The organism is Agrococcus sp. TF02-05, from assembly GCF_017565345.1.
GTDB lineage: Bacteria > Actinomycetota > Actinomycetes > Actinomycetales > Microbacteriaceae > Agrococcus > Agrococcus pavilionensis.
The window spans coordinates 162,013-274,787 of record NZ_JAGEKO010000001.1; the positions used below are offsets into that span (position 1 = coordinate 162,013).

Below are 112,775 nucleotides of genomic sequence, written 5' to 3' on the forward strand. Positions count from 1 at the left end.
CGGCGGGATCTCCTCGACGTGGTGGGTGACCATGACGATCGCGGGCGCGAGCGGGCTCGACGCGTACTCCTCGAGCGAGGCGAGCAGCGACTCGCGCGCGCCGAGGTCGAGGCTGCCGGCGGGCTCGTCGAGCAGCATGAGCTCGGGGTCGGTCATGACGGCGCGAGCGATCTGCACGCGCTTGCGCTCCCCGTCGGAGAGCGTGCCGAAGGGGCGGGTCGCGAGGGCGCTGAGGTCCCACGCGTCCATGACCTCGGCGGCGCGCTCGAGGTCGAGCGACTCGTACTGCTCGCGCCAGCGGCCCGTCACCGCGTAGGCCGCGGTGAGCACGACGTCGCCGACGCGCTCGGCCGCCGGGATGCGGCGCGCGAGGCCCGTCGCCGCGAGGCCGATGCGCGTGCGGAGCTCGAAGACGTCGACCTTGCCGATGCGCTCGCCGAGCACGTCGACCTGGCCGGAGGTCGGATGCGTCGTGGCCGACGCGAGCTGCAGGATCGTCGACTTGCCGGCTCCGTTGGGGCCGAGGATCACCCAGCGGTCGGCCTCGTCGACGCTCCACGAGATGCCATCGAGGATCCGGTTCCCGTTCCGGACGAAGGAGACATCGCGGAGCTCGAGCACGTTCGCCATGCCAGCGAGCCTATCGACCGGCGCGCTCGTCGATGACGCGCTGGTAGACCTCGCGCGTCTCGGCCGCGATGCGGTGCCAGTCGAAGTGCTCGGCGGCGCGCGCCCGGCCGGCCTCGCCCATCCGCTTGGCGGCGGCGGGGTCGGCGACCATGCGCGTGAGCGCGTCGGCGAGGTCGGCGACGAAGCGGTCGGGGTCGGTGGGCGTGCCCGTGCCGTCCTGCACCTGGTCGATCGGCACGAGGTAGCCCGTCTCGCCGTCGACGATGACCTCGGGGATGCCGCCGGTCGCGCTCCCGACGACGGGCGCGCCGCACGCCATCGCCTCGAGGTTGACGATGCCGAGCGGCTCGTAGACGCTCGGACACACGAACGTCGTCGCGTGGCTCAGCAGCACCCGCACGTCGTCGCGGGCGAGCACGTCGTCGATCCAGATGACACCGCCGCGCGCCGAGCGGAGCTCGTCGACGAGGCCCTTGACCTCCGCGAGGATCTCCGGCGTGTCCGGCGCCCCGGCCACGAGCACGAGCTGCACGTCCTCCGGGAGCGAGCGAGCGGCGCGCAGCAGGTGCGGGAGACCCTTCTGCCGCGTGATGCGGCCGACGAAGACGACGGCCGGTCGGTCGGGGTCCATGCCGAGCTCGCGCGCGCGATCCGCGTCGGGCAGCGGCGCCCACGCCTCGAGGTCGATGCCGTTGTGGATCGTGACGACCCGCTCGGGGTCGAGCGACGGGTAGGAGCGCAGGATGTCGGCGCGCATGCCGTCCGAGACGGCGATCACGCGGTCGGCGGCCTCGTAGGCGCGCCGCTCGATGTCGCTCGAGATGCGGTAGCCGCCGCCGAGCTGCTCGGCCTTCCACGGGCGCAGCGGCTCGAGCGAGTGCGCGGTGACGATGTGCGGGATGCCGTGCAGCTCCTGCGCGAGCCGGCCCGCCTCGTTCGCGTACCACGTGTGCGAGTGCACGAGATCGGCGTCGGCGACCGCGTCGGCGATCTGCAGGTCGACCGCGAGCGTCTGGAGCGCGCCGTTCGCGTCGGCGAGCTCGGCGGGCACGTCGTAGGCGGTCACGCCCTCCTCGTCGCGCGGGGCGCCGAAGCACCGCACGCGCACCTCGGTCGAGTCGCGGAGCGCCTTCACGAGCTCGGTGACGTGCACCCCCGCTCCCCCGTAGATCTCCGGCGGATACTCCTTCGTCAGCAGGTCGACGCGCATGCCCTCACAGTACGCCAGCGCATCCGCACCCGCCGTCCGGCTCCTGGTCAGCGTGCAGACAAGAACCGTAGGGTGAACCCATGGACAAGAAGGTCTTCGGGATCGTGCTGGCAGGCGGCGAGGGCAAGCGGCTCATGCCGCTCACCGCCGATCGGGCGAAGCCGGCGGTGCCGTTCGGCGGCGCCTATCGACTGATCGACTTCGCGATCTCGAACCTCATCAACTCGAGCCTGCGGCAGATCGTCGTGCTCACGCAGTACAAGTCGCACTCGCTCGACCGCCACATCTCGCAGGTGTGGCGCATGTCGTCGATGCTCAACTCCTACGTCACGTCGGTGCCGGCCCAGCAGCGCACCGGCAAGCACTGGTTCGCCGGCAGCGCCGACGCGATCTTCCAATCGCTCAACCTCATCGCCGACGAGAAGCCCGACATCGTCGTCGTGGTGGGCGCCGACCACGTCTACCGGATGGACTTCCGCGACATGATCGACGCCCACCTCGCCTCGGGAGCGCGCGCGACCGTCGCGGGCATCCGCCAGCCGATCGAGCTCGCGCACCAGTTCGGCGTCATCGAGGAGGACGACGACAAGCCCGGCTACATCCGCGCGTTCCACGAGAAGCCCGCCGACGCATCCGGCTTCGCCGTCGCGCCCGGCGAGGTGCTCGCGTCGATGGGCAACTACGTCTTCGACGCCGACGCGCTCGTCGAGGCCGTGATCGCCGACAATCGGCTCGAGGACTCCGACCACGACATGGGCGGCGACATCATCCCCTGGTTCGTCGAGCGCGGCGAGGCGGCGATGTACGACCTCAAGAACAACACCGTCCCCGGCGCGACCGAGCGCGACAAGTACTACTGGCGCGACGTCGGCACGATCGAGTCGTTCTTCGACGCGCACATGGACCTCATCTCGGCGCTGCCGATCTTCAACCTCTACAACCGCGAGTGGCCGATCTACACCCAGACGGTGAACGCGCCCCCGGCGAAGTTCACGAGGGATGCGTGGGGTCGCGCGGCCGACGTCAACGAGGCGATCGTGGGCGCGGGCTCGGTCGTGCAGGGGGCGAGCGTCGTGCGCAGCGTCGTCTCCCCGTGGTGCACGATCGACGCGGGCGCGACCGTCTCAGACGCGATCCTCTTCGACCAGGTGCACGTCGGCGCCGGCGCCGTCGTGCGGAGGGCGATCATCGACAAGGGGGTCGAGATCGGCCCCGGCGTGCAGATCGGCGTCGACCACGAGGCCGACCTCGCGCGCGGCTTCTCCATCTCGGCCTCCGGCATCGTCACGGTGCCGAAGGGCTCGACGATCCTGTGACGGGGGCATCGCTCCTCGTCGTCACCGACGTCGACTCGACGCTCATCCGCGACGAGGTCATCGAGCTGCTCGCGCGCGCGGTCGGGCCCGACGCCGAGCGGCACGTCGCGGCGGTCACCGAGCGCGCGATGCGCGGCGAGCTCGACTTCGCCGCCTCGCTCGCCGAGCGCCTCCTCATGCTCGAGGGGCTGCCGGTCTCGGTGCTCGACGCGGCCCGCGAGCAGGTGACGGTCACCGACGGCGTGCCCGAGCTCGTCGCCGAGGTGCACGGGCGCGGCGGCCGCATCGCGGCGGTCTCGGGCGGCTTCCACGAGGTGCTCGACCCGCTCGCGGCCGAGCTCGGCATCGACCACGCGCGCGCGAACCGGCTCGAGGTGGCGGATGGGCGCCTCACGGGCCGCTCGATCGGCCCCGTCATCGACGGCGCGGCCAAGCGCGACACGCTCGAGTCGCTGCGGCTGAACCTCGGCGTGCCGCGCGAGCGCGTCATGGCGGTCGGTGACGGCGCGAACGACGTCCTCATGATGGAGGCGGCGGGCATCTCGGTCGCGTTCTGCGCGAAGCCGCTCGTGCGCGAGGTGGCGACGAACGCCATCGACGTGCCCGACTTCCGCGAGCTCATCCCGATCCTGCCCGGCTGAGGCGCCGATGGCCGCTCCCTCGCAGCGCATCGCGATCGTCTCCGACATGCACGGCAACCTCACGGCGCTCGAGGCGGTGCTCGCCGACGCGCGGCGGCGCGGGGCGGATGCGGTGTGGTGCGGTGGCGACCTCGTCGGCAAGGGGCCGCGGGGTCGGGCCGTCGTCGCGCTCGCGCGCGAGGCGTGCGACGTCGTGGTGCGCGGCAACTGGGACGAGGCGGTCGCGGCGCCCGAGCGCTCGCCGTGGACGGCGCCCGCGTGGTACCGCGACGAGCTCGGCGCCGAGGCGCTCGCGTGGCTCGCCTCGCTCCCCTTCCATCACGACGCGGTGCTCGGCTCCCGCCTCGTGCGCCTCTTCCACGCATCCGCCGACTCCGTCCACCACCGCGTGCGCTCGGGCGCCGACGATGCGACCTTCGACGCGATGTTCGAGCCGACGGATGCGACGGGTGCGGTCGCGCGGGCCGACGTCGTCGCGTACGGCGACCTCCACGACCAGTGGCTCGACATCCGCCGGGGCCGGTGGCTGCTGAACGTCGGCAGCGCCGGCAACGAGCTCGACGGCGACCCGACCGCGGCATACGCGCTGCTCGAAGCGGGCGACGCCGGCGAGCTCTCGGTGCAGTTCGTGCGCGTGCCCTACGACGTCGAGGCCGAGATCGCGATCGCGCGCGCGGCCGGCATCCCGTTCCTCGAGCACTGGATCGCCGAGCTCCGCTCGGGCGTCTACCAGCGCCGCGCCTGAGCGCCGCCCTCGTCGGCTAGTGACCCATGCCGAGGCCGCCGTCGACGGGGATGACGGCGCCCGAGATGTAGGCGGCCTCGTCGCCGGCGAGCCAGCGCACGACCCCGGCGACCTCCTCGGCGCTGCCGTAGCGCGCCGCGGGGATCGCCTGCTTGTACTCCGCCTGCGTCTTCTCGTCGAGCTCGGCGGTCATGTCGGTCGCGATGAAGCCCGGCGCGACGACGTTCGCCGTGATGCCGCGGGCGCCGAGCTCGCGCGTGATCGAGCGGGCGATGCCGACGAGCCCGGCCTTCGAGGCGGCGTAGTTGACCTGGCCGGGGCCGCCGTAGAGGCCGACGACGCTCGAGATGAGGATGACGCGGCCCCACTTGGCCCGCAGCATGCCCTTCGAGGCGCGCTGCGCGACGCGGAACGCGCCGCCGAGGTTCGTGTCGACGACCGCCGCGAAGTCCTCCTCGCTCATGCGCATGAGGAGCGTGTCGCGCGTGATGCCCGCGTTCGCGACCACGACCTCGACCGGGCCGAGCTCCTGCTCGATGCGCGAGAACGCCGCGTCGATCGAGGCGGCGTCCGTGACGTCCGCCGCGACCGCGAGCGCGCCCTCGGGGCCGGAGCCGTCGCGCGAGGTGATCGCGACGCGGTGACCGGCGTCGAGGAAGGACTGGGCGATCGCGCGGCCGATGCCGCGGTTGCCGCCGGTGACGAGCACGGTGCGAGAGGTCATGCGAGCCAGCCTAGAAGACGGGGGCATCCCGGAAGGCCGGGGCGAGCCCGAAAGACAGGGCTGGCGCAAAGGGCGCGCGCGTAGAGTGGTCGGGCCATGCGAGCACGGTCCGCGTCGATCACCGACCTCCCGATCTCCCCAGACGAGGATCGTGAGAGGCGCTTCCGCATGTACCTGTACATGATGCTCGTGCGGGTCGGGTGCCTCGGGCTCTTCTTCGTCGTGCCGGGCTGGTGGAAGCTCGCGCCGGCGCTCGTCGCCGTGCTCATCCCCTACTTCGCGGTCGTGGTCGCGAACGTCTCGACGCACGCGGTCGGCGAGGTGCGGGAGGCGCCGAACGCGCTGCCCGCCGGGCCGTCGGCGGCGAGTGGCTTCGCCGCGGACGACCGCACGTGGCGCGCTGCGCCCGACTCACTGGGCGGCGGGGCGCCGAGCGACCGCGACCGACCGGGAGCGGATCGATGAGCCTGCTCGGCATGCTCGACGGCGGCGCCAGCGCGCCCGAGCCGTCGGCGGTGTGCTCGTCGGCCGGGTGCTCGGCCCAGGCTGCGCACGCCCTGCACTGGCGCAACCCGCGCATCCACGACGCCGACCGCGTGAAGACGTGGGCGGCGTGCGCCGAGCACCGCGAGAGCCTCGCCGCGTGGCTGCGCTCGCGCGGCTTCCCCGTCGTCGAGACCGCGTTCGGCGAGACGGTCGAGCGAGTCGCCTGATGCTCACCCTCCTCCGCCAGCCCCGCTGGCTCGGCTACGTCGCGCTGGCGACGATCTTCGCGATCGCGTGCTGCCTCTTCGGCGTCTGGCAGTGGAACCGCCGCGAGGAGGCGCTCGCCGCGATCGAGCGGCTCGAGTCGAACTACGACCGCTCGCCGGTCGCGGTGGCTGAGGTCATGCCCGACCCGGCGACCTTCGACCCCGCGAAGCAGTGGACGCCCGTCGTGCTGGAGGGCGAGTACCTGCTCGACGAGCAGCTGCTGCTGCGCGGCCGCTGGCGCGGCGGCGAGGTCGGCTTCGACGTCATCGCGCCGTTCCGCACGACCGAGGGCACCGTCTTCATCGTCGACCGGGGCTGGATCGACCAGGCCTCGGGCGCCGAGCGGCCCGTCACCGACCCCGCGACGCCGGCCGGGCCGACGACGGTCGTCGCCCGGCTGCGCCCGAACGAGGGCGACATCCCCGGCCGGGGCGCTCCCGAGGGCCAGATCGCATCCGTCAACCTGCCGGCGATCGCCGAGGGCATCGACGGCGATGCCTACGTCGGCGCCTACGGGCTGCTCGTGAGCGAGGACGGCGCTGCGCCCGACGACGTCGCGATCGCCACGCGCCCCGTGCTCGACGAGGGACCGCACCTCTCCTACACGCTGCAGTGGTTCGTCTTCGCGCTCTTCGGCTACGCCGCGGTCGCGTGGGGCATGCGCGAGGAGCTGCGCGGCGACGCGCCGCCGCCGAAGCCGAAGCGCGAGCGGCGCTCTGACGCCGACGTCGAGGACGACATCCTCGACCGCGCCTGAGCGCTCCGGATCGTCGCCGCGTCAGTCGCGGACCGTCGGGATCGCCTGCGTCTTGAGCGACGGCACGCGCCAGTCGAGCAGCTCGCTCGCGATGCGCAGCGCGCAGACGACGAGCGCGATGCCCGTGAGCACGGCCCAGTGCCCCCAGCCCATCCACTCGGCGGTCGCCGCGGCGCTCGAGCCGAGCAGCGCCGGCAGCAGGTAGAGCCGCGAGTCGCGCCGGAACACGGCGGGGATGTCGTTCGCGAGGGCGTCGCGCAGGATGCCGCCGCCGATGCCCGTCAGCATGCCGACGAACGCCGCGCCGACCGGGTCGACGCCGTGGTGGACGGCCTTCGTCGCGCCCGCGACGACGAAGATGCCGAGGCCGATCGCGTCGAAGATGAGCACGGGCCGGTCGAGCTTGTCCATCCACCGGTGCAGCAGGAAGACGGCGAGCGCGCCGAGCAGCGCGGCGCCGATCATCCACCACTCGCGCAGCACCGCGACGGGAGTCGCGCCGATCAGCAGGTCGCGCAGCATGCCGCCGCCGGTGGCGGTGACGACCGCGAGCCCCGCCATGCCGACGAGGTCCATGCGCTTCTGCACCGCGAGCAGCGCGCCGGAGATCGCGAACGCGACGATGCCGATCGCGTTGAGCGCGCCGCCGACCGCCGACAGCCAGCCGACCGGCTCATCGAGCATGCGGACCTCCCTCGCGACCTGCCGTCAGGCTAGGCCAGGCCGATGAGGTCGAGGTACTCGGGGCTCCAGAGGTCCTCCGTGCCGTCGGGCATGATGAGCACTCGCTCGGGGTCGAGCGCCTCGACCGCTCCCTCGTCGTGGCTCACGAGGATGACGGCGCCCTCGTAGGCGCTGAGCGCGCCGAGGATCTCCTCGCGGCTCGCGGGGTCGAGGTTGTTCGTCGGCTCGTCGAGCAGCAGCAGGTTGGCGCTCGAGACCACGAGCATCGCGAGCGACAGGCGGGTCTTCTCTCCGCCCGAGAGCACGCGAGCGGGCTTGTCGGCGTCGTCGCCCGTGAACAGGAACGAGCCGAGCACGCGGCGCGCCTCGGTCGAGGTGATGTCGGGCGACGCCGAGAGCATGTTCTGCAGCACGGAGCGCTCGACGTCGAGCGTCTCGTGCTCCTGTGCGTAGTAGCCGACGCGCAGGCCGTGGCCGCGCTCGATCTCGCCCGTGTCGCTCTCGGAGACGCCCGCCAGGATCCGCAGCAGCGTCGTCTTGCCCGCGCCGTTGAGGCCGAGGATGACAACCCGCGAGCCGCGGTCTACGGCGAGGTCGACGGCGGTGAAGATCTCGAGCGAGCCGTACGACTTCGACAGGTCGCGCGCCATGATGGGCGTCTTCCCCACCGGGGCCGGCTTCGGGAAGCGCAGCTTCGCCACCTTGTCGACCGCGCGCTCCTCCTCGAGCCCGGAGCGCATCCGCTCGGCCCGCCGCGCCATCTGCTTGGCCGCGACGGCCTTCGTCGCCTTCGCGCCCATCTTCGCCGCCTGCAGCTCGAGCTGGCTCGCCTGCTTCTCGACGTTCGCTCGCTCGCGCTTGCGGCGCTCGGCGTCGGCTTCGCGCTGGCGCAGGTAGAGCTTCCACGACATGTTGTAGATGTCGATGACCTGGCGGTTCGCGTCGAGGTAGAAGACGCGGTTGACGGTCTCCTCGACGAGCTCGACGTCGTGGCTGATGACCATGAGGCCGCCCGAGTAGCCCTTGAGGAACTCGCGGAGCCATACGACCGAGTCGGCGTCGAGGTGGTTCGTGGGCTCGTCGAGCAGCATCGTGTCGGCGCCCGAGAAGAGGATGCGCGCGAGCTCGATGCGGCGGCGCTGGCCGCCCGAGAGCGTCTCGAGCGGCTGGTCGAGGATGCGGTCGGGCAGCTGCAGGTTCGAGGCGATCGCGGCGCCCTCGGCTTCGGCCGCGTAGCCGCCGAGCGCGAGGAAGCGGTCCTCGAGGCGGCCGTAGCGGCGCATCGCCTCGTCGGCGACCGCGCCGCCCTCGCCCATCTGCTCGGTCGCGACGCGCATGCCCTCGACGAGCTCGCCGAGGCCGCGGGCGTCGAGGATGCGTCGGCGCGCGGTCTGCTTCGGGTCGCCCGAGCGCGGGTCCTGCGGCAGGTAGCCGATCTCGCCCGAGCGCTCGATGCGGCCCGAGAAGGTGTGGCCGTCGCGGTCGTCGCTCACGCCCGCGAGCACCTTCGTCATGGTGGTCTTGCCGGCGCCGTTGCGGCCCACGAGGCCGATCTTGTCGCCCGCGTCGATGCGGAACGAGACGTCGCTCATGAGGGTGCGCGGGCCCACCGAGAGCTCGAAGCCTGACACGGCGATCATGCGCGCGGGAGCCTCTCTGGATGGGGGGAATGGTGGTCGGCCCGGCGAGCGGACCAGCCCACCAGCCTACCAGCGGCCGGTGGCCCGCCTCAGCGCCAGGGGCGCGCGAGCTCCCCGATGAGGTCGGTGAGCGCCGCCTGCAGCAGCGGGCCGAAGCTCACGCGGCGCGCGCCGCCCTCGCGCGTCGCCGCGAGGTCGCCGAAGATCGATCCGCGCACGGGGTGCGCGGTCACGTTGACGGGCAGCGAGACGCGCTCGAGGATCGCGCCGATCGCCGCCCTGCTCGGCGGCACGACCGGGTAGAGGCTGCGCGCGCCGGCCTGCTCCATGAGCTCGCAGCGCGCGATCGCCTCCTCGAGCGGGTCGCGACCGTGCAGGTGGGGGCGAGCGAACGCATCCGTGCGCGCGTTGATGACGACCTCGACGCCCGCCGCGTCAGCGGCAGCGCGGAGGCCCGCGATGTAGTCGGCGTGCTCTTGCGGCTCGCGCATGCGGCCCTCGGCGTGCACGGTGTCCTCGACGTTGAGGCCGACCGCGCCGGCCTCGAGCAGCCGCTCGATGAGCTCGGCGGGCGCCGCGCCGTAGCCCGACTCCATGTCGGCGCTCACGGGCACGTCGACGGATGCGGTGATGCGCGCGATCCCCTCGAGCGCGTCGTCGAGGCTCATGCCCTCGTTGTCGCCCTGCCCGCGCGACTCGGCGAGCGGGTGGCTGCCGATCGTGAGCGCCTCGAAACCGGCGTCGACAAGGGTGCGGGCCGACCACGCGTCCCATGCGGTCGGGAGCACGACGAAGTCGTCGTGCATGGTCAGGAGGGCGGTGGCCTTGCCGGCGAGATCGCTCATGCCGGGATCCTACGAGCAGTGGCCCTACAGTGGCTCCATGACCGCTGTCGCGCTCCCGCTCCCCCGCCGCACCGTGCTCGCCGACGCGCTCGTCGGGCACCGCTCGCTCATCAAGGACGTCCTGCTCGTCGCCGCCGGCATCACGCTCGTCGCGGCGCTCGCGCAGGTCGAGATCCCGATGTGGCCCGTGCCCGTCACGGGGCAGACGCTCGGCGTCATGCTCGTCGCCGCGTCGCTCGGCTTCCGCCGGGGCGTCGCCGCGATGGTCGGCTACCTCGCGCTCGGCGTCGCCGGCGCACCGATCTTCGCGGGCTTCACGGGCGGCCTGCTCGCGGTCGGCAAGCCGAGCTTCGGCTTCGTGATCGGCTTCATCGCGACCGCCGCGGTCGTCGGCTGGCTCGCCGAGCGCCGCTGGGACCGCCGCCCGCTGCTCGCGATCGCGCTCTTCGGCCTCGCGAGCCTCATCCCCTTCGCCTTCGGCATCCCCTACATGGCCGCGGTGCTCGCCGCGATGGGCACGCCCGTCGGGATCGCCGGCGCGCTGCAGCTCGGCTTCGTGCCGTTCATCGTGGGCGGCCTCGTGAAGTGGGCGCTCGCCGCGGCGATCATGCCCGCCGCGTGGGCCGGCGCGCGCCGCGTCGACCGCTCGAGCGACTGAGGGCGCCCGCCTCGGGTCGAGGCCGCGGCGTCAGCGGTCGGCGCGCTCGACCCGCGGATCCGGCAGCAGCACCTCGACCGAGGGCTTCCGGCGCGCCCGCGCCCACACGACGAAGCCCCACACGGTGAACCCGCCGTAGAAGGCGTACATCGCCGCGGTCGCCCAGTAGCCGGCAGAGAGCAGCAGCGGCACGCCGACGAGGTCGACGAGCACCCAGATGAGCCAGAACTCCGTCCAGCCGCGCGCCATCCCGTAGGTCGCGAGCAGCGAGCCGACGAAGGTCCAGGCGTCGGCCCACACGGGCTCGTAGGAGCCGAGCGCCGCGAAGAGTGGCGTGAGGGCGACCGTGCCGACGACGAGCACGGCGGCGAGTCCCGTGCGCTGCCGCCACGTGGCCCAGCGCGGCACGATCTGCCCGTCGGCGGCGCGCGCCTGCCGCCAGCGCACCCAGCCGTAGACCGCGACCGCGATGAACATCACCTGCCGGCCGGCTTGGCCGAGCAGCGTGGGCAGGGTGTGGGCCGGGTCGAGGATCGCGCCGAGGAAGACCGTGAGCAGCAGCACGTTGCCGACGATGCCCACGGGCCATGCCCAGACGCGCCGCAGCATGCCGCCCACCGCGCTCGCGAGCCCGAAGGCGTTGCCCACGACCTCGCGCAGCAGCAGCTCCTGCCCTCCGCCGACGGGGATGGTCGCGCCGTAGATCGCGGCGAGCCAGTCGAGGTCCATCCCACCAGCGTAGGTCCGCGCGAGGCTCGCGCAGCGCGTAGCGTTGGAGGCATGACCGACACGCAGACCGCGCCCGCCACCGACGACGAGGGCGATCGCGCGACCTTCGCCGCACTGGGCCTGCCGCCCGAGATCCTGCGCGCCCTCGACGACGTCGGCTACGAGACGCCCTCCGCGATCCAGGCCGAGACGATCCCGCTCCTGCTCGAGGGCCGCGACATCATCGGCCTCGCCCAGACGGGCACGGGCAAGACGGCCGCGTTCGCGCTGCCGGTGCTCTCGGCGATCGACGTCGCGCGGCGCGAGCCGCAGGCGCTCGTGCTCACCCCGACGCGCGAGCTCGCGGTGCAGGTGTGCGAGGCGTTCGAGCGCTACGCGGCGCATCTCGGCGGCGTGCACGTGCTGCCGATCTACGGCGGCCAGGGCTACGGCGTCCAGCTCTCCGCGCTCCGCCGCGGCGTGCACGTGGTCGTCGGCACCCCGGGCCGCATCATGGATCACCTCGCGAAGGGCACCCTCGACCTCTCGGGCCTCACCCACGTCGTGCTCGACGAGGCCGACGAGATGCTCCGGATGGGCTTCGCCGAGGACGTGGACGAGATCCTCCAGCAGACGCCCGCCGAGAAGCAGGTCGCGCTCTTCTCGGCGACGATGCCGCGGCAGATCCGGGCGATCTCGCAGCAGCACCTGCGCGAGCCCGCCGAGATCACGGTGCGCGCGAGCACGACGACGGCCCCCAGCATCACCCAGCGAGCCCTCATGGTCTCATACCAGCAGAAGCTCGAGGCGCTCACGCGCGTGCTCGAGGTCGAGCCGTTCGAGGCGGCGATCGTCTTCACGCGCACGCGCAACGAGACCGAGACGGTCGCGGAGCGACTGCGCGCGCGCGGCTACGCGGCGACCGCCATCTCGGGCGACGTGGCCCAGCCGCAGCGCGAGAAGACGATCGAGCAGCTCCGCTCGGGCGACCTCGACGTGCTCGTCGCCACCGACGTCGCCGCGCGCGGCCTCGACGTCGAGCGCATCAGCCACGTCATCAACTACGACCTGCCGATCGACACCGAGTCGTACGTGCACCGCATCGGCCGCACCGGCCGCGCGGGGCGCACGGGCGACGCGATCAGCTTCGTCACGCCGCGCGAGCGGCGGATGCTGAGCGCGATCGAGAAGGCGACGCGCGGCACGGTCGAGATCATGCCGATGCCGAGCGCGGGCGAGGTGAACGCCACGCGCCTCACGCGCTTCGACGACGCCATCACCGCCGCCCTCGGCGAGACGGAGCGCATCGAGCGCTTCCGCGAGATCATCGCCCACTACGTCGCGCACCACGACGCGCAGCAGGAGGACGTCGCCGCCGCGCTCGCCGTCGTCGCGCAGGGCGAGACGCCGCTGCTGCTCGACGTGGAGGCGGACCGCGCGCTCCAGGCACCCAAGGAGCGCGCCCGCGCCCGCGATCGCGACGCGGGTGGGGACCGTCCCGAGCGCGGCTCCCGCCGCGGCCCGTCCGACGCGACGACCTACCGGCTCGCCGTCGGGAGCAAGCGCGGCGTGGAGCCGCGGCAGATCGTCGGCGCGCTCGCGAACGAGGGCGGCCTCGGCCGCGACGACTTCGGGCGCATCACGATCCGCTACGACTTCACGCTCGTCGAGCTGCCGGAGCTCTCCCCCGGCCAGCTCGAGCGGCTCTCGCAGACGCGCATCCTCGGCGTGCCGATCGACATCCGCGTCGACACCGGCCGCCGCGAGCGCGACGAGCGCGGTCCGCGTCGCGACCGCGACGATCGGGCGCCCCGCCGGGAGCGCGACGAGCGGACGCCGCGCAAGCCGCGCCACGGGCGGGATCGGTGACCGGAGAGGCCACCGCCGACCCCTCGCCCCGCAGGCGGGCGAGCCTCGAGGTGCTGCGCGCCGAGGCTGCGGACGAGCGCTCGGTGCTCGTAGAGGAGCGCTTGCGCGCCGGTGAGGACCCGTGGGAGTTCATGTCGCAGCTGCCGAGCGTCGACGAGATCGTCGTGCTGCTCCTGCGTTCTGAGCGGATCCTCCCGCCGCACGCTGTGCGCCCCGATCACGAGGTGAGCGACCGAGTGCTCCGGCGCATCGTCGACGACTACCCGCAGCTCGCGCCGACGGTCTGGTCGATGCTCGAGCCGGCCGAGCCGGAGCGGGCGTGGACTCCGCGCGTGCGGCGCGACGCCGCCTGACCGCCCCTCCGGAGGAATCTTCAACCGGATAGCCGCTCGGGCGCGACACATATCGGCTCGCCCTACCGGCTATCCGGTTGAAGACCGCTCAACTGCCCGGAGCGCGACGAAGGGGACGACCGTCGTGGTCGTCCCCTTCGTGGTGCGGCTGACCGGAGGTCAGATGGTGAAGCCCAGCGCCCTCATCATCTCGCGGCCGTCCTCCGTGATGCGCTCCGGGCCCCACGGCGGCATCCACACCCAGTTGATGCGGAACTGCTCGACGATGCCGTCGAGCTTCTCGGCGATCTCCGACTCGATGACGTCGGTGAGCGGGCAGCCCGCCGACGTGAGGGTCATCGAGATGACGAGCGCGTCCTGCTCGTCGTCCCACGCGAGGTCGTAGACGAGGCCCAGGTCGACGATGTTGACGTCGAGCTCGGGGTCGACGACGTCCTTGAGCGCGTCGGTGACCGCGTCGAACTTCGCCGCGTCGATCTCGACGAGTGCCATCAGACGCCAGCCTTGAGGTAGCGGTCGTAGCCCTCCTCCTCGAGCCGGTCGGCGAGCTCGCGGCCGCCCTGCTCGGCGATCCGGCCGTTCACGAACACGTGCACGTGGTCCGGCTGGATGTAGCGGAGGATGCGCGTGTAGTGCGTGATGAGGAGCACGCCGAGGCCCGTCTCGCCCTTGATGCGGTTGACGCCCTCGGAGACGATGCGCAGCGCGTCGACGTCGAGGCCCGAGTCGGTCTCGTCGAGCACGGCGAAGCGCGGGCGGAGGAGCTCCATCTGGAGGATCTCGTGGCGCTTCTTCTCGCCGCCCGAGAAGCCCTCGTTGACGTTGCGCTCGCCGAACGACGGGTCCATGCGCAGCTTCTCCATGGCGCCGCGCACGTCGCCGATCCACTCGCGCACGCGCGGGGCCTCGCCGGAGATGGCGGTCTTCGCGGTGCGGAGGAAGTTCGAGACGGTCACGCCGGGGATCTCGACCGGGTACTGCATCGCGAGGAACAGGCCCGCGCGAGCGCGCTCGTCGACGCTCATCTCGAGCACGTCCTCGCCGTCGAGCGTGATGGAGCCGCCGTCGACGGTGTAGCGGGGGTGGCCCGCGAGCGTGTACGCGAGGGTCGACTTGCCGGAGCCGTTCGGCCCCATGATCGCGTGGATCTCGTCGGAGTTGATGGTGAGATCGACCCCGCGGAGGATCTCCTTGCTGCCCTGCTCGGTCTCGATCGAGACACGCAGGTCCTTGATGTCCAGGACGCTCATCGCGCTTCCTTCCTTCGCGGCTGCCGCCGCGCTACAGCTTCACGGGATTCTGGACGTCGACGAGCACGTCGTCGCCGTCGATGGTCACGGGGAAGACCGGCACCGGCTCATAGGCGGGCAGGTTCTTCGGCTTGCCGGTGCGCAGCTCGAACTGCGAGCCGTGCGCCCAGCATTCGATGGCGTCGTCCTCGACGAAGCCCTCGGAGAGCGAGATCTCGCCGTGCGTGCAGGTGTCGCCGATCGCGTGGATGTCGCCGGCGGAGTCCTTCACGATCGCGATCGCGACGCCGTCGAGCTCGACACGCACGGCCGAGCTCACGGCGACGTCGCCGACGCCGCATGCCCGCTGGGCGGTCATGCTCCCGCCTTCGAGGCGGGAGCGAGGCCGGCGCCGCGACGCAGCTCCTCCTCGATCGCCTCGGCGAGCCGCTCCTCGATCTCGGGCACGCCGATCTTCTGCACGATCTCCATGAGGAAGCCGATCACGACGAGGCGGCGGGCCTCCTCCTCCTCGATGCCGCGCGACTGCAGGTAGAACAGCTGCTCGTCGTCGAAGCGACCGGTCGCCGAGGCGTGGCCGGCACCGGCGATGTCGCCGGTCTTGATCTCGAGGTTCGGGATGCTGTCGGCGCGCGCGCCGTCGGTCAGCACGAGGTTCTGGTTCTTCTCGTAGCTGTCGGTGCCGGTCGCGTCCTGCCCGATGAGCACGTCGCCGATCCACACCGAGCGAGCGCCCTCGCCCTGCAGCGCGCCCTTGTAGAGCACGTCGCCGCGGGTCTCGACCCCCTCGTGGAACATGAAGACCTGGCTCTCGATGTGCTGGCCGCTGTCGGAGAACGACAGGCCGAACATCTCGCCCTCGGCGCGGTGGCCCGCGAGGCGCATCGACGGGTTGACCCGCACGACACCGCCGCCGAAGGAGACGACCATGTGCTTGAGGTAGGCGCCGTCGCCGACGACCGCCTGGTGGGCCGAGGCGTGCACCGCGTCGTCCTGCCAGTCCTGCACCGAGACGAGCGTCAGCCGCGCGCCCTCGCGCACGATGATCTCGAGGTTCTGCGCGTAGCGCGCCGAGCCCGAGTGGTGCAGCACGATCGTGCCCACCGAGCCGGGCATCGCCTCGACGACGATGTGCGCGTTCCCGTGGCGGTCGGCGCCCGTGCCGTGGAGGCGTGCGATGACGGGCTGCTCCTGCACCTGCCCCTCGGGGAGGCGGATGTGCAGGGCGTTCTGGCAGCGCTTCCACGCGATCGCGCTCACGACGTCCTCGGGCCGGAAGACCTCGCCGCGCGGGGCGGCGTCGTGGCCCGTCGACTCGACGAGCAGGCCGGCCGCCTCGAGCTCGGCGAGGCCGTACTCGATCGCGGGCTCGGCACCGGTCTCGGTCTCCTCGTCGACGAGCAGCGGCGCGAGCCGCTTCAGGTCGGAGAGGCGCCAGTTGACCTCGCGGCCGGTCGGCGTGCCGAAGTCGGCCGGGTCGAACGACGTCGGCCGCTCCGAGCGGGTCTGGATCGGGACGAAGCGGTCCTCCGTCGCGAGGTGTGCGGGGGTGGTCTCGGTCGCGGTCATGTCAGCCGACGGATCCTTCCATGCTCATCTCGATGAGCTTGTTGAGCTCGAGCGCGTACTCCATCGGCAGCTCGCGCGAGATGGGCTCGATGAAGCCGCGCACGATCATCGCCATCGCCTCGGTCTCCTCGAGGCCGCGCGACATCAGGTAGAACAGCTGCTCCTCGCTCACCTTCGACACCGTCGCCTCGTGTCCGAGCACGACGTCGTCGACGCGGATGTCGATGGCCGGGTAGGTGTCGGAGCGGGAGATCGTGTCGACGAGCAGGGCGTCGCACACGACGCTGTTCGCGGAGTGGTGGGCGTTCGCGTCGACCCGCACCTCGCCGCGGTAGCCGGAGCGGCCGCCGCCTCGAGCGATCGACTTCGAGACGATCGACGACGTCGTGTACGGCGCCATGTGGATCATCTTCGCGCCCGCGTCCTGGTGCTGGCCGGGGCCGGCGAACGCGACCGAGAGGGTCTCGCCCTTCGCGCGCTCCCCCACGAGGTAGATCGAGGGGTACTTCATCGTCACCTTGGAGCCGATGTTGCCGTCGATCCACTCCATCGTCGCGCCCTCCTCAGCGATGGCGCGCTTCGTCACGAGGTTGTAGACGTTGTTCGACCAGTTCTGGATCGTCGTGTAGCGCACGCGGGCGTTCTTCTTCACGATGATCTCGACGACCGCCGAGTGCAGCGAGTCGCTCGAGTAGATCGGCGCCGTGCAGCCCTCGATGTAGTGCACGTACGAGCCCTCGTCGGCGATGATGAGCGTGCGCTCGAACTGGCCCATGTTCTCCGTGTTGATGCGGAAGTAGGCCTGCAGCGGGATCTCGACGTGCACGCCCTTCGGGACGTAGACGAACGAGCCGCCCGACCACACCGCGGTGTTGAGCGCGGCGAACTTGTTGTCGCCCGTCGGGATCACGGTGCCGAAGTACTCCTCGAAGAACTCCGGGTGCTCCTTGAGCGCCGTGTCGGTGTCCATGAAGATGACGCCCTGCCGCTCCAGGTCCTCCTGGATCTGGTGGTAGACGACCTCCGACTCGTACTGCGCCGCGACGCCGGCGACGAGCCGCGCGCGCTCGGCCTCGGGGATGCCGAGCCGGTCGTAGGTGTTGCGGATCTCCTCGGGGAGGTCCTCCCACGTCTGCGCCTGGCGCTCGGTCGAGCGCACGAAGTACTTGATGTTGTCGAAGTCGATGCCCGAGATGTCGGCACCCCACGTCGGCATCGGCTTGCGCTCGAAGAGCTGCAGGCCCTTGAGCCGGCGCTCGAGCATCCACTCGGACTCGTTCTTGAGCGCGGAGATCTCGCGCACGACTTGCTCGTTCAGACCACGCTTCGCCGTGGCTCCAGCCTCGTCGGAGTCGTGCCAGCCGAACTCGTACTGACCCAGGCTCTCGAGCTCGGGCCGGTCGATCAGGACATCGGACATCGCTCCCCCTTCCATCCACGGATTGCAACCCAGCGGTGCTCCTCGGCATTCCGCGCGACTCGCGAACCGCCGCGGTCGGCCATACTTGAAGGGCCGTCGCACACGCCTCGCCGAAGACCGGCGCAGGGGTTCGGAGCCGATGGGCTCCCCACGATCCTACCGCGAACGGCATGAGAGGTGCACTGTGCTGGAGCGCTCACGCGGCCTGATGGCCGCGGCCTGGGCCACCCTGGTCTCGCAGATCGTCATCGTCGGCACGGGCGGTGCCGTGCGCCTGACGGGATCGGGGCTCGGATGCACGACCTGGCCCAACTGCGAACCGGAGTCGTTCGTGCCCGTGCCCGAGCAGGGCATCCACGGGGTCATCGAGTTCACGAACCGGGTCTGGGGCGCGGTCGTCGTCGCGATCGCCGTCGTCATGCTCGTGATGGCGATCCGGCGCCGGGCCGGCCGCACGATCGCCTGGCTCGCCGGGCTCGTGCTCGGCCTCAGCATCGCGCAAGCGCTCATCGGCGCCGTCGTGGTGTGGATGGAGCTGCGGCCCGACACGGTCGGCGTGCACTTCTTCCTCTCGGTCATCCTCGTCGCCCTCTCGGCGGTGCTGGTCTGGAAGGTCGTCGTCGGCCCGTCGGGCCCGCGCGTCGCGCCCCGCTGGCAGTCGGCGCTCGTGCACGCGATGACGCTCGCGCTCGTCGTGGTCGTCGTCGTGGGGGTGCTCACGACCGGCTCCGGCCCGCACGCGGGCGACGGCGGCGCCGCTCGGAACGGCCTCGATCCCGCGGTGATGCAGCACGTGCACGCGTGGCCGGGCTACGCGCTGCTCGCCCTCACCGTCGCGGTCGTCGCCGTCGCGTGGCGGCGCGGGCCGCGGCTGCACCTGCGCTGGTCGCTCGCCCTGCTCGGCGTCATCCTCGTGCAGGTCGTGGTCGGCATCGTCCAGTCGCGGCTCGGCCTGCCGATCATGCTCGTCGGCATCCACATGGTCCTCTCCGTCGTCTCCGCCGCGATCGGCGCCGCGGTCGTGCTCTCGCTGCGGCCGCCGCAGCCGACCGACGCGCGGGCGGCGCGCGAGGACGCGACCGCGGCCGTGCGCGCATGACCGACCGGCCGGTCGACGGGGCGCTCGGCGAGGTCGCGCACGGCGCGAGGCTCGGGGTGCTCGACATCGGCTCGAACACCGTGCACCTGCTGCTCGTCGACATGCGCCTCGGCGGCCGGCCCGTGCCGACGCGCTCGCACCGGCTGACGCTCCGGCTCATGCGCTACCTCGACGAGGACGGCGCGATCACCGACGAGGGCGTCGCCGCGCTGCTCGCCGCGATCCGCGAGTGCGTCGCGATCGCCCGCAGCGAGCTGCTCGACGACTTCGTGGTGATGGCGACGAGCGCGCTGCGCGAAGCGGCGAACGGCGAGGAGGTCGTCGCGCGCATCGAGCGCGAGGCCGAGGTGCGGCTCGACATCCTCTCCGGCCCGGATGAGGCGCGGCTCACGTTCCTCGCGGTGCGCCGCTGGTTCGGCTGGGCGGCCGGCCGCATCCTGCTGCTCGACATCGGCGGCGGCTCGCTCGAGATCGCGATGGGCGACGACGAGGAGCCCGCGATCGCGCTCTCGGTGCCGCTCGGCGCGGGCCGGTCGACGGTCGGCTTCTTCCGCTCCGACCCGCCGTCGCTCGCCGACCAGCGGGCGCTGCGCATGTACGCGAAGGCCGTGCTCGACGACGCCGTCGCGCAGGTGCAGCCGTTCGGCCGCCCCGATCACGTCATCGGCTCGTCGAAGACGATCCGCTCGCTCGCCCGGCTCGCGGGCAACGCGCTCCCCGGCATCGGCGACGGCGACCGGGCGGTGCTGACGCGCCGGCAGCTCGACGACTGGGTGCCGCGCATCGCGCGCATGGACGCCGCGTCGCGCACGGCGCTGCCGGGCATCACGAGCGACCGCACCTTCCAGATCGTCGCGGGCGGCATCGTGCTCTCGGAGGCGATGCGCGCCTTCCGGGTCAAGGAGCTCGACGTGAGCCCATGGGCGCTGCGCGAGGGTCGCCTGCTGCAGATGCTCGACCGCGTCTGATCCTCAGCGGGTCGCGATCGAGACGACGGCGCCGATGAAGGCCGGCGCCGCCGCGATCGTCGCCGCGCCGAGCAGCACGCGGCCGATGAGCACGCCCCGCCTCGAGCGCCGCGCGGCGAGGAGCGCGGGCAGGGCTCGCGGCAGCGCCGCGACGACGAGCGCCCCGAGCGCGAGCACGACGCCGAGCGGGAGCAGCACGGCCGCCGCGCCGAGCGCGAGGACGGTGCCACGGCGGCCGCTCGCAGCGCTCGAGGCGAGCGCTCGGCTCGCCCGCCCCGCGATCGCGGCGAGCGCCGTGCCGTGCAGCAGCGCGAGGAGCGCGAACACCGCGACCGAGAGCCAACCGGGGCCGAGCAGGTCGAAGTCGAGGTTGTCGGCGCGGAGCGGGTCGACGAACGGCGAGCCGACGACGAGCAGCACGAGGCCGAACGCGGGGCCGGCGAGCCGGCCGCGCAGGAGCCACGGCGCCGCGAGCAGGTAGAGGGCGGCGGAGACGAGCGCGATCGGCAGCGCGCCGAACGTCGCGTACGCGAGGGTGCCCTCGAGCGTGATGTCGCCCACCCTCGCCTGCCCCTCGGTGAACCGGCCCACCGCATCCGGCGACGTCGCCGCGAGCAGCCGCATCGCGAGCCGGCCGCCCGCGCCGAGCACGAGCACCCCGGTCGCGACACCCGCGAGCGTGAGGATCGCCGCCCACCGGGCGTAGTGCGCCAGCGCCGCTCGCCGCGGGCGCTCGGCGTCGCGGCGCGGCGGCGCAGGCTCGACGAGCGGCTCGCCGCTCCACGCGGCGGCGATCGCGGCGCCTGCGGCGAGCAGGGCGCCGCACACGACGATCAGCAGCATGCGACCTCAGCTCGGCTCGGCGGGACTGAGCAGAACCTACTGCGCCGCGAGGCGCTCGGGTCAGAAGGGCAGCAGCGGGTCGACGCCGACCGCGAGGAAGATGAGCGTCAGGTAGGTGTTGGATGCGTGGAAGACGCGCATGGCGCGCAGCTCCCGCTCGCCCTTGATCGCGCGCTGGTAGAGGCCGTGCGACTCCCCCACGAACCACGCACCCGCGACGACCGCGACGCCCGTGTAGAGCCAGCCCATCCCACCCACCGGGATGAGCAGGAGTGTGCACGCGAGCGACGCCCACGCGTAGAGGATGACCTGGATGCCGACCATCGGCCGGCCGCGCACGACCGCGAGCATCGGCACGTCGGCCGCCTCGTAGTCGTCGCGGTACTTCATCGACAGCGGCCAGTAGTGCGCGGGCGTCCAGAGGAAGACGAGCGTGAACAGGATCCACGCCGGCCAGTCGAGCGAGCCCGTCACGCCGGCCCAGCCGATCACGACCGGGAAGCAGCCGGCGATGCCGCCCCAGACGATGTTCTGCTCGGTCCGGCGCTTGAGCAGCATCGTGTAGATCAGCACGTAGAAGCCGATCGCGGCGACCGAGAGCGCGGCGGCGAGCCAGGTCGCGAAGAGGCCGAGCACGAGCGTCGAGACGACCGCGAGCGTCCACGCGAAGACGCGCGCTTCGCGCACCGAGAGCGTGCCGGTGACGAGCGGGCGGTGCTGCGTGCGGTGCATGACGCGGTCGATGTCGCGATCGAGGATCATGTTGAACGCGTTGGCGCTGCCCGCGCTCAGGAAGCCGCCGACGAGCGTCGCGACGAGGGCGCCGAGCGGCGGCACGCCGCCCGCGGCGAGGAACATCGTCGGCAGCGCCGTCACGAGCAGCAGCTCGATGACGCGCGGCTTCGTCAGCGCGACGTAGGCGCCCGCCTTGACCCGCAGGGTCGCCCGTCCGGGAGCCTCCGGCGCCGCGGGGGCCGAGACGCCTGACGAGGTCGCGTTCGACATGCAGCGGGGTCCTGTTCGAGTGATCGGGAGCGGGCGATGGCCAACCGCCATCCTATCTGACTCGCGGCGTCACCTCGGGGGATCGCCCGGGACGCGCATGCGCCCGCTCACTATGCTGAGGAGGACGCCCACCGCCCGCATCGCCGCGGCTCCGCGCCGCCGGAAGAAGGAGCCGCTTTGGCATTCGAATGGACCACTGACGACCAGCGCGCCGTCGACACCGCCCGCCTGCTGGCGGCCGACGCCGTCGAGAAGGTCGGCAACGGCCACCCCGGCACCGCGATGAGCCTCGCGCCGGTCGCGCACCTGCTCTACCAGCACGTCATGGAGCGGGACCCGGCCGACGACCGCTGGCTCGGTCGCGACCGCTTCATCCTCTCGGTGGGCCACTCCTCCCTCACGCAGTACGTGCAGCTCTACCTCACGGGCTCGGGGCTCGAGAAGAGCGACCTCGAGGCGCTCCGCACGTGGGGCTCGCTCACGCCCGGGCACCCGGAGTACCGGCACACGAAGGGCGTCGAGATCACGACCGGCCCGCTCGGCCAGGGCCTCGCCTCGGCGGTCGGCTTCGCCTACGCGCAGCGCTTCGAGCGCGAGCTGCTCGACCCCGAGACGCCCGAAGGCGAGAGCCCCTTCGACCACTACACCTACGTCATCGCCGGCGACGGCGACCTGCAGGAGGGCGTGACGAGCGAGGCGGGCTCGCTCGCGGGCCACCAGCAGCTCGGGCGCCTCATCGCGATCTACGACTCGAACGCGATCTCGATCGAGGACGACGTCGACATCGCCTTCAGCGAGGACGTGCGGGCCCGCTACGAGGCCTACGGCTGGCAGGTGCTCGAGGTCGCCTGGCGGCAGGGCGACGCGCCGATCGCGGAGGAGTACGTCGAGGACGTCGAGGCGCTGCACGCCGCGCTCGAGGAGGCGAAGGCCGAGACCGCGAAGCCCTCGCTCATCATCCTCAAGACGATCATCGGCTGGCCCGCGCCGACGAAGCAGGGCACGGGCAAGGCGCACGGCGCAAAGCTCGGCGCGGAGGAGATCGCCGCGGTCAAGGAGGTGCTCGGCTTCGACCCCGAGCGCTCCTTCCACGTCGACGACGAGGTGCTCGAGTACACGCGCCAGCACGCGGCGCAGCGCGCCGAGCACGCGCGCGACGCGTGGCAGCGCCGCTTCGACCTGTGGGCGAGCGCCAACCCCGAGCGCAAGGCGCTGCTCGACCGGCTCCTCGCCGGCACGCTCCCGGAGGGCGTCGAGGATGCGCTCCCGACGTTCGAGGCGGGCACCGAGGTCTCGACCCGCGCCGCGTCGGGCAAGGTGATCAACGCGCTCGCCGACGTGCTGCCCGAGCTGTGGGGCGGCTCCGCCGACCTCGCGGAGTCGAACAACACGACGCTCGAGGGCAAGGGCTCGTTCGCGCCCGCCGAGCGGTCGACGACGTCGTGGCCCGAGGCCTCGCCGCGCGGCCGCACGATGCACTTCGGCATCCGCGAGCACGCGATGGCGGCGATCCTCAACGGGATCGCGCTCCACGGCCCGACGCGCGCGTACGGCGGCACGTTCCTGATCTTCAGCGACTACCAGCGCCCCGCGCTGCGGCTCGCCGCGCTCATGGGCGTGCACCCCATCCACGTCTGGACGCACGACTCCGTCGCGCTCGGCGAGGACGGACCGACCCACCAGCCGATCGAGCAGCTCGCGACGCTCCGCGCGATCCCGGGCTTCGAGATCGTGCGCCCCTCCGACGCGAACGAGACGGCGTGGGCGTGGAAGACGATCCTCGAGCGGCGCGACCAGCCGGTCGGCATTGCCCTCACGCGCCAGAACATCCCCGTGCTCGAGCGCGGCGACGGCGACGCGACCGAGGAGGTGCTCGCGCACGCCTCGAACGTCGCGAAGGGCGCGTACGTGCTCGTGGAGGCGGCGGGCGGCTCCCCCGACGTCATCCTCATCGCGACGGGCTCCGAGGTGCAGCTCGCGCTCCAGGCGCGCGAGCAGCTGCAGGCCGACGGCGTCGCCGCGCGCGTCGTCGCGGCGCCCTCGCTCGAGTGGTTCGCCGAGCAGCCCGCCGAGTACCGCGAGTCGGTGCTGCCCGCCGCGGTGCGCGCGCGCGTCTCGGTGGAGGCCGGCTCGCCGCTGTCGTGGCACCCGATCGTCGGCGACGCCGGCCGCTCGGTCGCGATCGACCACTTCGGCGCGAGCGCCGACTGGAAGACCCTGTTCCGCGAGTTCGGGATCACGGCGGAGGCCGTGGTCGAGGCCGCTCGCGCATCCATCGAAGCGGCCCGCTGAGCGGGCCGGCAGGAGGCAAGGACATGAACGAGAACACCCGGGCGCTCTCCGAGGCGGGCGTCAGCATCTGGCTCGACGACCTCTCCCGGGAGCGCATCGACAGCGGCACCCTCGCAACGCTCATCACCGAGCGCGACGTCGTCGGCGTCACGACCAACCCGACGATCTTCGCGAACGCGATCGCGAAGGGCGAGTCGTACGAGGCGGCGATCCACGAGCTCGCGGCCGACGGCGCGAGCGTCGACGAGGTCATCACGGCGCTCACGACGCGCGACGTCGCCGACGCGTGCGACCTCTTCGCCGACCTCTACGCATCCACCGACGGCTTCGACGGGCGCGTGTCGATCGAGGTCGACCCGGGCCACGCGCGCGACACCGAGGCCACCGTCGCGCAGGCCGCCGAGCTGCACCGCCTCGTCGACCGCGAGAACGTGCTCATCAAGATCCCCGCGACGCAGCAGGGCCTCGAGGCGATCGCGGCGACGATCGCGGCGGGCATCAGCGTCAACGTCACGCTCATCTTCTCGCTCGAGCGCTACCGCGACGTCATCAACGCCTACCTGACGGGCCTCGAGCGCGCGCAGCAGGCGGGGCTCGACCTGTCGAAGATCCACTCCGTCGCGTCGTTCTTCGTCTCGCGCGTCGACAGCGAGATCGACAAGCGGCTCGACGCGATCGGCACCGAGGAGGCGCGCGCGCTCAAGGGCAAGGCCGGGCTCGCGAACGCGCACCTCGCCTACCGCGTGTGGCAGGAGTCGTTCGACTCGGAGCGCGCGAAGGCGCTGCTCGAGGCCGGCGCGAACACGCAGCGGCCGCTGTGGGCGTCCACGGGCGTCAAGGACCCGTCGCTCCCCGACACGCTCTACGTCACCGAGCTCGTCGCGCCGCACACCGTCAACACGATGCCGGAGAAGACGCTCGAGGCGGTCGCCGACCACGGGCGCATCGAGGGCGACCGGGTCTCGGGCCGCGGGGACGAGGCGGATGCGGTGCTCGACGCGCTCGAGCGCCTCGGCGTCTCCTACACCGAGGTCGTCGAGCTGCTCGAGACCGAGGGCCTCGAGAAGTTCGACGCGTCGTGGGCCGAGCTCGTCGAGACCGTGCGCGGCCACCTCGAGCAGGCGGGAGCGGGAGCGTGACCTTCATCATCACGGCGTCCGGCGCGGCGCAGGAGGCGATCGAGCGGGTCGTGCCGCAGCTCGTCGTCGACGGCGTCGCGGGCCGGCTCGTCTCGGGCGACGCGACGCTGTGGGGCGAGGCCGCCGAGGCCGAGGCCTCCGTGCGGCTCGGCTGGGTCGACGCCGCGGCGTCGAGCGCCGGCCTCGTCGACGACATCGAGGCGCTGCGCAAGCAGCTGCGGCAGCGCGGCGTCGACCGCATCGCGCTCGCCGGCATGGGCGGCTCGTCGCTCGCGCCCGAGGTCATCACCCGCACCGCTGGCGTGCACCTCACGGTGCTCGACTCGACCGAGCCGGGCCAGGTGCGGCGCGCGCTGCGCGACGGCCTCGCGCGCACGGCGCTCGTCGTCTCGTCGAAGTCGGGCTCGACGCTCGAGACCGACAGCCAGCGGCGCGCGTTCGAGCAGGCCTACCGCGACGCGGGGATCGATCCCGTCGAGCGGATCATCGTCGTGACCGACCCGGGCTCGCCGCTCGACCAGGACGCGCGTCGCGCCGGCTACCGCGTGTTCAACGCCGACCCGAACGTCGGCGGGCGCTACTCGGCGCTCACCGCCTTCGGCATCGTGCCCTCGGGCCTCGCGGGCGTCGACGTGCGCTCGCTGCTCGACGAGGCGATCGCGGCGCTGCCCGAGATCAGCGAAGACGCCGACGACAACCCGGGACTCCGCCTCGCCGCGGCGATCGCCGGCACGCGACCGCTGCGCGACAAGCTCGCGATCGTCGCCGACGGCACCCACATCGTCGGGCTCGGCGACTGGGCCGAGCAGCTCATCGCCGAGTCGACGGGCAAGGACGGCGTCGGCATCCTGCCGGTCGTGCTCGAGAAGGACGCGCCCGAGCTCTCCGCGGGCCTCGCCGACGTGCAGGTCGTGCGCCTCGTCGGCTCCGCGCGCGAGGCGCAGCACGTCGAGCCGGGCGAGATCGAGGTGGCCGGCACGCTCGGCGCGCAGCTGCTCGTCTGGGAGTTCGCGACCGCGGTCGCGGGCAGGCTGCTCGGCATCAACCCGTTCGACCAGCCCGACGTCGAGTCGGCGAAGGTCGCCGCGCGCGGCCTGCTCGACGCGCTCGAGCCACCGGCGGCGGCCGAGCACGTCGACGCGGGGATCGAGCTGCGCGGCACCGTCGGCGTCGTGCACGACTCGGTCGAGGCATCCGTCGACGCCCTGCTCGCCCAGCTCACGGGCGAGGGCTACCTCGCGATCCACGCCTACCTCGACCGCATCGGGCAGCCGCGCTTCGAGCGCCTGCGCGCGGCGTTCGCGGCGCGCACGGGCCGGCCGGTGACGTTCGGCTGGGGCCCGCGCTTCCTGCACTCGACCGGGCAGTACCACAAGGGCGGCACGCCCAACGGGGTGTTCCTGCAGCTGCTCGGGCAGCCGCACGAGGACCTCGAGATCCCCGGCCGCCCGTTCACCTTCGGGCAGCTGCTGCAGGCGCAGGCCTCGGGCGACGCGAGCGTGCTCGCCGAGCACGGCCGGCCCGTGCTGACCCTCACGCTCGACGACCTCGACGAGGGGCTCGACCGGCTCCTCGCCGCCGCTCGCCGATGACCGTCGCGACGGCCGACGCCGTCACGATCGCGGCGGGCCGGAACCCGCTGCGCGACCCGTCCGACCAGCGCCTCACGCGCATCCCCGGTCCGAACGCCATGACGTTCTTCGGCGTCACGGGCGACCTCGCGCGGAAGAAGCTGCTGCCGGCGGTCTACGACCTCGCGAACCGCGGCCTGCTGCCGCCGGGATTCGGCCTCGTGGGCTTCGGCCGTCGCGACTGGGACGACGAGGGCTTCGCGCGCATGGTGCGCGAGTCGGTGCAGCAGCACGCCCGCACCGCCTTCCGCGAGTCGGTGTGGCGGCAGCTCGCCGAGGGCATCCGCTTCGTGCAGGGTGACTTCGACGACGACGCGGCGTTCGACCGGCTCGCCGAGGTGCTCGCCGAGCTCGACCGCACGCGCGGCACGATGGGCAACCACGCCTTCTACCTCTCCATCCCGCCGAACGCGTTCCCGCTCGTGACGCAGCAGCTCAAGCGCTCCGGGCTCGCCGAGGCCGAGGGCGACCGTTGGCGGCGCGTCGTGATCGAGAAGCCGTTCGGGCACGACCTCGCGTCGGCGCGGGAGCTCAACCAGGTCGTCGAGTCGGTGTTCCCCGCCGACAGCGTCTTCCGCATCGACCACTACCTCGGCAAGGAGACGGTGCAGAACATCCTCGCGCTGCGCTTCGCGAACGCGCTGTGGGAGCCGATCTGGAACGCCAACCACATCGACCACGTGCAGATCACGATGGCGGAGGACATCGGCGTCGGCGGCCGGGCCGGCTACTACGACGGCATCGGTGCGGCGCGCGACGTCATCCAGAACCACCTGCTGCAGCTCTTCGCGCTCACCGCGATGGAGGAGCCGGTCTCGTTCGACGCCGCCGACCTGCGGGTCGAGAAGGAGAAGGTGCTGCGCGCGGCGCGGGTGCCGCTCCCCCTCGAGCACTCGAGCGCTCGCGGGCAGTACGACGCCGGCTGGCACGGCGGCACGCTCGTGAAGGGCTTCCTCGAGGAGGACGGCATGCGGCCCGACTCCGCGACCGAGACCTACGCCGCGATCAAGCTCGAGGTCGACACGCGCCGCTGGTCGGGCGTGCCGTTCTACCTCCGGGCCGGCAAGCGCCTCGGCCGCCGCGTCACCGAGATCGCGATCGTCTTCAAGCGGGCTTCGCAGTACCTCTTCGAGGAGTCGGACATCCGCACGATGAGCGAGAACGCCCTCGTCATCCGCGTGCAGCCCGACGAGGGCGTCTCGATGCGCTTCGGCTCGAAGGTGCCAGGGCCCGGGATGCACGTGCGCGACGTGACGATGGACTTCGGCTACGGCCACGCCTTCACCGAGGAGAGCCCCGAGGCGTACGAGCGCCTCATCCTCGACGTGCTGCTCGGCGACCCGCCGCTCTTCCCGCGGCACGAGGAGGTCGAGCTCTCCTGGAGGATCCTCGACCCGATCGAGGAGCACTGGGAGGCGCAGGGCGGCCCGGTCGACCAGTACGAGCCGGGCTCGTGGGGACCGCGGAGCGCGCACGAGCTGCTCGCCCGCGACGGACGGCACTGGAGGCGACCGTGATCATCCGACTCTCCCGCACGACGACCGCCGAGGTGCAGCGGCGGATGCTCGAGATCCGCGAGGAGGGCGGCGTCGTCGCCCTCGGGCGCGTGCTCACGCTCGTCATCCACACGCAGATCGGCGGCGAGGAGGAGGCGATCCGCGCCGCCAACCAGGCCTCGCGCGAGCACCCGATGCGCGTCATCGTCGTGTCGCGCAACCCCGACCACGTGAACGCCGACGAGGAGCCGCGGCTCGACGCCGAGCTGCGCGTCGGCGCCGACGCGGGCGCGAGCGAGGTCGTGCTGCTGCAGTGCTACGGCGAGCTCGGCTCGCACCTGCTCGGCATCGTGCAGGGGCTGCTGCTGCCCGACGCGCCCGTCGTCGCGTGGTGGCCGAGCTTCATGCCCGAGACGCCCTCGGCCTCGCAGCTCGGGCAGATCTCGCAGCGCCGCATCACCGATTCGGGCAAGCAGGCAGACCCGCACGCGGCGATCCTCACGCTCGCGGGCTGCTACCGGCCCGGCGACACCGACCTCGCGTGGACCCGGCTGACGAACTGGCGCGCCCACCTCGCGGCGCTCCTCGACCAGCCCCCGTTCGAGCCGGTGCACGGCGGGGTGGTCTCGGGCGACCTCGGCAACCCGAGCGTGCACCTCATGGCGGCGTGGCTGCAGCTGCGGCTGCGGGTGCCGATCGAGAAGGTCGAGGCCGGCGATACGCCGACCGGCTCGAGCGGCCTGCACGCCGTCGAGCTGCACCGCTCGAGCGGAGAGTCGTCGCTCACGCGCGTGCGCGACTCCGTCGGCATCCTGCGCCAGCCCGGGCAGCCCGAGCACCACGTCGCGCTGTCGACGCGCGGGCTCGAGGACCAGCTCGCGGAGGAGCTGCGCAAGCTCGCGCCCGACGACATGTACCGCCAGGTGCTCGCGTCGACGCTCGAGGAGGCGGCATGAAGCCCGTCGTGCACGAGGACCGCGCAGGGCTCGTCGCGGCCGTCGCCGACTCGCTCGAGTCGCTCGTCGCCGAGCTCGTCGAGCGGCAGGGCCGCGCGACGATCGCCCTCACGGGCGGATCGGTCGGTACGGAGCTGCTCGCGGCCCTCGCCGATCGACCGGTCGACTGGGCGCGCGTGACGCTCACGTGGAGCGACGAGCGCTTCGTCGAGGCCGGCTCGAGCGAGCGCAACGCGACGCAGGCGCGCGCGGCGCTCATCGACCGGATCGCGATCCCGGGCAGTCAGGTGCGCGAGCTGCCCGCGGCCGACGGCCGCTCGCTCGACGAAGCGGCCGAGTCGGCGACGGCGATGCTGCGCGAGCTCGGCCCGATCGACCTCACGCTGCTCGGCATGGGGCCCGACGCGCACGTCGCCTCGCTCTTCCCCGGACTGCCGGGGGTGCACGCCTCGGCGTCGGCTGTGATCGCGGTGCGCGACTCCCCCAAGCCCCCGCCCGAGCGCTTGAGCTTCACGCTCGACGCGATCAACGCATCCGACCGGGTGTGGCTCGTCGTCGCCGGTGCGGACAAGGCGGATGCCGTGGCTCGCGTGCTCGGCGGTGCCGACCTCCCCGAGGCGCCCGCGGTGGGCGTCGCGGGGCGGCTCGAGACGCTCATGCACCTCGACGCCGAGGCGGCGTCGCAGCCGTAGCCCGGCCACGGAGTGGCGCCTGCGGGCGCCACTCACATGCGGGAGGCGCCACTCAGATGCGGGAGGCGCCACTCAGATGCGGGAGGCGCCACTCGGCGCAGGCGGGCGCGGAGACGCGAGAGCGGCCGCCCTGCCTGAGCAGGACGGCCGCTGGATCGCTGTGCGCGCTCGGGCGTCAGCCGCGGCCCTCGGCGGAGCGCAGCTTCTGCAGCGCCTCCTCGAGCAGCTCCGCCGCCTCCTCGGGCGTGCGGCGCTCCTTCACGTACGCGAGGTGCGTCTTGTAGGGCTCGTTCTTGGCGACCTGCGGCGGGTTGTCCTTGTCGCGGCCTGCCGGGAGCCCCGTCGACGGCGAGTCGATGACCTCGGGGATCTCGTCCTCGGGCAGGTCGGCCGCGAAGTAGCGCACCGTCTCGTTGCCCATCGCGTCCCAGTAGGAGACCGCCACGCGCTCGGCGTGGAAGCCCCGGTCCTGCTCGCCCATGGGGCCCGCGCCGACGCGCGAGCCGCGGATCGCACTGCCTCCGGAAGCCATCAGATCCCCGCGAACTTGGTGATGAGGCCGAGCACGACGATGGATGCGACCCACGTCAGGCTGACGGCGACGGTGATGGTGTTGAGGTTGCGCTCCGCCACGCCCGACGAGCCGAGCGACGAGCCGACGCCGCCCCCGAACATGTCGGACAGGCCGCCGCCGCGGCCCTTGTGCAGCAGGATGAACAGCGTCAGCAGCACGGATGTGACGCCGAGGATCACCTGCATGATGATCTGGAGAATCTCCACTAGCCCTCTTTCCGGTTTCGTGGCTCGGGCGACGCCCGCCCACGAGAAGTCCAACGAGCATCCTACCGCAGGGATTCCCGCGGCGGTCAGCCGACGCGTCGGCGTCAGGTGCCGACGTGGTGCTGGAACCGCGCGATCGCCGCGAACTCCGCCGCGTCGAGGCTCGCGCCGCCCACGAGCGCGCCGTCGACGTCGGGCTCGCGCATGAAGCCGGCGATGTTGCCCGACTTCACGCTGCCGCCGTAGAGGATGCGCGTGCTCGCGGCCGCCTCGTCGCCTCGCACCTCGGCGATCGCCTGCCGCAGCGCGTGCGCGACCTGCTGCGCCTGCTCGGCCGTCGCCGCCTTGCCGGAGCCGATCGCCCAGACCGGCTCGTACGCGACGACGATCTCGCCCGCGGCCGGCAGCTCGGCGAGCGCCTCGCGCAGCTGCTGGACCGGCACCGCCGAGGCGCCGTGCTGCTCGAGGTCGGCCTCGGTCTCGCCGACGCAGATGATCGGCGTCACGCCGTGGCGCACAGCCGCAGCGGCCTTGCGGCCCACGAGCGCGGAGCTCTCGCCGTGGTCCTGCCGGCGCTCGGAGTGCCCGACGATGGCGTAGGAGCACTCGAGCTTCGCGAGCATGGATGCGGCGACCTCGCCCGTGTGCGCGCCCGAGTCGTGCTCGGAGACGTCCTGGGCGCCGAAGCGCAGCTCGAACTTCTCCGCCGACACGAGCGTCTGCACGCTGCGCAGGTCGGTGAACGGCGGGAAGACGGCGACCTCGACGGCCGCGTGGTCGTGCCGCGCGTCCTGCAGGGTCCACGCGAGCTTCTGCACGAGCGCGATCGCCTGCAGGTGATCGTTGTGCAGCTTCCAGTTGCCCGCGATGAGCGGCGTGCGGTTCACCATCCGAGGACCTCCAGTCCGGGCAGTCGGGATCCCTCGAGGAACTCGAGGCTCGCGCCGCCACCGGTGGAGATGTGGCCGAACGCGTCGTCGTCGAAGCCGAGCTGCCGCACGGCGGCGGCGGAGTCGCCGCCGCCGACGACCGCGAGGCCGTCGGTCTCGGTGAGCGCCTGCGCGACCGCCTTCGTGCCGGCCGCGAACGCATCCATCTCGAACACGCCCATCGGCCCGTTCCAGAAGACGGTGCGCGAGCCGCGGATGGCCTCGGCGAACGCCGCCGCCGTCTCGGGGCCGATGTCGAGGCCGATGCCGGCGCCGCCGAAGCGCGACGACTCGATCGCGTCGGCCGCGACGGTCTCGTGCTCGGCGTCGGCGGCGAAGCGCTCGGCGACGACCACGTCGGTCGGCAGCAGCAGCTCGACGCCCCGCTGCTCGGCGTCGGCGATGTAGCCGCGCACGCGCTCGACCTGGTCCTCCTCGAGGAGGCTCGACGCGACGCCGAGCCCCTTCGCGGCGAGGAAGGTGAAGAGCATGCCGCCGCCGATGAGCAGGCGGTCGACGCGCGGCAGCAGGTGCTCGATGACGCCGAGCTTGTCGCTCACCTTCGAGCCGCCGAGCACGACCGCGTACGGCCGCTCGGGCGACTCGGTGAGGCGCGAGAGCACCTCGAGCTCGCGCTGCACGAGCAGGCCCGCGGCGCTCGGGAGCGCCTGGGCCACCTCGAACACGCTCGCCTGCTCGCGGTGCACGACGCCGAAGCCGTCCGAGACGAAGGCGTCGGCGCCCGCGGCGAGCTCCGCCGCGAAGGTCGCCCGCTCGGTCGCGTCCTTGCTCGTCTCGCGCGGGTCGAACCGCAGGTTCTCGAGCAGCGCGAGCTGCCCGTCCTCGAGCCCGATGCGCACGCGCTGCGCGTCCTCCCCCACCGTGTCGGCGGCGAAGGCGACCTCCGCGTCGAGCAGCTCGCCGAGCCGGTCCGCGACGGGCGCGAGCGAGTACTGCGGGTCGGGCTCGCCCTTCGGCCGGCCGAGGTGCGACATCGCCACCACCTTCGCGCCCTGCTCGAGCAGGGCGCGAAGGGTGGGCAGCGACGCGACGATGCGGCCCTCGTCGGCGATCCGGCCGTCCGCGAGCGGCACGTTGAAGTCGCACCGGATGAGGACGGTCCTGCCGGCGAGGTCGCCGAGCGAGTCGAGCGTGCGCAGGGTCATCAGAGCTGCGAGCCCACGTGCTCGGCGAGGTCGACGAGGCGGCAGGAGTAGCCCCACTCGTTGTCGTACCACGCGGAGATCTTGACCTGGTCGCCCATCACGCGTGTGAGGCCGGAGTCGAAGATCGACGAGAACGAGTTGCCGACGATGTCGGCCGACACGATCGGGTCCTCGGTGTACTGCAGGTAGCCCTTGAGCGGGCCCGACTCGGCAGCCGCGCGGTAGGCGGCGTTGATCTCGTCGACCGTGAGCCCGTCGCGCGTCGTGACCGTGAGGTCGGTGATCGAGCCGGTGGGCGTCGGCACGCGCAGCGCGTAGCCGTCGAGGATGCCCTTGAGCTCGGGGATGACGAGGCCGATCGCCTTCGCCGCGCCCGTGCTCGTCGGGATGATCGAGAGCGCCGCCGCGCGCGCCCGGCGGAGGTCCTTGTGCGGCCCGTCCTGCAGGTTCTGGTCGGCGGTGTAGGCGTGCACGGTCGTCATGAGCCCGCGCTCGATGCCGAAGGACTCGTGGAAGACCTTCGCGAGCGGGGCCAGGCAGTTCGTCGTGCACGAGGCGTTCGAGATGACGTGGTCGGTCTCGGGGTTGTAGTCCTCGTGGTTGATGCCCATCACGAACGTCGGGGCGGGGCCCTTCGCGGGCGCGGAGAGGATGACCTTCTTCGCGCCGGCGGCGATGTGGGCGGATGCGTCCTCGACCTTCGTGAAGCGGCCGGTCGACTCGATGACGACGTCGATGTCGAGCTCGCCCCACGGGAGCTTCGACGGGTCCTTCTCCTCGAGCACGCGCAGCTGGTCGTCGCCGACCGTGATCGTGCCCTCGTCGAAGGTGACGGTCGAGTCGATCGGTCCGGCGACCGAGTCGTACTTGAGGAGGTGGGCGAGGGTCTTGTTGTCGGTGAGATCGTTGACCGCGACGATGTCGATGTCAGCGCCCTGGGCAAGCGCTGCACGGACGAAGTTGCGGCCGATCCGGCCGAAGCCGTTGATGGCGACCTTCAGTGTCATGGGTTGGGGTTCCTGCCTGTCGGGTGGAGGACCCCGGGCGCGTGCCCGGGGTCCCCGTCACGGGGTGACGATTCGCTAGCGGAGGATCAGACCGGAGGTCTGCGTGCGGGCGGCCTCGAAGCGCGCCTGCGCGTCCTGCCAGTTGACGATGTTCCAGAACGCCTTGACGTAGTCGGCCTTGACGTTGAGGTAGTCGAGGTAGAAGGCGTGCTCCCACATGTCGAGCATGAGCACGGGGTGCGTGCCGACCGGCACGTTGCCCTGCTGGTCGAAGAGCTGGAAGACGTTGAGGCGCGCGCCGATCGAGTCCCACGCGAGCACCGACCAGCCCGAGCCCTGGATGCCCGTCGCGTTCGCGGTGAAGTGCGCCTGGAACTTCGCGAAGTCGCCGAAGAACTCGGCGATCGCGGCCTGCAGCTCGCCCTCGGGCTCGCCGCCGCCGTCGCCGGAGAGGTTGTTCCAGAAGACGGTGTGGTTGGTGTGCCCGCCGAGGTTGAAGGCGAGGTCCTTCTCGAGCTTGTTGACGTTCGCGAGGTCGCCCGAGTCGCGCGCCTCGGCGAGCTTCTCGAGCGCGGTGTTCGCGCCGTCGACGTAGGTCTTGTGGTGCTTGCTGTGGTGCAGCTCCATGATCTTCGCCGAGATGTGGGGCTCGAGCGCCGCGTAGTCGTACGGCAGCTCAGGCAGGGTGTAGACGGCCATGGCTGGCTCCTCTCTGCGCGCTGCGCGCGCCGATGGGTCGACCCGATCCTATCCACGGCGGCCTGATCGCGAGCAGGGCCCGCGCGACCGCTCAGACGTCGTCGATGTCGTCCGGCACCGCGTCCTCGGTGCTCGGGATGCCGCGCTCCTGCGCGGCTCGATCCGCCATCGCGAGCAGCCGTCGGATCCGCCCAGCGACCGCGTCCTTCGTCATCGTCGGCTGGGCGAGGTGGCCGAGCTCGTCGAGGCTCGCGTCGCGGTGCTCGAGCCGCAGCCGGCCGGCGTACGCGAGGTGCTCGGGCACCTCGGGGCCGAGGATGTCGAGCGCCCGCTCGATGCGCGCGCACGCGGCGACGGCGGCCTGGGCGCTGCGGCGCAGGTTCGCGTCGTCGAAGTTGACGAGCCGGTTCGCGGTCGCGCGCACCTCGCGGCGCTGCCGCAGCTCCGCCCACGCCTGCACGGTGTCGAGCGCCCCCATGGTCGTGAGCATCCGCGAGATCGGCTCGCCCTCGCGGATCACGACGCGGTGCGCGCCGCGCACCTCGCGCGACTTCGCCGGTACGCCGAGCCGGCCGGCCGCGCCGACGAGGGCCATCGCGGCCTCGTTGCCGGGGCACGCGATCTCGAGCGCGGCAGAGCGGCCCGGGTCCGACAGCGAGCCCTGGGCGAGGAACGCGCCGCGCCACACGCCCGCGAGGTCCTCGAGCGAGCCGGTCGTGACCTTGTTCGGGAGCCCGCGGACGGGCTTGCGCCGCGCATCCATGAGGCCCGTCTGCCGCGCGAGCGTCTCGCCCTCCGCGATGACGCGCACGAGGTACGCGCCGCTCGAGCGGCTCGACGACGACGAGATGCGGGCGATCTCGGCCTTGACGCCGTAGAGCTCGAGGATGCTGCGCGCGAGCCTGCGCGCCGCGGCCGCGGAGTCGAGCTCGCTCTCGACCGCGACGCGGTTCGAGATCACGTGCAGCCCGCCCGCGAAGCGCAGCAGGGTCGCGACCTCCGCCGCCTTCGTCTGGGGTCGCGTCACGCGCACGCGCGCGAGCTCCTCCTTGACGTCGTCGGTCAGTGTCACGCCGGTTCCTCTCGTCATTCGCGTCCCAGATCCCTGTGCTTGACCGCGACGCGCACGCCGGGCTGTCCCGACAGGCGCGAGGCGAGGTACTGCGCCATCGCGACCGAGCGGTGCTTGCCGCCCGTGCAGCCGACGCCGAGCACGGCGTGCAGCTTGTTCTCGCGCGCGAAGCCCGCGAGCACCGGCTCGAGCGCCTCGACGTAGCGATCGGCGAACTCGCGCGCGCCCTCCTGCTCGAGCACGAAGTCGGAGACGACCTCCTCCGTGCCGTTGTGGCCGCGCAGGTCGGGGTTCCAGAAGGGGTTCGGCAGGAAGCGCATGTCGGCGATCAGGTCGGCGTCGACCGGGAGGCCGTACTTGAAGCCGAAGCTCATGACGGTGAGCACGACCTCGAGCTCGCCGCCGGGTGCGAAGCGCTCCCCCACGCGCGTCGTGAGCTGGTGGGGGTTGAGGCCCGTCGTGTCGAGCAGCTGGTCGGCCATGCCGCGCAGCGGCTCGAGCCGGTGGCGCTCCATGCGGATGCCGTCGAGGATCGTCCCGTCGCCCTGCAGCGGGTGCGGCCTGCGCACCTGCTCGTAGCGGCGCACGAGCTCGGCGTCGCTCGCCTCGAGGAAGAGCACGCGCACGGAGTGCTCGTTGCGCAGCATCTCGACGAAGCGCTTCGCGTCGTCGAAGAGCACGCCGCCGCGCACGTCGACGACGATGGCGAGCTTCGCCTCGGTCGCGTCGCCCGCCGCGGCCGTGCGCACGAGCGTGCGCAGCATGCTCGGCGGCAGGTTGTCGACGACGAACCAGCCGAGGTCCTCGAGCGCGTTCGCGACCGTCGTGCGTCCTGCACCGGACATGCCGGTGATGATGACGATCTCTCTCGCGTTCACAGCCTGCCGTTCCTCACCCTCGCGTGTCGGCCTCCATCGTATCGGCGCGCAGAGCGCGCGCGATGGCCTCGGCGAGCGCCGGGCCGACGCCCGGCACCTCGCGCAGCTCGTCGGGGGACGCGGCGCGCACGCGCTTCGCGGAGCCGAAGTGCTTGAGCAGCGCGCGCACGCGCGAGGGCCCGAGGCCGGGGATGCCGCTCAGCTGCGACTGGATCGCGCTCGAGCGCTTCTGCCGCTGGTAGCTGATCGCGACCCGGTGCGCCTCGTCGCGCAGCCGCTGCACGAGGTAGAGGGCCTCGCTCGAGCGCGGCAGGATGACCGGGAACTCGTCGTCCGGCAGCCAAAGCTCCTCGAGCCGCTTCGCGATGCCGGCGAGCGCGACGCCCGTGACGCCCTGCTCGTCGAGCGCGCGCTTCGCCGCCTGCACCTGCGGCCGGCCGCCGTCGACGAGCAGCAGCTGCGGGGCGTAGGCGAAGCGGGTCGACGCCGCGTCGGGGTCGCCCTCGACGAGGTACTTCGCGCGGCGAGTGATGACCTGGTGGATCGAGTCGGTGTCGTCGGTCGTCTGGGCGATCGCGAACCTGCGGTACTGGTCCTTGCGCGGCAGGCCGTCCTCGAAGACGACCATCGAGGCGACGACGCCCTGTCCGCCGAGGTGCGAGACGTCGAAGCACTCGATGCGCAGCGGCGCCTCGGCCATGCCGAGCGCCTCCTGCAGGTCGGCGAGCGCCTGGGATCGCGTGACATAGTCGCTCGTGCGCTTCGTGCGCGCGACCTGCAGCGCGTGCGCGGCGTTGACGGTCGCCGAGTCGGCGAGCTTGCGCTTCTCGCCGCGCTGCGGCACCCGCACCTCGACGCGGCCGCTCAAGCCGTGGTCGACGCGGCGGTCGGTGAGCCACGCCTCGACCTCGGCGACGGCATCGGGCTGCTTGGGCAGCAGCACCTCGCGCGCGGGCGGGTCGCCCTCGTCGTAGGCGATCCGGAGGATCTGCGTCGCGAGCTCGCTGTCGTCGAGGTCGATCTCGGTGTCGACGACCCACGACTTCGTGCCCCGGATGCGGCCGCCGCGCACCGCGAACAGGTGCACGGCGGCGCTCAGCTCGTCGTGCACGAGGCCGAACACGTCGGCGTCGACGTGGTCGGAGAGCACGACGCTCGTGCGCTCGAGCACCGACTCGAGCGCGGCGAGCTGGTCGCGCAGCCGCGCGGCGCGCTCGAACTCGAGCCTCGCGCTCGCGCGCTGCATCTCCTCGCGCACGCGATCGACGAACTCCTGGTCGCCGCCGTTCATGAACGCGACGAGGTCGCGCGCGATGTCGCGGTGCTCGGCGTGCGTGACGCGCCCGACGCACGGCGCCGAGCACTTGCCGATGTCGCCGAGCAGGCACGGGCGCCCCGAGCGCTCGGCCCGGTCGTACACCGACTGGCTGCAGGAGCGCATCGGGAAGGCCTTGAGCAGCAGGTCGAGCGTCTCGCGGATCGCCCACACCTTCGTGTACGGGCCGAAGTAGCGCGCGCCTCGCATGCCGCGGTTGCGGGTGATGAGCGCGCGCGGCACGTCCTCGCCCATCGTCACCGCGAGGTACGGGTAGGACTTGTCGTCCCGGAACTGCACGTTGAAGGGCGGCTCGTACTCCTTGATCCAGGTGAACTCGAGCTGCAGCGCCTCGAACTCGCTCGCCACGATCGTCCACTCGACGCGCACGGCCGTGAGCACCATGCGGCGCGTGCGCTCGTGGAGCGCCTCGAGCGGCTGGAAGTAGTTCGAGAGCCGCTGGCGCAGGTTCTTCGCCTTGCCGACGTAGAGCACGCGCTCGTGCTCGTCGCGGAACCGGTAGACGCCGGGCGCGGTCGGGATCGTCCCGGGCGCCGGCTTGTAGGGGACGGTGCGCGGCGCGCGTGCCCCGGTCATCGCACTCCCGCGCCCAGGATCTCCTTGAGGAACGCTCCCGTGTGGCTCGCCTCGACTTCGGCGACCTCCTCGGGCGTGCCGGCCGCGACGATCGTGCCGCCGCCCGAGCCGCCCTCCGGGCCGAGGTCGATGACCCAGTCGGCGCTCTTGATGACGTCGAGCGAGTGCTCGATCGTCAGCACGGTGTTGCCCTTCTCGACGAGCCCGTCGAGCACCTCGAGGAGCTTGCGCACGTCGTCGAAGTGGAGTCCGGTCGTCGGCTCGTCGAGCACGTAGATCGCGCGGCCCGACGTGCGCCGCTGCAGCTCGGTCGCGAGCTTGACGCGCTGCGCCTCGCCGCCCGAGAGCGTCGTCGCCGACTGCCCGAGCCGCACGTAGCCGAGGCCGACGTCGACGAGCGTCTTGAGGTAGCGGTGGATCGACGAGATGGGCGCGAAGAACTCGGCCGCCTCCTCGATCGGCATCTGGAGCACGTCGGCGATCGACTTGCCCTTGTAGTGCACCGAGAGCGTGTCGCGGTTGTAGCGCGCCCCGTGGCACACCTCGCACTCGACGTAGACGTCGGGCAGGAAGTTCATCTCGATCTTGAGCGTGCCGTCGCCCATGCACGCCTCGCAGCGGCCGCCCTTGACGTTGAACGAGAAGCGGCCCGCGAGGTAGCCGCGCGCCTTCGCCTCCGCCGTCTCGGCGAAGAGGTTGCGGATCTTGTCGAACACGCCCGTGTAGGTCGCGGGGTTCGAGCGCGGCGTGCGCCCGATCGGGCCCTGGTCGACGTGGATGACCTTGTCGAGGTGGTGGAGGCCCGTGACGCGCGTGTGCCGCGCCGGCACCTGCCGGGCGCCGTTGAGCGCGTTCGCGAGCACCTTGTGGAGGATGTCGTTCACGAGCGTCGACTTGCCCGAGCCCGAGACGCCGGTGACGGCGACGAACACGCCGAGCGGGATGTCGACGTCGATGTGCTTGAGGTTGTTGGCGCGCGCGCCCTCGACCCGCAGCATCCGCTCGGGGTCGACGGGCCGGCGCTCGGTCGGCGTCGGGATCGACTCGCGCCCCGAGAGGTACTTGCCGGTGAGCGACGTCGGGTGCTCGAGCAGGTCCTCGAAGCCGCCGGAGTGCACGACCTCGCCGCCTCGCTCCCCCGCGCCGGGGCCGATGTCGACGATCCAGTCGGCGGTGCGGATGGTGTCCTCGTCGTGCTCGACGACGATGAGGGTGTTGCCGAGGTCGCGGAGCGCCTCGAGCGTGCCGATGAGCTTGCGGTTGTCGCGCTGGTGGAGGCCGATCGACGGCTCGTCGAGCACGTAGAGCACGCCCGTGAGGCCCGCGCCGATCTGGGTGGCGAGGCGGATGCGCTGGGCCTCGCCGCCCGAGAGGGTCGCGGCCGCGCGCGAGAGCGAGAGGTAGCCGAGCCCGACCCGGATGAGGAAGTCGAGCCGCGCGCGGATCTCGCGCAGCACCGCCGCGGCGATCGTCGCCTCCCGCTCGTCGAGGTCGAGGCCCTCCATGTAGGCGTGGGCGTCGTCGAGGCTCATGTCGGAGACCGTCGCGATCGACGAGCCGTGCACGAGCACGCTCAGCACCTCGGGCTTGAGCCGCGCGCCGCCGCACTCGGGGCACGGGACCTCGCGCAGGAACTCGCCGTGCTTCGCACGCACCCAGTCGCTGTCGGCCTCCTCGTGCTTGCGCTGGATGTAGGGCATGACGCCCTCGTAGCCCGTCGCGTACTTCAGCTGCCGGCCGTAGCGGTTGCGCCACTGCACCATGACGTTGCCCTCGGTGCCGTGCAGCACGACCTGGCGCACCTCGGGCTCGAGGTCGCGCCACGGGGTGTCGAGCGAGAAGTCCATCTCGCGCGCGAGGCCGGCGAGCAGACGCTCGAAGTAGGTGTAGAGGCCCTTGCCCGACTGCGTCCACGGCAGGATCGCGCCCTCGCGGATCGAGAGCGCCTCGTCGGCGATCACGAGCTCGGGGTCGGCCGACATCTTCGTGCCGATGCCGGTGCACTCGGGGCACGCGCCGAACGGCGCGTTGAACGAGAAGGTGCGCGGCTCGATCTCGGTGAGCGAGACGGGGTGGCGGTTGGGGCACGAGAGCTTCTCGCTGAACGTGCGCGTGCGCGCGGGGTCGCTCGGCTCGAGGTCGACGTAGTCGATCGTCGCGAGCCCGTCGGCGAGCCGCAGCGCCGTCTCGAGCGAGTCGGTGAGCCGCGAGAGCATGCCGGGCTCGGCGACCATGCGGTCGACGACGACGGCGATGTCGTGCTTGTTCTGCTTCTTGAGCGCGGGCGCCTCGGCGAGCTGCACGAGCTCGCCGTCGATGACGGCGCGCGAGTAGCCGGTCGCCACGAGGTTGCGCAGCAGGTCGGCGAACTCGCCCTTCTTCTGCTGCACGACCGGCGCGAGGATCTGGAAGCGCGTGCGCTCCGGCAGCTCCATGAGCTCGTCGGCGATCTGCTGCACCGTCTGCCGCTGGATGCGCTCACCGCAGATCGGGCAGTGCGGCACGCCGATGCGCGCCCACAGCAGTCGCATGTAGTCGTGCACCTCGGTGATGGTGCCGACCGTCGAGCGCGGGTTGCGATTCGTCGACTTCTGGTCGATCGAGACGGCGGGGCTCAGGCCCTCGATGAAGTCGACGTCGGGCCGGTCGACCTGCCCGAGGAACTGCCGCGCGTAGGCCGACAGCGACTCGACGTAGCGGCGCTGCCCCTCGGCGAAGATCGTGTCGAACGCGAGCGACGACTTGCCCGATCCGGAGAGCCCCGTGAACACCACGAGCGAGTCGCGCGGGATGCGCAGATCGACGTCCTTGAGGTTGTGCTCGCGCGCGCCGCGGACGTGCAGCTCTGAAGTGCTCGTGGTGGTGGATGTCACCCAACGAGTCTACGAGCGGCCACCCACACGCGCCCCGGGCGTTCGCCGACGGCTCACTCGGAGATGCGCGCGATCGGGTCGTCGAGCGCGACGACCGCGCCCTCGGCGACGAGCCGCTCGAGCGCGCCCGCGCGATCGGCGGCGACGCGCGTCTCGAGCTTCATGGCGTCGAGCACCGCGACCTCCCGGCCGGCCTCGACGCGCTCCCCGTCGGCGACGAGCCAGCGCGCGAGGGTGCCCGGTACGGGAGCGCGCACGGCGCCGTCCGCCTCGGGCTGCTCGGCGCGGGAGCGCGTCGGCTCGGCCCGCGCGGCGACGGCGAGCAGCGCATCCGGGAGCCCGAGCACGACGCGGCGACCGTCGACCTCGATCGGCACGCGCGTGAGCCCGCCCGCGGGCGCGATGGCGGCCCGCAGCTGCGGCTCGAGCCGCGGCATGAGCTCGTCCTCGATCCACTGCGTCGAGACGGCGAGGCCCTCGGTCGAGAAGGCCGGCTCGTCGAGCAGCGCCTCGGCGAGCGGCGCGATCGTCGCGACGCCCCGCACCTCGAGCTCGCCGAGCGCGCGGCGGAGCCGCACGAGCGCGGCGTCGCGATCCTGCGCGTGCACGACGAGCTTCGCGACGAGCGAGTCGAAGGCCGCCTCGACCGCGTCGCCGGCCTCGACGCCCGCGTCCCAGCGGACGCCGGGACCTCCCGGCACCCGCAGCGACGCGATCCGACCGGGGCTCGGCAGGAACCCGCGGCCCGGGTCCTCGGCGTTGATGCGCAGCTCGATCGCGTGGCCGAGCGGCTCGGGGGTCGCGGCGATCGAGGGGCCGAGGCCCTCCGCGATGCGCAGCTGCTCGCGCACGAGGTCGACGCCCGTGACGGCCTCGGTGACCGGATGCTCGACCTGCAGCCTCGTGTTGACCTCGAGGAACGACGCGGTGCCGTCGGTGCCGAGCAGGAACTCGACCGTGCCGGCGCCGCGGTAGTCGACCGCGGCGCAGATCGCGCGCGCCGCCTCGTGGATGCGCTCGCGCTGCGCGCGCTCGAGGCGGGGCGCGGGCGCCTCCTCGACGAGCTTCTGGCCGCGGCGCTGGAGCGAGCAGTCCCGATCGCCGACGACCACGACGCCGCCGCGGCCATCGCCGAGCACTTGCGCCTCGATGTGGCGGGGGCGCTCGAGGTAGCGCTCGACGAAGCACTCGGCGCGACCGAAGGCCGCGGCGGCCTCCCGCGCGGCCGTCTCGAACGCATCCGCCACCTCGTCGATCGAGCGCGCGACCCTCAGGCCCCGTCCCCCACCGCCGAACGCCGCCTTGATCACGATCGGCAGCCCGTGCTCGCGCGCGAAGGCGACCGCTTCGCCGGCGTCGGCGAGCGGCCCGTCCGAGCCGGGCACGAGGGGCGCTCCGACGCGCCGCGCGATCGAGCGCGCGGTGACCTTGTCGCCGAGCGCGTCGATGCTCTCGGGGGTCGGGCCGATCCACGTGAGCCCCGCGCCCTCGACGGCCCGGGCGAACGCGGCGCTCTCGGAGAGGAAGCCGTAGCCGGGGTGCACGGCGTCGGCGCCGGTCGCCCGCGCCGCCGCGAGCAGCGAGTCTGCGTCGAGGTAGGTCTCGGCCGCCGTCGAGCCGCCGAGCGCGACCGCCTCGTCGGCGTGCCGCACGTGCATCGCGTCGACGTCCTGGTCGGCGTACACCGCGACCGACCGGTAGCCCGCCTCGGCGCACGCGCGCGCGATGCGCACGGCGATCTCGCCGCGGTTGGCGATCAGGACCTTCTGCATGGCGACTCCTCGAGGTGGGTGGGCGGCCGCTCGACGCGGAACCGGATGCAGGCGCCCGGCGGCAGCTGCCCCGCGAGGTCGAGGTCGTCGTCGACGACGGCGCCGATGACGGGGTACCCGCCCGTGAGCGGGTGGTCAGGCAGGAAGAGCACCGGCTGGCCGTCGGGCGGCACCTGGATGGCGCCCGTCACGCAGCCCTCGCTCTCGAGCTCCCCGTCCCGCGCCCGCTCGAGCGCGATCGCGCCCGCGAGGCGGAGGCCCACGCGGTCGGAGCGCGGCGTGACCTCCCACTCCTGCGCCTCGAGCGTCTCGAGCGCCGCGGCCGTGAACCACTCGGCGCGCGGGCCGAGCACGACGCGCAGCTCGACGGTCTGCCCGGCGCGCGGGAGCGGTGCGCGCGGGGCGCCCGTCGGCGCGACGGCCGTCGCGCCCGCCGCGGGCCCGTGGAGCGGCAGCTCGTCGCCCGCCCCGAGCGGGGCGGGGCCGAGCTGTGCGAGCGTGTCGCTCGAGCGGCTCTCGAGCACCGGGTCGAGCGCGATGCCGCCGCGGATGCCGATGACGACGCGCAGCCCGTCCCGCACCGCGCCGATGCGCAGCTCGTCGCCGTCGTCGATCGCGACCGGGCGTCCCGGCTCGACCGGGATGGAGGCATCCGGGCGCTCGGCGTCGACGACGGATGCGTCGGCGAGCGCGCCCGTGAGGGCCACGACCGCGGGACCGCGGAAGCGCAGCGACGCGCCGCCGCCCGCGAGCTCGAGGCCCGCGTCGTGCGGCGGATTGCCCACCGCGCGGTTCGCCTCGCGCAGCGCCCGCCGATCGGCGGCCCCGGAGGCGGAGACGCCCTGCGCAGCCAGGCCGGGCCGACCGAGGTCCTGCACGAGCAGCTGCAGCCCGGGCCGCACGACCTCGAGCGCATGGCGAGCGCGCTCCGCGTCGCGAGGGGGGCGACGCTCGACCGGCGCGGCCTCGACGAGCTCACGGGCGGCGCGCGCGAAGCGCACCGCCGTGCCGGGCGCGAGCAGCGCCGGCGGTTCGCGCTCGAGATCCCACAGGACGGCGTCGGTGCGGCCGATGAGCTGCCAGCCGCCCGGACTCTCCTTCGGGTACACGCCGGAGTAGCGGCCTGCGAGCGCGACGGAGCCGGCCGGGATGCGCGTGCGCGGCGCGGACCGGCGAGGCACGTCGAAGCGCGGATCGTCCCCGACGAGGTAGCCGAAGCCCGGCGCGAAGCCGGTGAAGGCCACCCTCCACGCGGCGGCGAGATGGCGCTCGACGACCTCCTCGGGCGAGGCGCCGAGCACGCGCGCGACCTCGTCGAGGTCGTCCCCGTCGTAGCGCACCGGGATCGTCACCGAGCGCTCGCCGCCGTCGATCGCGGCCGTGGGCTCGATCGCGAGCAGCCGCTCGGAGAGCACCGCCGGGCTGACGAGCGCAGGGTCGAAGCGCACGAGGATCGTGCGCGCACCGGGCACGAGCTCGCGGACGCCCGGGAGCGCCGCCGCCTCGATCGCCGGGAGCAGCCGCATCGACTCGTCGAGGTCGGCGGACTCGAGCAGCAGCGCGGTGTCGGCCGCGGGCAGCACCCTCACCCGGTCACCTCACGCGCCGGCGAACGGCGCGATCGCGACGCCGGCCGCCTCGAGCGCCGACCGGGTCGCCCTCGCCATCGCCACCGCTCCCGCGCTGTCGCCGTGCACGCAGATCGAGTCGGCCGCGACCGCGACGTCGCTCCCGTCGACGGCGCGCACGACGCCCTCGAGGGCGAGCCGGGTCATCCGCGCGGCGACGGCCGCGGGATCGTGCAGGACGGCGCCCGGCTCGGTGCGCGGCACGAGCAGCCCATCGGGCGCATACGCGCGATCGGCGAACGCCTCCGCCGCCGTCGGCAGCCCCTCGCGCTCGGCGACCCGGAGCGCGACGCCGCCCGCGAGGCAGAGGAGCACGAGCGACGGGTCGACGGCTCGGACGGCGCGGACGACGTCCCGCGCCTGCCGCTCGTCGTGCGCGATCGCGTTGTAGAGCGCACCGTGCGGCTTGACGTAGGCGACGCGGCCGCCGACCGCGGTCGCGAGCGCCTGCAGCGCGCCCAGCTGGTACTCGACGTGCGCCTGCAGCGTCGTCGACTCGACGTCGACGGGCCGCCGGCCGAAGCCCTCGTAGTCGCGGTAGCCGGGGTGCGCGCCGATCGTGACCCCGTTCGCGACGGCCGCCTCGAGGGTCGCGCGGATGCCCTCGGGCGTGCCGGCGTGGAAGCCGCACGAGACGTTCGCGCTCGAGACGATGCGCAGCATCGCCGCGTCGTCCCCGACGATGCGATCGGGCGCGTTCTCCCCCAGGTCGCTGTTGAGGTCGATCGTGGGCATGGCGACATCCTCGGGCATCGGGCGGGTGGGCGTCGACTCGGGGCCGCTCGCTCCTCCTAGCTCGCCTGACGCATCTGGCGCAGGTCGCGCTTGAGGTCGTGGAGCTCGTCGCGCAGCCGCGCCGCGAGCTCGAACTTCAGCTCGCCCGCCGCCTCCGTCATCTGCGCCGTGAGGTCGGCGATGATCGCCTCGAGCTGCGAGGGGCCGTCGAGGCTCGAGCGGTCCTTCGCGAGCCGCGGCGTCGGCGCCCCTCGCCGGCCGCCCTCGAGCAGCTCGGCGGTGTCGGCCTGCTCGCGCGCGAGCACGTCGGTGATGTCGGCGATGCGCTTGCGCAGCGGCGTCGGGTCGATGCCGTGCTCGACGTTGTACGCGATCTGGATCGCGCGGCGGCGCTCGGTCTCGTCGATCGCGCTCTGCATGGAGTCGGTGATGCGGTCGGCGTACATGTGCACCTCGCCCGAGACGTTGCGGGCGGCGCGACCGATCGTCTGGATGAGCGACGTCGACGAGCGCAGGAAGCCCTCCTTGTCGGCGTCGAGGATCGAGACGAGCGACACCTCGGGCAGGTCGAGGCCCTCGCGCAGCAGGTTGATGCCGACGAGCACGTCGAAGAGGCCCTGCCGCAGCTGCGTGAGCAGCTCGACCCGGCGCAGCGTGTCGACGTCCGAGTGCAGGTAGCGCACGCGCACGCCCGCCTCGGTGAAGTACTCGGTGAGCTCCTCCGCCATCTTCTTCGTGAGCGTCGTGACGAGCACGCGCTCGTCGCGCTCGGCGCGCACCCGGATCTCCTCGAGCAGGTCGTCGATCTGCCCCTTCGTCGGCTTGACGACGAGCTTCGGGTCGACGAGCCCCGTCGGGCGGATGATCTGCTCGACCACGGTGTCGGCGAGCGACATCTCGTACTTCGCGGGCGTCGCCGAGAGGTAGACCTTCTGCGGCGTGCGCTCGAGGAACTCGTCGAACTTGAGCGGGCGGTTGTCGAGCGCGCTCGGGAGCCGGAAGCCGTGCTCGACGAGCGTGCGCTTGCGGCTCGCGTCGCCCTCGTACATCGCCCCGATCTGCGGCACGGTCACGTGCGACTCGTCGATCACGACGAGGAAGTCGTCGGGGAAGTAGTCGAGCAGGCAGTGCGGCGGCTCGCCCTGCTCGCGGCCGTCGATGTGCCGCGAGTAGTTCTCGATCCCGGAGCAGAAGCCGATCTGCTCCATCATCTCGAGGTCGAAGGTCGTGCGCATCCGCAGCCGCTGCGCCTCGAGCAGCTTGCCCTCGCGCTCGAGCACCTTGAGCCGCTCCTCGAGCTCCGTGCGGATGCGCTCCATGGCGCGGTGCATGCGCTCGGTGCCCGCGACGTAGTGGCTGCCGGGGAAGATCGAGACGGCGTCGTGCCGCTGGAGCACCTCGCCCGTGAGCGGGTGCAGCGTCGAGAGCGCCTCGATCTCATCGCCGAAGAGCTCGATGCGGATCGCGTGCTCCTCGTACATCGGGATGATCTCGATCGTGTCGCCGCGCACGCGGAACGTGCCGCGCGAGAAGGCGACGTCGTTGCGCTGGTACTGCATCGCGACGAAGCGGCGCAGCAGCGCCTGCCGGTCGATGCGCATGCCGACCTGCAGCGCGACCATCGCCTCGAGGTACTCCTCGGGGGTGCCGAGTCCGTAGATGCACGAGACGGTCGAGACGACGATGACGTCGCGGCGCGAGAGCAGCGCGTTTGTCGCCGAGTGCCGGAGCCGCTCGACCTCGGCGTTGAGCGACGAGTCCTTCTCGATGAAGGTGTCGGTCTGCGGCACGTAGGCCTCGGGCTGGTAGTAGTCGTAGTACGAGACGAAGTACTCGACGGCGTTGTGCGGCATGAGCTCGCGGAACTCGTTCGCGAGCTGCGCCGCGAGCGTCTTGTTGTGCGCGAGCACGAGCGTCGGGCGCTGCACCTGCTCGACGAGCCACGCGGTCGTCGCGCTCTTGCCCGTGCCGGTGGCGCCGAGCAGCACGACGTCGGTCTCGCCTCGGTCGAGGGCGGCCGCGAGCTCCCGGATCGCCTTGGGCTGGTCGCCGGAGGGCTCGTACTCGCTCACGACCTCGAAGGGGTGCACGGCACGCGTCGCTTGCATGCTCCAAGCCTAGGAGCGGCCGCCCACATCCTCCCTGTGGGAGTGCTCACGACCGGCGCGGAGGCGCTCCCACAGCGCATCGGCCTGCGCGAGCGTCTGCTCGAGCTCGCCCGCGGTGTCGATCACGACGTCGGCGATCGCGAGCCGCTGCTCGTCGCTCGCCTGCGACGCGACGCGAGCCTGCGCATCCGCCTCGTCCATGCCGCGCAGCGCGACGAGCCGGGCCACGCGCGCCTCGGCGGGAGCGTGCGCGACCACGACGAGGTCCCACGGGTCGTCGGGCCGCGCCTCGACGAGCAGCGGCACGTCGTAGACGACGACCGCGTCCGGGTCGGCGTCGAGCGCGGCGCGGAAGCGGCGGGCGGACTCGCGCCCGACGGCCGGGTGGACGATGCCGTTGAGCCGGCGCCGGGCGGCGTCGTCGGCGAAGACGATCGCGCCGAGCGCGGCCCGGTCGAGCGAGCCGTCGGGCAGCAGCAGGTGCTCGCCGAAGGCCTCGGCGATCTCGCGCAGCACCGGCTCGCCGGGCTGCTGCAGCTCGCGCACGAGCGCGTCGGCGTCGATGACGACCGCTCCGCGCTCGGCGAGCCGGCCGGCGATCGTGGACTTGCCGGAGGCGATGCCGCCGGTGAGCGCGACGAGAGGCATGCGTCGAGTCTCGCACGGCCGCGGGAGCCGCTCGGCGGCAGCGATCCGCCGCGGTGGGCGGTGGACGCTAGCATGGGCGAGATCGCACCGGGTCGCGCGGTGCTGGATGCGGGAGAACCGATGCACGAGGACGTCGCGGTGGTCATCGAGGATGGCGAGGACATCCGTGAGCTGCTGGCCCAGGTGCTGACCCAGGGCGGCTTCACCGTGCACACGGCGGCCGACGGCCCGAGCGGCGTGGAGCTCGTGCGCCAGCACGACCCCATCGTCGTCACGATCGACGTGAACATGCCCGGCATGGACGGCTTCGAGACGGCCCGCCAGGTGCGCAGCCTCACGACCGCCTACATGGTCATGATCACGGCGCGCGGCGACGAGATCGACACGCTCGTCGGGCTGCAGGCCGGCGCCGACGACTACGTCGTCAAGCCGTTCCGGCCGCGCGAGCTGCGCGCCCGCATCGAGGCGATGATGCGGCGTCCGCGCGCGCTCGCGTCGACGCATCCGTCTGCCCCGCGCCCGCCGCAAGCGGCCCCCGCCCCGCAGCGCGTCCCCTCGGCCCCGGGCCACGCCGGCGCTCCGCTGCCCGACGACGAGCACGAGACCTCGATGCTTGAGCACCGCGGCCTGCGGCTCGAGCCGCAGGCGCGGGTCGTCGAGCTCGACGGGCAGGAGATCGAGCTGACGCGCAGCGAGTTCGACATCCTGCGGATGCTGCTCGGCTCCGGCCGCCGCGTCGTGAGCAAGCTCCAGCTCGCCGGCATGCTGCGCGGCGAGCGCGGCGAGCCCGACCACTTCCTGAGCGAGCACGACGCGCGGGCGATCGAGGTGCACGTCGCGAACCTGCGCCGCAAGCTCGGCGAGTCGCCCTCGGAGCCGCGCTGGATCGAGACGGTCCGCGGCGTCGGCTACCGCCGCACCGCCTGACCGCGGTCGGCGTCCTCCCCCTCGCCGTCCTCCCCCGCGACGACGACCGAGACGTCGTCGCTGCCCATCGCGCGCCGCGCGGCCGAGCGCGCCGCCTCGACGAGCACGTCGCGGTCGTAGCCCGTGATGCTCGTGAGCGCGACGCCCATGCCGATCGGCGGCACGACGGGCACGCCGGCGGTGCGGAGCTGATCGAGCATGGCCCGGTGCATGCGGGCGGCGAGCTGCCGGGCGTCGGCGGGCGATGACGGCTGGAAGGCGAGCAGCAGCAGGCCGCGCTCGTCGCTCCCGAGCGCCGCGGTCGTCGGCGCGAGCCTGCGGACGGCGGCTCGGGCGGCCTGCCGGACGTGCTCGGCCTCGTCGACGCCGAACGCCGTCGAGATGCGCGAGAGCGCATCGATGCGCACCGCGAGGACGGCGAAGAGCTCGCCGCGGCGGTTGGCGCGCATGAGCCGTCCGCCGAGCACGCGCGAGAACGACGGCGCGAGGAGCACGCCGTCCGGTGCGATCGCCATGAGCGACGAGTCCTCCGTGCCCCGCAGCCGCACCTGCTCGGCGCGCAGCACCGAGGTCACGACGACGACGACGATCGTGAGCGCGATCGTCGCGATGCCGGCGATGCCCGCGTCGGACCACACGCGCAGGAGCGCGCCGTCTCCGGCCATCGTCACGCCGGCGAGGAGCCGCACGAGCTGGAAGGCGGCGACGACGACGAGCACGCCGCCGAGCGCGACCCCCGTGCGCGTGCGGCGCAGCGAGCCACGCAGCGCCTCGGCCGCGCCGAGCGCGGCGAAGGCCGCGTTGGCGGCGAACATCACCCAGCGCGCCGACCAGCCGCCCGGGCCGGTGCCGACGAGCAGCACGGCGAGGAACGCGAGCAGCGCGGCGAGCGCGACGACGAGCGCGGCGCGGCCGCTGCGCCGACCGTTGAAGACGCGGCAGCCGATCCACAGCAGGCCCATGCACGCGACCCATCCGCCCTGGCCGATGCCGACGGGCCACGAGCCGACCCCGAGCACGGCCTCGACGACGAACGCCTCGGTCGCGATCATCGCGGCCAGGAAGCTGAGCGCCCAGACGCGGCCGGCGCGATCGTCCTTGCGGACCATCGTCTCGAGCACGAACAGTCCGCCCGCGACGTGCACGACGAGCGCCGTGATGAGGATGACGGTGTCTGGATCGAGGGTCATGCGGTCGCTCCCGTGGTGCGTCGAGGCAAGCGGACGACGAAGGTGGCTCCGCTGCCAGGCTCGCTCTGGACGGTGATCTCGCCGCCGTGCGCGCGCACGAGGTCCCGGCTGATCGATAGGCCGAGGCCGTTGCCCGTCGCCCTGCCGGAGGGCTGCGCGCGGTAGCGGCGCTCGAAGAGCCGCGGCAGCGCGTCCTCCGCGATGCCGGGCCCGTCGTCGCGGACGACGAGCCACACGTGCTTGTCGTCGGCCGTGACGCCGACCTCGATGAGGCCGTCGCCCGTGTGGTAGTTCACGGCGTTGCCGACGAGGTTGTCGACCACCTGCCGCATCCGGTGGGGGTCGAACTCGGCCTCCGCCGGCTCGACGCCAGAGCTGTCGATGCGGATGTTGCGCTCGGCGGCGCGCGGCTCGAGCGCCTCGACCGACGCGAGCACGACGCGAGCGAGGTCCTCGCGCACGGGCCGCACGTCGAAGCGGCCCGGCCCGTCGGCGGTCGCTGCGAGGATGTCGCCGATGATGACGAGCAGGCGGGAGGCGTTGCGCTCGGCGATCTCGAGGCTGCGCCGCGCGCCGGGGCCGACGTCGCCCGAGTCGAGCGCGAGGTCGAGGTGGCCGAGCACGCTCGTGAGGGGTGTGCGCAGCTCGTGCGAGACGGAGGCGACGAGCTCGTCGCGGATGTGCACGGCCTGCTGCTCCGCCGTCACGTCCCGCGTGACGAGGATCGCGCCCACGTCGGCGCCGTTGATGTCGAAGAGCCGTCGCGCGGTCGACAGCAGCGCGCGGCGCTGATCGCCCGGCGGGCCCTGCCAGTGCAGCAGGTTCTCGAAGGTCTCCCCCCGCCGGGCACGCGCGACGGGCACGGCGCCGGGCTCGGTCGGCGTCGCGCCGTCCGCCTCGAACAGCTGCGCGTCGTCGGCGGGCGTCATGAGCCTCGCGTGCGCGTCGTTCTCGATCGAGATGCTGCCGTCGGCGCCGATCCGCACGACGCCGAAGTCGACCGCGTCGAGCAGCTCGCTCACCGCGTCCTCCTGCCGCCTGGCGCGCTCGACCGCGTGGTCGAGGTAGTCGGCCTGCTCGTCGAGCAGCGACCGCTGCGCCGCGGAGCGGCGCGCGGCGATGAAGGTGACGACGGATGCGGTGGTGAGGGCGAGCGGGCCGAGCGCGTCGCGCAGTCCCGCGCCGATGTCGTCGGCGAGGAGGTGCGCGACCCAGAACAGCACGGTCGAGCCGCCCGCGCCGAGCACGAGGCCGGGCCACCCGAGCACGGTCGCGAGCCAGGTGGCGGGCACCATCCACAGCAGCCACGCCTCGCCGTCGTGGTACGAGAGCTCCAGCAGCAGCACCGCGACGAGATCTCCGACCGGCACGATCCCGACCCAGCGCACGGGCAGCCGGTTCCAGGGCACCACGAGCGCGGCGATCGTGAGCGCGAACACGAGCAGCATGCCGCCGAAGAGCAGCTCGCCGTGCCGCACGTCGCCGACCACGATCATGAGCGCGCAGGCCGTGAGCGCGGCCGCGGCGAAGAGCAGCTGGTTGACCGCGGTCGCGCGCTCGCGGGTACGGTCGGGGCGCGCGCCATCGGCGCGAGCAGTCGTGACCGCCGCCATCATGCTCTGACGCTACCGCGCACCGGGCCCTTCCCCCGCCACGCACGGCGGCAGCGGGCTACGATCGGCCCGAGCGGCGCCGCGCCGCGGGAGGAGGGATCGTGCTCGAGGCACTGACCGGCGCCGGGCTCGCCGCGGCTGCGGGCATGAACGCCTACATCCCGCTGCTCGTCGTCGGACTCGCCGACCGGCTCTTCCCCGGCCTGCTCGCGCTCCCGGAGAGCTGGGCCTGGCTCTCGAGCTGGTGGGTGATCGGCATCGTCGCCGTGCTGCTCGTGGTCGAGGTCGTCGCCGACAAGGTGCCCGCCGTCGACAGCGTCAACGACGTGCTGCAGACGCTCGTGCGCCCCGCCGCGGGCGGCCTCGTCTTCGGCTCCTCCTCGACGGCGTCGACCGTCGCCGTCACGGATCCCGCCGAGTTCTTCGCCTCGAACCAGTGGGTGCCGATCGTGGTCGGCGCGGTCATCGCGCTCGCGGTGCACGCCGGCAAGGCGACGGTGCGGCCCGCGGCGAACGCCGCGACGGCGGGCGCGGCCGCGCCGGTCGTCTCGACGGTCGAGGACGTGAGCGCGATCGGGCTCTCGCTGGTCGCGATCGTCGCGCCGATCCTCGTGATCCTCGGCCTGCTCGTGCTGGCGCTCCTCGCCTGGTGGCTGCGGCGCACCGCCCGTCGGCGGCGGCGCGCCGACCTGCGGCCGGCGACCGAGCGCGCGGCGGACGGCTAGCCCGCCGCCTCCCCCGGCACCGGCTCGACCGCGTGCATGTGCCACGCGCCGCGCCACCGCTGCACGCGGCCCGTCGCGTCGCGCTCGGCGACCGCCTCCTCGTGGCCGGATCCCATGCCGGTCGCCGCCTCGATCACCACGCGATCCTCACCGCGCGGCGAGAGCACGTCGACCGCGGCGAGCGGGTCGGGCGCCGTCGGGGCGATGCCGAGCAGCCGCCCGCCGAGCTCGACGACGTCGAGCCGGCCCCAGATGCTCGCGAACGATCCCTCGAACGAGCGCGCGAGCTCGAGCTCCGCCTCGTCGGGCTCGGCCGCGGGCTCGAGCGCCGCCTGCACGATGCGGGCGACGCCGACGGCGAGCTCCTCCGCGGGCGCGTCGATCGCGTTCGCGAGCACGCTCACGACGACGTCGCGCTCGGCGTCGACGAGCGTGCGCGTCGCCTGCCCCGTCCACGCGCCGCCGTGCCCGTGCCACGTGCGGCCGTCGACCTCGCGCAGCATGAGTCCGAGGCCGTAGCCCGCCACCGCGCCGTCGCGACCGGTCGTCGACCACTGGCGCTGCCGCATCCGCCGCCGTGCCGTCGCGCTCAGCAGCCGGTCGTCGGCGTCGACCACGACGCGCAGGGCGTCCGAGAGCTCCGCTGCCGTCGAGACGGCGCCCGTCGCTGCGGCGAGCGCGCGCGACGACGGGCTGCCGAGCGGCGCGCGCTCGTCGCTCGAGTGCAGCGCCGAGTGGCCGGTCGCGAGCGGTGCAGAGGCGCCCTCGATGTCGGCGCTCGTCGCCTCGAGCCCGAGCGGCGCGAGCACGAGCCGCTCGAGCGCGCGGGCGTACGGCTCCCCCGTGACCGCCTCGACCGCGAGGCCGAGCAGCCCGAAGCCGATGTTGGAGTACTTGAACTCGGCGGATGCGTCGAGGCGGCGGACGCCGGCCGTCGCGATCGCGAGCAGCCGGTCGGCGTCGGGGAAGTCGTCGGCGAGCTGCCAGAACGCGACGTCGTCGCCGTCGCGGGTCGCACCGCTGCCGTGCGAGAGGAGCTCCCGCACGGTCAGGGCCGCGGCGTCGGTGCCGGCGAGCGCCGGGACGAGCGCGCCGACCGCATCGTCGAGGCGGAGCGCACCCTCGTCGACGAGCCGCATCGCGGCGATCGCGGCGAGCGACTTCGAGTGGGAGGCGATGCGGAAGCGGTGGCCGGTGGTGAGCGGCTCGCGCGTCGCCTCGTCGGCGAGCCCGTGCGCGCGCTCGAGCACGAGCTCGCCGCCGATCCGCACGGCGACCTGCACGCCCGGCACGCGCAGGCGCCAGCGGCGGTAGGCGAGCCAACGGTCGGCGTAGTCGAGGGCGTGCGTCATCGCGTCGTCGGCGGGCATGCCTCGATCCTGCCACCCCGCCGCGCGCCCCCGGGAACGCAGAGCGGGCCGCGCCCGAAGGCGCGGCCCGCTCTGGCGGTGCTGACTACTCCGCGGAGCCGGTGAGCTTCTCGCGGAGCGCGGCGAGCGCCTCGTCGTCGGCGAGGGTGCCGGCGCCCGAGTCGTCGGAGCTGCTGCCGAAGGACGATGCGCCCGAGGGCACGTCGTTCGAGGTGAGCTCGGCGTCGCGGGCCGCGGCGACCTGCGCCTTGTGCGCCTCCCAGCGCGCCTGCGCGGCCGCGTACTCGGCCTCCCAGGCCTCGCGCTGCGCCTCGAAGCCTTCCTTCCACTCGTTCGTCTCGGGGTCGAAGCCCTCCGGGAACTTGTAGTTGCCCTGCTCGTCGTACTCGGCGAGCATGCCGTAGAGCGCCGGATCGAAGTCGGTGCCCTCGGGGTCGACGCCCTCGTTCGCCTGCTTGAGCGAGAGCGAGATGCGGCGGCGCTCGAGGTCGATGTCGATGATCTTCACGAAGACCTCGTCGCCGACCGCGACGACCTGGTCAGCCGTCTCGACGTGCTTGGCCGAGAGCTCCGAGATGTGCACGAGGCCCTCGATGCCGTCCGCGACGCGCACGAACGCGCCGAACGTGACGAGCTTCGTGACCTTGCCCGGCGCGACCTGGCCGATCGCGTGCGTGCGGGCGAAGATCTGCCACGGGTCCTCCTGCGTCGCCTTGAGCGACAGCGAGACGCGCTCGCGGTCGAGCTCGACGGTGAGGATCTCGACGGTGACCTCCTGGCCGACCTCGACGACCTCCGAGGCGTGCTCGATGTGCTTCCACGAGAGCTCGGAGACGTGCACGAGGCCGTCGACGCCGCCGAGGTCGACGAACGCGCCGAAGTTGACGATCGACGAGACGACGCCCTTGCGGACCTGCCCCTTCTGGAGCGACTGCAGGAACTGGCCGCGCGAGGCCGACTGCGTCTCCTCGAGGAGCGCGCGGCGCGAGAGCACGACGTTGTTGCGGTTCTTGTCGAGCTCGAGGATCTTCGCCTCGATCTCCTGGCCGAGGTACGGCGTGAGGTCGCGGACGCGGCGCAGCTCGATGAGCGAGGCCGGCAGGAAGCCGCGGAGGCCGATGTCGACGATGAGGCCGCCCTTGACCACCTCGATGACGGTGCCGGTGACGACGCCGTCCTCGTCCTTGATGCGCTCGACATCGCCCCAGGCGCGCTCGTACTGCGCGCGCTTCTTCGAGAGGATCAGGCGACCCTCCTTGTCCTCCTTCTGGAGGACGAGCGCCTCGACGGTGTCGCCGACCTCGACGACCTCGGAGGGGTCGACGTCGTGCTTGATGGAGAGCTCGCGCGAGGGGATGACGCCCTCGGTCTTGTAGCCGACGTCAAGGAGGACCTCGTCGCGGTCGATCTTGACGACGGTGCCCTCGATGAGGTCGCCGTCGTTGAAGAACTTCAGGGTCTTCTCAACGGCGGCCATGAAGTCATCGGCCGAGCCGATGTCGTTCACAGCGACCTGCTTGGGAGCCGTGGTCGTTGCAGTGGTCATAGAGTTCAAGGTGCCTTTATGGGGGATGTCGGGCTGCGGGCATGAGGATGCCCATCCAGCGGTTCGGATTGATTGCGCCACACGAGTGGCCCGTCGATCCTACACGCGGATGGGCATCCCGGACAACCGCGCCTAGCCGCGCAGGACAGCCTCCCGCAGCGTGTCGAGGCCGACGCCGCCGATGTTGAGCACGCGCATGTGGAAGCGCTTGAGGTCGAACGCGTCGCCCTCGGCGTCCTTCGCCGCATCCCGGATCTGCTCGAAGATGCGCTGGCCGATCTTGTAGGACGGCGCCTGGCCCGGCCAGCCGAAGTAGCGGTTGACCTCGAAGCGCACGAACGGCTCGTTCATGTTGACGTTCGACTTCATGAACTCGAAGGCGTAGTCGAAGTCCCACTCCCCCGTGCCGTCGAGGCGCGGCTTGCCGAGGTGCACGCCGATGTCGAGCACGACGCGCGCCGCGCGCATCCGCTGCCCGTCGAGCATCCCGAGCCGGTCGGCCGGGTCGTCGAGGTAGCCGAGCGACTCCATGAGCCGCTCCGCGTAGAGCGCCCAGCCCTCCGCGTGGCCGGACGTGCCGGCGAACGCGCGGCGCCACAGGTTGAGCTGCGCGCGGTTGTAGGTCGCCTGCGCGATCTGCAGGTGGTGGCCCGGCACGCCCTCGTGGTAGACGGTCGTGAGCTCGCGCCACGTGTCGAACTCGGTGACGCCCTCGGGCACCGACCACCACATCCGGCCCGGCCGCGAGAAGTCGTCGGCGGGACCGGTGTAGTAGATGCCGCCGGTCTGCGTCGGCGCGATCATGCACTCGAGCGCCTTGATCGGCTCGGCGATGTCGAAGTGGCTCCGGCCGAGCTCCTCGATCGCGCGGTCACTCGTCTCCTGCATCCACGCCTTGAGCGCGTCGGTGCCGTGGAGCTTGCGGCTCGCGTCCTGGTCGAGGTGCGCGATGGCCTCCTGCACGCTCGCGCCGGGGAGGATCTCGTTCGCGATCGCCTCCTGCTCGGCGCGCATGCGGTCGAGCTCCTCGATGCCCCACGCGTAGGTCTCGTCGAGGTCGACGGCGGCGCCGAGGAAGCGGCGCGACATGAGCGAGTAGAAGTCGCGGCCGACCGCGTCGACGGGGTTGGCGGATGCGGCGAGCTCGGTGCGCAGGAACTCCGCGAAGCGCGCGTGCGCCTCGGTCGCCTCGCCGGCGGCCTTCGCGAGGTCGTCGCGCAGCGACGCGGGCAGCTCCTGCTCCCCCGCCTTCGCCGAGGCGGCGAACTCGTGGAAGAAGCCCTTCCCGGGCGCGTAGTCGGCGAACTGCTCGAGCACGTTGTCGATCTGGCGCGCCGCGGGCGTGTTGCCGGTCGCGATGCCGTTCCGGAGCGAGGCGATGTAGCCGTCGATCGCGGCAGGCACGTTGCGCATGCGCTGCGCGATCGTCGACCAGTCGTCCTCGCTGCCGGTCGCCATGAGGTCGAAGATGTCGCGGATGCCCGAGGCAGGGCTCGCGAGGTTGTTGAGGTCGCGGTCGCCCCAGCCGGAGGCGTGCACGTCGAGCTCGAGCTGCAGCTCGCGCGAGAGGTCCGTCTTCGTCACCCAGTCGATGTCGTCGACGGGCTCCGCGGCCTCGAGCGCGGCGAGCGTCTCGCGCGCGAGCGCAGCGTCGGCGTCGCGGCCCTCGGGCGAGTAGTCGCCGTAGCCGGCCTTGTCGCCCTCGAGTCCGACGTACACGTTGATCTCGGGGTTCAGGGCGGCGGCGCGGTGGACGTAGCCCTCCGCGATCCGGTCGATCTCGGTCTGCTGGCGCGACGGCGCGCCGACTCTCTCGTCAGTCATGCCGCAAGCCTACGCATCAGCGGAGGGCGGTCATGACCTCCCGCTCGAAGAGCTCGATGCCGTCCTGCTCGAACGCGACCTCCGGCATGTAGGCGATGAGCGTCCCCAGGCCCGCCTCGCGCAGCGCCCCGACGTGATCGACCACCATCTGCGGCGTGCCGACGACCGCGCCGCGCGTCGAGAAGCCGGTGCCGGCGTGCTCGGCGGGCATCGCGGAGTCGGCGCGCGCGTTCACCTCGTCGACGACGCGGCGGGCCTCGGCCTCGCTCTCGCGCACGACGATGTTGAGGTTGGAGGTGAGTCGCACCTCGGCCGGGTCGCGCCCCTCCTTCTCGAGGTGGCGCAGCAGCACGTCGCGCTTGCGCGCGAACTGCTCCGGGCCGCCGCCGAAGTTCGTCGCGTCCGCCCACTTCGCCGCGTAGCGGAGCGTGCGCTGCTCGCCGCCGCCGGCGATCCAGGTCGGGATGCGCGGGCGGCCGTCGCGACCGGACTGGAGCGGCTGGGGCCGGCAGATGGCGCCGTCGACCGAGAACGACTCCGACTCGAGCGTCGCCGTCCCCTCGGCCCAGAGCCGCTGGATGATCTGCACGCCGTCGCGGAGCGCCGAGATTCGGTCGCCGACGCCGGGGAAGCCGTAGCCGTACGCGCGCCACTCGTGCTCGTACCAGCCGGCGCCGATGCCGAACTCGAGCCGGCCGCCCGAGATGACGTCGACGGTCGCGGCGACCTTCGCGAGGTAGGCGGGGTTGCGGTAGCCCATGCACGTGCACATCTGCCCGAGCCGCACGCGGCTCGTGCTCGCGGCGAGCGCGGCCATGAGCGTCCACGCCTCGTGCGTCGCCTCGTCCGTCGGCTGCGGCGTCGTGTGGAAGTGGTCGTAGACCCACGCCGAGTGCCACGGCCCAGCGTCCAGGCGCTGCGCGACCTCGAGCATCCGCCCCCACTGCTCGGCGGGATCGATGCCGACGAGGTCGAGGCGCCATCCCTGCGGGACGAACAGGCCGAACTGCAGCGCGGAGTCGTTCATGCCGCCAGCCTAGGTGCCCGTCCCTGGGGGTCGGATGCCGTGGGCTCAGTGCGCGGCGGCGTCCCAGTTCGCGCCGACGCCGACCTGCACCTCGAGCGGCACCGAGAGCTCGGCGGCGCCGCCCATCTCGGCGCGCACGATCGCCTCGAGCGCCTCGCGCTCGCCGGTCGCGACCTCGAAGACGAGCTCGTCGTGCACCTGCAGCAGCATGCGCGAACCGAGCCCCTCCTCGGCGATGCGACGGTCGATCGCGATCATCGCGCGCTTGATGATGTCGGCGGCCGAGCCCTGGATGGGCGAGTTGAGGGCTTGCCGCTCGGCGTTCTCGCGCAGCACGCGGTTCGACGACGTGAGGTCGGGGAACGGTCGGCGGCGGCCGAAGATCGTGGTCGTGTAGCCGTCGTCCTTCGCCTGCATCACGACGCCGCGGAGGTAGTCGCGGATGCCGCCGAAGCGCTGGAAGTAGTCGAGCATGAGCTGCTTCGCCTCGGCCTGCGAGATGCGCAGCTGCTTCGAGAGCCCGAAGGCGCTCAGCCCGTAGGCGAGGCCGTAGCTCATCGCCTTGACCTTGACGCGCTGGAGCGCCGTCACCTCGCTCGGGTCGACGCCGAAGATGCGGCTGCCGACGAAGCGGTGCAGGTCCTCCCCCGAGAGGAACGCCTCGATGAGGCCCTCGTCGCCCGAGAGGTGCGCCATGATGCGCATCTCGATCTGCGAGTAGTCGGCCGTGAGCATCGTCTCGAACTCGGGGCCGTGGACGAAGGCCGAGCGGATCTCGCGGCTCACCTCGGTGCGCACCGGGATGTTCTGCAGGTTCGGGTCGTTCGACGAGAGGCGGCCCGAGGCGGAGCCGGTCTGGTCGTAGCGCGTGCGGATGCGGCCGTCGTCCTGGATGGCCTTGAGCAGCGACTCGATGATCTGCGCGAGCTTCGAGGTCTCGCGGTGCTGCAGGAGCAGGCCGAGGAACGGGTGCGGGTTCGTCTCCTGCAGGTCGGCGAGCGCTTGCGCGTCGGTCGAGTAGCCGGTCTTCGTCGCGCGCGTCTTCGGCATGTCGAGCTCTTCGAACAGCACGGTCTGCAGCTGCTTCGGGCTGCCGAGGTTGACCTCGTGGCCGATCTCGGCGTACGCGGCCTCGGCGTGCGCCGCGGCCTTCGCGCGCATCTCGTCGAGGATGCGCTGGAGCACGTCGCGATCCATGTGCACGCCCTGGCGCTCCATGCGCACGAGCACGGGCATGAGCGGCAGCTCGATGTCGTCGAGCACGCCGAGCGTGCCGGGGTCGAGGCGCGGGCGCTGGGCGCGCGAGAGCTCGCCCGTGAGCCACGCGACCGTGCCGAGCTGCTCGGGCTCGACCTCGGGCACGAGCTGGTTGGGGTCGGGCGCGGGCAGCGTCGCGCCGAGCAGCGCCTCGGTCTGCCAGTCGAGCTCGAAGGTCTTGGGCGGCGCGGTCGGCGTCTGCAGCCACGCCGCGACGCGCGTGTCGTGTGCGGCGCCGCCGAGCCGGAGCCCCGCGCGCTCGAGGAGCTTGATGGATGCCTTGACGTCGTGGAGCGCCTTCGGGGCGTCCGACGCGAGCCACTCGACGAATCCGTCGTAGTCGGCCGTGCCGGCCTTGAACGGCACGTAGGCGCTCGCGCCCTCGGTCGCGACGCCGAAGCCGGCGATGCCGCCCGCGCCGTCGGGCGCGATCGAGACCGCGACCGTGCCCTTGGCGCGCGAGAGCCACAGGTCGAGCTCCTCGTCGACGAGCTTCTGCACCGCGGGTGCCTGCACCTCGGGCTCGAGCGCGGCCGCCGGCTCGCCCGTGCCCTCCTGCTTGAGCACGCGGTCGAGCAGCGTGCGGAACTGCAGCCGCTGGAAGACGTCGCGCAGCTTGGCCTCGTCGACCTGGCCGCGCGCGAGCTCGTCGAGCTCGACGCCGAGGTCGACGTCGGTGAGCAGCTGGTTGAGGCGGCGGTTGCGCTCGGCGCGCTCGCGCTGCTCGCGCAGGTTGTTGCCGACGACGCCCTTGATCTCGTCGGCGTGCGCGAGCAGGTTCTCGACCGTGCCGTACTGGGTGATCCACTTGACGGCCGTCTTCTCGCCGACCTTGTCGATGCCGATGAGGTTGTCGCTCGACTCGCCCACGAGCGCGGCGATCTCGGGGTACTGCGCGGGCTCGATGCCGTAGCGCTCGCGCACCGTCTCGGGCGTGTATCGCTTGAGCTCGGAGACGCCGCGCACCGAGGGGTAGAGCAGCGTCACGTCGTCGTTGACGAGCTGGATCGTGTCGCGGTCGCCCGAGACGACGTAGACGTCCATGCCGGCCTTCGCGCCCTGCACCGAGAGGGTCGCGAGGATGTCGTCGGCCTCGTAGTCCTCCTTCGAGAGGGTGCGCACGCCCATCGCGTGGAGCGCCTCCTCGAGCAGCGGCACCTGGCCCTTGAACTCCTTCGGCGTCTCGTCGCGCGTGCCCTTGTACTCGGCGTACTCGCGGGTGCGGAAGGAGTAGCGGGAGATGTCGAACGCGACCGCGAGGTGCGTCGGCCGGTGGTCCTGCAGCAGCTTGAGCAGCATCGACAGGAAGCCGTGGATGGCGTTCGTGTGCTGCCCTTCGCTGTTGACGAAGTTCTCGAGCGGCAGGGCGAAGAACGCCCGGAACGCGAGGGAGTGGCCGTCGATGACCATGAGGGTAGGCTTCGGATCCGACACGACGGCCAGCCTAGCCGGGGCTGCCGACACCCCAGCCGAGCGAGGAGCGCGCGTGAGCCCGGAGCCCATCGAGCACGAGGTCGACGAGGCGACGCGAGCGGTGCTCGCGCACCTCGAGGGGCGGCCGGGCGGCGAGCTCGCGCAGCGCATGCAGATCGAGTTCCTCAAGCTCTCGGCCGAGCACTCGATCGCGCGGATGCCCGCGGAGGGCAACCGGCAGCCGGCCGGCTTCGTGCACGGCGGCGCGTACTGCGTCATCGCCGAGACGCTCGGCTCGGTGAGCGCGAACATCCACGCGGGCGAGGGCCGCTACGCCGTCGGCACCGACATCAATGCGACGCACACGCGCTCGATCACGAGCGGATGGGTGACGGCCGAGTGCACGGCGGTCCACCTCGGGCGATCCATGACCGTGCACGAGATCGTCTGCACCGACGACGAGGGACGCCGCGCCTCGACGCTCCGCATCACGAACTTCATCAAGACCCGCTGACCCCGCCCCAGAGCGCTGAGTGGCGCCTCCCGCACCTGAGTGGCGCCTCCCGCACCTGAATGGCGCCTCCCGCACCTGAATGGCGCCTCCCGCACCTGAGTGGCGCCTCCCGCACCTGAGCGGCGCCTCCCGCACCTGAGCGGCGCCTCCCGCACCTGAGCGGCGCCTCCCGCACCTGAGCGGCGCCTCCCGCACCTGAGCGGCGCCTCCCGCACCTGAGCGGCGCCTCCCGCACCTGAGCGGCGCCTCCCGTAGATGAGAGGCACCGGCAGCAGATGAACGATGGCCGCTAAGCGGCGGTCCACGAGCTGCAGCGCTGGTGCGCGGCTACGATCGCGCGCAGGATCGCCTTGCCGCCATCCGCGAGATCGTCCTTCGTGATGACGATCACGTGCCAGCCGAGCGCGCGCAGCTTCTCGCGGCGGATACGGTCCCGCTCCTGCTGAGCGGGATCGTTGTGATGCTCGCCGTCGTACTCCACAGCGAGCTTGAGAGGCGGCCAGCTCGCGTCGAGCCGCGCGACGAACAGGCCGGTCGCGTCGAACACCTCGTGCTGCAGCGTCGGCTCCGGCAGGGCTCCCATGATCAGGAGACGCACGAGCGTCTCGCGTGGTGACTCGGAGCCGACCCGCACGAGGGCGACCGCCTGCCGGGCGCGATGGAGCCCGCGCGCTCCCGGGTAGCGCCGCAGCGCATCCGTCAGGTCCTCGACCGTCAGCGGGTCGTGACGCTTCGTCGAGACGAGCCAGTCACCGACGGTCACGAGCTCCTCGAGGCTCAGCAGCGGGGCGAGGTGCACGAACGTGTCAGCCCTCGACTCGACGCGCAGACCGTCGACCTCCTCGACCGCCGACTTGAGGCGATGCCCGACCACGCCGGGACGCTGCATGCGGGAGCGACCCGTCGGCGACGCGAGGTGGACGCGACCTTCGCGCTCAAGGCGCACGGGCAGCGGCATGCCGTGGACGCGTGCCGCGGTGGTGTGGGAGAAGAACTGGTCGTCGCCCGCGAGGACGCGAACTGCCTCGAGGAGCGCCTGATCCGCGTCGCCGATGGCGGCCGTGATGCGCGCGCCGCGAGCAGGAGACGTGAACGCCATGGATCGGAGCTCAGCTGCGGAGTAGCCGCGCTCGAGTCCCTCCCGGACCGTGAAGCCGTGCTCACTGTGCATGCCGTGCATGGTGACGGCAGGTGGCGCGGACTTGTGCCTGCGCACCCGGGTGCTGTGGAGAGCGCCACGGAGCAGCGGTGCCCGTGTCGCGGGCGGCTGCGGGAGGCGCCACTCACCTGCGAAGGGCGCCGCTCACCTGCGAAGGGCGCCACTCACCTGCGGGAGGCGCCACTCACATGCGGGAGGCGCCACTCAGGTGCGGGAGGCGCCACTCAGGTGCGGGAGGCGCCACTCAGGTGCGGGAGGCGCCACTCAGGTGCGGGAGGCGCCACTCACGTGCGGGAGACGCCACTCGCCTGCGGGAGGTGGCAGGCGGCGGCGCGGGGCGGGGCTACTTCTTGGTGCTCAGCTGCTCGATGACGGCCTGCGCGACCTCGGCCATCGTGAGGCGGCGGTCCATCGACGCCTTCTGGATCCAGCGGAACGCCTCCGGCTCGGCGAGGCCCATGCGCTGGTTGAGCAGGCCCTTCGCGCGGTCGACGAGCTTGCGCGTCTCGAAGCGGTCGGCGAGGTCGGCGACCTCGCTCTCGAGCGCCCGGATCTGGTCCCAGCGCGCGAGGGCGATCTCGATCGCCGGCAGCAGGTCGTTCTGCGTGAACGGCTTCACGACGTAGGCGAGCGCTCCCGCCTCGCCGGCCCGCTCGACGAGCTCCTTCTGGCTGAACGCCGTGAGCAGCACGACCGGCGCGATCTTCGCGGCGCTGATCTTCTCGGCCGCGCTGATGCCGTCCATCTTGGGCATCTTGACGTCCATCACGACGAGGTCGGGCTCGAGCTCGGTCGCGAGCTCGACGGCGCGCTCGCCGTCGCCGGCCTCGCCGATGACCTCGTAGCCCGCGGCCTGCAGCGTCTCGACGATGTCGAGGCGGATGAGCGACTCGTCCTCGGCCACGAGCACGGTGCGCGCGGTCGTCGCGTGCTCGGCGGGAGCCTGGTCGGTGATGGGCTCGGCGAAGAGGTCGTCGGTCATGGCCACTAGCCTAGTGTTCGCAGCGGCCGGGCATCCGCCCGAGCCGTCAGCCGGTGTGGCGGAATCGGCAGACGCGGCGCACTCAAAATGCGCTTCCGCGAGGAGTGTGGGTTCGAGTCCCACCACCGGCACGGCAGGAGCCCGGACGATCCACGATCGTCCGGGCTCCGCTCGTCGAGGGGCTCAGCCCTCCGCGGGATGCGGCGCCGACTGGTGCCGCACCTCGATGCGGCGCTTGCCGTGGTAGGCGGGCGCGGCCTCGGCGTGCACGTCGCCGACGACGTGGATGCGGATGTCGTTCGTCGAGCCCGAGATGCCCGGCGGCATGCCCGAGATCACGACGACCTTCTTGCCGACGGGCACGAGCTGCTTGCCGATGAGCACGTCGTCGACCTGCGCGATCATGTCGTCGGTGTGCATCACGCGGTCGACGAGGTGCGTCTGCATGCCCCAGATCATCTGCATGCGCGACTCGACCTCTGGGTCGGGCGTGAAGCCGAAGGTCGGGATCGCGGTGCGCAGCCGCGCCATGCGGCGCGCGGAGTCGCCCGACTCGGTGAAGACGACGATCGCCGCCGCCTCGACGAACTCGGCGACCTCGAGCGCGGCGAGCGTGATCGCGCCGCCCTGCGTGCGCGGCTTCGTGCCGAGCGGCGGGATGCGGCCGAGGCCGTGCTCCTCCGCGGCCGACACGATGCGCGCCATCGTCTCGATCGTCGTGATCGGGTGGCTGCCGACGCTCGTCTCGCCCGAGAGCATCACGGCGTCCGCGCCGTCGAAGACCGCGTTCGCGCAATCGCTCGCCTCGGCGCGCGTGGGGCGCGGGTTCTCGATCATCGACTCGAGCACCTGGGTCGCGACGATGACGGGCTTCGCCCATCGCCGCGAGAGCTCGATCGCGCGCTTCTGGACGAGCGGCACCTGCTCGAGCGGCAGCTCGACGCCGAGGTCGCCGCGCGCGACCATGATCGCGTCGAAGGCGTCGATGATGTCGGGCAGGTTCTCGACCGCTTGCGGCTTCTCGATCTTCGCGACGACGGGGAGCCGGCGGCCCTCCTCGTCCATGATCGCGTGCACGCGCTCGATGTCCTTCGCGTCGCGCACGAACGAGAGCGCGATGATGTCGGCGCCGAGGTGGAGCGCCCAGCGCAGGTCCTCCTCGTCCTTCTCGCTCATCGCGGGCACGTTGACGGCGACGCCGGGCAGGTTGATGCCCTTGTTGCTGCTCACCGGCCCGCCGACCTCGACCTCGGTCACGACGTCGGTCTCGGTCACCTCGACCGCGCGCAGCACGATGCGCCCGTCGTCGACGAGCAGCGGGTCGCCGGGGCTCACGTCGGCGGGCAGGCCCTTGAAGGTCGTGCTCGCGCGCTGGCCGTCGCCCTCGACGTCGTCCGTCGTGATGGTGAACCGGTCGCCCTCGCGGAGCTCGAACGGCCCGCCGGGGATCTTCCCGAGGCGGATCTTCGGCCCCTGCAGGTCGACCAGGATGCCGACGGGCTTGCCGAGCTCGTCGGATGCCTTCCGGATGTTCGCGTACACCTCCTCGTGGACGCTGTGGTCGCCGTGGCTCAGGTTCATGCGCGCGACGTTGATGCCGGCCGCGATCGCGGCCTTCGTCATCTCATAGCCGGCGAGTGCCGGCCCGAACGTCGCGACGATCTTGGCTCGTCTCAAGGTGTTCTCGCTTCCGTGGCTCGTGCCGCCTGGGTGGGATCGGCGCGGACCCCTCCATCCTCTCAGAGGCCCTCGCGCCCAACCTTCACGCGACGGCGAAGGGGCGGTCGCTCGCGCGCACGGGCGCGGGGAGCGACGAGGTGCCCTCGAGGTGCGCGTCGACAGCCGCGGCGGCCGCGCGCCCCTCGGCGATCGCCCACACGATGAGGGATGCGCCGCGTCCCGCGTCGCCGGCCACGAACACGCCGGGCACGTCGGTGGCGAAGTCGGGGGTGCGGACGGGCAGGCCGCGCTCGAACGGGACGTCGAGCGCCTCGCCGATCGACGCATCCGCCCCCGTGAAGCCGAGCGCGAGGAGCACGAGGTCGGCGGGGATCTCGCGCTCGGTGCCGGCCTTCGGGCGGCGCACGCCGTCGACGATCTCGGTATCGGCGACCTTGAGCGCCCGCACCTCGCCCGCGGCATTCGCGAGCAGCTCGACGGTCGAGACGAGGTAGGCGCGCTCGCCGCCCTCCTCGTGGCTCGACTGCACCTCGAACAGGCTCGGGTGCACGGGCCACGGCTGGTGCGCGGGGCGCTCGCTCGGCGGCTGCACGCCGATCGCGAGGTTCGTCACCGAGAGCGCGCCCTGGCGGTGGGCGGTGCCGATGCAGTCGGCGCCCGTGTCGCCGCCGCCGAGCACGACGACGTGCTTGCCGCGCGCCGAGATCTGGTTGGCGGGCACCGTGCCGGCGACGGCGCGGTTCTGCTGCACGAGGTACTCCATCGCGAGGTGCACGCCGTCGAGGCCGCGACCGGGGATGTCGAGCTCCCGCGCGACCGGCGCGCCCGTCGCGATGAGCACCGCGTCGAAGCGCTCGCGCAGCTCCTGCCAGCCGAGCTCGCGGCCGATCTCGACGCCGGCGCGGAAGCGCGTGCCCTCGGCCTGCATCTGCGCGAGCCGCGCCTCGAGCGTGCGCTTCTCGAGCTTGAAGTCGGGGATGCCGTAGCGCAGCAGGCCGCCGATGCGGTCGTCGCGCTCGTACACGACGACGGTGTGGCCCGCGCGCGTGAGCTGCTGCGCCGCCGCGAGCCCCGCGGGCCCGGAGCCGACGACCGCGACGGTCTTGCCCGTGAGGCGCGCCGGCGGGTGCGGCTCGGTCCAGCCGTTCGCGAACGCCTCGTCGGCGATCGCCTGCTCGATCGACTTGATCGTCACGGCGGGCTGGTTGATGCCGAGCACGCACGACGACTCGCACGGCGCCGGGCAGAGGCGGCCGGTGAGCTCGGGGAAGTTGTTCGTCGCGTGCAGCCGGTCGCTCGCCGCGCGGCCCTCGCCCCGCCACGTCAGGTCGTTCCACTCGGGGATGAGGTTGCCGAGCGGGCAGCCCTGGTGGCAGAAGGGCACGCCGCAGTCCATGCAGCGGCTCGCCTGCCGGCGCAGCACGGCCTTGTCGCCCGGCTCGCCGATCTCGCGCCAGTCGAGGATGCGGACGGGCACGGGGCGCTTCTTCGGCAGCTCCCGCTCCGTCACCTTCAGGAATCCGCGCGGGTCAGCCACCGGTCACCTCCAGGATCTGCCGCCAGATGTTGTCGGAGTCCGGGTCGACGCCGTGGCGCTCGGCGTCGAGTCGGATGGTGCGCACCGCCGCCCAGTCGCGCGGCACGAGCTTCGAGACGTGCGCGAGGCCCGCCTCGAGCAGCCCCGCGGCGACCGCGGAGCCGGTGAGCTCGACGTGCCGGGCGAGGATCGCGCGCAGCTCGATCTCGTCCTCGTCGGCGAGCGGCTCGACGCGCAGCTCGCCCTGGTGGAACGACTCCTGGTTGAGCAGCCGCTCGTCGAGGTCGAGCACGTAGGCGACGCCGCCGGACATGCCGGCGCCGAGGTTGCGGCCCGTCGGACCGAGGATGACCGCGGTGCCGCCCGTCATGTACTCGAGCGCGTGGTCGCCGACGCCCTCGCACACGGCGGTCGCGCCGGAGTTGCGCACGAGGAAGCGCTCGCCCACGATGCCGCGCAGGTAGAGCTCGCCGCTCGTCGCGCCGTAGCCGATGACGTTGCCGGCGATGACGTTGTGCTCGGCGACGAGCGCGGCGCCCGGCTCGGGCCGGACGGTCACGAGTCCGCCCGAGAGGCCCTTGCCGACGTAGTCGTTCGCGTCGCCCTCGAGGTGCAGCGCGATGCCGCGCGGCACGAACGCGCCGAGCGACTGGCCGGCGGAGCCGCGCAGCCGCAGCGTGACGGTGCCGGGCTCGAGGCCGGCCGCGCCCGCGCGCAGCGTCACGGCGTTGCCGAGCATCGTGCCGACCGCGCGGTCGGTGTTCGCGATCTCGAGGTCGAGCTCGAGCCGCTCCCCCGCGTCGAGCGCCCGCTCGAGCTGCTCGAGCAAGCGGGAGTCGAGCTGGTGCTCGAGCTCGTGGTCCTGCTCGGTCGTGCGGCGCGGCGCGCCCTCGGCGCCCGCGGGTGCGGCGAGCACGGGCGCGAGGTCGAGCCCCTCCGCCTTCCAGTGGCGCACGGCGCGGTCGACCTCGAGCAGGTCGCTGCGGCCGATCGCCTCGTCGAGGCTGCGCAGGCCGAGCGATGCGAGCAGCTCGCGCACCTGCTGGGCGATGAACTCGAAGAACTGCACGACGAACTCGGGCTTGCCGGTGAAGCGCTCGCGCAGCAGCGGGTTCTGCGTCGCGACGCCCACGGGGCACGTGTCGAGGTGACAGACGCGCATCATGATGCAGCCCGAGACGACGAGCGGCGCGGTCGCGAAGCCGAACTCCTCCGCGCCGAGCAGCGCGCCGATCACGACGTCGCGACCCGTCTTGAGCTGCCCGTCGACCTGCACGCTCACGCGCTCGCGCAGCCCGTTGACCATCAGGGTGTGCTGCGCCTCGGCGAGCCCGATCTCCCACGGCGTGCCCGCGTGCTTGAGCGAGTTGAGCGGGCTCGCGCCCGTGCCGCCGTCGTGGCCGGAGACGAGCACGACGTCGGCCTTCGCCTTCGCGACGCCCGCCGCGACCGCGCCGATGCCCGATTGCGAGACGAGCTTCACGTGCACGCGGGCCCGCGGGTTCGCGCGCTTGAGGTCGAAGATGAGCTGCTTGAGGTCCTCGATCGAGTAGATGTCGTGGTGCGGCGGCGGCGAGATGAGCCCGACGCCGGGCGTCGCGTGCCGCGTGCTCGCGACCCACGGGTAGACCTTCCCGGGCGGCAGCTGCCCGCCCTCGCCGGGCTTCGCGCCCTGCGCCATCTTGATCTGCAGGTCGTCGGCGTGCGAGAGGTACATGCTCGTGACGCCGAAGCGGCCGGAGGCGACCTGCTTGATCGCGCTGCGCCGCTCGGGGTCGAGCAGCCGCTCGTCGGTCTCGCCGCCCTCGCCGGTGTTCGACTTCGCGCCGAGCCGGTTCATCGCGATCGCGAGCGTCTCGTGCGCCTCCTCCGAGATCGAGCCGTAGCTCATCGCTCCCGTCGAGAAGCGCTTGACGATCTCGGCGACCGGCTCGACCTCGTCGATCGGGATCGGCTCCGCGGCGGGCCGCAGCGCGAGCAGGCCGCGCAGCGTCTTGAGCTCCGCCGCCTGCTCGTCGACGAGCCGCGTGTACTGCTCGAACACGTCGAAGCGGCCCGTGCGGGTCGAGTGCTGCAGCTTGAAGACCGCCTCGGGGCTGAACAGGTGCGGCGCGCCGTCGCGGCGCCACTGGTACTCGCCGCCGGTCGCGAGCCGCTCGTGCGCGAGCGGCGCGCGCTCGTCGGGGTACGCCGACTGGTGGCGCAGCCGGTTCTCCTCGGCGATGACGTCGAGCCCGACGCCGCCGAGCGGCGAGTGGGTGCCGACGAAGAAGCGGTCGACGAGCTCTTGCGAGAGGCCGACGGCCTCGAACGCCTGCGCGCCGCCGTAGGCGCCGACGGTCGAGATGCCCATCTTCGACATGATCTTGATGACGCCCTTGCCGAGCGCCTTGATGAGGTTGCGCACCGCGGTGTCGACGTCGGCGCCGAGCTGCCCCGTGAGCGCGAGCTGCTCGGCCGTCTCCATCGCGAGGTAGGGGTTGACGGCGCTCGCGCCGTAGCCGATGAGGAGCGCGACGTGGTGCACCTCGCGCACGTCGCCGGCCTCGACCACGATGCCGGCGCGCATGCGGGTGGATGCGGCGATGAGGTGGTGGTGGACGGCGCTCGTCATGAGCAGGGTCGGGATGGGCGCGAGCTGGTCGGTCGAGTCGCGGTCGGAGAGCACGATGAACTGCGCGCCGTCGGCGATCGCCTCGTCGACCTCGCGGCAGAGCTCCTCGAGCCGCCGCTCCATCGCCTCGGGGCCGCCGTCGACCCGGTAGAGCCCCTTCACCACGACCGTGCGGCGAGATCCCGGCGTGCGGTCGATCGAGCGGATCTTCGCGAGCTGGTCGTTGTCGATGACCGGGAAGTCGAGGATGATCTGGCTCGCGTGCGAGGGCGTCGCGGTCAGCAGGTTGCGCACCGGGCCGAGCCCCATCGACGTGCTCGTCACGATCGATTCCCGCAGGCTGTCGAGCGGCGGGTTCGTCACCTGGGCGAAGGCCTGCGCGAAGTAGTCGAACAGCAGCCGCGGCCGCTTCGCGAGCACCGCGATGGGCGTGTCGCTGCCCATCGCGCCGAGCGGCTCGGCCCCCGTCTTCGCCATCGGCGCGATGAGCAGCCGCACCTCCTCCTCGGTGTAGCCGAAGGTGCGCTGGCGGCGCGTGACGGATGCGGCGGTGTGCGCGACGTGCTCGCGCTCGGGGAGGTCGGCGAGGTGGATGCGGCTCGAGTCGAGCCACTCACCCCACGGCTCCATCGCGGCGAGCTCGGCCTTGACCTCCTCGTCGGGCACGAACCTGCCGGCCTCGGTGTCGACGAGGAAGAGCCGCCCGGGCTGCAGCCGGCCGCGGCGCACGACGCGCTCGGGCGCGATCGGCAGCACGCCCGTCTCGCTCGCGAGCACGAAGAGCCCGTCGTCGGTCTCGAGCCAGCGGCCCGGGCGCAGCCCGTTGCGGTCGAGCGTCGCGCCGACGAGCGAGCCGTCGGTGAACGCGATCGCGGCGGGCCCGTCCCACGGCTCCATGAGCAGCGAGTGGTACTCCGCGAAGTCGCGCAGCTGCTGCGGCATGTCGGGCTGGTTCTCCCACGCCTGCGGCACCATCATCATGAGCGCGTGCGGGAGCGACCGGCCGGCGAGCGTGAGCAGCTCGAGCACCTCGTCGAACGAGGCGGAGTCGCTCATCCCCGGCGTGATGATCGGCCGCACGGGCCGGAGGTCGCCGAGCAGCTCGGAGGCGAGCTGCGACTCGCGCGCGCGCATCCAGTTGCGGTTGCCCTCGACGGTGTTGATCTCGCCGTTGTGCGCGATCATCCGCAGCGGCTGCGCGAGCGGCCACGAGGGGAAGGTGTTGGTGGAGTAGCGCGAGTGCACGATCGCGAGCCGCGTCTCAAAGCGCGGGTCGGAGAGGTCGGGGTAGAACGGCTCGAGCTGGAGCGTCGTGACCATGCCCTTGTAGGTGATCGTGCGGCTCGAGAGCGACGGCAGGTACTCCCCCAGCTCGCGCTCGATGCGCTTGCGGAGCCGCCACGTGAGCCGGTCGAGCTCGATGCCCGCGACCGGCGTCCCCGCCGGCGCGACGAAGAGCTGCTCGATCGCCGGCATCGCGGCGCGCGCGAGCTTGCCGAGCGCATCCGGCACCGTCGGCACCTCGCGCCAGCCGAGCACCGTGAGGCGCTCCTGCCAGGCGATCTCGCGGATGCCGTCCTTCACCCGGGCGCGCTCGGCGTCGTCGAGCGGGAGGAAGGCCAGGCCCGCGGCGTAGCCGCCCGCCTCGGGCAGCGGGAAGCCCGCGACCTCGCGCAGGAACGCATCCGGCATCTGCGTGAGGATGCCCGCGCCGTCGCCCGTGCCGGCGTCGGAGCCGACGGCGCCGCGGTGCTCGAGGTTGCGCAGCGCGTCGAGCGCGAGCGCGACGATGTCGTGCCCGGGCGTGCCGCGCGTGGTGGCGACCATGGCGAGGCCGCACGAGTCCTTCTCGTGGCGCGGGTCGTACATCCCGGCCTTCGCCGGTACCGCCATGCCCTGGAAAGCCCGGGAAACGGGCTCGCTGACTGATCGCATGCTGCTCCTGCTCTCGCGATCGGGAGCGGGACGCCGTCGGCCCGCCGCGCGCTGGGAGCGCGCAGTCCTACTGGTGTGCGGCCGCGGGTTCTGCGGCTCGAGCCGCCTCGTCCTGGGTGCGGGACTCGGGGATCTCGGTGTAGACGTCAGAATCTAGCACCTGATCGGCACCCGGCTCGCGCCCGGGCTGCCACGGGGAGGGCTCGAGGCCCGGGTGGCGGCGCGACTGCACGACCCACACGACGACGCCGATGACGATCGCGAGGAACGCCATCCACACGTTCGTGCGGATGCCGAGGAAGAGCTCGGAGGGGTCGAGGCGGATGGTCTCGAAGACCGAGCGGCCGAGGCCGTACCAGATGAGGTAGAGCGCGATGAGGCGGCCCCACTGCACGTCGCGCTTGCGGTCGAGCCACAGCAGCAGCGCTGCGCCGAGCACGTTCCAGATGATCTCGTACGCGAACGTCGGGTGGAAGAGCACGCCCTCGGGGAGCCCGACGGGGTACGCGGGGTTCGTCGACTCGATCTCGAGGCCCCACGGCAGGTCGGTCGGCTGGCCGAAGAGCTCGTGGTTGAACCAGTTGCCGAGCCGGCCGAACGCCTGCGCGAGCAGCAGGCCGGGCGCGAGCGCGTCGGCGAAGGTCGAGAAGCGCAGGCCCGTCTGGCGGCAGCCGATCCAGACGCCGATCGCGCCCCCGATGAGGGCGCCGAAGATCGCGATGCCGCCCTCCCAGATGTAGAGCGCCGAGAGCGGGTCGCGGCCCGGGCCGAAGTAGTCGTCGGGGTGCGTGACGACGTGGAAGACGCGAGCGGCGACGATGCCGAGCAGCACGGCCCACACGGCGACGTCGATGACGTAGCCCGCGTCGACGCCGCGCTGGTGGAGGCGCCAGCCGGTGAGCACCGCGGCCACGACGATGCCGGCGAGGATGCACAGCGCGTAGGTCTGGATGCCCCACGAAGGGCCGACCATGCGCAGCACCCACGTGATCAGGAGCGCGAACGCGAGTGAGGCGACGACCGTCCAGGCCGCGTCGCGGCGCGTGAGCCTGCCCGTCACGAGCAGCCCGGCGAGCGCGAGGACCGCGAGCACGACGCCGAGCACGACGCCGAAGACGATCGCGCCGGTCATGGAGCCCTGCACGAGGCCGAGGACGCCGATCGCGTCGAGCCACTGGCCCAGCGGCACCTGCTGCCACTCGGGCGCGGGACTCGGGATGCTCTGGAAGACGGTCACGCGGTCGCGCCCTTTCGTTCGGTCGGTGCGAGTGTACCTTCGGCGAGCGAGGCGGCGAGCGCGCGCACGGCGGGCACTCCGCCCTCGTCGAGCGCGCGGACGAGCGCGGAGCCGACGATCGCGCCGTCGGCGTACTCGAGCACGTCGCGCACCTGCTCCGGCGTCGAGATGCCGAGGCCGACGCAGCGCAGGGCCTCGCCGCCCGTCGCGGCGGCGCGCTCGGCGATGCGCTCCGAGAGCGCACGGGCCGCGCGGTCGACGTCGTTGCGCGCGCCCGTCGTGCCCATCGTCGAGACGGTGTAGACGAAGCCGCGCGAGGCCTGGATCGCGGCGTCGAGCCGCGCGTCGGAGGAGGAGGGCGCCGCGAGGAAGATGCGGTCGAGCCCGTGCCGGTCGGCGGCCGCGAGCCACGCCGCGGCGTTCTCGGGCGTGAGGTCGGGCGTGATGAGGCCCGCGCCGCCGGCCGCGGCGAGCCGCTCGGCGAAGCGGTCGACGCCGTAGCGCAGCACCGGGTTCCAGTACGTCATGACGAGCACCGGTGCGCTCGTGCGCGCGGTGATCGCCTCGATCGCCTCGAACAGCTCGTCGAGCCGGAAGCCGCGGTCGAGCACCGCCTGGGTCGCCGTCTGGATGACCGGGCCGTCCATCGCGGGGTCGGAGTAGGGCACGCCGAGCTCGATCGCGGTGCAGCCCGCCTCGGCGATCGCGACGGCCGCCTCGACGCTCGTGGCGAGGTCGGGGAAGCCGACCGGCAGGTAGCCGATGAGGGCGCGCTCGCCGGTGGCGCGGATGGCGTCGGCGGTGGAGATGCGGCTCATGCCTGCTCCGCCTCCTCGTCGAGCAGGCCGAACCAGCGGCCCGCGGTCGCGACGTCCTTGTCGCCGCGCCCCGAGAGCGAGACGAGCAGCGTCGAGCCGGGCGACTCCTGCGCGAGCCGCATCGCGCCCGCGATCGCGTGCGCCGACTCGATCGCGGGGATGATGCCCTCGGCGCGCGTGAGCGCGAGGAACGCATCCATCGCCTCCGCATCGCTCACCGGCTGGTACTCGGCGCGGCCGAGGTCGTGGAGCCACGCGTGCTCGGGCCCGACGCCCGGGTAGTCGAGGCCCGCCGAGATCGAGTGCGACTCGAGCGTCTGGCCGTCGTCGTCCTGCAGCAGGTAGGTGCGCATGCCGTGCAGCAGGCCCGGCGCGCCGCGCTCGATCGAGAGGGCGTGGCGCTCGGTGGTCGGGCCGTCGCCCGCGGCCTCGAGGCCGATGAGGCGCACGCCCGGGTCGTCGAGGAAGGCGTGGAAGATGCCCATCGCGTTCGAGCCGCCGCCGACGCACGCGAGCACGGCGTCGGGCAGCGCGCCGGTGAGCGCGATCGTCTGCTCGCGCGCCTCCTCGCCGATCGCGCGGTGGAAGTCGCGCACCATCTCGGGGAACGGGTGCGGTCCCGCGACGGTGCCCATGAGGTAGTGGGTCGAGTCGACGTTCGCGACCCAGTCGCGCAGTCCCTCGTTGATCGCGTCCTTGAGCGTGCGCGAGCCCGTCTTGACCGGCACGACCTGCGCGCCGAGCAGCCGCATGCGGGCGACGTTGAGCGCTTGGCGCTCGGTGTCGACCTCGCCCATGTAGACGACGCACTCCATGCCGAACAGGGCCGCGGCGGTCGCGGTCGCGACGCCGTGCTGGCCCGCGCCCGTCTCGGCGATGAGCCGCGTCTTGCCGAGCCGGCGGGCGACGAGCGCCTGCCCGAGCACGTTGTTGATCTTGTGGCTGCCGGTGTGGTTGAGGTCCTCGCGCTTGAGCAGGATGCGGGCGCCGGCGATCTCGGAGAGCCGCTTCGCCTCGGTCAGCATCGAGGGGCGGCCGGTGTAGCCGCGCGAGAGCGCGGCGAACTCGGTCTGGAACTCCGGGTCGCGCTTGCACTCGTCGTAGCACGCGGCGAGCTCGTCGATCGCGGCCATGAGGGGCTCTGGCATGAAGACGCCCCCGAACTCGCCGAACCACGGCCCGTGCTGCTCCCGCAGCTTCGACTGGCTCTCGGTCATGCGGCCCTCCCGAACTCTCGGACGCGCGACGCGGGGTCGCCGTCGGTGACGAGCGCCTCGCCGACGAGCACGGCATCCGCGCCGTCCTGCCGGTAGCGCGCGACGTCGGCGGCCGAGCGCACGCCCGACTCGGCGACCGCGACCGTGCCGGCCGGGATGCGCTCGCGCAGCTCGGCGAAGCGCTCGGGGTGCATCGTGAACGTCTTGAGGTCGCGCGTGTTGACGCCGAGGATGCGCGCGTCGGCCGCGAGGGCCGCGTCGATCTCGCGCTCGTCGTGGACCTCGACGAGCACCGAGAGCCCGAGCCCCGTGGCGAAGCGGTGCAGCTGCACGAGTCGGGCCGGCTCGAGCGAGGCGACGATGAGCAGCGCGATGTCGGCGCCGAACGCGCGCGCCTCGAGCAGCTGGTACTCGTCGGCGATGAAGTCCTTGCGCAGCACCGGCACCTGGACGGCCTCGCGCACGGCGCGCAGGTCGTCGAGGCTGCCGAGGAAGCGCCGCTCCTCGGTGAGCACGCTGATCGCGCTCGCACCGCCAGCCGCGTAGCTCGAGGCGAGGGCGGCGGGCTCGGGGATGTCGGCGAGCGGCCCCTTCGAGGGGCTCGCGCGCTTCACCTCGGCGATGATGTGCGGTCCCGGCGAGTCGGCCTTCGGCGTGCTGAGGAGGGATGCGGCGTCGAGGGGCGTGCGCGACTGCAGCGCGATCGCCTCCAGGCGATCGGCCGGCAGCTGCTCGCGCCGCCGGGCAGCGTCCTCGAGCGCGCCCGCGGTGAGCGCGTCGAGCACGCTCAGTGGTCCTTCACCCCGAAGCCGGCCTTCGCGAGGATGGGCCAGAGGAGGATGCCGACGACGAGCAGGCCGACGCTCGCCCAGACGAGCGCGGGCATGTCGAGGAAGAAGAAGAGCGTGCCGAGGGTGAACGCGAGGATCATGACGATGACGCTCGTCCACGCGGCGCGCGAGTTGCCGTGGCCGGGGTCGACGAACGACGCCTCGTACTCCGCGATCCCGTGATCAGCTGCGTGCTGATCGCTGATGCCCTTGCGTGCGCTCACGATGCTCCTTGGTCGGCCTTCCGGGCGCGCTCGCGCGCCCGCACCCCTCGAGTCTATCGAGTCGGGTCCTCACCGTCGTCCATCACGTCCCACGCGAGCCCCGTGCCGCGCTCGTAGCGCTCGGCGCGGCGCGCGCGCTGCGGCCAGCGCCGTGCGGTGACGAGCGCGACGAGCCCGCCGACGACCGCGATCAGGCCGGCCGCGGCTCCCGCGATCGGCCACGGCGCCTCCGCGAGGCTCGCGATCTCGGCGGCCTGCGCCGTGCCGGCGAGGCCCGTGGCGTCGGCGACGAGCGCCTCGACCGCGGCGGGGATGCCCGATCGGGAGGCGAGCGCGTGCACCGCGGTGAGGCTGCCGAGCAGCACGGCGAGCGCGCCGAGCGCGAAGCGCCACGCGAGGCCGGCGATCGGCAGCACGAGCGCGAGCGCGACGCTCGCGAGCGAGAGGATCGTGAGCCCGCCCGCGAGGTCCTGCCCCGCGACCGCGAGCTCGCGGCCGTCGACGAGCACCGCGGTCGCCCACGGCTGCGTCGCGGCGAGCAGCCCGAGCGCGCCCGCCGCGAGGAGCGCGAGCACCGCGACGAGCCGGCCGCGCCTCACGCGCCGAGCCCTCGCATGGTGCTCGCGACCGCGACCGCGCGCAGCGGCGCGGCGGCCTTGCTCCGCACCTCCTGCAGCTCGCTCTCGGGGTCGCTGTCGGCGACGAGCCCCGCTCCCGACTGCACGTGCGCGACCCCGTCGCGCATCGTCACGGTGCGGATCGCGATCGCGAGGTCGGCGTCGCCGGCGAAGTCGAGCCAGCCGACGACGCCGCCGTAGACGCCGCGCTGCGCCGGCTCGAGCTCGTCGATGATCTCGAGCGCGCGCGGCTTCGGCGCGCCGGAGAGGGTGCCCGCCGGGAACGTCGCGCGGAACGCGTCGAGCGCGCTCGCGTCGTCGCGCATCCGACCCTCGACCGTCGAGACGATGTGCATGATGTGGCTGAACCGCTCGATCGCCATGAGCTCGGTGACCGCGACGGAGCCCGGCACGCACACCTTCGCGAGGTCGTTGCGCGCGAGGTCGACGAGCATGACGTGCTCGCTGCGCTCCTTCGGGTCGGCGAGCAGCTCCTCGCCGAGGTCGCGGTCGGCGGCTGCGTCGGCGCCGCGCGGGCGGCTGCCGGCGATCGGATGCATCGTCGCGCGCCCCTCGTGGACGGTCACGAGTGCCTCGGGGCTCGACCCGACGACGGCGTACGAACCGCCCTCGGCGTCCTCGAGGGCGAGGAGGTAGAGGTACGGCGAGGGGTTGAGCATGCGCAGCACGCGGTAGACCTCGAGCGGGTCGGCGTCGGTCGGCAGGTCGAAGCGCGCCGAGAGCACGACCTGGAAGACGTCGCCGTCGACGATGTGGCGCTTCGAGCGCTCGACCATCGCGCGGAAGGCGTCGGCGTCGACGCGCGCGGTCGGGGCCGGCTCCGCGTCCCGGTCGATCGAGGCGACCGAGCCCGGCTCGACGCGGGCGAGGGCGGCCTCGAGCGCGTCGAGCCGCGCCTGCGCATCGAGCCACAGCGCATCCGCCGCGTCGACGCCGTCGTTCACGACGTTCGCGACGAGGTGCGCTGCGCCCGTGCGGTGGTCGAGCACGACGAGCGTCGCAGTGAGGGCCATCGCGATCGCCGGCACGTCGACGTCGCGCTCGGGCGCGTCGGGGAGGTGCTCGAGCTCGCGCACGGCCTCCCAGCCGATGTGCCCGATCATGCCGCTCGTGAGCCGCGGGAGCCCGTCGATGCGGGGCGTCGCCCAGCGGCGCAGCACGTGCTCGAGGGTGTCGAGGCCGCTGCGCGGCACGTCGTCGCCGAGCAGCCGCTCGGTGCTCAGCGAGGCGGAGCGCCACTCGACGCGGCCGCGGTCGGCCGTCAGGAGTCCGAACGCCTCGACGCCGACGAACGAGTAGCGGTTCCACACGCCCTGCTCGGCCGACTCGAGCAGGAACGAGCCCGGCCGGCCGGCGGCGACGCGGCGGTAGACGCCGACGGGCGTCTCGGCGTCGAGGAAGACCTCGCGCACGACCGGCACGATGCGGTGGCCGGGCAGGAGCGCGTCGAACGCCTCGCGCGTCGTGGAGCCGAGCGTCACGAGCGGTCCTCGACGGTGACGGGCACGGGTGTGAAGAAGCACGAGCGCGCGCCCGTGTGGCACGCGGGGCCGGTCTGGTCGACGCGGATGAGGAGGGCGTCGCCGTCGCAGTCGATCGAGATCGAGCGCGGCACCTGGATGTTGCCGGAGGTGTCGCCCTTCCGCCAGTACTCCTGCCGGGAGCGCGACCAGAACGTCACGCGGCCCTCGGTCGCGGTGCGGCGCAGCGCCTCGTCGTCCATGTATCCGACCATGAGCACGTCGCCCGTCGCGTCGTCCTGGATGACGGCCGCGACGAGCCCGTCGGTGTCCTTCTTGAGCTGCGGCAGCTCGCTCATCGCACCGTCACCCCCGCCTCGCGCATCGCGGCCTTGACCTCGCCGATCGTGCACTGGCCGCTGTGGAAGATGCTCGCGGCGAGCACGGCGTCGGCGCCCGCGGCCACGGCTGGCGCGAAGTCCGCCGGCTCCCCCGCACCGCCGGAGGCGATGACCGGGCACGTCGCGACCGCGCGCACCGCGCGCGTGAGCTCGAGGTCGAAGCCGTCCTTCGTGCCGTCGGCGTCGATCGAGTTGACGAGCAGCTCGCCGACGCCGCGGCGCACGCCCTCGGCCGCCCACTCGAGCGCGTCGAGCCCGGCGCCGCGCGAGCCGCCGTGCGTCGTCACCTCGAAGCCCGAGGGCGTCTCGGGCGAGCGGCGCACGTCGAGCGAGAGCACGAGCACCTGGGAGCCGAAGTCGGCGACGATGCGGTCGATGAGCTCGGGATCGCGGATCGCGGCGGAGTTGACGCCGACCTTGTCGGCGCCGTGCGCGAGCAGCCGCGCGACGTCGTCGCGGCTGCGCACGCCGCCGCCGACGGTGAGCGGGATGAAGACCTGCTCCGCGCAGCGCTCGACGACCTCGAGCATGGTGCCGGCGTCCTCGACGGTCGCCTTGACGTCGAGGAAGGTCAGCTCGTCGGCGCCCTGCTCGGCGTAGCGGGCGGCGAGCTCGACCGGATCGCCCTGGTCGGTGAGCCCCTGGAAGCGGACGCCCTTGACGACGCGCCCGTGGGCGACGTCGAGGCACGGGATGACGCGGGTGGCGAGCACGGCGGTCCTCCTAGATGCGGGCGGCGTGGATGTTGGTGACGATGATCGCGCGCGCGCCGACGTCGGCGAGGGCGTCCATGATCTGGTTCGTCTCCTGGCTGCGCACCATGACGCGCACGGCGACCCAGTCGGGGTCGTGCAGCGGGCTCACGGTCGCGCTCTCGAAGCCGCTCGCGATGCCGATCGCCGCGTCGAGGCGCGAGCGCTCGATGTCGTAGTCGACGAGCACGAAGTCGCGCGCGACGATGACGCCGTCGAGCCGCCGCTTGAGGGTCGCGAGCCCCGGCTTGTCGGTGCCGTGCTCCCCCTCGTCGTTCGTGATGAGCACGGCCTCGCTCTCGAGGATCGGCTCGCCGAAGACCTCGAGGCCCTGGGCCCGCAGGGTCGCGCCCGTCTCGACGACGTCGGCCACGGCATCCGCGACCCCGAGCCGCACGGCCGACTCGACGGCGCCGTCGAGGCGCACGAGCTCGGCGGTCACGCCGTGCTGCGCGAGGTGCTGCTCGACGAGGCCCGTGTACGAGGATGCGACGCGCTGACCCTCGAGGTCGCGCGCGTCGCCGAAGCGGCCGGCCGGGCCCGCGAAGCGGAACGTCGAGCGGGCGAAGCCGAGGCCCTCGATCTCGAGCGCGGGCGAGCCGGAGTCGAGCAGCAGGTCGCGGCCGGTGATGCCGACGTCGAGCGCGCCCGAGCCGACGTAGGTCGCGATGTCGCGCGGCCGGAGGAAGAAGAACTCGACCTCGTTGCGGGCGTCGACGACGATGAGCTCCTTGCCGTCGCGGCGACCGCGGTAGCCGGCCTCGTCGAGCATCTGGGCGGCCGTCTCGGCGAGCGAGCCCTTGTTGGGCACGGCGATCTTGAGCATGGTGGTTCCTTCAGGTCTGACGGTCGGTGGACGGCGCGTCAGAGATGTCGGTACACGTCCTGCAGCGAGATGCCCTTCGCGAGCATGAGCACCTGGAGGTGGTAGAGCAGCTGCGAGATCTCGATCGCCGCGTCTTCGTCGCTCTCGTGCTCGGCGGCCATCCAGACCTCCGCGGCCTCCTCCACGATCTTCTTGCCGATCTCGTGGACGCCGGCGTCGACCGCCGCGACCGTGCCGGAGCCCGGTCGTCGCTCGGCGAGCGTCTGCTCGAGCTCGGCGTACAGCTCGTCGAGGGTCTTCACGCCTCCAGGCTACCGGCGTCGCGGAGCGCCGCGATGCGCGCGGCCACGTCGTCGTGCCCGTAGACGGCCGATCCGGCCACGAAGACGTCGGCGCCCGCGGCCGCGGCGATCGGCAGGGTGTCGGCGGTGATGCCGCCGTCGACCTGCAGCGCGAGCTCGACGCCCGCCTCGTCGGCGCGGCTCCGCAGCTCGACGAGCTTCGGCATCATGTCGGCCATGAACGACTGGCCGCCGAAGCCGGGCTCGACGGTCATGACGAGCACCATGTCGAACTCCGTCAGGTGCTCGAGCACCGCGTCGACCGCGGTGCCCGGCTTGAGCGCGATCGCCGCGCGCGTGCCGCGGGCCCGCAGCTCGCGCGCGAGCGCGACGCCGTCGTTCGTCGCCTCGGCGTGGAACGTGACCGACTCGACGCCGCGGATGGCGTACTGCGGCGCCCACGTGTCGGGGTCGTCGATCATGAGGTGCACGTCGATCGGCAGCTCGGTCACCTCGGCGATGCGCTGCACCATCGGCAGCCCGAAGGTGAGGTTCGGCACGAAGTGGGCGTCCATCACGTCGACGTGCACGCCGTCGGCGTCCCGGATGCGCTCGAGGTCGCGCTCGAGGTTGACGAAGTCCGCCGACAGGATGCTGGGGTGGATCCTGACCATGCCCGCCACCCTATCCGCGTCGGCGCAGGCGCACCGTCGGGGCGCCTGCCTCGTTCCAGCGGAACAGCACGAGGTGCCAGAGCCCGGGGCGCTGGCGGGACGGGTCAATCACGCCGTTCGCGCCGAGCTCGAGCAAGCGGTCGCGGACCGTCCAGGAGCGCGGCGTGCCGCCCGCGGCCGCGACGTCCTGCCACGGGGCCGCCGCGTCGGCGACGTCGATGCCCGCAGCGGCGAGCGCATCCGCGTCGCGCAGGTCGACGATGCCGCTCGCCTCGACGTCGACCTCGACGACCTCGAGCTCCTCGGCCCGCGCATCCCGGTGCGCGAGCATCGCGGCCGCCACGCCGTCGCGGGACGAGCTGAGGTAGAGCGTCGGCTCGTGCGCCCGCGAGTAGCGCCCCGCCGCGCGCGATCCCGCGATCGCGCGCTCGCGGAAGCGCGGGTCGACCGCGCGGTGGAACGTGCCCCGCACCGGCGGCGCCGCGATCCCGTCGAGGCCGATCACCCCGCGGGCCGCATGAGCAGCTGGATGAACATCGCGTCGGTGCCGTTGCGGTGCGGCCACAGCTGCACCGCGTCGCCCGTCTCGCCGAGCGCGATGCCGGGCGAGAGCTCGGCGACGACCTCGCGCGTCGGCACCGGCTCGAGGCCGAGGGCGGATGCGCGCTCGACGACCGCGCGCGTCTCGGCGAGGTGGGGCGAGCACGTGACGTAGGCGACGAGCCCGCCGGGGCGCACGGCGCGAGCGGCCGCCTCGAGCAGCTCGACCTGGAGCGCCGCGAGCTCCGGCACGTCGGTTGGCTGCTTGCGCCAGCGGGCCTCGGGCCGCCGGCGCAGCGCGCCGAGGCCCGTGCACGGGGCGTCGAGCAGCACGCGGTCGAAGGCGCCCGCGGTCTCGCCCCGGCCGTAGCGGCGGCCGTCGCCCACGACGACGTCGGGGCGCGGCTCGATCGAGCGCACCGCGTCGCGCACGAGCCTCGCGCGGTGCGGCGCGACCTCGTTGGCCTCGAGCCGCGCGCCGTGCACCGCGGCCTCGGCGGCGAGCAGCGCGGCCTTGCCGCCCGGGCCCGCGCACAGGTCGAGCCAGCGCTCGCCCGCCGCGACCGGCCGCGCGCGCGTGAGGGCGAGGGCGGCGAGCTGGCTGCCCGCGTCCTGCACGCGCCACGAGCCGCTCGCGACCTGCGGCACCCGAGCGGGGTCACCGCCCGGCGCGACGCGGCCGAGCGGGCTCGCGGTCGGCGCGAGGTCGAGCTCGCCCGGCTCGGCGAGCCCGGGCAGCGCGACGAGCTGTACCGCTGGCGGGTCGTTGTCGGCCTCGAGGAGCGCCTCGAGCTCGCCGGCCGCGCCCTCGCGGTCGAGCGTGCGCCGCAGCGCGCGCAGCACCCACGCGGGGTGCGACGACTCGAGCGCGAGCCGCTCGTCGACGCCGAGCCGCTCGGCGATGCGCGCGAGCCGCTGCTCCCACGGCTCCTCCGAGAGCCGGCGCAGCACCGCGTTCGCGAAGCCGAGACGCCCCTTGTTGCGGCGCCCGAGCAGCGCGACGGTCTCGTGCACCGCGGCGTGCGCGGGCACGCGCATGCGGCTGAGCTGGTGCGAGCCGATGCGGAGGGTCGCCCGCGTCTCGGGGTCGATCTCGTCGACCGGCCGGCCCGCGGCGTCGGCGATGAGCGCGTCGTGCTGGCCCTGCCAGCGGAGCGTGCCGTAGGCGAGCTCGGTCGCGAAGCCCGCGTCGGCGGGGCTCAGGCCGGCCTCGCGGATGCGCGCGGGCAGCAGCAGGTTGGCGTACGCGTCGTCGCGGTCGACCGCGAGGACGACGTCGCGCGCGACGAGCCGGGCGCTCATCGGCCGCCCTCCGCGGGCGCGAGCTCGAAGACGGCCGTGCCGCCCCGGCCGCGGAGCCAGTCGACGCCCGGCATGGGGCGCTTCCCCGCGGGCTGCACCTCGACGAGCTCGAGCGGGGCGCTGCCCGTGCCGACGACGGCCGCGCGCCCGGCGATCGCCGCGTGGCCGGGCGGCAGCGGCTCGGCGCCCGAGCGGACGAGCGCGAGCAGCTTGACCCGCTGGCCGTCGACGGTGCCGTGCGCGCCCGGCTCGGGCGTCACGCCCCGCCAGCGGCTCAGCACGACGGGCGCCGGCCGCTGAAGGTCGAGCGCGCCGTCGGCGAGGGTGAGCTTGGGCGCGAGCGTCGGCGACCCGACCTGCTCGGCGAACCTCGCGGTGCCGGCCTCGATCTCGCGCACGGCCTCGGCGAGCTCGCCCGCGCCGAGCACGGCGAGCTCCGCGAGCAGCTCGCCCGCGGTCGTGCCCTCGGCGATCGGCGCCTCGCGCACGCGCACGAGCGGCCCGGCGTCGAGCTGCTCGACGAGTCGGAACACGCTCACGCCCGTGCTGCTGCGGCCGTCGATGAGCGCTCGCTGCACGGGCGCGGCGCCGCGGTAGTCGGGCAGCACCGAGAAGTGCAGGTTGATCCAGCCGTGCCGCGGCAGCGACAGGAGCGGCTCGCGCACGAGCCCGCCGTAGGCGACGACCGCGGCGAGCTCGGGCTCGAGCGCCGCGATCCGCTCGGTCGCCTCGGCGTCGAGCCGGTTCGCTTCGATGACGTCGAGGCCGAGCTCGACCGCGCGCGCCGCGACGGGCGTCGGGGTGAGCACGCGCTTGCGGCCCTGCGGCGAGGCGGCGCGAGTGACGACCGCGGCGATCTCGTGCTCGGCCGCGAGGGCCTCGAGGCTCGGCACGGCGGCGGCGGGACTGCCGGCGAAGACGATGCGCATGACTGCTTCCTGACTCGGGACGGCGCTACAGGCCGTCGAAGGGCTCGTGATCATCCAACCGGATGCGGAGCCTCGCGGGCGCGCCCGGGCGGGCCGGGCGGCGCGCGGCGGCGAGCACGCGCGCCCGCACGACGCTCGCGACGCGGGGCCCGTCGGCGTAGGCGAAGCGCGCGATCGCGCGCTCGCGCTCCTCCCCCGGTCGCGCATCCGCGTCAGGCACCGGTCCGAGCACGTCGAGGTGCTCGATGCCGGAGAGCGCCTCGAGCGCCTCGGCGACGGCGTCGGGGTGCCCGACGACGGATGCGGTGCGCACGGCGGGGGGGAACCGGAGCGCGCGCCGCTCGGCGAGCTCGGCCTTCGCGAACGGCACGGTCGTCGCGCCCGTGATCGCCGCGGCCGCGGGCCCCATGACGCCCGCGAGCACGACGCTCGCGCCGTCGGCGGCGAGCGCGCGGGCCGTCGCCCACTGCCGCACGGCCTCCTCCGCGACGCGGAGCCCCTCGCGCGCGAGCAGCGAGTCGCCGTCGAGCAGCAGCACCGCGCGGTAGCCGCCCTCGGCGATCGGCTCGGCGCCGCGCGTCGCGACGACGATGCGCGGGCGTGCGTCGACCTCGAGCCGCTCGTGCTCCCCGTCGGCGATCGCGACAGGGATGCCGGGCATCGCGCGGCCGAGCTCCTCGGCGATGCGGCTCGAGCCGCGGCCCACCTCGCGCATCCGCGTGCCGCTGCAGGACGGGCACGACCACGCGGCCGCGAGCCTACCGCAGAGCCGGCACGCGGGAGCGGAGCCGCGGGAGCGCACCCCGAGCGGGCCGCCGCACGCGCGGCAGCGGGCCCGCGCGCCGCAGTCCCCGCACGCGAGGCCCGGGGCGTGGCCGGGCCGCGCGACCTGCACGAGCACGGGACCGTGCTGCAGCCCTTCGCGCGCGGCCGCGAACGCGGCGGCCGGCACGCGGCGGCCGTCATCGGCGAGCGCGGCGGGCAGCACGCGCACGCGGTGCTCCCCCACGCGCTCGTGCTCGAGGAAGCCGACCTCGACGAGCCGCTCGGCGTCGGTGGAGCGCGCGTGCCCGGCGAGCACGAGCGCGCACCCCGATTGCGCCTGCCGCACGAGCGCCGCGTCGCGCGCGTGCACGCCGGGCGCGAGCGGCTCGGCGAGCAGCGGGTCGCCGTCCTCCCACACCGCGAGCAGCCCGAGCCGCTTCGCGGGGGCGTAGACCGCGGAGCGCGGGCCGATGATCGCGACGGGCTCGTCGTCGAGGCAGCGGAGGAACGCGCGGTAGCGCTCGGGGTTCTTCTGCCGCGCGTCGAGCTCGACGACCCGCTCCTCGCCGACGGCCGCGACGAGCGCGAGCCGCAGCTGCCGCTGCTCGCGGTGGTCCGGCACGACGAGGATCGCCTGCTCGCCGCGCTCGAGCGCCTGCCGCGCGAGCGCGGCGAGCGCGATCGCCCAGCGGCCGATCCACGCTGTCCCGTCGTCGCCGTCGGCGACCTCGGCGACGCCGCCCGCGCACTCGAGCGCGACGCGCCGGCGCGCCTCGACGAGGCCGGGGAGCACGGGGGCGGATGCGTCGGCGACCGCGGGCAGCGCGGGCAAGGCCGCGCGGTCGGCCGCGTCGCGCGCGAGCCACGCCTTCTCGACGCGCGCCTGGCGGCCGGGGATCGCGACGCGCAGCACGTCGGCCGCTCCCCCGGCGGCGCGATCGGCGACCGCGCGGGCGAGCGCCCACACCTCCGGCTGCAGCACCGGCACGGTCGAGACGACGTGCGCGACGTCGGCGACCTCGCCCTCCCAGTCGCGCGCATCCGCCACCTCGACGACGTAGCCGGAGGCCTCGCGCTCGTTGCGGAGCGGCACGCGCACGCGCACGCCCGGCGCGACTCCCTCGAGGCCGGGCGGGACGCGGTACTCGAAGAGCCGGTCGAGCTGCGGCAGCCGCGAGTCGACGACGACCCGCGCGAAGGCGGGCGCGGGCGTCAAGGCCTCACAGCCCCGCGGCGGCGCGCAGCGCGTCGACGCGGTCGAGCCGCTCCCACGTGAACCCGGGCAGCTCGCGGCCGAAGTGGCCGTACGCGGCGGTCTGGCGGTACTTCGGCTCGCGCAGCTCGAGGTCGCGCACGATCGCGCCCGGCCGGAGGTCGAAGACCTCCTGGATCGCCTCGCCGATCGCGAGGTCGTCGATCACGCCCGTGCCGAACGATTCGACGTAGAGGCCGACGGGCTGCGCCATGCCGATCGCGTAGGCGGCCTGCACCTCGAGCCGCTTCGCGAGCCCCGCGGCGACGGCGTTCTTCGCGACCCAGCGCAGCGCGTAGGCGGCCGAGCGGTCGACCTTCGACGGGTCCTTGCCGCTGAACGCGCCGCCGCCGTGGCGAGCAGCGCCGCCGTAGGTGTCGACGATGATCTTGCGGCCCGTGAGCCCGGCGTCGCCCTTCGGGCCGCCGGTCAGGAACGAGCCGGAGGGGTTGACGATCGCGCGCATGCCGCTCGCGTCGAGGCCGAGCTCGGCGACGACGGGGGCGATGACGTGCTCGATCACCGCGTCGCGGATCTCGTCGTTCGTGACGCCAGGGGCGTGCTGCGTCGAGACGAGCACGGTGTCGACCGAGACGGGCGTGAAGCCGTCGTAGCCGATCGTCACCTGCGTCTTGCCGTCGGGCCGCAGGAACGGGATCTCGGCCGAGCGCCGGACGGCGGCGAGCCGCTCGGCGAGCCGGTGCGCGGCCCACGCGGTCGCCGGCATGCGGGTCGGCGTCTCGTCGGTCGCGAAGCCGAACATGATGCCCTGGTCGCCGGCGCCGTCGCGGTCGAGCGGGTCGACGGAGCCGCCGCGCGCCTCGACGGCGGTGTCGACGCCCGTCGCGATCTCGGGGCTCTGCTCGCCGATCGAGACGGTCACGCCGCACGAGTTGCCGTCGAACGAGACCTCGCTCGAGTCGTAGCCGATGTCGACGATGACCTTCCGCACGACCGAGGCGATGTCGACGTAGCCGGTCGTGCGCACCTCGCCCGCGACGTGGACGAGACCGGTCGTGACGAGCGTCTCGACCGCGACGCGCGCCTCCGGGTCCTGCGCGAGCATCGCGTCGAGGATCGCGTCGGAGATCTGGTCGGAGATCTTGTCGGGGTGACCCTCGGTCACCGACTCCGACGTGAACAGCCGGAGGCTGCCTGGACTGCTGCTCACTGCTGCTCCTTGCTCGTCGTGCCCGGGAGGCTCGTCGTGCCCGCGAGGCGCTGCGCGACGCAGTCGATGATGGCCCGGGCCACTGACGCCTTCGCTCCCGACGCATCCGCCACGACGCCGTCGGCGTCGAGCACGCGCACGCGCGTCTCGACGGGGCCGAAGCCCTCGTCGTGGCCGACGCGGTTGAGCACGAGCAGGTCGGCGCCCTTCCGAGCGAGCTTCGCGCGACCGCGCTCGACGAGCGCGGCGTCGTCGGCCTCGGTCTCGGCGCCGAAGCCCACGAGCAGGCCCTCGCGCGGCAGGCCCGCGAGCTCGGCGAGGATGTCGGGGTTGAGCTCGAGCTCGATCGTCGGCGCGTCGCCCCACGACTCCTTCGAGCGCTTCTCGTCGGCGGCGCCGCGCACGCGGTAGTCGGCGACGGCCGCGGCCATCACCACGACGTCGGCGCTCGCCCGCTCGAGCATCGCCTCGCGCAGCTGCGCGGTCGTCTCGACCTCGACGAGCTCGACGCCCGCGGGCGCGGGCACGTGCAGGTTCGCGCCGACGAGCGTGACGGTCGCTCCCGCCGCGCGCGCCGCGCTCGCGAGGGCGACGCCCATCGCGCCGCTCGAGCGGTTGCCGACGAAGCGCACGGGGTCGATCGGCTCGCGCGTGCCGCCTGCCGAGACGACGACCGAGCGGCCCGCGAGCGCGCCGGAGCGACCGGCGGCCTCGAGGGCCGCGGCGACGACCTCGCCGGGCTCCGCCATGCGGCCGAAGCCCTCGTCGCTGCCCGTGAGCGCGCCGGCGACGGGGCCGACGATCGTCGCGCCGCGCTCGGCGAGCACGCGCACGTTCGCCTGCACCGCCGGCTGCTCCCACATCTCGGTGTGCATCGCGGGCGCGATCACGAGCGGCGCGCGCGAGGCGAGCACCGTCGTGCCGAGCAGGTCGTCGGCGAGCCCGGTCGCGAGCTTCGCGAGCGTGTTCGCGGTCGCGGGCAGGATGACGATCAGGTCGGCCGACTGGCCGAGCGCGACGTGGCGCACGGCGGCGACGTCGTCGAAGACCTCATCGGTGACGGGGTTGCGGCTGAGCGCCTCGAGCGTCGGGCGCCCGATGAAGCGCAGCGCCGAGGCGGTCGGCACGACGTGCACCTCGTGCCCCGCCTTCACGAGCTCGCGGATGGCGAGCGCGGCCTTGTAGGCGGCGATGCCGCCGGAGATCCCGACGACGACGCGCATCAGCCCTGCGCGGTCTCGTCCTTGGTCAGGACGAGCTTGTCCTGGTGGATCTCGTGCAGCGCGACCGAGAGCGGCTTGTCCTCGATCGTGGCGTCGACGAGCGGGCCGACGTTGTCGAACATCGACCCCTCGTGGATGTCGGTGTAGTAGTCGTTGATCTGGCGCGCGCGCTTCGCGGCGAAGATCACGAGCTGGTACTTGGAGTCGACCTTGTCGAGCACCTCGTCGATCGGCGGGTTGATGATGCCCTGCGTGGCCATGCGTGCCTCCTGCGGCTGTGATCGGTGGCGGATGCGCGGGGTCGCCCCGCGAAGCTCGTGGCGCCGGTGGGCGCAAGCGTCCATCCTATCGCGCCGACGCCGCGCGCGCTCGTCAGCCTGTCGGCGGCCGTGGATCGCGCTTCGCGGCCCGCGGCGCGCGAGCGCTGCGCGAGGCGCGCAGGATCGACCACGCGACGAGCCCCAGCACTTGCGCGAGCAGCACGCCGGCGCCGACCGCCATGACGAGCTGCACCGCGATCGGCACGCCCATCGAGCCCAGCTCTGAGAGCAGCCCGTCCATCTTCTTCCCCGCACGCATCCGGTCGCTTCGCCGAAGCGCGCCCCGGGGTCTGGAGGGCACGATCTCCTGGCCCCAGCGTGCAGGGGCGGTGCGCCGCTGTCAAGCGGCGGCGCTCACTCCTCCGGGCGAGCCGGGCCGGCAGCGGGGATGACGAGGCTCCGATCGACGACGCCCTCGGCGACCGCTCGCAGCGTCAGGTTCCGGCTGCGCGCGTGCTGGCGGAGGAGTCGGAAGGCCTCGTCCATGTCGACGCCCGCGGACTCGGCGAGCACGCCCTTCGCCTGCTCGAGCACGACGCGGCTCTCGAGGGCGCGCTGCAGCTGCTCGGCGAGCATCGTGCTCTCGCGCGCGGTGCGCTCGTGCACGATCGCGATCGTCGCGAACGCGGCGAGCGCCTGCGCCACGGCCGCGTCGGCGCCGTCGAGCTCGCCGGTGCGCGTGCGGAACAGCCCGACGGTGCCGATGACCTCGCTTCGCAGGCGCATCGGCACCGCGTAGGCGGACGCATAGCCGCGCTGGGCCGCGGCGAGCCGGAAGTGCGCCCAGTCGGTGCCGGTCGCGCGCACGTCGGGCACCGAGATGATGGTGCCGGTGCGGAACGAGCGGATGCACGGGCCGTCGCCCGCGTTCAGCTGCATGACCTCGACGAAGTCGGCGCCCTCGCTCGTCGACGCGACGAGCTCGAGCTCGCCGCGCGCATCCACGAGCAGCAGTCCGGCCGCGTCGACCTCGAGCAGCTCGACGCACTCGAGCGCGATCGCGTGGAGCACCTCGACGACGTCGTACTCGCCCGTCAGCGTGTCGACGAGGCGGATGAGCGCGGCGCTGAGCGCCGCGTCGCGGTCGACGCCGGTCACGGCGCTCCATCGCTCATGCGCCGAAGACTACTCCCGCGGCTCCGCCTCCGCCGAGAGGATCCGCTCGACGACCTCGTGCGCGGCTTCCGCGACGTCGGAGTTGACGATCGTCGCGTCGAACTCCGGCTGGCTCGCGAGCTCGACCTTGGCGGTCTCGAGCCGCTTCGCGCGCTCCGCGGGCGTCTCGGTGCCGCGGCCGACGAGCCGGCGGACGAGCTCGTCCCACGACGGCGGCGCGAGGAAGAGCAGCACGGCGTCGGGGAACGACTCGCGCACCTGCCGCGCGCCCTGCAGGTCGATCTCGAGCAGCACCGACGAGCCCTCGTCGAGCGCGGCCTGCACGCTCGAGCGCGGCGTGCCGTAGCGCGACAGGTTGTGCACCGTCGCCCACTCGAGGAACTCGCCCTCCTCGACCATGCGGTCGAACTCGGCGTCGGAGACGAAGGCGTAGTGCACGCCGTCGATCTCGCCGGGTCGCGGCGCCCGGGTCGTCGCGCTCACCGAGTGGCGGATCTGCGGGAAGTGCTCGCGCACGTACTGCGCGACGGTGCCCTTGCCGACCGCCGTCGGTCCCGCGAGCACGATGAGGCGAGGGCGACGCGAGGGATCCACGAGGTCAAGCCAAGCGCGAACGCGCTCGCGCTGCAAACCGCCGAGCCCGCCGAGCCGCTTGGAGGGGGCGATCGCGAGCTCGCGCATGAGCGCCTCGACGCGCTTGGGTCCCATGCCGCGGAGGCTCCCGAAGTACTCGGGCACGCGCAGCCGCGCCTCGACGCCGTCGGGCTCCTGCCACGCGCGCTCGGCGACGTCGCGCGGACCGCGCTGGCCGGCGGCGAGCGCGCGCTTGACGGCGGCTCGCGCGCGGCGCGCCTCGATCGCCGCGCGACCGGCCGCGCCAGGGTCAGGGATGCTCCGCTCCGGGACGCCCCGGTCGGGGCTGCCGGTCACGGCAGCTCCCCGATCGCCGCGTCGATCGCCGGCGCGATGCCCTCGGGCCCCGCCTGCAGGATGCTGCGGCTCGCGCTCGCGAGCACGAGCGCATCCGCGGGGAAGAGGCGGTGCAGGTCGGCGAGCCGAGCGCCCTGCGCGCCGAAGCCCGGCGCGAGGACGGGCGTGGATGCGTCGGGCGCGAGCCCGAAGGCGGCCCGGTCGATCGTCGCCCCGATGACGAGGCCGTGGCCCGCGCCCGTCGCGGCGTTGCGGGCGGCGACCTCGTCCGCGACGGCAGCGGCGACGGTGCGCCCGTCGTCGAGCCGCGCGCGCTGGATGGCCGCGCCCTCGGGGTTCGAGGTCGCCGCGAGCACGAACACGCCCTTGCCGGCTCGCTCGGCGGCCGCGAAGAGGCCCTCGAGCGCGCCGACGCCGAGGTAGGGGCTCGCGGTGAGCGCGTCCGCCTCGAGCGGCGCGCCCGGCTCGAGCCACGCGGCCGCGTAGCCGAGCGTCGTCGAGCCGATGTCGCCGCGCTTCGCGTCGGCGATCGTCACGAGGCTCGCGGCGCGCGCGTCGGCGAGCACGCGCTCGAGCGCGCCGAGCCCCGCGGGCCCGAGCGCCTCGAAGAGCGCGGCCTGCGGCTTGACGACGCCGACGCGCCCGGCCGCGGCCTCGACCACCGCGCGGCCGAAGCGCTCGACGCCCGACGCATCCGCCTCGAGCCCCCACCGCTCGAGCAGCGCGGGGTGGGGGTCGATGCCGACGCACAGCGCGCCGCGCCGCCGGACGGCGTCGCCGAGCCGCTCGAGGAAGGTCACGCCGACCGCCGCGCGTGGTACTCCTGCAGGCTCGTCACCTCGAACGCCTCGCGAGCCGCCTCGATCGCCGCGACCGCGGCGCCGAGCTGCGCGACGGTCGTGAAGAGCGCCTTGTCGCCCGCGACCGTGGCCGCGCGGATCTCGTAGCCGTCGGCGCGCGCGATGCCGCCCGTGGGGGTGTTGATGATGATGTCGATCTCCCCCGCGTCGATGAGGTCGACGATCGAGGGCTCCTCGCCCGCCTCGGAGTGCTTGCGCACCGTGCGCACGGCGATGCCGTTGCGCGCGAGCACCTCGGCCGTGCCGGTCGTGGCGACGATGTCGAAGCCGAGCTGCTGCAGCCGGTGCATCGGCAGCACCGCCTGGCGCTTGTCGCGGTCGGAGAGCGAGACGAAGACGGTGCCCGAGGTGGGCAGCCCGCCGTAGGCGGCGGCCTGGCTCTTCGCGAACGCGGTCGGGAAGTCGCGGTCGATGCCCATGACCTCGCCGGTCGAGCGCATCTCGGGCCCGAGCAGCGAGTCGACCATGCGGCCGTCGGCGGTGCGGAAGCGGCGGAACGGCAGCACGGCCTCCTTGACCGCGACCGGCGCGTCGATCGGCATGACGGTGCCGTCGCGCTCGGGCAGCATGCCCTCGGCGCGCAGCTCCGCGATCGTCGCGCCCGCGAGCACGCGCGCGTTCGCCTTCGCGATCGGCGTGCCGATCGCCTTCGCGACGAACGGCACCGTGCGGCTCGCGCGCGGGTTCGCCTCGATGACGTGGAGCACCCCCGCGCCGTACGCGAACTGCACGTTGATGGGCCCGCGCACGTCGAGGCCCGCCGCGATCCGGTGCGTCGCGTCGCGGATCTCCTCGAGCTGCGCGCGGCCGAGGCCGACGGGCGGCAGCGTGCACGACGAGTCGCCCGAGTGGATGCCCGCCTCCTCGATGTGCTCGAGGATGCCGCCGACGTAGAGCTCGTCGCCGTCGAAGATGGCGTCGACGTCGATCTCGATCGCGTCGTCGAGGAAGTGGTCGACGAGCAGCGGCGCCTGCGGACCGACGATGCCGTGCGCCGCGATGCGGTCGAAGTAGCCGTGGAGGCTCGCGGTGTCGTAGACGATCTCCATGCCGCGGCCGCCGAGCACGAACGAGGGGCGCACGAGCACCGGGTAGCCGATGCCCTCGGCGATCTCGATCGCCTCCCGCTCGTTCGTCGCGATGCCGTTGCGGGGCGCGACGAGGCCGGCCTCGTCGAGGATCCGCTGGAACAGGCCGCGCTCCTCCGCCGCGTCGATCGCGTCGGGCGTCGTGCCGAGGATCGGCACGCCCGCGGCCTCGAGGCCGCGCGCGAGGCCGAGCGGGGTCTGCCCGCCGAGCTGCACGATGACGCCGACGAGCTCGCCGGCGGCCTGCTCGACGTGCACGATCTCGAGCACGTCCTCGAGCGTGAGCGGCTCGAAGTAGAGCCGGTCGCTCGTGTCGTAGTCGGTCGAGACCGTCTCGGGGTTGCAGTTGACCATGATGGTCTCGAAGCCGGCGTCGGAGAGCGCGAACGACGCGTGCACGCACGAGTAGTCGAACTCGATGCCCTGCCCGATGCGGTTCGGGCCCGAGCCGAGGATGATGACCTTCCGGCGGTCGGAGGGCGCGACCTCGGTCTCGAGGTCGTAGCTCGAGTAGTGGTACGGCGTCTCGGCGGGGAACTCGCCCGCGCACGTGTCGACGGTCTTGTAGACCGGGCGCACGCCCGCGGCCCAGCGCGCCTCGCGCACCTCCGCCTCGCCGATGCCGCGCAGCTGCGCGATCTGCGCGTCGGAGAATCCGTGCTCCTTCGCGAGCCGCAGCCGGTCCTCGTCGAGGTCGCCCTCGCGGATCGCGTCGGCGACCTCGTTGATGAGCACGAGCTGGTCGAGGAACCACGGATCGATGCCGGTCGCCTCGTGGGCCTGCTCGATCGTCGCGCCCGCGCGGAGCGCCTGCTGCAGCGTCACGATGCGGCCGTCGGTCGGCACGCGCGCGGCCTCGAGCAGCGCCGCCGCGTCGCCCGGCTCGCCCTCCCAGTGGAACGAGGAGCCGCGCTTCTCGAGCGAGCGGAGGGCCTTCTGGAGGGCCTGCGCGTAGGTGCGCCCGATCGCCATGGCCTCGCCGACGGACTTCATGGTCGTCGTGAGGGTCGCATCCGCCGCCGGGAACTTCTCGAAGTTGAAGCGCGGCACCTTGACGACGACGTAGTCGAGCGCGGGCTCGAACGATGCGGGCGTCACCTTCGTGATGTCGTTCGGGATCTCGTCGAGGCGGTAGCCGAGCGCCAGCTTCGCCGCGATCTTCGCGATCGGGAAGCCCGTCGCCTTCGAGGCGAGCGCCGAGGAGCGCGAGACGCGCGGGTTCATCTCGATGACGATGATGCGGCCCGTCGCGGGGTCGACGGCGAACTGGATGTTGCAGCCGCCCGTGTCGACGCCGACGCGCCGGATGATGTCGATGCCGATGTCGCGCAGGCGCTGGAACTCGCGGTCGGTGAGGGTGAGCGCGGGCGCGACGGTGATCGAGTCGCCCGTGTGCACGCCGACGGCGTCGACGTTCTCGATCGAGCACACGACGACCGTGTTGTCGGCCTGGTCGCGCATGAGCTCGAGCTCGTACTCCTTCCACCCGAGGATCGACTCCTCGAGCAGCACCTCGCCGATCGTCGACGAGTGGATGCCGTCGCCGACGAAGCGGCGGAGCTCGGCCTCGTCGTGCGCGAAGCCCGAGCCGAGGCCGCCCATCGTGAACGAGGGGCGCACGACGACCGGGTAGCCGTACTCCTCGGCGAACGCGATCGCGTCGTCGACCGAGCGCGCGATCGCGCTCGAGGCCACGTCGGCGCCGGCCTCGAGCACGAGCTGCTTGAAGAGCTGGCGGTCCTCGCCGCGCTGGATCGCGTCGACCTTCGCGCCGATGAGCTCGACGCCGTGGCGAGCGAGGATGCCCTGCTCGTGCAGCGCGATCGCGGCGTTGAGCGCGGTCTGGCCGCCGAGCGTCGGCAGGATCGCGTCGGGGCGCTCCTTCACGATGATCGTCTCGATCACCTCGGGCGTGATCGGCTCGATGTAGGTCGCGTCGGCGAAGTCGGGGTCGGTCATGATCGTCGCCGGGTTGGAGTTGACGAGGATGACGCGCACGCCCTCCTCGCGCAGCACTCGGCACGCCTGGGTACCCGAGTAGTCGAACTCGGCCGCCTGGCCGATGACGATCGGCCCGGAGCCGATGACGAGGACGGAGCGGATGTCGTCGCGCTTGGGCACTAGGCGTCCTTCTGGTCGGAGTCGGAGTCGGAGTCGTGGGATGCGGCGGCGCGCACGTCGTCGGTCGTCGTGTCGGCGCCCGTCGGGCGCGCGCCGGCGCGATGCGCGAGCACGAGCTCGCGGAAGCGGCCGAAGAGGTGGTGGGCGTCGTTCGGGCCGGCCGCGGCCTCGGGGTGGTACTGCACGCTGAAGGCGGGGATGTCGAGCGCTCGCAGGCCCTCGACGACCTCGTCGTTGAGCGAGAAGTGGCTCACCTCGACGCGGCCGAAGCCCGCGGGGCTCTCGAGCTGCTCGCGCAGCGGCGCGTCGACGGCGAAGCCGTGGTTCTGGCTCGTGATCTCGACGCGTCCGGTCGCGGTGTCGAGCACGGGCTGGTTGATGCCGCGGTGGCCGAAGGGCAGCTTGTAGGTGCCGAAGCCGAGCGCGCGGCCGAGCAGCTGGTTGCCGAAGCAGATGCCGAAGAACGGCAGGTCCTCGCGCAGCAGCCCCTGCAGGAGCGAGACCTGGTCGTCGCTCGCGGCCGGGTCGCCGGGGCCGTTCGAGTAGAACGCGGCGATCGGCTCGTGCTCGAGCACCTGCTCGAGCGTCGCGTCCTGCGGCAGCACGACGAGGTCGAAGCCCTGCTGCTGCAGGTACTTGAGGGTGGATGCCTTGACCCCGAGGTCGAGCACGGCGAGCGTGCCGATCGACTCCCCGATCGCCGGCAGCCGGTAGGCCTCGGGCGTCGAGACGAGCTCGGCGAGGCTCCGGCCGGTCATCTCGGGGCTCTCGCGCACCGCCGCGAGCATCGCCTCGTCGCTCTCGAGCGCGTCGCCCGAGAAGACGCCGGCGCGCATCGCGCCCGCGTCGCGGAGGCGGCGGGTGACGGCGCGGGTGTCGACGCCAGCGATGCCGACGATGCCGTCCTCGGCGAGCTGCGCCTCGAGGGATCCCTCGGCGCGCCAGTTCGAGACGACGCGGCTCGCGGCGCGCACGACGTAGCCGGCGGGCCACGCGCGGCGCGACTCGGCGTCCTCGTCGTTGACGCCGGTGTTGCCGATGTGCGGCGCGGTCTGCACGACGATCTGGCCCGCGTAGGAGGGGTCGGTGAGCGTCTCCTGGTAGCCGGTCATGCCGGTCGCGAAGACGGCCTCGCCGAGCGCTCGGCCGGTCGCGCCGTAGGCGGAGCCGCGGTAGATCGTGCCGTCCTCGAGCACGAGGGCGGCGTCCTGAGCCTGCCGGAGGGCGGCGGGTGCGGGGGTGGTCATGAGGGTGCTCCTTCCCGGGCGAGGGCGCGCAGCGCCTCGAACGCCTCGGTGTCGTCGCCGATGATGCGGAGGTAGGTGTCGACGTCGGCGCCGAGCGAGTGGGCGATCACGATGATCCCCCCGGGCTCGACGACGCGGTCGATGGTCCAGGTGGCCCGCTCGACCGCGCGGATGCGGTCGGCGGGGATGCGCATCTCGCGCCGGTCGGCGACGAGCTGCACGCCGGCCGGGTCGATCGCGACCCGGGTGCGGCCGCGGAAGCCGAGGCCGTGGGCGAAGATGCGCTGGTAGGGCTCGCCGGCGCGCGTCGTCGCGACGTAGAGCGCTTCGGCGACGAGGGTCGGCGCGGCGTCGATCCACGGCAGCGGCGGCTCGACGTCGCGCTGGCGTCGTCGGTGCGCGAGCACGCCGAGCACCGCGAGCAGCGCGAGGAGTGCCACGAGGCCCGCGCTCAGCAGCGCGAACAGCTCCTTCGTCATCGTCCGACCTCCTCGGTCACGATCCGTCCGTCGGCGAGCGTGCGGCGGCCCGCGTGCCAGACGTGCAGCACGCGGCCGGGCAGCTCCCGGCCGAGGTAGGGCGAGTTCGCCGAGCGCCCCCGAAGGTGCCGCTCCTCGACGACGGCGCGCGCGGCGGGGTCGACGAGCACGACGTGCGCGGGAGCGCCGATCTCGAGCGGCGCGTCGTAGCCGGGCTCGCGGCCGATCGCGGCGGGCGTCGTCGACATCGCGCGCGCGACGCCGGCCCAGTCCATGAGCCCCGTCTCGACGCACGCCATCTGCACCACCGACAGCGCCGTCTCGAGCCCGACCATGCCGAACGCGGCATCCGCGAACGCCGTGAGCTTCGCCTCCGGCGCGTGGGGCGCGTGGTCGGTCGCGACGATGTCGATCGTGCCGTCGGCGAGCGCCTCGCGGAGCGCGCGCACGTCGGCGTCGGTGCGCAGCGGCGGGTTGACCTTGAAGCGCGCGTCGTAGGAGCGCACGAGCTCCTCGGTGAGCAGCAGGTGGTGGGGCGCGACCTCGGCGGTGATGCGCACGCCGCGTGCCTTCGCGGCGCGCACGACCTCGACGGTCTCGGCGGTCGAGACGTGGCACACGTGCAGGCGGGCGCCGGCGAGCTCGGCGAGCATCGCGTCGCGCGCGACGATCGACGCCTCGGCGACCGAGGGCCAGCCGCCGAGCCCGAGCTCGGCCGAGAGCGGGCCCTCGTGCATGACGGCGCCGCGCGTGAGCGCCGGGTCCTGCGCGTGCTGCGCGACGACCGCGTCGAGCGCGGCGGCGTGCTCGAGCGCGCGCCGCATGAGCTCGGCGTCGTGCACGCAGTGGCCGTCGTCGCTGAAGACGGTGACGCGAGCGGCGCTGCGGGCGAGCATCGTCATGTCGGCGAGCCGCTCCCCCGCGAGGCCGACCGTGACCGCGCCGATGGGTCGCACGGTCGCGAGGCCCGCCTCGAGGCCGAGCCGGTGCACCTGCTCGACGACCGCCGGCGTGTCGGCGACGGGGTTCGTGTTGGCCATCGCGAAGACGCACGTGAAGCCGCCCGCGGCCGCGGCGCGCACGCCGCTCGCGACCGTCTCGGCCTGCTCGCCGCCGGGCTGGCGGAGGTGGGCGTGGAGATCGACGAGCCCCGGGAGGGCGATGAGGCCGGATGCGTCGATCACCTCGGCGCGATCGCGATCGATCGCGCTCGGGTCGACGAGGGCGTCGCCCTCGATCGCGAGGTCGCGCGGTTCGCCGCCGAGCACGGCGGCGCCGGTGAGCAGGGTCGTCATCGGGCGCCTCCGAGGTCTGCGGACGGGTGGTCGGATGCGAGGAGCGAGTAGAGCACGGCCATGCGCACCGAGACGCCGGCGGTCACCTGCTCGAGGATCGCCGAGCGGTCGGAGTCGGCGGCGCGGCTCGAGAGCTCGAGGCCGCGGTTCATCGGTCCCGGGTGCAGCAGGTGCGCGTCGCCGAGCCGGGCGAGGCGCTCGTCGGTGAGCGACCAGCCCGTGATGTACTCCGCGGCGCTCGGCGCGACCTTCCCCGCCTGCCGCTCGAGCTGCACGCGCAGGAGCATGAGCGCGTCCGGCCGCTCGTCGATCACGCGGTCGAGGCTCGGCTCGGCGCGCACGCCGAGGCGGGAGCCGTCCGCCGCGGCCGGCGGCAGCAGCGGCGGCGGGCCGACGAGCGTCACCTCGGCGCCGAGCGCGGGCAGCAGCAGCGCGTTCGAGCGCGCGACGCGCGAGTGGGCGATGTCGCCGACGATCGCGATGCGCACGCCGTCGAGCGCCTTCCCGCGAGCGGCGCCGCCGTGGATGCGCCGGCGCAGTGCGAAGGCGTCGAGCAGCGCTTGCGTGGGGTGCTCGTGCGTGCCGTCGCCCGCGTTGACGACGGGTCGGCCGATCCAGTCGGCGAGCAGCGCGGGCGCGCCCGAGGCGCCCGAGCGCACGACGACGCCGTCGACGCCCATCGCCGCGATCGTGAGGCCCGTGTCGCGCAGCGACTCGCCCTTCGAGACGCTCGAGCCCTTGCCCGAGACGTTGATGACGTCGGCCGAGAGCCACTTGCCGGCGATCTCGAACGACGAGCGCGTGCGGGTCGAGTCCTCGAAGAAGAGGTTCACGACCGTGCGGCCGCGCAGGGCCGGCAGCTTCTTGAGCTCGCGGTCCTGGATCTGGTGCATGTCCTCGGCGAGGTCGAGCAGGCCGATCGCCTCGTCGCGCGGCATCGAGGCCGTCAGGAGGTGCCTCATGCGGCCCCGTCCTCGATCGTCACGGCGTCGGCGCCGTCGACCTCGTCGAGCAGGATCCGGACGTGCTCGCTGCGAGCGCTCGGCAGGTTCTTGCCGACGAAGTCGGCGCGGATGGGCAGCTCGCGGTGGCCGCGGTCGACGAGCGCGGCGAGCCGCACGACGCGCGGGCGGCCGAGGTCGGCGAGCGCGTCGAGGGCGGCGCGGATCGTGCGGCCGGAGTAGAGCACGTCGTCGACGAGCACGACGACGCGGTCGTCGACGCCCGCGGCGGGCACGCGCGTCGGCTGCGGCGCGCGCGTCGGCCGGCCGCGCAGGTCGTCGCGGTGCATCGTGACGTCGAGGGCGCCGACCCGGTCGGCGAAGCCGATGCCGGTGATGTCGGCGAGGCGGTCGGCGAGCCGCTGGGCGAGGTGCACGCCGCGGGTCGGGATGCCGAGCAGCACGAGGTCGTCGGCGCCGTGGTTGGCCTCGAGGATCTCGTGGGCGATGCGGGTGAGGGCCCGGCCGATCTCGTCGGGCCCGAGCACGGTGCGCGCGCCTGCACGCTGAGTCACGAGCGACTCCCTTCTCCGCCTCACGGGACGGGCTTCAAGGTTGTCTGATGACTCCACTCTACCGCGTCGCGTGCTCCGGCCTGGGGCCGAGGCCGATGAAGCGCCCGAGCAGGTGCCGAAGGGCCGGCACGCGCTGCACGACGCGCAGCGGCAGCGGCACCGGCACGCGCGTGCCGGGCTCGGCGACCCGCACGAGCATGGTCTCGAGCCGCCGCTGCACGGCCTGCACGATCCGCGCGGGCGGCTCGCGCCGCCGCTGGATGCGGTGCAGCAGCGCCTCGCTCGGCCGCGCGCTCGCGAGCCGCGGCCCGAGCGCGTTCGCCGCGGCGACGGCGTCCTGGATCGCGAGATTGATGCCCACGCCGCCGGCGGGCGACATCGCGTGCGCCGCGTCGCCGATCGCGAGCAGCCCGTCGCGATACCAGCGCGGCAGCCGGTCGATGCGCACGCGCAGCACCCGCACGTCGTCGAGCCGCAAGCCCGCGAGCCGCGCGGCGAACGAGGGCTCGAGCGCGCCCACCCGCCGCCGGAGCGCCGCGAGCGAGGCCTCGTCGCCCCGCCAGGCGCCGCGCCGCACGATGTGCGCGGCCTGGAAGAAGTCGCCCCGGTCGATCGACAGCAGCGCCCCGTCGCCGAGCTGCATGAACGTCACCGACTCGCCGGGCTCGCGGGGCACGCGGAACCACAGCACGTCGATCGCGCTCGGCGCGCCGACCGGCTCGAGCCCCGCGTCGGAGCGCAGGCGCGAGTCGCGGCCGTCCGCGAGCACGGTGAGCCTCGCCCGCAGCTCGACGGGGCCCTCGGGCGCGTCGGCGACGACGCCGACGACCCGCTCGCCGTCGCGCAGCAGCGCGGTCGCGTCGCACCGCATCCGCAGGTCGAACGCGGCCTGCTCGCGCCCAGCATCCGCGAGCAGGTCGAGGAAGTCCCACTGCGGCATGAACGCGATGCACTGCCGCACGGTCGGCAGGCGGCTGAAGTCGGCGAGCACGAGCCGGCGGCCCGAGAAGCGCATCGAGACCTGCGGCAGGTCGGCGTGCGGGAGCGCGAGGAAGCGCTCGAGCAGCCCGATCTCGTGCAGCAGCTGCTGCGTCGACGGGTGGATGGTGTCGCCGCGGAAGTCGCGCAGGAAGTCGCCGTGGCGCTCGAGCACCGCCGTGCGGACGCCGGCGCGGGCGAGCAGCAGGCCGAGCATGAGGCCCGCGGGCCCGCCGCCCACCACGATGCAGTCGTGCGTGCGCTCGGCCATGCGGCCATCATCCGCGCTCGGGAGGCCGAGCGCGAGCGGCGGGTCAGGCGCGCTGCGCCGCGATCCGGCCGAGCACGCCGTTGATGAACGCGCCCGAGCGATCGGTCGAGAGCTCGTTCGCGAGGTGCACGGCCTCCGAGACCACGACGCTCGCCGGAGCCGTCTCGTGCTCGAGCTCCCACGCCCCGACCCGCAGGATCGCGAGGTCGGTGCGCGGCATCCGGTCGAGCGTCCAGTGCTCGCTCGACGAGGCGATGAGCTCGTCGAGGCCCTCGAGCTCGTCGGCCACGCCCGCGACGATCTCGCGCGCGAACGCGAACCACGGGTGCTTCGCCCAGCCGAGCCGCGCGGCGGTGTCTCGCAGCACCGACTCCGGCGCCTCGTCCCGCGCCTGCGCGGAGTAGAGCACCTCGACGGCGTGCTTGCGCGCCTTGCGGCGCGAGGGGTAGGTCTCCTGACCGCTCACGTCAGTTGACGCGGCCGAGGTAGCTGCCGTCGCGCGTGTCGACCTTGATGCGGGTGCCCTGCTCGACGAAGAGCGGCACCTGGATCTCGGCGCCGGTCTCGACGGTCGCCGACTTCGTGCCGGCGCTCGAGCGGTCGCCCTGCAGGCCCGGCTCGGTGTAGGTGATCTCGAGCACGACGGATGCCGGCAGCTCGACCTGGAGCGCCTCGCCCTCGTGCATCGAGATGGTCGCGGTGCCGTTCTCGAGCAGGTACTTCGAGGCGTCGCCGACGATGTCGGCGGGGATCGGCAGCTGCTCGTACGTGTCGTTGTCCATGAAGACGAAGTCGGTGCCGTCGTTGTAGAGGAACTGGTAGTCGCGGCGGTCGACGGTCGCGAACTCGATCTTCGTGCCGGCGTTGAAGGTCTTGTCGACGACCTTCTGGCTGCGCGCGTTGCGCAGCTTCGTGCGCACGAACGCGCCGCCCTTGCCCGGCTTGACGTGCTGGAACTCGATGACGCTCCAGAGCTGGCCGTCGAGGTTGAGGACCGCGCCGTTCTTGATGTCGTTCGTGGTTGCCATGGGGTTCCGTTCCGTGGTGCGTGCTGGGACCCCCGCGGGGCCGACAGACGAGTCTAGCGGCCGACGATCGCGGCCGCGGCCAGGCGGTAGCCGTCGAGCCCGAAGCCGGCGATGATGCCGGTCGCGACGCCGGAGATCACGGAGGTGTGGCGGAAGGCCTCGCGCGCGTGCGGGTTCGAGATGTGCACCTCCACGAGCGGGGCCACGCCCTGCAGCTGCGCGCACGCGTCGCGGAGCGCGTAGGAGTAGTGCGTGAACGCCGCGGGGTTCAGGATCACCGGGGTGCGCGCATCCACCGCCTCGTGGATCCAGCCGACGAGCTCCGCCTCGTCATCGGTCTGGCGCACGTCGGCCTCGACCCGCTGCTCGAGCGAGCCGGCGGCCTCGACGAGCGGGGCGATGTCGTCGATCGTCGCGGTGCCGTAGACCTCGGGCTCGCGAGTGCCGAGTCGGCCGAGGTTCGGGCCGTTGAGGACGAGGATGCGCATGCCCCCATCCTGCCCGACGGCCGCTCCCCCGCGTGCGCGAGTGGCGCCTCCCGCAGGTCAGTGGCGCCTCCCGCAGGTGAGTGGCGCCTCGCGCAGGTGAGTGGCGCCTCGCGCAGGTGAGTGGCGCCTCGCGCAGGTGAGTGGCGCCTCGGGCAGGTGAGTGGCGCCTCGCTAATGGAGCGCCGTGAGCTGCGTTCGTCGCTGAGCTCGCACGCAAGGCGCCACTCACCCACCGCAGGCGCCACCCACCCACCGCGGGAGCCACTCACGTACCGACGGCCCCACTCAGCCACCGCGGGCGCCGGTCGGGTGCGGGAGCGACCGGTCAGTCGGCGAGGGACTGGTAGGCCATGAACAGCAGGCTGTCGTCGGGGCCCTCGAGGATGCGGGGCTTGGCGACGTCGTCGAGCACGACGAAGCGCAGCATCGAGCCGCGCGCCTTCTTGTCCTTGCGCATCGTGCCGAGCAGCGTCTGCCAGCGCCCGACCGGGTAGCTCGTCGGCAGCTCGAGCGACTGCAGGATCGCGCGGTGGCGGTCGACGACCGACTCGGGCAAGCGGCCCGCGAGCCGCGAGAGCTCGGCCGCGAACACGAGCCCGATCGAGACCGCCGCGCCGTGGCGCCAGCGGTAGCGCTCGGTGTGCTCGATCGCGTGCCCGAGCGTGTGGCCGTAGTTGAGGAACTCGCGCTCGCCGCGCTCGCGGAAGTCGTTCGCGACGACGCGCGCCTTCACCTCGATCGAGCGCGCGACGACCTCCTCGAACTCCGGGGCCGTCGGGTCGGTTGCCGCGTCGAACGAGCCCTCGAGCAGCTCGAGGATGCGCGGGTCGGCGATGAAGCCCGCCTTCACGATCTCGGCGAAGCCCGTCAGCAGCTCGTTGCGCGGCAGCGAGTCGACGAGCTCGAGGTCGGCGACGACGACCGCGGGGTGGTGGAAGGCGCCGACGAGGTTCTTGCCCTGCTCGGTGTTGATACCCGTCTTGCCGCCGACCGCGGCGTCGACGATGCCGAGCACGCTCGTGGGCGCCTGCAGCACCCGCACGCCGCGCAGCCACGTCGCGGCGACGAAGCCCGCGAGGTCGGTGACGGCGCCGCCGCCGAGGCCGAGCACCGCATCGGTCCTCGTGAACTCCGCCTGCCCCATGATCTGCCACAGGAACTGCGCGACCTCGATGCGCTTCGCCGCCTCTGCGTCGGGCACCTCGGCGAGCAGCACCTCGATGCCGTCGAGCTCGGCCTTCAAGTGGTCGGCGACGCGGCTCATCGCCGGCTGGTGCACGACGAGCAGCCGCTGCGCGTCGCCGAGCGAGGCGCGGAGGCGCTCGACGAGCACGCCGCGGCCGACGTGCACCTCGTAGGGGGCATCGGTCTCGACGCGGATCGTGGTCATGGGGTCTCCTTCGCGGTCACAGCCCGCGCTCGGCGAGCCAGGCCTGCAGCTCGTCGAGCACGCGGGCCATCGGGGTCCTGGATGTGTCGACGGTCACGTCGGCGAGGGAGCGGTAGAGCGGCTCCCGCTCCCCCGCGATGCGACGCCACGCGTCGATGCCGTCGGCGACGAGGGGCCGCCCGCCGCCGCCGAGGCGCCGCTCGGCGGCGTGCTCGTCGACCGTCACGAGCACGACGGTCGCCGCGCCGAGCAGCTCGCGCGAGCCCTCGTCGAGCACCGCTCCCCCGCCGAGCGCGACGACCGTGCCCGGCACGAGCGCGCGCCGCACCGCATCCGCCTCCCAGCGCCGGAACACGGCCTCGCCGTGGTCGGCGAAGATCTCGGGGATCGGCCCGTGCTCGAGCACGACGAGGCGGTCGGTGTCGGCGAAGGTGCGGCCGATGCGGCTCGCGAGCTTGCGGCCGAGCGAGGTCTTGCCGGCCGCCATCGGCCCGATGAGCGCGATCGGCGGGCGGTCGCTCGCCTCGTCGCCGGGCCGGGGCGCCTCGCCCGTCGGGGCCGCGCCGCCGGTCACGGCAGGGTGCGGAGGCGCTCGGGGATCGCGGCGACGTACGCCTCGAGGTTCCGCCGGGTCTCGGCGACCGAGTCGCCGCCGAACTTCTCGAGCATCGCGTCGGCGAGCACGAGCGCGACCATCGCCTCGGCGACGACGCCGGACGCGGGCACGGCGCACACGTCGCTGCGCTGGTGGTGGGCCTGCGCGGCGTCGCCAGTCGCGACGTCGACCGTGCGGAGCGCGCGCGGCACGGTCGCGATCGGCTTCATGCCCGCGCGCACGCGCAGCGCGCCGCCGGTCGTCATGCCGCCCTCGAGGCCGCCCGCGCGGCCGGTCTCGCGACGCACGCCCTCCTCGTCGACGAGCAGCTCGTCGTGGGCGACGCTCCCCCGCCGGCGGGTCGTCTCGAAGCCGTCGCCGACCTCGACGCCCTTGATCGCCTGGATGCTCATGAGCGCGCCGGCGAGCCGGCTGTCGAGCCGGCGGTCCCAGTGCACGTAGGAGCCGAGGCCCGGCGGCAGGCCGTAGGCGAGCACCTCGACGATGCCGCCGAGCGTGTCGCCCGAGCGCCGGGCATCCTCGACCTCGGCGAGCATCGCGGCGCTCGTCGCGGGGTCGTTGCAGCGCAGCTCGTCGGCGTCGAGCCGGTCGACGTCGTCGGGCGTCGGCAGCGGCGCGCCGTCGGGCACGCGCACGGGGCCGATCGAGAGCGTGTGGCTCACGAGCCGCACACCGAGCTCGGCGAGGAACGCGCGCGCGACGGCGCCGAGCGCGACGCGCGCTGCCGTCTCGCGGGCGCTCGCGCGCTCGAGCACGGGGCGCGCCTCGTCGAAGCCGTGCTTCTGCATGCCGACGAGGTCGGCGTGCCCCGGCCGCGGCCGCGTGAGCTTCGCGGCGCGCGCGCCCGTGAGCTCGCCCTCGAGCGGCGCGGCGCTCATGACCTCCTGCCACTTCGGCCACTCGGTGTTGCCGATGCGCAGCGCGACCGGGCCGCCCTGGCTGAGCCCGTGCCGCACGCCGCCCGAGATCGACAGCTCGTCCTGCTCGAACTTCATGCGCGCGCCGCGGCCCGCGCCGAGCTTGCGGCGCTGCAGGTCGGCCTGGATCGCCTCCGCCGTCACGGGCACGCCCGCGGGCAGCCCTTCGAGGAGGGCGAGCAGTTCGGGGCCGTGGGATTCCCCGGCAGTGAGCCAGCGCAGCATGCTCATGATTCTTCCAGACCCGTCGCGACCGCGAGTGCCGACCGCATCGCGGCAGCGACGCGCTCCTCGTCGGGCAGCGGCGACACCACGTCGCCGCTCGTGAAGATCCGCACCTGCAGCACCGCTTGGCCGAGCAGCATCTCGCGACCGTCGAGCAGCGCCGCATGGGGCACGGCGCCCCGGTAGCGCGACCCGTCGGCGCGCGCGTAGTCGGCATCGAGGAGCATCGAGGGCGGATGCGCGAAGGCCGGCACGACGTCGGCGGCGGCGGGCAGCGTCGAGACGGCCGCGTCGACGGCCGGGAGCGCCTCGCCGAGCGGCTGCAGGGCGACCTCGACGCCGAGCCGCTCGCCGAGCGCGACGAGCTCCGCGCCCTTCGCGGGGCTGCGGAGCGCGACGGCGACGCTGCGCGCGCCGAGCTCGGCGAGGGCGACGAGCGCGGAGCTCGCGGTCGCCCCGGCGCCGACGATCGCGCCGGTCGCGGCCCCCTCGAGCCCGCCGCCGGCGAAGGCGCGCACGATGCCGCCGACGTCGGTGTTCCAGCCGCGCGGCCGCGCGCCGAGCAGCAGCGTGTTCGCGGCGCCCGTCAGCCGCGCGCGCTCGTCGAGCGAGGCCGCGAGCAGCGCCGCCTCGCGCTTGAGGGGCGCCGTGACGGAGAGCCCGAGCCACGACGCGTCGAGCACGTCGACGAAGCCCTCGAGCTCGCCCTCGCGCACGGGGCGGCGCTCGTAGCGCCAGTCGAGCCCGAGCGCTCGCGCGGCCGCGCCGTGCAGCACGGGCGAGAGGGAGTGCTCGATCGGCCAGCCGACGACCGCGAGCCGCCGGCTCGCGCCGCGCTCGGCGGCCGTCACGTCACCCGCCCCAGCCCGGGTTGTCGCGCAGGAACTGCTGGAACTGCTGCACCGCGACGTTGTGCTCGGCGAGCGTCTCCGAGAACACGGTCTCGCCGGTGTCGGGGTTGACCGTGACGAAGTAGAGCCAGTCGCCCTCCGTCGGCGAGAGCGCCGCCTGGATCGCGACGTCGCCGGGCGCGCCGATCGGGCCGACCGGGAGTCCCGGCCGCGCGTAGGTGTTGTAGGGGTTGTCGGCGTCGGCGCGCTCCTCGGCCGTCGTCGTGACGACGTGGAGGTTGCCGGTGCCGTACGCGACGGTCGCGTCGGACTGCAGCCGCATGCCGATGTCGAGGCGGTTCTGGAAGACGCGGGCCACGCGCCCGAAGTCATCCGGCAGGCGCGCCTCGCGCTGCACGAGCGACGCGAACGTCAGCACGCGCTGGCGGTCGGCCTCCGCGACGCCCGCGGCGTCGAGCGCCTGCACCTGGCGGGCGATCATCGCCTCGAGCACGCCCTCGGCGGTGATGCCCTCGTCGAACGTGTAGGTCGCGGGGAAGAGCCAGCCCTCGAGCGTCACCGCGTCGGTCGGCAGGTCGAAGCGCGCGAGGTCGCTCTCGAGCTGCAGGAACTCGGCCTGCGGGATGCCGAGGTCGCGCTCGAGCCGCTCGTACACCTGCGGGAGCGTGTAGCCCTCGGGCACCGTGACGCGCAGCTCCGCCTTGTTCGCGGGGTCGAGGATGGCGTCGAGCGCGCCTTGCGCCGACATCTCGAGCTGCACGCGGTACGCGCCGGGGTGCAGCTGGATCGACGGGTCGGCGATGAGGATGTCGGTGAACGCCTCGGTGCTCGCGATGACGCCCTGCTCGTACAGCGTCTCGGCGACCGCGTAGCCGTTGTCGCCCGGCTGCACCTGCACGACGACCTCGCCCGTGCCGGGGCCTGCGAAGTCCTCCGGTCCGCTGAAGCGGTCGGCGAGCCGGGGCACCACGACCGCGGCCGCGATCGCGATGCCGATGACGGCGACGAGCGCGATGCTCCAGCCGATGATCCGGCGCCGGTTGCGCGCCTGCCGCGCGCGAGCTCGACGTCCTGCCATGTCAGTCCTCCGTGGCGGCCGCGCCGCCGTCGCCGAGCAGCTCGCCGGGCGCTCGCCCGGCCGATCGCTCGCTGTCGAGTGCGTGCTGCAGGATCACGACCGCTGCAGCCTCGTCGATGCTCGCACGCTGCTGGCGCGAGGAGCGGCCCGCGGCGCGCATGCCGGCGGATGCCGTGACGGTCGAGAGCCGCTCGTCGACGAGCCGCACGGGGATCGCCGCGGCGAGGGCCGCCGCGATGTCGCGCGCGTCCTGCGTGCTCGGGGTGTCGCCGCCCGAGAGCGAGATCGGCAGGCCGACGACGGCCTCGATCGCGCCGAGCTCGGCCGCGATCGCGGCGAGCCGCGCGACGACGTCGACGTCCGCGCGCTGGATCGTCTCGACGGGGGTCGCGATGAGCCCGTCGGGATCGCAGCGGGCGACGCCGACGCGGGCGCGGCCCACGTCGACGCCGATCCGGATGCCTCGACGCACGGTCGTCGGGCCGCTCAGCGGCCGAGCCCCTCGCGCACGGCCTCGAGCGCTCGCGGCATCGCGCTCGCGTCCTGCCCGCCGCCCTGCGCCATGTCGGGCTTGCCGCCGCCGCCGCCGCCGAGCACCGCCGCCGCGGCCTTCGCGAGCGGTCCCGCCGCGGCGCCGCCGCGCCGGGCCGCGTCGTTCGTCGCCACGACGATCGCGGGCTTGCCGTCGACCGCGCCGCCGATCGCGACGACCGCGGGCTCGGCGCCCAGGCGCTCCCGCACCTGGCCCGCGAGTGAGCGCAGGTCGTCCTGCGAGCCGACCGCGCCGAGGTCGACCGCCGCGAGCAGCACGTCGCCCACGCGCGTCGCGGCGTCGGCGATCGGCTGCACGCGCGAGGCGAGCTGCTTCGACTCGAACTCGGCGATGCGCTTCTCGGCCGCCTTGAGCGAGAGCACGAGCTCCTCGATGCGGCCGGGCAGCTGCTCGCGCGGCGTCTTGAGCATGCCGGTGAGCTCGCTCACGAGCGTGCGCTCCGCGACCAGCTGGCGGAACGCATCCGCCCCCACCGCCGCCTCGACGCGACGGCTCGTCGAACCGACGCTCGCCTCGCTCGTGATCGAGATGAGGCCGATCTGGCTCGACGCGTCGACGTGCGTGCCGCCGCACAGCTCGCGCGACCACGGGCCGCCGATGTCGACCATGCGCACGGTGTCGCCGTACTTCTCGCCGAAGAGCGCCATCGCGCCGAGCGCCTTCGCCTCGTCGAGCGGCATGAGCCGCGTCTCGACCGGCAGGTCGTCGCGGATCGCCGAGTTGGCGATGCCCTCGAGCTCCTGCCGCATGTCGTGCGAGAGCGCGCTCGACCACGAGAAGTCGAGCCGCATGTAGCCCGCCTTGTTGTAGGAGCCCGACTGCGCCGCATCCGGCCCGAGCAGCTGGCGGAGCGCCGCGTGCACGACGTGCGTCGCGGAGTGCGCCTGGTTGGCGCCGCGCCGGTAGCGCTCGTCGACGACGGATCGCGCGACGTCGCCGACCGCGATCTCGCCGGAGGTGACGCGCACCATGTGGCTCGTGAGGCCCGCGACCGGGCGCTGCACGTCGAGCACGTCGGCCTCGAAGCCCGCGCCGATGAGCCGGCCCTGGTCGCTGTCCTGGCCGCCCGCCTCGGCGTAGAGCGACGTCGCCGTCAGCACGACCTCGACCTCCTGGCCCGCACCCGCGGTCTGCGCCGACGCGCCGTCGGCGATGATGCCGATGACCTCGCCGTCGGCCTCGAGCTCGTCGTAGCCGAGGAACGCCGTCTCGCCCTTCGCGCGCAGGTCCGAGTAGACCGAGAGGTCGGCCAGCTGGCGGCGGCGCGACTTCGCGTCGGCCTTCGCGCGCGTGCGCTGCTCGCTCATGAGCGTCTCGAACGTCGAGCGGTCGACCTCGAGGCCCGCCTCCTCGGCGATCTCCATCGTCAGGTCGATCGGGAAGCCGTAGGTGTCGTGCAGCAGGAACGCGGTCTTGCCCGGCACGACGTGCCCCGCGTCGGAGCGCACGCCCTGGATCGCGAGGTCGAGCACGGTCGAGCCCGACTCGAGGGTCTTGAGGAAGGTCTCCTCCTCGGCGATCGCCATCCGCTCGATGCGGCCGAACGACTGCTCGAGCTCGGGGTAGGCGGTCGACATCGCGTCGAAGCTCGCGCGGAAGAGCGTCGGGAACGTCGCCTCGTGCACGCCGAGCAGGCGCATCGAGCGGATCGAGCGGCGCATGAGGCGGCGCAGGATGTAGCCGCGGCCGTCGTTGCCGGGCGTGACGCCGTCGCCCATGAGCATGAGCGACGAGCGCACGTGATCCGCGACCACGCGCATCCGCACGTCGTCCTCGGCGTCCGCGCCGTAGCGGCGGCCGGAGAGCTCGCTCGCGAGGTCGAGCACGGGGCGCACCTGGTCGATCTCGTACATGTTCTGCACGCCCTGCTTGAGGAACGCGACGCGCTCGAGGCCCATGCCGGTGTCGATGTTCTTGCGCGGCAGCTCGCGCACGATCGTGAACTCGGTCTTCGAGCGCACGTCGGCGATCTCGTCCTGCATGAAGACGAGGTTCCAGATCTCGACGTAGCGGTCGCTCCCGGTCGCGGGCCCGCCGTCGGGGCCGTGCTCGGGCCCGAGGTCGAAGAAGATCTCCGAGTCGGGGCCCGCGGGACCGGGCTGGCCGGTCATCCAGTAGTTGTCCTCGAGCCCGAGGCGCTGGATGCGCGCGGGGTCGACGTCGGTCGACTCGATCCAGAGCCGCTCGGCCTCGTCGTCGGTCTCGAAGACCGTGACCCAGAGGTCGTCGGGGCTGAAGCCGTAGCCGCCGTCGGCCTCCGAGCCGGTGAGCAGCTCCCACGCCCAGACGATCGCCTCGCGCTTGAAGTAGTCGCCGAACGACCAGTTGCCCGCCATCTGGAAGAACGTGCCGTGCCGCGGCGTGCGGCCGACCTCCTCGATGTCGTTCGTGCGGATGCACTTCTGCACGTCGGCGACGCGGGGCCACGGCGCGGGCACGCGGCCCGAGAGGTAGGGGATGAACGGCACCATGCCGGCGATCGTGAACATGATCGCCGGGTCGTCGCTCACGAGCGGCGCCGAGGGCACGATCTGGTGGTCGCGGCGCTCGAAGTGCTCCAGGAAGCGGCGGTGGATCTCTGCGGTCTGCATTCGGTCAGGTCTCTCCAGCCCCAGCGGGGCATGACGAGCCCGGGCGCGGGGCGCCCGGGCTCGGATCGGGTGTCGTCACTCGCCTCGCAGCTCGCGGTCGCGAGCCTGGTAGCCGTCCTTGACGGCGTCCGTGAACTCGCGGCTGCGGGCGTCGACGTTGTCGAGGAACGCCTTGCCCTTCTCGGTCTCCTCGATGCGGCGCGCGGCGAAGACGCCGATGACGACGCCGATGGCCAGGAACAGGAGCTTCTTCACAGCGGGTCCCCCTCGGGTGTCTGGGTGCGCCCGACGCCGATCGCGGCCGGGGCGCAGTCAGTCTAACGACGAGAGGGGCCGCCTTCCGGCGACCCCTCTCGATGCACCGCTCCGATCAGCGAGCGGCGTAGTACTCGACGACGAGCTGGACCTCGGCCACGACGGGCACCTCGGCGCGCGCCGGGCGGCGCACGAGGCGCGCCTGCAGGCGGTCGAGCTGCACGTCGAGGTACGGCGGCACCGGGGGCAGCACGCCGGCGTGACCGCCGGCAGCGGCGACCTGGAAGGGCTCCATGCCCTCGCTGCGCTCGTGCACGTGGATGAGCTGGCCCGGCTTCACGCGGAACGACGGGCGGTCGACGCGCTGGCCGTCGACCATGATGTGGCGGTGCACGACGAGCTGGCGCGCCTGCGAGATGGTGCGGGCGAAGCCGGCGCGCAGCACGAGCGCGTCGAGGCGCATCTCGAGCAGCTCGACGAGGTTCTCACCCGTCAGGCCGGCCTGGCGGCGCGCCTCGTTGAACGTCGTGCGCAGCTGCGCCTCGCGGATGCCGTACTGGGCGCGCAGGCGCTGCTTCTCGCGGAGGCGGACGGCGTAGTCGCTGTCGGCCTTGCGCTTGGTGCGGCCGTGCTGGCCGGGGCCGTAGGGGCGCTTCTCGAGGTAGCGCGCGGCCTTCGGCGTGAGGGCGACGCCGAGGGCGCGCGAGAGGCGCACCTTCGAACGGGTACGGGACTTCGTGGACATGACTTCCTTCGCTGATTCGCTGCCGCGCGAGCGGCTGTCGCGGCCGAGTGCCGCGACCTAAGGAGGGTTGCGGGTCCGGATGCGTCGGCATGGCTGCCGTTGGACCGTCGACCAGGCTACCAGATCAGCGCTCGCCGGCGAGGATCCGCCGGATGCGCTCGAGCCGCGCCGCGACGTCGCGCTCGAAGCCGTGCGCGCCGGGCTCGTAGTAGCGGCGCCCCACGAGCGGGTCGGGCAGGTGCTGCTGCGTCGCGACGCCGTGCGGCGCGTCATGCGCGTAGCGATAGCCCTTCCCGTGGCCGAGCCGCTTCGCGCCCGGGTAGTGGGCATCGCGGAGGTGCGTCGGCACGCGGCCGAAGTCGCCGGCGCGCACGTCGGCGATCGCGCGGTCGATGCCGAGGTACGAGCGGTTCGACTTCGGCGCGGTCGCGAGGTAGACGACCGCCTCCGCGAGCGGGATGCGGCCCTCGGGCATGCCGATGAGCTGCACGGCCTGCGCCGCGGCGGTCGCGATGACGAGCCCCTGCGGGTCGGCCATCCCGATGTCCTCGCTCGCGAGCACGATGACGCGGCGGGCGATGAAGCGCGGGTCCTCCCCCGCCTCGATCATGCGCGCGAGGTAGTGGAGCGCCGCGTCGGGGTCGGAGCCGCGCACCGACTTGATGAACGCCGAGATGACGTCGTAGTGCTCGTCGCCCTGCCGGTCGTAGCGCAGCAGCGCCCGGTCGACCGCGCTCGCGAGCGCCTCGGCCGTCACGGTCACCGGCGCATCACCGTCGTCGTCCTCGTCGTCGTCCGCGTCGCCGCGGGCCGCCTCGAGCGCGTGCGCGCCGGCGGCCTCGAGGGCCGTGAGCGCGCGACGAGCGTCGCCCGACGAGAGCCGCACGAGCTGCGCGCGGGCATCGTCGTCGAGCGCGATGCGCCCGCCGAAGCCGCGCGGGTCGGCGATCGCGCGCTCGACGAGCATGACGATGTCGTCGTCGTCGAGCGGCTCGAGCGTGAGCAGCAGCGAGCGAGAGAGCAGCGGGCTGATGACGCTGAACGACGGATTCTCGGTCGTCGCGGCGATGAGCGTGACCCAGCCCTGCTCGACGCCCGGCAGCAGCGCATCCTGCTGCGCCTTCGTGAAGCGGTGGATCTCGTCGAGGAAGAGCACGGTCGAGCGCTGGTAGAGGTCGCGGTCGGTCAGGGCCGCCTCCATGACCTGCCGCACGTCCTTCACCCCGGCGGTCACGGCGCTCAGCTCGACGAAGCGCCGGTCGGAGGAGTGCGCGATCGACTGCGCGAGCGTCGTCTTGCCGGTGCCGGGAGGCCCCCACAGGATCACGCTCTGCCCGCTCGCGGCGCCGCCGCCGGCGGTCTGGCTCGAGGCGGCGAGTCGACGCAGCGGCGAACCGGGGCCGAGCAGGTGCCGTTGGCCGACGACCTCGTCGAGGCTCGTCGGGCGCATGCGCACCGCGAGCGGCGCCGTCGTCCCCATGGCCATGCCTCCAGCCTAGGCGGGGCCGCCCACGCGAGCCCGTCGCGTCGGCCTGCCCGCGCAGGCGCCGCCCCGCGCAAGCGGTAGCCTGAACGCCGCATCGCGCGGGCGCGCGGAGCGAGAGGAGAGCCGAGTGGTCACGAAGCAGGAGCAGGAGCGCCGAGTGCGCGACTACCGCGCGCGGCAGACGGTGCACGAGCGCCGCAAGCGCCGGCAGCGCCGCGACTCGCTCATCGGCGGCGGTCTCGCGCTCCTCGTGCTGCTCGGCGGCACCGCGCTCATCGCGCTCCAGCAGCCGGGCGACCCGGCAGACCCCGCAGACACCGCCGCGCCCGCAGCGAGCGAGAGCGCCGGCGAGTCGCTCGTGCCCGACCCCTCGCTCGC

105 protein-coding genes and 1 tRNA gene (2 of these 106 only partly in view) are annotated in these 112,775 nt (G+C 73.2%); 22 read left to right on the forward strand and 84 right to left on the reverse strand.

What is annotated here, in order from left to right:
- Nucleotides 1-630, reverse strand: the 5' portion of a protein-coding gene (locus JQT67_RS00880; protein ID WP_208063108.1) for an ABC transporter ATP-binding protein. 156 nt of this gene lie to the left of the window's left edge; the window shows 630 of its 786 coding nt (coding positions 1-630); its start codon is at nt 628-630; the stop codon falls past the left edge of the window.
- A gap of 10 nt (nt 631-640) precedes the next feature.
- Nucleotides 641-1,840: a glycogen synthase gene (gene glgA, locus JQT67_RS00885; protein ID WP_208063109.1), complete on the reverse strand. Its 1,200-nt coding sequence runs from the start codon at nt 1,838-1,840 to the stop codon at nt 641-643.
- Between the two features lie 80 nt (nt 1,841-1,920).
- On the opposite strand from glgA, the gene glgC reads away from it, so the two are divergent.
- From glgC to JQT67_RS00900, 3 genes are read left to right on the forward strand one after another with little or no spacing between them, the layout of a single operon-like run.
- On the forward strand, nt 1,921-3,156 hold the full coding sequence (gene glgC, locus JQT67_RS00890; RefSeq protein ID WP_208063110.1) for a glucose-1-phosphate adenylyltransferase: 1,236 nt from the start codon (nt 1,921-1,923) through the stop codon (nt 3,154-3,156).
- The gene (gene serB, locus JQT67_RS00895; RefSeq protein WP_208063111.1) at nt 3,153-3,797 is read left to right on the forward strand and encodes a phosphoserine phosphatase SerB; all 645 of its coding nucleotides are present in this window, start codon (nt 3,153-3,155) and stop codon (nt 3,795-3,797) included. Before glgC ends, serB begins: the two co-directional genes overlap by 4 nt.
- A 7-nt stretch (nt 3,798-3,804) precedes the next feature.
- Entirely contained in the window at nt 3,805-4,542 is a 738-nt protein-coding gene (locus JQT67_RS00900) for a metallophosphoesterase (RefSeq protein ID WP_208063112.1), read from the forward strand.
- A gap of 16 nt (nt 4,543-4,558) precedes the next feature.
- Here the strand turns inward: JQT67_RS00900 and fabG are convergent, their stop codons facing one another.
- A complete protein-coding gene (fabG, locus tag JQT67_RS00905) occupies nt 4,559-5,266 on the reverse strand; it encodes a 3-oxoacyl-ACP reductase FabG (RefSeq protein WP_208063113.1) in 708 nt (235 codons plus the stop codon).
- A gap of 96 nt (nt 5,267-5,362) precedes the next feature.
- Between fabG and JQT67_RS00910 the strand changes: the two genes are divergently transcribed.
- From JQT67_RS00910 to JQT67_RS00920, 3 genes are read left to right on the forward strand one after another with little or no spacing between them, the layout of a single operon-like run.
- Nucleotides 5,363-5,731 carry a DUF3099 domain-containing protein gene (locus tag JQT67_RS00910; protein ID WP_208063114.1) on the forward strand — a complete coding sequence of 123 codons (369 nt, stop codon included), beginning with the start codon at nt 5,363-5,365 and terminating at the stop codon, nt 5,729-5,731.
- A complete protein-coding gene (locus tag JQT67_RS00915; RefSeq protein WP_243755490.1) occupies nt 5,728-5,979 on the forward strand; it encodes a hypothetical protein in 252 nt (83 codons plus the stop codon). Before JQT67_RS00910 ends, JQT67_RS00915 begins: the two co-directional genes overlap by 4 nt.
- The gene (locus JQT67_RS00920; protein ID WP_208063115.1) at nt 5,979-6,776 is read left to right on the forward strand and encodes an SURF1 family protein; all 798 of its coding nucleotides are present in this window, start codon (nt 5,979-5,981) and stop codon (nt 6,774-6,776) included. Before JQT67_RS00915 ends, JQT67_RS00920 begins: the two co-directional genes overlap by 1 nt.
- A gap of 21 nt (nt 6,777-6,797) precedes the next feature.
- On the opposite strand, the gene JQT67_RS00925 is transcribed toward JQT67_RS00920, so the two are convergent.
- The 3 genes from JQT67_RS00925 to JQT67_RS00935 form a co-directional block, all read right to left on the reverse strand.
- Nucleotides 6,798-7,460, reverse strand: coding sequence for a trimeric intracellular cation channel family protein (locus JQT67_RS00925; protein ID WP_021009453.1), 663 nt, complete (start codon nt 7,458-7,460; stop codon nt 6,798-6,800).
- Nucleotides 7,461-7,489: 29 nt separating this feature from the next.
- A complete protein-coding gene (locus JQT67_RS00930; RefSeq protein ID WP_208063116.1) occupies nt 7,490-9,100 on the reverse strand; it encodes an ABC-F family ATP-binding cassette domain-containing protein in 1,611 nt (536 codons plus the stop codon).
- An 89-nt stretch (nt 9,101-9,189) separates the two neighbouring features.
- Nucleotides 9,190-9,945 (reverse strand): isocitrate lyase/phosphoenolpyruvate mutase family protein, encoded by a 756-nt coding sequence (locus JQT67_RS00935; protein WP_208063117.1) that lies wholly within the window; start codon nt 9,943-9,945, stop codon nt 9,190-9,192.
- Between the two features lie 37 nt (nt 9,946-9,982).
- Here JQT67_RS00935 and JQT67_RS00940 point away from each other — a divergent pair, with 37 nt between their 5' ends.
- Entirely contained in the window at nt 9,983-10,603 is a 621-nt protein-coding gene (locus JQT67_RS00940) for a biotin transporter BioY (RefSeq protein WP_208063118.1), read from the forward strand.
- Nucleotides 10,604-10,633: 30 nt separating this feature from the next.
- Here the strand turns inward: JQT67_RS00940 and pnuC are convergent, their stop codons facing one another.
- Nucleotides 10,634-11,332 (reverse strand): nicotinamide riboside transporter PnuC, encoded by a 699-nt coding sequence (pnuC, locus tag JQT67_RS00945; RefSeq protein WP_208063119.1) that lies wholly within the window; start codon nt 11,330-11,332, stop codon nt 10,634-10,636.
- Between the two features lie 51 nt (nt 11,333-11,383).
- Between pnuC and JQT67_RS00950 the strand changes: the two genes are divergently transcribed.
- Together JQT67_RS00950 and JQT67_RS00955 are read left to right on the forward strand one after the other, a co-directional pair.
- The gene (locus JQT67_RS00950; RefSeq protein WP_208063120.1) at nt 11,384-13,180 is read left to right on the forward strand and encodes a DEAD/DEAH box helicase; all 1,797 of its coding nucleotides are present in this window, start codon (nt 11,384-11,386) and stop codon (nt 13,178-13,180) included.
- Nucleotides 13,177-13,533 carry a tryptophan synthase subunit alpha gene (locus JQT67_RS00955; RefSeq protein ID WP_208063121.1) on the forward strand — a complete coding sequence of 119 codons (357 nt, stop codon included), beginning with the start codon at nt 13,177-13,179 and terminating at the stop codon, nt 13,531-13,533. The genes JQT67_RS00950 and JQT67_RS00955 overlap by 4 nt, the downstream gene beginning before the upstream one ends.
- A gap of 159 nt (nt 13,534-13,692) precedes the next feature.
- Here the strand turns inward: JQT67_RS00955 and JQT67_RS00960 are convergent, their stop codons facing one another.
- The 5 genes from JQT67_RS00960 to sufB are packed head-to-tail and all read right to left on the reverse strand — an operon-like array spanning nt 13,693 to nt 17,772.
- Nucleotides 13,693-14,025 carry a metal-sulfur cluster assembly factor gene (locus JQT67_RS00960; protein WP_021009460.1) on the reverse strand — a complete coding sequence of 111 codons (333 nt, stop codon included), beginning with the start codon at nt 14,023-14,025 and terminating at the stop codon, nt 13,693-13,695.
- Complete coding sequence (gene sufC, locus JQT67_RS00965) at nt 14,025-14,783, reverse strand: Fe-S cluster assembly ATPase SufC (RefSeq protein WP_021009461.1); 759 nt, start codon at nt 14,781-14,783, stop codon at nt 14,025-14,027. Before sufC ends, JQT67_RS00960 begins: the two co-directional genes overlap by 1 nt.
- A 31-nt stretch (nt 14,784-14,814) precedes the next feature.
- Nucleotides 14,815-15,141 (reverse strand): non-heme iron oxygenase ferredoxin subunit, encoded by a 327-nt coding sequence (locus JQT67_RS00970; RefSeq protein WP_021009462.1) that lies wholly within the window; start codon nt 15,139-15,141, stop codon nt 14,815-14,817.
- A complete protein-coding gene (sufD, locus tag JQT67_RS00975) occupies nt 15,138-16,352 on the reverse strand; it encodes a Fe-S cluster assembly protein SufD (protein ID WP_021009463.1) in 1,215 nt (404 codons plus the stop codon). Before sufD ends, JQT67_RS00970 begins: the two co-directional genes overlap by 4 nt.
- 1 nt (nt 16,353) lies before the next feature.
- Nucleotides 16,354-17,772, reverse strand: a complete 1,419-nt coding sequence (gene sufB / locus JQT67_RS00980; RefSeq protein WP_021009464.1) for a Fe-S cluster assembly protein SufB — start codon at nt 17,770-17,772, stop codon at nt 16,354-16,356.
- 208 nt (nt 17,773-17,980) lie between these two features.
- Here sufB and JQT67_RS00985 point away from each other — a divergent pair, with 208 nt between their 5' ends.
- Together JQT67_RS00985 and JQT67_RS00990 are read left to right on the forward strand one after the other, a co-directional pair.
- On the forward strand, nt 17,981-18,871 hold the full coding sequence (locus JQT67_RS00985) for a heme A synthase (protein WP_021009465.1): 891 nt from the start codon (nt 17,981-17,983) through the stop codon (nt 18,869-18,871).
- A complete protein-coding gene (locus JQT67_RS00990) occupies nt 18,868-19,839 on the forward strand; it encodes a Ppx/GppA phosphatase family protein (protein ID WP_208063122.1) in 972 nt (323 codons plus the stop codon). The genes JQT67_RS00985 and JQT67_RS00990 overlap by 4 nt, the downstream gene beginning before the upstream one ends.
- Before the next feature lie 3 nt (nt 19,840-19,842).
- Here the strand turns inward: JQT67_RS00990 and JQT67_RS00995 are convergent, their stop codons facing one another.
- Together JQT67_RS00995 and JQT67_RS01000 are read right to left on the reverse strand one after the other, a co-directional pair.
- Entirely contained in the window at nt 19,843-20,682 is an 840-nt protein-coding gene (locus JQT67_RS00995) for a hypothetical protein (protein ID WP_208063123.1), read from the reverse strand.
- Between the two features lie 60 nt (nt 20,683-20,742).
- Nucleotides 20,743-21,687 (reverse strand): heme o synthase, encoded by a 945-nt coding sequence (locus JQT67_RS01000; RefSeq protein WP_208063124.1) that lies wholly within the window; start codon nt 21,685-21,687, stop codon nt 20,743-20,745.
- Between the two features lie 177 nt (nt 21,688-21,864).
- Between JQT67_RS01000 and tkt the strand changes: the two genes are divergently transcribed.
- From tkt to pgl, 6 genes are read left to right on the forward strand one after another with little or no spacing between them, the layout of a single operon-like run.
- Entirely contained in the window at nt 21,865-23,979 is a 2,115-nt protein-coding gene (tkt, locus tag JQT67_RS01005; protein WP_208063125.1) for a transketolase, read from the forward strand.
- A 23-nt stretch (nt 23,980-24,002) separates the two neighbouring features.
- Entirely contained in the window at nt 24,003-25,118 is a 1,116-nt protein-coding gene (gene tal, locus JQT67_RS01010; protein ID WP_208063126.1) for a transaldolase, read from the forward strand.
- Nucleotides 25,115-26,710 carry a glucose-6-phosphate isomerase gene (locus JQT67_RS01015; protein ID WP_208063127.1) on the forward strand — a complete coding sequence of 532 codons (1,596 nt, stop codon included), beginning with the start codon at nt 25,115-25,117 and terminating at the stop codon, nt 26,708-26,710. The genes tal and JQT67_RS01015 overlap by 4 nt, the downstream gene beginning before the upstream one ends.
- On the forward strand, nt 26,707-28,266 hold the full coding sequence (gene zwf / locus JQT67_RS01020) for a glucose-6-phosphate dehydrogenase (protein WP_021009472.1): 1,560 nt from the start codon (nt 26,707-26,709) through the stop codon (nt 28,264-28,266). The genes JQT67_RS01015 and zwf overlap by 4 nt, the downstream gene beginning before the upstream one ends.
- Entirely contained in the window at nt 28,263-29,201 is a 939-nt protein-coding gene (locus JQT67_RS01025; RefSeq protein WP_021009473.1) for a glucose-6-phosphate dehydrogenase assembly protein OpcA, read from the forward strand. The genes zwf and JQT67_RS01025 overlap by 4 nt, the downstream gene beginning before the upstream one ends.
- Nucleotides 29,198-29,893: a 6-phosphogluconolactonase gene (gene pgl, locus JQT67_RS01030; protein WP_208063128.1), complete on the forward strand. Its 696-nt coding sequence runs from the start codon at nt 29,198-29,200 to the stop codon at nt 29,891-29,893. Before JQT67_RS01025 ends, pgl begins: the two co-directional genes overlap by 4 nt.
- 175 nt (nt 29,894-30,068) lie before the next feature.
- On the opposite strand, the gene JQT67_RS01035 is transcribed toward pgl, so the two are convergent.
- The 15 genes from JQT67_RS01035 to coaE all read right to left on the reverse strand — a co-directional run bounded on the left by JQT67_RS01035 (nt 30,069) and on the right by coaE (nt 48,100).
- The gene (locus JQT67_RS01035) at nt 30,069-30,425 is read right to left on the reverse strand and encodes an RNA polymerase-binding protein RbpA (RefSeq protein ID WP_031223206.1); all 357 of its coding nucleotides are present in this window, start codon (nt 30,423-30,425) and stop codon (nt 30,069-30,071) included.
- Nucleotides 30,425-30,673 carry a preprotein translocase subunit SecG gene (gene secG, locus JQT67_RS01040; RefSeq protein WP_021009476.1) on the reverse strand — a complete coding sequence of 83 codons (249 nt, stop codon included), beginning with the start codon at nt 30,671-30,673 and terminating at the stop codon, nt 30,425-30,427. Before secG ends, JQT67_RS01035 begins: the two co-directional genes overlap by 1 nt.
- 104 nt (nt 30,674-30,777) lie before the next feature.
- Nucleotides 30,778-31,563 carry a triose-phosphate isomerase gene (gene tpiA, locus JQT67_RS01045; RefSeq protein ID WP_208063129.1) on the reverse strand — a complete coding sequence of 262 codons (786 nt, stop codon included), beginning with the start codon at nt 31,561-31,563 and terminating at the stop codon, nt 30,778-30,780.
- Entirely contained in the window at nt 31,557-32,768 is a 1,212-nt protein-coding gene (gene pgk, locus JQT67_RS01050) for a phosphoglycerate kinase (RefSeq protein WP_208063130.1), read from the reverse strand. The genes tpiA and pgk overlap by 7 nt, the downstream gene beginning before the upstream one ends.
- A complete protein-coding gene (gene gap, locus JQT67_RS01055) occupies nt 32,768-33,775 on the reverse strand; it encodes a type I glyceraldehyde-3-phosphate dehydrogenase (protein ID WP_208063131.1) in 1,008 nt (335 codons plus the stop codon). The genes pgk and gap overlap by 1 nt, the downstream gene beginning before the upstream one ends.
- A gap of 75 nt (nt 33,776-33,850) precedes the next feature.
- A complete protein-coding gene (locus JQT67_RS01060) occupies nt 33,851-34,474 on the reverse strand; it encodes a superoxide dismutase (protein WP_021009480.1) in 624 nt (207 codons plus the stop codon).
- 91 nt (nt 34,475-34,565) lie between these two features.
- A complete protein-coding gene (gene whiA / locus JQT67_RS01065) occupies nt 34,566-35,546 on the reverse strand; it encodes a DNA-binding protein WhiA (protein WP_021009481.1) in 981 nt (326 codons plus the stop codon).
- Nucleotides 35,547-35,560: 14 nt separating this feature from the next.
- Nucleotides 35,561-36,424 carry an RNase adapter RapZ gene (rapZ, locus tag JQT67_RS01070; protein ID WP_021009482.1) on the reverse strand — a complete coding sequence of 288 codons (864 nt, stop codon included), beginning with the start codon at nt 36,422-36,424 and terminating at the stop codon, nt 35,561-35,563.
- Between the two features lie 13 nt (nt 36,425-36,437).
- Complete coding sequence (gene uvrC / locus JQT67_RS01075) at nt 36,438-38,336, reverse strand: excinuclease ABC subunit UvrC (RefSeq protein ID WP_021009483.1); 1,899 nt, start codon at nt 38,334-38,336, stop codon at nt 36,438-36,440.
- The gene (uvrA, locus tag JQT67_RS01080; RefSeq protein ID WP_208063132.1) at nt 38,333-41,209 is read right to left on the reverse strand and encodes an excinuclease ABC subunit UvrA; all 2,877 of its coding nucleotides are present in this window, start codon (nt 41,207-41,209) and stop codon (nt 38,333-38,335) included. Before uvrA ends, uvrC begins: the two co-directional genes overlap by 4 nt.
- A gap of 53 nt (nt 41,210-41,262) precedes the next feature.
- The gene (locus JQT67_RS01085; protein WP_208063133.1) at nt 41,263-42,981 is read right to left on the reverse strand and encodes a biotin carboxylase N-terminal domain-containing protein; all 1,719 of its coding nucleotides are present in this window, start codon (nt 42,979-42,981) and stop codon (nt 41,263-41,265) included.
- Entirely contained in the window at nt 42,966-44,570 is a 1,605-nt protein-coding gene (locus JQT67_RS01090; RefSeq protein ID WP_208063134.1) for a 5-oxoprolinase/urea amidolyase family protein, read from the reverse strand. The genes JQT67_RS01085 and JQT67_RS01090 overlap by 16 nt, the downstream gene beginning before the upstream one ends.
- Nucleotides 44,571-44,579: 9 nt before the next feature.
- A complete protein-coding gene (locus JQT67_RS01095; protein ID WP_021009487.1) occupies nt 44,580-45,344 on the reverse strand; it encodes a LamB/YcsF family protein in 765 nt (254 codons plus the stop codon).
- Between the two features lie 56 nt (nt 45,345-45,400).
- Nucleotides 45,401-47,452 (reverse strand): excinuclease ABC subunit UvrB, encoded by a 2,052-nt coding sequence (uvrB, locus tag JQT67_RS01100; RefSeq protein WP_021009213.1) that lies wholly within the window; start codon nt 47,450-47,452, stop codon nt 45,401-45,403.
- 9 nt (nt 47,453-47,461) lie between these two features.
- Nucleotides 47,462-48,100: a dephospho-CoA kinase gene (gene coaE, locus JQT67_RS01105; protein ID WP_208063135.1), complete on the reverse strand. Its 639-nt coding sequence runs from the start codon at nt 48,098-48,100 to the stop codon at nt 47,462-47,464.
- A 72-nt stretch (nt 48,101-48,172) separates the two neighbouring features.
- On the opposite strand from coaE, the gene JQT67_RS01110 reads away from it, so the two are divergent.
- Nucleotides 48,173-49,027 carry a response regulator transcription factor gene (locus JQT67_RS01110; protein WP_021009215.1) on the forward strand — a complete coding sequence of 285 codons (855 nt, stop codon included), beginning with the start codon at nt 48,173-48,175 and terminating at the stop codon, nt 49,025-49,027.
- Here JQT67_RS01110 and JQT67_RS01115 read toward each other — a convergent pair.
- Together JQT67_RS01115 and JQT67_RS01120 are read right to left on the reverse strand one after the other, a co-directional pair.
- On the reverse strand, nt 49,009-50,217 hold the full coding sequence (locus JQT67_RS01115; RefSeq protein WP_208063136.1) for a diguanylate cyclase domain-containing protein: 1,209 nt from the start codon (nt 50,215-50,217) through the stop codon (nt 49,009-49,011). The two genes, JQT67_RS01110 and JQT67_RS01115, sit on opposite strands and share 19 nt — an antisense overlap.
- Nucleotides 50,214-51,833, reverse strand: coding sequence for a cell wall metabolism sensor histidine kinase WalK (locus JQT67_RS01120; protein WP_208063137.1), 1,620 nt, complete (start codon nt 51,831-51,833; stop codon nt 50,214-50,216). Before JQT67_RS01120 ends, JQT67_RS01115 begins: the two co-directional genes overlap by 4 nt.
- A gap of 98 nt (nt 51,834-51,931) precedes the next feature.
- On the opposite strand from JQT67_RS01120, the gene JQT67_RS01125 reads away from it, so the two are divergent.
- A complete protein-coding gene (locus JQT67_RS01125) occupies nt 51,932-52,555 on the forward strand; it encodes a DUF4126 domain-containing protein (RefSeq protein ID WP_208063138.1) in 624 nt (207 codons plus the stop codon).
- Here the strand turns inward: JQT67_RS01125 and JQT67_RS01130 are convergent.
- The 5 genes from JQT67_RS01130 to polA form a co-directional block, all read right to left on the reverse strand.
- Nucleotides 52,552-53,925 carry a serine hydrolase gene (locus tag JQT67_RS01130; protein ID WP_208063139.1) on the reverse strand — a complete coding sequence of 458 codons (1,374 nt, stop codon included), beginning with the start codon at nt 53,923-53,925 and terminating at the stop codon, nt 52,552-52,554. The two genes, JQT67_RS01125 and JQT67_RS01130, sit on opposite strands and share 4 nt — an antisense overlap.
- Nucleotides 53,926-54,010: 85 nt before the next feature.
- The gene (gene rpsA / locus JQT67_RS01135; RefSeq protein ID WP_021009220.1) at nt 54,011-55,471 is read right to left on the reverse strand and encodes a 30S ribosomal protein S1; all 1,461 of its coding nucleotides are present in this window, start codon (nt 55,469-55,471) and stop codon (nt 54,011-54,013) included.
- Between the two features lie 132 nt (nt 55,472-55,603).
- On the reverse strand, nt 55,604-57,295 hold the full coding sequence (locus JQT67_RS01140) for a DUF885 domain-containing protein (protein WP_208063140.1): 1,692 nt from the start codon (nt 57,293-57,295) through the stop codon (nt 55,604-55,606).
- A gap of 16 nt (nt 57,296-57,311) precedes the next feature.
- A complete protein-coding gene (locus JQT67_RS01145) occupies nt 57,312-58,322 on the reverse strand; it encodes a TIGR03560 family F420-dependent LLM class oxidoreductase (protein WP_243755491.1) in 1,011 nt (336 codons plus the stop codon).
- Between the two features lie 45 nt (nt 58,323-58,367).
- Nucleotides 58,368-60,989 (reverse strand): DNA polymerase I, encoded by a 2,622-nt coding sequence (gene polA / locus JQT67_RS01150; protein WP_021009223.1) that lies wholly within the window; start codon nt 60,987-60,989, stop codon nt 58,368-58,370.
- Nucleotides 60,990-61,065: 76 nt separating this feature from the next.
- Between polA and JQT67_RS01155 the strand changes: the two genes are divergently transcribed.
- Nucleotides 61,066-61,506, forward strand: a complete 441-nt coding sequence (locus JQT67_RS01155; protein ID WP_021009224.1) for a PaaI family thioesterase — start codon at nt 61,066-61,068, stop codon at nt 61,504-61,506.
- 289 nt (nt 61,507-61,795) lie between these two features.
- Here JQT67_RS01155 and JQT67_RS01160 read toward each other — a convergent pair whose 3' ends face one another.
- On the reverse strand, nt 61,796-62,677 hold the full coding sequence (locus JQT67_RS01160; protein ID WP_021064809.1) for an endonuclease domain-containing protein: 882 nt from the start codon (nt 62,675-62,677) through the stop codon (nt 61,796-61,798).
- 331 nt (nt 62,678-63,008) lie between these two features.
- Nucleotides 63,009-63,620, reverse strand: a complete 612-nt coding sequence (locus JQT67_RS01165; RefSeq protein ID WP_031223123.1) for a response regulator — start codon at nt 63,618-63,620, stop codon at nt 63,009-63,011.
- 76 nt (nt 63,621-63,696) lie between these two features.
- On the opposite strand from JQT67_RS01165, the gene JQT67_RS01170 reads away from it, so the two are divergent.
- A tRNA-Leu gene (locus tag JQT67_RS01170) sits at nt 63,697-63,778 on the forward strand.
- Between the two features lie 52 nt (nt 63,779-63,830).
- On the opposite strand, the gene pyk is transcribed toward JQT67_RS01170, so the two are convergent.
- From pyk to JQT67_RS01400, 46 genes are all read right to left on the reverse strand, one after another.
- Nucleotides 63,831-65,324, reverse strand: coding sequence for a pyruvate kinase (pyk, locus tag JQT67_RS01175; protein ID WP_021009227.1), 1,494 nt, complete (start codon nt 65,322-65,324; stop codon nt 63,831-63,833).
- An 85-nt stretch (nt 65,325-65,409) separates the two neighbouring features.
- The gene (locus JQT67_RS01180) at nt 65,410-66,864 is read right to left on the reverse strand and encodes a glutamate synthase subunit beta (protein ID WP_208063141.1); all 1,455 of its coding nucleotides are present in this window, start codon (nt 66,862-66,864) and stop codon (nt 65,410-65,412) included.
- Nucleotides 66,857-71,413 carry a glutamate synthase large subunit gene (gene gltB, locus JQT67_RS01185; RefSeq protein ID WP_374222104.1) on the reverse strand — a complete coding sequence of 1,519 codons (4,557 nt, stop codon included), beginning with the start codon at nt 71,411-71,413 and terminating at the stop codon, nt 66,857-66,859. Before gltB ends, JQT67_RS01180 begins: the two co-directional genes overlap by 8 nt.
- Before the next feature lie 67 nt (nt 71,414-71,480).
- A complete protein-coding gene (gene lgt / locus JQT67_RS01190) occupies nt 71,481-72,386 on the reverse strand; it encodes a prolipoprotein diacylglyceryl transferase (RefSeq protein WP_208063398.1) in 906 nt (301 codons plus the stop codon).
- A 260-nt stretch (nt 72,387-72,646) separates the two neighbouring features.
- Entirely contained in the window at nt 72,647-73,468 is an 822-nt protein-coding gene (gene trpA, locus JQT67_RS01195) for a tryptophan synthase subunit alpha (protein WP_208063142.1), read from the reverse strand.
- A complete protein-coding gene (gene trpB / locus JQT67_RS01200) occupies nt 73,465-74,685 on the reverse strand; it encodes a tryptophan synthase subunit beta (protein WP_208063143.1) in 1,221 nt (406 codons plus the stop codon). Before trpB ends, trpA begins: the two co-directional genes overlap by 4 nt.
- On the reverse strand, nt 74,682-75,470 hold the full coding sequence (trpC, locus tag JQT67_RS01205) for an indole-3-glycerol phosphate synthase TrpC (protein WP_208063144.1): 789 nt from the start codon (nt 75,468-75,470) through the stop codon (nt 74,682-74,684). Before trpC ends, trpB begins: the two co-directional genes overlap by 4 nt.
- A gap of 2 nt (nt 75,471-75,472) precedes the next feature.
- Nucleotides 75,473-75,691, reverse strand: a complete 219-nt coding sequence (locus tag JQT67_RS01210; RefSeq protein ID WP_031223126.1) for a DUF6704 family protein — start codon at nt 75,689-75,691, stop codon at nt 75,473-75,475.
- A gap of 101 nt (nt 75,692-75,792) precedes the next feature.
- A complete protein-coding gene (locus JQT67_RS01215; RefSeq protein WP_208063145.1) occupies nt 75,793-76,338 on the reverse strand; it encodes a Trp biosynthesis-associated membrane protein in 546 nt (181 codons plus the stop codon).
- A complete protein-coding gene (locus JQT67_RS01220; protein ID WP_208063146.1) occupies nt 76,335-77,858 on the reverse strand; it encodes an anthranilate synthase component I in 1,524 nt (507 codons plus the stop codon). Before JQT67_RS01220 ends, JQT67_RS01215 begins: the two co-directional genes overlap by 4 nt.
- Entirely contained in the window at nt 77,855-78,196 is a 342-nt protein-coding gene (hisI, locus tag JQT67_RS01225) for a phosphoribosyl-AMP cyclohydrolase (RefSeq protein WP_208063147.1), read from the reverse strand. Before hisI ends, JQT67_RS01220 begins: the two co-directional genes overlap by 4 nt.
- The gene (hisF, locus tag JQT67_RS01230) at nt 78,193-78,951 is read right to left on the reverse strand and encodes an imidazole glycerol phosphate synthase subunit HisF (protein ID WP_208063148.1); all 759 of its coding nucleotides are present in this window, start codon (nt 78,949-78,951) and stop codon (nt 78,193-78,195) included. The genes hisI and hisF overlap by 4 nt, the downstream gene beginning before the upstream one ends.
- Before the next feature lie 10 nt (nt 78,952-78,961).
- On the reverse strand, nt 78,962-79,816 hold the full coding sequence (gene hisG, locus JQT67_RS01235) for an ATP phosphoribosyltransferase (RefSeq protein WP_208063149.1): 855 nt from the start codon (nt 79,814-79,816) through the stop codon (nt 78,962-78,964).
- A 38-nt stretch (nt 79,817-79,854) separates the two neighbouring features.
- Complete coding sequence (locus JQT67_RS01240; protein WP_208063150.1) at nt 79,855-80,118, reverse strand: phosphoribosyl-ATP diphosphatase; 264 nt, start codon at nt 80,116-80,118, stop codon at nt 79,855-79,857.
- Entirely contained in the window at nt 80,115-80,771 is a 657-nt protein-coding gene (rpe, locus tag JQT67_RS01245; RefSeq protein WP_021009240.1) for a ribulose-phosphate 3-epimerase, read from the reverse strand. Before rpe ends, JQT67_RS01240 begins: the two co-directional genes overlap by 4 nt.
- A 10-nt stretch (nt 80,772-80,781) precedes the next feature.
- Entirely contained in the window at nt 80,782-81,276 is a 495-nt protein-coding gene (locus JQT67_RS13325; protein ID WP_243755493.1) for an RES family NAD+ phosphorylase, read from the reverse strand.
- The gene (locus JQT67_RS01255) at nt 81,273-82,613 is read right to left on the reverse strand and encodes an RsmB/NOP family class I SAM-dependent RNA methyltransferase (protein WP_208063151.1); all 1,341 of its coding nucleotides are present in this window, start codon (nt 82,611-82,613) and stop codon (nt 81,273-81,275) included. Before JQT67_RS01255 ends, JQT67_RS13325 begins: the two co-directional genes overlap by 4 nt.
- Nucleotides 82,610-83,542 (reverse strand): methionyl-tRNA formyltransferase, encoded by a 933-nt coding sequence (locus JQT67_RS01260; RefSeq protein WP_208063152.1) that lies wholly within the window; start codon nt 83,540-83,542, stop codon nt 82,610-82,612. Before JQT67_RS01260 ends, JQT67_RS01255 begins: the two co-directional genes overlap by 4 nt.
- A gap of 25 nt (nt 83,543-83,567) precedes the next feature.
- On the reverse strand, nt 83,568-85,523 hold the full coding sequence (locus tag JQT67_RS01265; RefSeq protein ID WP_208063153.1) for a primosomal protein N': 1,956 nt from the start codon (nt 85,521-85,523) through the stop codon (nt 83,568-83,570).
- A gap of 4 nt (nt 85,524-85,527) precedes the next feature.
- Nucleotides 85,528-86,730: a methionine adenosyltransferase gene (gene metK / locus JQT67_RS01270; protein WP_208063154.1), complete on the reverse strand. Its 1,203-nt coding sequence runs from the start codon at nt 86,728-86,730 to the stop codon at nt 85,528-85,530.
- On the reverse strand, nt 86,727-87,953 hold the full coding sequence (coaBC, locus tag JQT67_RS01275; protein ID WP_208063155.1) for a bifunctional phosphopantothenoylcysteine decarboxylase/phosphopantothenate--cysteine ligase CoaBC: 1,227 nt from the start codon (nt 87,951-87,953) through the stop codon (nt 86,727-86,729). The genes metK and coaBC overlap by 4 nt, the downstream gene beginning before the upstream one ends.
- Nucleotides 87,953-88,213 (reverse strand): DNA-directed RNA polymerase subunit omega, encoded by a 261-nt coding sequence (rpoZ, locus tag JQT67_RS01280; RefSeq protein ID WP_021009249.1) that lies wholly within the window; start codon nt 88,211-88,213, stop codon nt 87,953-87,955. Before rpoZ ends, coaBC begins: the two co-directional genes overlap by 1 nt.
- A gap of 112 nt (nt 88,214-88,325) precedes the next feature.
- Complete coding sequence (locus tag JQT67_RS01285; protein ID WP_208063156.1) at nt 88,326-88,532, reverse strand: hypothetical protein; 207 nt, start codon at nt 88,530-88,532, stop codon at nt 88,326-88,328.
- A gap of 95 nt (nt 88,533-88,627) precedes the next feature.
- Nucleotides 88,628-89,371, reverse strand: a complete 744-nt coding sequence (locus JQT67_RS01290; protein WP_307864138.1) for a GAF and ANTAR domain-containing protein — start codon at nt 89,369-89,371, stop codon at nt 88,628-88,630.
- A 27-nt stretch (nt 89,372-89,398) separates the two neighbouring features.
- Nucleotides 89,399-90,319: a guanylate kinase gene (gmk, locus tag JQT67_RS01295; protein ID WP_307864140.1), complete on the reverse strand. Its 921-nt coding sequence runs from the start codon at nt 90,317-90,319 to the stop codon at nt 89,399-89,401.
- On the reverse strand, nt 90,316-91,119 hold the full coding sequence (pyrF, locus tag JQT67_RS01300) for an orotidine-5'-phosphate decarboxylase (RefSeq protein WP_208063157.1): 804 nt from the start codon (nt 91,117-91,119) through the stop codon (nt 90,316-90,318). The genes gmk and pyrF overlap by 4 nt, the downstream gene beginning before the upstream one ends.
- Nucleotides 91,116-94,388, reverse strand: coding sequence for a carbamoyl-phosphate synthase large subunit (carB, locus tag JQT67_RS01305; RefSeq protein ID WP_208063158.1), 3,273 nt, complete (start codon nt 94,386-94,388; stop codon nt 91,116-91,118). The genes pyrF and carB overlap by 4 nt, the downstream gene beginning before the upstream one ends.
- Nucleotides 94,388-95,635: a glutamine-hydrolyzing carbamoyl-phosphate synthase small subunit gene (gene carA / locus JQT67_RS01310; protein ID WP_208063159.1), complete on the reverse strand. Its 1,248-nt coding sequence runs from the start codon at nt 95,633-95,635 to the stop codon at nt 94,388-94,390. The genes carB and carA overlap by 1 nt, the downstream gene beginning before the upstream one ends.
- The gene (locus JQT67_RS01315) at nt 95,632-96,114 is read right to left on the reverse strand and encodes a hypothetical protein (RefSeq protein WP_208063160.1); all 483 of its coding nucleotides are present in this window, start codon (nt 96,112-96,114) and stop codon (nt 95,632-95,634) included. Before JQT67_RS01315 ends, carA begins: the two co-directional genes overlap by 4 nt.
- Nucleotides 96,111-97,409 (reverse strand): dihydroorotase, encoded by a 1,299-nt coding sequence (locus JQT67_RS01320; protein WP_208063161.1) that lies wholly within the window; start codon nt 97,407-97,409, stop codon nt 96,111-96,113. Before JQT67_RS01320 ends, JQT67_RS01315 begins: the two co-directional genes overlap by 4 nt.
- A complete protein-coding gene (locus JQT67_RS01325; protein WP_208063162.1) occupies nt 97,406-98,371 on the reverse strand; it encodes an aspartate carbamoyltransferase catalytic subunit in 966 nt (321 codons plus the stop codon). The genes JQT67_RS01320 and JQT67_RS01325 overlap by 4 nt, the downstream gene beginning before the upstream one ends.
- A complete protein-coding gene (pyrR, locus tag JQT67_RS01330) occupies nt 98,368-98,925 on the reverse strand; it encodes a bifunctional pyr operon transcriptional regulator/uracil phosphoribosyltransferase PyrR (protein ID WP_031223130.1) in 558 nt (185 codons plus the stop codon). The genes JQT67_RS01325 and pyrR overlap by 4 nt, the downstream gene beginning before the upstream one ends.
- Nucleotides 98,926-98,983: 58 nt before the next feature.
- Nucleotides 98,984-100,174 carry an FAD-dependent oxidoreductase gene (locus JQT67_RS01335; RefSeq protein WP_208063163.1) on the reverse strand — a complete coding sequence of 397 codons (1,191 nt, stop codon included), beginning with the start codon at nt 100,172-100,174 and terminating at the stop codon, nt 98,984-98,986.
- Nucleotides 100,175-100,217: 43 nt separating this feature from the next.
- Nucleotides 100,218-100,640 carry a transcription antitermination factor NusB gene (nusB, locus tag JQT67_RS01340; RefSeq protein ID WP_021009258.1) on the reverse strand — a complete coding sequence of 141 codons (423 nt, stop codon included), beginning with the start codon at nt 100,638-100,640 and terminating at the stop codon, nt 100,218-100,220.
- Between the two features lies 1 nt (nt 100,641).
- Nucleotides 100,642-101,202 (reverse strand): elongation factor P, encoded by a 561-nt coding sequence (gene efp / locus JQT67_RS01345; RefSeq protein ID WP_208063164.1) that lies wholly within the window; start codon nt 101,200-101,202, stop codon nt 100,642-100,644.
- A 53-nt stretch (nt 101,203-101,255) separates the two neighbouring features.
- Nucleotides 101,256-101,690 (reverse strand): type II 3-dehydroquinate dehydratase, encoded by a 435-nt coding sequence (gene aroQ / locus JQT67_RS01350; RefSeq protein WP_208063165.1) that lies wholly within the window; start codon nt 101,688-101,690, stop codon nt 101,256-101,258.
- A 325-nt stretch (nt 101,691-102,015) separates the two neighbouring features.
- Nucleotides 102,016-103,080 carry a 3-dehydroquinate synthase gene (gene aroB / locus JQT67_RS01355; RefSeq protein WP_021009261.1) on the reverse strand — a complete coding sequence of 355 codons (1,065 nt, stop codon included), beginning with the start codon at nt 103,078-103,080 and terminating at the stop codon, nt 102,016-102,018.
- A 16-nt stretch (nt 103,081-103,096) separates the two neighbouring features.
- Nucleotides 103,097-103,654, reverse strand: a complete 558-nt coding sequence (locus JQT67_RS01360) for a shikimate kinase (protein WP_307864143.1) — start codon at nt 103,652-103,654, stop codon at nt 103,097-103,099.
- The gene (gene aroC, locus JQT67_RS01365) at nt 103,651-104,838 is read right to left on the reverse strand and encodes a chorismate synthase (protein WP_208063166.1); all 1,188 of its coding nucleotides are present in this window, start codon (nt 104,836-104,838) and stop codon (nt 103,651-103,653) included. Before aroC ends, JQT67_RS01360 begins: the two co-directional genes overlap by 4 nt.
- Nucleotides 104,839-104,840: 2 nt before the next feature.
- Nucleotides 104,841-105,689 carry a shikimate dehydrogenase gene (locus JQT67_RS01370; RefSeq protein ID WP_208063167.1) on the reverse strand — a complete coding sequence of 283 codons (849 nt, stop codon included), beginning with the start codon at nt 105,687-105,689 and terminating at the stop codon, nt 104,841-104,843.
- Between the two features lies 1 nt (nt 105,690).
- The gene (gene mltG / locus JQT67_RS01375; protein WP_208063168.1) at nt 105,691-106,767 is read right to left on the reverse strand and encodes an endolytic transglycosylase MltG; all 1,077 of its coding nucleotides are present in this window, start codon (nt 106,765-106,767) and stop codon (nt 105,691-105,693) included.
- A 1-nt stretch (nt 106,768) separates the two neighbouring features.
- A complete protein-coding gene (gene ruvX / locus JQT67_RS01380) occupies nt 106,769-107,239 on the reverse strand; it encodes a Holliday junction resolvase RuvX (protein WP_208063169.1) in 471 nt (156 codons plus the stop codon).
- Between the two features lie 14 nt (nt 107,240-107,253).
- Nucleotides 107,254-109,911 (reverse strand): alanine--tRNA ligase, encoded by a 2,658-nt coding sequence (alaS, locus tag JQT67_RS01385; RefSeq protein ID WP_208063170.1) that lies wholly within the window; start codon nt 109,909-109,911, stop codon nt 107,254-107,256.
- 75 nt (nt 109,912-109,986) lie between these two features.
- Nucleotides 109,987-110,166, reverse strand: coding sequence for a hypothetical protein (locus JQT67_RS01390; RefSeq protein WP_021009268.1), 180 nt, complete (start codon nt 110,164-110,166; stop codon nt 109,987-109,989).
- A gap of 115 nt (nt 110,167-110,281) precedes the next feature.
- Entirely contained in the window at nt 110,282-110,911 is a 630-nt protein-coding gene (rpsD, locus tag JQT67_RS01395) for a 30S ribosomal protein S4 (protein WP_031223133.1), read from the reverse strand.
- Nucleotides 110,912-111,035: 124 nt separating this feature from the next.
- On the reverse strand, nt 111,036-112,397 hold the full coding sequence (locus JQT67_RS01400) for a replication-associated recombination protein A (RefSeq protein ID WP_208063171.1): 1,362 nt from the start codon (nt 112,395-112,397) through the stop codon (nt 111,036-111,038).
- 127 nt (nt 112,398-112,524) lie between these two features.
- On the opposite strand from JQT67_RS01400, the gene JQT67_RS01405 reads away from it, so the two are divergent.
- Nucleotides 112,525-112,775, forward strand: the 5' portion of a protein-coding gene (locus JQT67_RS01405; RefSeq protein WP_021009271.1) for a peptidylprolyl isomerase. It continues 508 nt past the right edge of the window; 251 of the gene's 759 nt are visible here — the first part of the coding sequence; the start codon lies at nt 112,525-112,527; its stop codon lies beyond the right edge, outside the window.

What these genes read in the sequence shown, in the direction of transcription:
- JQT67_RS01320 (WP_208063161.1), bottom strand. Translation starts at nt 97,409, where the DNA reads ATGACGACCCTGCTCACCGGCGCCGCCGTGCTCGGCGGCGAACCGCGC.
- JQT67_RS00985 (WP_021009465.1), top strand. Translation starts at nt 17,981, where the DNA reads ATGGCCGCGGCCTGGGCCACCCTGGTCTCGCAGATCGTCATCGTCGGC.
- JQT67_RS01130 (WP_208063139.1), bottom strand. Translation starts at nt 53,925, where the DNA reads ATGCCCGCCGACGACGCGATGACGCACGCCCTCGACTACGCCGACCGT.
- hisG (WP_208063149.1), bottom strand. Translation starts at nt 79,816, where the DNA reads ATGCTCAAGATCGCCGTGCCCAACAAGGGCTCGCTCGCCGAGACGGCC.
- rpsA (WP_021009220.1), bottom strand. Translation starts at nt 55,471, where the DNA reads ATGACCACTGCAACGACCACGGCTCCCAAGCAGGTCGCTGTGAACGAC.
- gap (WP_208063131.1), bottom strand. Translation starts at nt 33,775, where the DNA reads ATGACACTGAAGGTCGCCATCAACGGCTTCGGCCGGATCGGCCGCAAC.
- JQT67_RS01145 (WP_243755491.1), bottom strand. Translation starts at nt 58,322, where the DNA reads ATGAACGACTCCGCGCTGCAGTTCGGCCTGTTCGTCCCGCAGGGATGG.
- JQT67_RS00940 (WP_208063118.1), top strand. Translation starts at nt 9,983, where the DNA reads ATGACCGCTGTCGCGCTCCCGCTCCCCCGCCGCACCGTGCTCGCCGAC.
- JQT67_RS01120 (WP_208063137.1), bottom strand. Translation starts at nt 51,833, where the DNA reads ATGATGGCGGCGGTCACGACTGCTCGCGCCGATGGCGCGCGCCCCGAC.
- JQT67_RS01400 (WP_208063171.1), bottom strand. Translation starts at nt 112,397, where the DNA reads ATGGCCATGGGGACGACGGCGCCGCTCGCGGTGCGCATGCGCCCGACG.
- JQT67_RS01095 (WP_021009487.1), bottom strand. Translation starts at nt 45,344, where the DNA reads ATGCCCACGATCGACCTCAACAGCGACCTGGGGGAGAACGCGCCCGAT.
- JQT67_RS00920 (WP_208063115.1), top strand. Translation starts at nt 5,979, where the DNA reads ATGCTCACCCTCCTCCGCCAGCCCCGCTGGCTCGGCTACGTCGCGCTG.
- trpB (WP_208063143.1), bottom strand. Translation starts at nt 74,685, where the DNA reads ATGACCGAGAGCCAGTCGAAGCTGCGGGAGCAGCACGGGCCGTGGTTC.
- JQT67_RS00995 (WP_208063123.1), bottom strand. Translation starts at nt 20,682, where the DNA reads ATGCTGCTGATCGTCGTGTGCGGCGCCCTGCTCGCCGCAGGCGCCGCG.
- gltB (WP_374222104.1), bottom strand. Translation starts at nt 71,413, where the DNA reads ATGCGATCAGTCAGCGAGCCCGTTTCCCGGGCTTTCCAGGGCATGGCG.
- JQT67_RS01260 (WP_208063152.1), bottom strand. Translation starts at nt 83,542, where the DNA reads ATGCGCATCGTCTTCGCCGGCAGTCCCGCCGCCGCCGTGCCGAGCCTC.
- JQT67_RS01000 (WP_208063124.1), bottom strand. Translation starts at nt 21,687, where the DNA reads ATGTCGAACGCGACCTCGTCAGGCGTCTCGGCCCCCGCGGCGCCGGAG.
- fabG (WP_208063113.1), bottom strand. Translation starts at nt 5,266, where the DNA reads ATGACCTCTCGCACCGTGCTCGTCACCGGCGGCAACCGCGGCATCGGC.
- rpsD (WP_031223133.1), bottom strand. Translation starts at nt 110,911, where the DNA reads ATGTCCACGAAGTCCCGTACCCGTTCGAAGGTGCGCCTCTCGCGCGCC.
- sufC (WP_021009461.1), bottom strand. Translation starts at nt 14,783, where the DNA reads ATGAGCGTCCTGGACATCAAGGACCTGCGTGTCTCGATCGAGACCGAG.
- JQT67_RS00950 (WP_208063120.1), top strand. Translation starts at nt 11,384, where the DNA reads ATGACCGACACGCAGACCGCGCCCGCCACCGACGACGAGGGCGATCGC.
- JQT67_RS01060 (WP_021009480.1), bottom strand. Translation starts at nt 34,474, where the DNA reads ATGGCCGTCTACACCCTGCCTGAGCTGCCGTACGACTACGCGGCGCTC.
- JQT67_RS00900 (WP_208063112.1), top strand. Translation starts at nt 3,805, where the DNA reads ATGGCCGCTCCCTCGCAGCGCATCGCGATCGTCTCCGACATGCACGGC.
- hisI (WP_208063147.1), bottom strand. Translation starts at nt 78,196, where the DNA reads ATGAGCGAGCTGCCGCAGCTCAAGAAGGACACCGACGGGCTCGTCGCG.
- aroB (WP_021009261.1), bottom strand. Translation starts at nt 103,080, where the DNA reads ATGACCACGATCCGCGTCGAGACCGATGCCCCCTACGAGGTGCACGTC.
- polA (WP_021009223.1), bottom strand. Translation starts at nt 60,989, where the DNA reads ATGGTCATCGACGGCCACTCCCTCGCGTTCCGGGCGTTCTTCGCCCTG.
- glgC (WP_208063110.1), top strand. Translation starts at nt 1,921, where the DNA reads ATGGACAAGAAGGTCTTCGGGATCGTGCTGGCAGGCGGCGAGGGCAAG.
- JQT67_RS01140 (WP_208063140.1), bottom strand. Translation starts at nt 57,295, where the DNA reads ATGACTGACGAGAGAGTCGGCGCGCCGTCGCGCCAGCAGACCGAGATC.
- JQT67_RS01115 (WP_208063136.1), bottom strand. Translation starts at nt 50,217, where the DNA reads ATGACCCTCGATCCAGACACCGTCATCCTCATCACGGCGCTCGTCGTG.
- JQT67_RS01110 (WP_021009215.1), top strand. Translation starts at nt 48,173, where the DNA reads ATGGGCGAGATCGCACCGGGTCGCGCGGTGCTGGATGCGGGAGAACCG.
- coaBC (WP_208063155.1), bottom strand. Translation starts at nt 87,953, where the DNA reads ATGCGCGTCGTCGTCGGGATCTCCGGCGGCATCGCCGCCTACAAGGCC.
- JQT67_RS00970 (WP_021009462.1), bottom strand. Translation starts at nt 15,141, where the DNA reads ATGACCGCCCAGCGGGCATGCGGCGTCGGCGACGTCGCCGTGAGCTCG.
- mltG (WP_208063168.1), bottom strand. Translation starts at nt 106,767, where the DNA reads ATGGCAGGACGTCGAGCTCGCGCGCGGCAGGCGCGCAACCGGCGCCGG.
- JQT67_RS01255 (WP_208063151.1), bottom strand. Translation starts at nt 82,613, where the DNA reads ATGAGCGCCCGGCTCGTCGCGCGCGACGTCGTCCTCGCGGTCGACCGC.
- glgA (WP_208063109.1), bottom strand. Translation starts at nt 1,840, where the DNA reads ATGCGCGTCGACCTGCTGACGAAGGAGTATCCGCCGGAGATCTACGGG.
- zwf (WP_021009472.1), top strand. Translation starts at nt 26,707, where the DNA reads ATGACCGTCGCGACGGCCGACGCCGTCACGATCGCGGCGGGCCGGAAC.
- uvrC (WP_021009483.1), bottom strand. Translation starts at nt 38,336, where the DNA reads ATGACCGGGGCACGCGCGCCGCGCACCGTCCCCTACAAGCCGGCGCCC.
- JQT67_RS00925 (WP_021009453.1), bottom strand. Translation starts at nt 7,460, where the DNA reads ATGCTCGATGAGCCGGTCGGCTGGCTGTCGGCGGTCGGCGGCGCGCTC.
- carA (WP_208063159.1), bottom strand. Translation starts at nt 95,635, where the DNA reads ATGACCACCCCCGCACCCGCCGCCCTCCGGCAGGCTCAGGACGCCGCC.
- JQT67_RS01085 (WP_208063133.1), bottom strand. Translation starts at nt 42,981, where the DNA reads ATGCAGAAGGTCCTGATCGCCAACCGCGGCGAGATCGCCGTGCGCATC.
- trpA (WP_208063142.1), bottom strand. Translation starts at nt 73,468, where the DNA reads ATGAGCCGCATCTCCACCGCCGACGCCATCCGCGCCACCGGCGAGCGC.
- JQT67_RS01325 (WP_208063162.1), bottom strand. Translation starts at nt 98,371, where the DNA reads ATGAGGCACCTCCTGACGGCCTCGATGCCGCGCGACGAGGCGATCGGC.
- tpiA (WP_208063129.1), bottom strand. Translation starts at nt 31,563, where the DNA reads ATGGTGAACCGCACGCCGCTCATCGCGGGCAACTGGAAGCTGCACAAC.
- alaS (WP_208063170.1), bottom strand. Translation starts at nt 109,911, where the DNA reads ATGCAGACCGCAGAGATCCACCGCCGCTTCCTGGAGCACTTCGAGCGC.
- pgl (WP_208063128.1), top strand. Translation starts at nt 29,198, where the DNA reads ATGAAGCCCGTCGTGCACGAGGACCGCGCAGGGCTCGTCGCGGCCGTC.
- JQT67_RS01335 (WP_208063163.1), bottom strand. Translation starts at nt 100,174, where the DNA reads ATGGCCGAGCGCACGCACGACTGCATCGTGGTGGGCGGCGGGCCCGCG.
- JQT67_RS00935 (WP_208063117.1), bottom strand. Translation starts at nt 9,945, where the DNA reads ATGAGCGATCTCGCCGGCAAGGCCACCGCCCTCCTGACCATGCACGAC.
- uvrB (WP_021009213.1), bottom strand. Translation starts at nt 47,452, where the DNA reads ATGCAAGCGACGCGTGCCGTGCACCCCTTCGAGGTCGTGAGCGAGTAC.
- sufB (WP_021009464.1), bottom strand. Translation starts at nt 17,772, where the DNA reads ATGTCCGATGTCCTGATCGACCGGCCCGAGCTCGAGAGCCTGGGTCAG.
- tal (WP_208063126.1), top strand. Translation starts at nt 24,003, where the DNA reads ATGAACGAGAACACCCGGGCGCTCTCCGAGGCGGGCGTCAGCATCTGG.
- efp (WP_208063164.1), bottom strand. Translation starts at nt 101,202, where the DNA reads ATGGCAACCACGAACGACATCAAGAACGGCGCGGTCCTCAACCTCGAC.
- JQT67_RS00910 (WP_208063114.1), top strand. Translation starts at nt 5,363, where the DNA reads ATGCGAGCACGGTCCGCGTCGATCACCGACCTCCCGATCTCCCCAGAC.
- coaE (WP_208063135.1), bottom strand. Translation starts at nt 48,100, where the DNA reads ATGCCTCTCGTCGCGCTCACCGGCGGCATCGCCTCCGGCAAGTCCACG.
- JQT67_RS01035 (WP_031223206.1), bottom strand. Translation starts at nt 30,425, where the DNA reads ATGGCTTCCGGAGGCAGTGCGATCCGCGGCTCGCGCGTCGGCGCGGGC.
- JQT67_RS00990 (WP_208063122.1), top strand. Translation starts at nt 18,868, where the DNA reads ATGACCGACCGGCCGGTCGACGGGGCGCTCGGCGAGGTCGCGCACGGC.
- aroC (WP_208063166.1), bottom strand. Translation starts at nt 104,838, where the DNA reads ATGCTGCGCTGGCTCACTGCCGGGGAATCCCACGGCCCCGAACTGCTC.
- sufD (WP_021009463.1), bottom strand. Translation starts at nt 16,352, where the DNA reads ATGACCGCGACCGAGACCACCCCCGCACACCTCGCGACGGAGGACCGC.
- rpoZ (WP_021009249.1), bottom strand. Translation starts at nt 88,213, where the DNA reads ATGGCCACGCAGGGCATCATCAACCCGCCGATCGACGAGGTGCTCGAC.
- JQT67_RS00960 (WP_021009460.1), bottom strand. Translation starts at nt 14,025, where the DNA reads ATGGCACTCGTCGAGATCGACGCGGCGAAGTTCGACGCGGTCACCGAC.
- JQT67_RS00930 (WP_208063116.1), bottom strand. Translation starts at nt 9,100, where the DNA reads ATGATCGCCGTGTCAGGCTTCGAGCTCTCGGTGGGCCCGCGCACCCTC.
- JQT67_RS01315 (WP_208063160.1), bottom strand. Translation starts at nt 96,114, where the DNA reads ATGACGAAGGAGCTGTTCGCGCTGCTGAGCGCGGGCCTCGTGGCACTC.
- JQT67_RS01285 (WP_208063156.1), bottom strand. Translation starts at nt 88,532, where the DNA reads ATGCGTGCGGGGAAGAAGATGGACGGGCTGCTCTCAGAGCTGGGCTCG.
- lgt (WP_208063398.1), bottom strand. Translation starts at nt 72,386, where the DNA reads ATGGTCGGCCCTTCGTGGGGCATCCAGACCTACGCGCTGTGCATCCTC.
- pnuC (WP_208063119.1), bottom strand. Translation starts at nt 11,332, where the DNA reads ATGGACCTCGACTGGCTCGCCGCGATCTACGGCGCGACCATCCCCGTC.
- pgk (WP_208063130.1), bottom strand. Translation starts at nt 32,768, where the DNA reads ATGACCCTGCGCACGCTCGACTCGCTCGGCGACCTCGCCGGCAGGACC.
- aroQ (WP_208063165.1), bottom strand. Translation starts at nt 101,690, where the DNA reads ATGCGCATCCTCGTCCTCAACGGCCCGAACCTCGGCCGACTCGGCACT.
- JQT67_RS00915 (WP_243755490.1), top strand. Translation starts at nt 5,728, where the DNA reads ATGAGCCTGCTCGGCATGCTCGACGGCGGCGCCAGCGCGCCCGAGCCG.
- JQT67_RS01160 (WP_021064809.1), bottom strand. Translation starts at nt 62,677, where the DNA reads ATGCACAGTGAGCACGGCTTCACGGTCCGGGAGGGACTCGAGCGCGGC.
- rpe (WP_021009240.1), bottom strand. Translation starts at nt 80,771, where the DNA reads ATGGTCAGGATCCACCCCAGCATCCTGTCGGCGGACTTCGTCAACCTC.